This is a genomic window from Variovorax sp. 10L426 (genome assembly GCF_056395305.1).
The window spans coordinates 1-111977 of record NZ_JBFTJF010000009.1 but is presented as its reverse complement, the minus strand read 5'-3'; the positions used below and the strand labels follow the sequence as shown (position 1 = coordinate 111977).

Annotated in this window: 109 protein-coding genes, 1 other RNA gene and 1 pseudogene (1 of these 111 running past the window's edge); 46 read left to right on the top strand and 65 right to left on the bottom strand. The window is 64.1% G+C overall.

Annotated elements, in window-relative coordinates; genetic code table 11:
* Nucleotides 1-532, top strand: the final stretch of a protein-coding gene (locus AC1DHL_RS14990; RefSeq protein WP_478162439.1) for an NAD(P)/FAD-dependent oxidoreductase. Its footprint begins 692 nt before the window's first position; the window shows 532 of its 1224 coding nt (coding positions 693-1224); its start codon lies beyond the left edge, outside the window; the stop codon is at nt 530-532.
* Here AC1DHL_RS14990 and AC1DHL_RS14985 read toward each other — a convergent pair.
* Nucleotides 529-753, bottom strand: a complete 225-nt coding sequence (locus AC1DHL_RS14985; protein WP_478099362.1) for a hypothetical protein — start codon at nt 751-753, stop codon at nt 529-531. The genes AC1DHL_RS14990 and AC1DHL_RS14985 overlap by 4 nt on opposite strands.
* Before the next feature lie 47 nt (nt 754-800).
* Nucleotides 801-2258, bottom strand: coding sequence for a DHA2 family efflux MFS transporter permease subunit (locus tag AC1DHL_RS14980; RefSeq protein WP_478162438.1), 1458 nt, complete (start codon nt 2256-2258; stop codon nt 801-803).
* Nucleotides 2259-2373: 115 nt separating this feature from the next.
* Between AC1DHL_RS14980 and AC1DHL_RS14975 the strand changes: the two genes are divergently transcribed.
* A complete protein-coding gene (locus AC1DHL_RS14975; RefSeq protein WP_478099359.1) occupies nt 2374-2562 on the top strand; it encodes a hypothetical protein in 189 nt (62 codons plus the stop codon).
* A gap of 7 nt (nt 2563-2569) precedes the next feature.
* On the opposite strand, the gene AC1DHL_RS14970 is transcribed toward AC1DHL_RS14975, so the two are convergent.
* Nucleotides 2570-2974 (bottom strand): methylglyoxal synthase, encoded by a 405-nt coding sequence (locus AC1DHL_RS14970; RefSeq protein ID WP_478099358.1) that lies wholly within the window; start codon nt 2972-2974, stop codon nt 2570-2572.
* A 209-nt stretch (nt 2975-3183) separates the two neighbouring features.
* Between AC1DHL_RS14970 and AC1DHL_RS14965 the strand changes: the two genes are divergently transcribed.
* Nucleotides 3184-3717, top strand: coding sequence for a GAF domain-containing protein (locus AC1DHL_RS14965; RefSeq protein WP_478099356.1), 534 nt, complete (start codon nt 3184-3186; stop codon nt 3715-3717).
* A 27-nt stretch (nt 3718-3744) separates the two neighbouring features.
* Here the strand turns inward: AC1DHL_RS14965 and AC1DHL_RS14960 are convergent, their stop codons facing one another.
* The 7 genes from AC1DHL_RS14960 to cyoA are packed head-to-tail and all read right to left on the bottom strand — an operon-like array spanning nt 3745 to nt 10479.
* On the bottom strand, nt 3745-4281 hold the full coding sequence (locus AC1DHL_RS14960) for a response regulator transcription factor (protein ID WP_478099355.1): 537 nt from the start codon (nt 4279-4281) through the stop codon (nt 3745-3747).
* The gene (locus AC1DHL_RS14955; protein ID WP_478099353.1) at nt 4271-5638 is read right to left on the bottom strand and encodes an ATP-binding protein; all 1368 of its coding nucleotides are present in this window, start codon (nt 5636-5638) and stop codon (nt 4271-4273) included. Before AC1DHL_RS14955 ends, AC1DHL_RS14960 begins: the two co-directional genes overlap by 11 nt.
* Nucleotides 5622-6395, bottom strand: coding sequence for an SURF1 family protein (locus AC1DHL_RS14950; RefSeq protein ID WP_478162437.1), 774 nt, complete (start codon nt 6393-6395; stop codon nt 5622-5624). Before AC1DHL_RS14950 ends, AC1DHL_RS14955 begins: the two co-directional genes overlap by 17 nt.
* Entirely contained in the window at nt 6392-6778 is a 387-nt protein-coding gene (cyoD, locus tag AC1DHL_RS14945; RefSeq protein WP_478099349.1) for a cytochrome o ubiquinol oxidase subunit IV, read from the bottom strand. The genes AC1DHL_RS14950 and cyoD overlap by 4 nt, the downstream gene beginning before the upstream one ends.
* The gene (gene cyoC, locus AC1DHL_RS14940) at nt 6775-7416 is read right to left on the bottom strand and encodes a cytochrome o ubiquinol oxidase subunit III (RefSeq protein ID WP_478099348.1); all 642 of its coding nucleotides are present in this window, start codon (nt 7414-7416) and stop codon (nt 6775-6777) included. Before cyoC ends, cyoD begins: the two co-directional genes overlap by 4 nt.
* Nucleotides 7409-9412, bottom strand: a complete 2004-nt coding sequence (gene cyoB / locus AC1DHL_RS14935) for a cytochrome o ubiquinol oxidase subunit I (RefSeq protein ID WP_478099346.1) — start codon at nt 9410-9412, stop codon at nt 7409-7411. Before cyoB ends, cyoC begins: the two co-directional genes overlap by 8 nt.
* A gap of 2 nt (nt 9413-9414) precedes the next feature.
* Nucleotides 9415-10479, bottom strand: coding sequence for a ubiquinol oxidase subunit II (gene cyoA, locus AC1DHL_RS14930; protein WP_478099344.1), 1065 nt, complete (start codon nt 10477-10479; stop codon nt 9415-9417).
* 146 nt (nt 10480-10625) lie between these two features.
* Between cyoA and AC1DHL_RS14925 the strand changes: the two genes are divergently transcribed.
* Nucleotides 10626-11960 carry an MFS transporter gene (locus tag AC1DHL_RS14925; RefSeq protein WP_478162436.1) on the top strand — a complete coding sequence of 445 codons (1335 nt, stop codon included), beginning with the start codon at nt 10626-10628 and terminating at the stop codon, nt 11958-11960.
* Here AC1DHL_RS14925 and AC1DHL_RS14920 read toward each other — a convergent pair whose 3' ends face one another.
* On the bottom strand, nt 11961-12515 hold the full coding sequence (locus AC1DHL_RS14920) for a DedA family protein (protein WP_478099340.1): 555 nt from the start codon (nt 12513-12515) through the stop codon (nt 11961-11963).
* A gap of 112 nt (nt 12516-12627) precedes the next feature.
* Here AC1DHL_RS14920 and AC1DHL_RS14915 point away from each other — a divergent pair, with 112 nt between their 5' ends.
* Both AC1DHL_RS14915 and AC1DHL_RS14910 read left to right on the top strand, forming a co-directional pair.
* Nucleotides 12628-13680 (top strand): FUSC family protein, encoded by a 1053-nt coding sequence (locus AC1DHL_RS14915; protein ID WP_478162435.1) that lies wholly within the window; start codon nt 12628-12630, stop codon nt 13678-13680.
* 240 nt (nt 13681-13920) lie between these two features.
* Entirely contained in the window at nt 13921-14241 is a 321-nt protein-coding gene (locus tag AC1DHL_RS14910; RefSeq protein WP_478162434.1) for a hypothetical protein, read from the top strand.
* On the opposite strand, the gene AC1DHL_RS14905 is transcribed toward AC1DHL_RS14910, so the two are convergent.
* The 18 genes from AC1DHL_RS14905 to gyrA all read right to left on the bottom strand — a co-directional run bounded on the left by AC1DHL_RS14905 (nt 14235) and on the right by gyrA (nt 33642).
* Complete coding sequence (locus AC1DHL_RS14905) at nt 14235-14639, bottom strand: hypothetical protein (protein WP_478099334.1); 405 nt, start codon at nt 14637-14639, stop codon at nt 14235-14237. The two genes, AC1DHL_RS14910 and AC1DHL_RS14905, sit on opposite strands and share 7 nt — an antisense overlap.
* 61 nt (nt 14640-14700) lie before the next feature.
* Nucleotides 14701-15060 (bottom strand): monovalent cation/H(+) antiporter subunit G, encoded by a 360-nt coding sequence (gene mnhG, locus AC1DHL_RS14900; RefSeq protein WP_478099332.1) that lies wholly within the window; start codon nt 15058-15060, stop codon nt 14701-14703.
* Between the two features lie 16 nt (nt 15061-15076).
* Nucleotides 15077-15355, bottom strand: coding sequence for a K+/H+ antiporter subunit F (locus AC1DHL_RS14895; protein ID WP_478099330.1), 279 nt, complete (start codon nt 15353-15355; stop codon nt 15077-15079).
* Nucleotides 15352-15843, bottom strand: a complete 492-nt coding sequence (locus tag AC1DHL_RS14890) for a Na+/H+ antiporter subunit E (RefSeq protein ID WP_478162538.1) — start codon at nt 15841-15843, stop codon at nt 15352-15354. Before AC1DHL_RS14890 ends, AC1DHL_RS14895 begins: the two co-directional genes overlap by 4 nt.
* On the bottom strand, nt 15843-17543 hold the full coding sequence (locus AC1DHL_RS14885) for a monovalent cation/H+ antiporter subunit D (RefSeq protein ID WP_478162433.1): 1701 nt from the start codon (nt 17541-17543) through the stop codon (nt 15843-15845). Before AC1DHL_RS14885 ends, AC1DHL_RS14890 begins: the two co-directional genes overlap by 1 nt.
* Nucleotides 17540-17893, bottom strand: a complete 354-nt coding sequence (locus AC1DHL_RS14880; protein ID WP_478099326.1) for a Na+/H+ antiporter subunit C — start codon at nt 17891-17893, stop codon at nt 17540-17542. The genes AC1DHL_RS14885 and AC1DHL_RS14880 overlap by 4 nt, the downstream gene beginning before the upstream one ends.
* A complete protein-coding gene (locus tag AC1DHL_RS14875; RefSeq protein ID WP_478162432.1) occupies nt 17893-20838 on the bottom strand; it encodes a monovalent cation/H+ antiporter subunit A in 2946 nt (981 codons plus the stop codon). The genes AC1DHL_RS14880 and AC1DHL_RS14875 overlap by 1 nt, the downstream gene beginning before the upstream one ends.
* Nucleotides 20839-20995: 157 nt before the next feature.
* Nucleotides 20996-21337 (bottom strand): ComEA family DNA-binding protein, encoded by a 342-nt coding sequence (locus tag AC1DHL_RS14870; RefSeq protein WP_478099322.1) that lies wholly within the window; start codon nt 21335-21337, stop codon nt 20996-20998.
* A 106-nt stretch (nt 21338-21443) separates the two neighbouring features.
* Nucleotides 21444-22628 carry a lipopolysaccharide assembly protein LapB gene (gene lapB / locus AC1DHL_RS14865; protein WP_478099320.1) on the bottom strand — a complete coding sequence of 395 codons (1185 nt, stop codon included), beginning with the start codon at nt 22626-22628 and terminating at the stop codon, nt 21444-21446.
* Nucleotides 22618-22938 carry a LapA family protein gene (locus AC1DHL_RS14860; protein ID WP_478162431.1) on the bottom strand — a complete coding sequence of 107 codons (321 nt, stop codon included), beginning with the start codon at nt 22936-22938 and terminating at the stop codon, nt 22618-22620. Before AC1DHL_RS14860 ends, lapB begins: the two co-directional genes overlap by 11 nt.
* Before the next feature lie 32 nt (nt 22939-22970).
* Nucleotides 22971-23288 (bottom strand): integration host factor subunit beta, encoded by a 318-nt coding sequence (locus AC1DHL_RS14855; RefSeq protein ID WP_478099316.1) that lies wholly within the window; start codon nt 23286-23288, stop codon nt 22971-22973.
* 68 nt (nt 23289-23356) lie between these two features.
* The gene (gene rpsA / locus AC1DHL_RS14850; RefSeq protein WP_478099314.1) at nt 23357-25045 is read right to left on the bottom strand and encodes a 30S ribosomal protein S1; all 1689 of its coding nucleotides are present in this window, start codon (nt 25043-25045) and stop codon (nt 23357-23359) included.
* A gap of 167 nt (nt 25046-25212) precedes the next feature.
* Nucleotides 25213-27207, bottom strand: coding sequence for a bifunctional 3-phosphoshikimate 1-carboxyvinyltransferase/cytidylate kinase (locus AC1DHL_RS14845; protein WP_478162430.1), 1995 nt, complete (start codon nt 27205-27207; stop codon nt 25213-25215).
* Nucleotides 27208-27273: 66 nt separating this feature from the next.
* The gene (locus AC1DHL_RS14840) at nt 27274-28137 is read right to left on the bottom strand and encodes a prephenate dehydrogenase (protein WP_478162429.1); all 864 of its coding nucleotides are present in this window, start codon (nt 28135-28137) and stop codon (nt 27274-27276) included.
* 10 nt (nt 28138-28147) lie between these two features.
* Entirely contained in the window at nt 28148-29266 is a 1119-nt protein-coding gene (pheA, locus tag AC1DHL_RS14835; RefSeq protein WP_478162428.1) for a prephenate dehydratase, read from the bottom strand.
* A 19-nt stretch (nt 29267-29285) separates the two neighbouring features.
* The gene (gene serC / locus AC1DHL_RS14830; RefSeq protein ID WP_478162427.1) at nt 29286-30407 is read right to left on the bottom strand and encodes a 3-phosphoserine/phosphohydroxythreonine transaminase; all 1122 of its coding nucleotides are present in this window, start codon (nt 30405-30407) and stop codon (nt 29286-29288) included.
* Nucleotides 30404-30997: a DUF2059 domain-containing protein gene (locus AC1DHL_RS14825; protein ID WP_478162426.1), complete on the bottom strand. Its 594-nt coding sequence runs from the start codon at nt 30995-30997 to the stop codon at nt 30404-30406. The genes serC and AC1DHL_RS14825 overlap by 4 nt, the downstream gene beginning before the upstream one ends.
* Nucleotides 30994-33642: a DNA gyrase subunit A gene (gene gyrA, locus AC1DHL_RS14820; protein WP_478162425.1), complete on the bottom strand. Its 2649-nt coding sequence runs from the start codon at nt 33640-33642 to the stop codon at nt 30994-30996. Before gyrA ends, AC1DHL_RS14825 begins: the two co-directional genes overlap by 4 nt.
* A gap of 224 nt (nt 33643-33866) precedes the next feature.
* On the opposite strand from gyrA, the gene ompA reads away from it, so the two are divergent.
* The 15 genes from ompA to ntrC all read left to right on the top strand — a co-directional run bounded on the left by ompA (nt 33867) and on the right by ntrC (nt 48477).
* A complete protein-coding gene (gene ompA, locus AC1DHL_RS14815) occupies nt 33867-34511 on the top strand; it encodes an outer membrane protein OmpA (RefSeq protein WP_478099302.1) in 645 nt (214 codons plus the stop codon).
* Between the two features lie 143 nt (nt 34512-34654).
* Nucleotides 34655-35374 carry a bifunctional 2-polyprenyl-6-hydroxyphenol methylase/3-demethylubiquinol 3-O-methyltransferase UbiG gene (ubiG, locus tag AC1DHL_RS14810; RefSeq protein ID WP_478162424.1) on the top strand — a complete coding sequence of 240 codons (720 nt, stop codon included), beginning with the start codon at nt 34655-34657 and terminating at the stop codon, nt 35372-35374.
* Nucleotides 35371-36042: a phosphoglycolate phosphatase gene (gene gph, locus AC1DHL_RS14805; RefSeq protein ID WP_478162423.1), complete on the top strand. Its 672-nt coding sequence runs from the start codon at nt 35371-35373 to the stop codon at nt 36040-36042. Before ubiG ends, gph begins: the two co-directional genes overlap by 4 nt.
* Before the next feature lie 12 nt (nt 36043-36054).
* Nucleotides 36055-36441, top strand: a transfer-messenger RNA (tmRNA) gene (ssrA, locus tag AC1DHL_RS14800).
* A gap of 130 nt (nt 36442-36571) precedes the next feature.
* Complete coding sequence (gene ggt / locus AC1DHL_RS14795) at nt 36572-38260, top strand: gamma-glutamyltransferase (RefSeq protein ID WP_478162537.1); 1689 nt, start codon at nt 36572-36574, stop codon at nt 38258-38260.
* On the top strand, nt 38260-38985 hold the full coding sequence (locus tag AC1DHL_RS14790) for a 16S rRNA pseudouridine(516) synthase (RefSeq protein WP_478162422.1): 726 nt from the start codon (nt 38260-38262) through the stop codon (nt 38983-38985). Before ggt ends, AC1DHL_RS14790 begins: the two co-directional genes overlap by 1 nt.
* A 78-nt stretch (nt 38986-39063) precedes the next feature.
* Nucleotides 39064-40032 (top strand): YVTN family beta-propeller repeat protein, encoded by a 969-nt coding sequence (locus AC1DHL_RS14785; RefSeq protein WP_478162536.1) that lies wholly within the window; start codon nt 39064-39066, stop codon nt 40030-40032.
* Nucleotides 40019-40816 (top strand): polysaccharide deacetylase family protein, encoded by a 798-nt coding sequence (locus AC1DHL_RS14780; protein ID WP_478162421.1) that lies wholly within the window; start codon nt 40019-40021, stop codon nt 40814-40816. Before AC1DHL_RS14785 ends, AC1DHL_RS14780 begins: the two co-directional genes overlap by 14 nt.
* Nucleotides 40817-40847: 31 nt before the next feature.
* Nucleotides 40848-41819 carry a sterol desaturase family protein gene (locus AC1DHL_RS14775; protein ID WP_478162420.1) on the top strand — a complete coding sequence of 324 codons (972 nt, stop codon included), beginning with the start codon at nt 40848-40850 and terminating at the stop codon, nt 41817-41819.
* Between the two features lie 60 nt (nt 41820-41879).
* Complete coding sequence (locus tag AC1DHL_RS14770; protein WP_478162419.1) at nt 41880-42755, top strand: EI24 domain-containing protein; 876 nt, start codon at nt 41880-41882, stop codon at nt 42753-42755.
* The gene (locus AC1DHL_RS14765) at nt 42752-43552 is read left to right on the top strand and encodes a competence/damage-inducible protein A (protein WP_478162418.1); all 801 of its coding nucleotides are present in this window, start codon (nt 42752-42754) and stop codon (nt 43550-43552) included. The genes AC1DHL_RS14770 and AC1DHL_RS14765 overlap by 4 nt, the downstream gene beginning before the upstream one ends.
* A gap of 147 nt (nt 43553-43699) precedes the next feature.
* Nucleotides 43700-45115 carry a type I glutamate--ammonia ligase gene (gene glnA / locus AC1DHL_RS14760; RefSeq protein WP_478099286.1) on the top strand — a complete coding sequence of 472 codons (1416 nt, stop codon included), beginning with the start codon at nt 43700-43702 and terminating at the stop codon, nt 45113-45115.
* Between the two features lie 133 nt (nt 45116-45248).
* The gene (locus AC1DHL_RS14755; protein ID WP_478162417.1) at nt 45249-45740 is read left to right on the top strand and encodes a hypothetical protein; all 492 of its coding nucleotides are present in this window, start codon (nt 45249-45251) and stop codon (nt 45738-45740) included.
* A 114-nt stretch (nt 45741-45854) separates the two neighbouring features.
* The gene (gene glnL, locus AC1DHL_RS14750) at nt 45855-46931 is read left to right on the top strand and encodes a nitrogen regulation protein NR(II) (protein WP_478099284.1); all 1077 of its coding nucleotides are present in this window, start codon (nt 45855-45857) and stop codon (nt 46929-46931) included.
* A gap of 22 nt (nt 46932-46953) precedes the next feature.
* Nucleotides 46954-48477 (top strand): nitrogen regulation protein NR(I), encoded by a 1524-nt coding sequence (gene ntrC, locus AC1DHL_RS14745; RefSeq protein ID WP_478162416.1) that lies wholly within the window; start codon nt 46954-46956, stop codon nt 48475-48477.
* 14 nt (nt 48478-48491) lie between these two features.
* Here ntrC and AC1DHL_RS14740 read toward each other — a convergent pair whose 3' ends face one another.
* Entirely contained in the window at nt 48492-48989 is a 498-nt protein-coding gene (locus AC1DHL_RS14740; RefSeq protein ID WP_478162415.1) for a hypothetical protein, read from the bottom strand.
* A complete protein-coding gene (gene xth, locus AC1DHL_RS14735; protein WP_478162414.1) occupies nt 48986-49765 on the bottom strand; it encodes an exodeoxyribonuclease III in 780 nt (259 codons plus the stop codon). Before xth ends, AC1DHL_RS14740 begins: the two co-directional genes overlap by 4 nt.
* Nucleotides 49766-49860: 95 nt before the next feature.
* Between xth and AC1DHL_RS14730 the strand changes: the two genes are divergently transcribed.
* The 3 genes from AC1DHL_RS14730 to AC1DHL_RS14720 all read left to right on the top strand — a co-directional run bounded on the left by AC1DHL_RS14730 (nt 49861) and on the right by AC1DHL_RS14720 (nt 53424).
* Nucleotides 49861-50178 (top strand): hypothetical protein, encoded by a 318-nt coding sequence (locus tag AC1DHL_RS14730; protein WP_478162413.1) that lies wholly within the window; start codon nt 49861-49863, stop codon nt 50176-50178.
* A 55-nt stretch (nt 50179-50233) separates the two neighbouring features.
* Nucleotides 50234-50947 (top strand): MotA/TolQ/ExbB proton channel family protein, encoded by a 714-nt coding sequence (locus AC1DHL_RS14725; protein WP_478162412.1) that lies wholly within the window; start codon nt 50234-50236, stop codon nt 50945-50947.
* A gap of 248 nt (nt 50948-51195) precedes the next feature.
* On the top strand, nt 51196-53424 hold the full coding sequence (locus AC1DHL_RS14720; RefSeq protein WP_478162411.1) for a hypothetical protein: 2229 nt from the start codon (nt 51196-51198) through the stop codon (nt 53422-53424).
* A gap of 74 nt (nt 53425-53498) precedes the next feature.
* Here the strand turns inward: AC1DHL_RS14720 and AC1DHL_RS14715 are convergent, their stop codons facing one another.
* Genes AC1DHL_RS14715 through AC1DHL_RS14700 form a run of 4 tightly spaced genes read right to left on the bottom strand, consistent with a single transcriptional unit; the run spans nt 53499 to nt 56700 of the window.
* Nucleotides 53499-53999 carry a dihydrofolate reductase gene (locus tag AC1DHL_RS14715; RefSeq protein WP_478099581.1) on the bottom strand — a complete coding sequence of 167 codons (501 nt, stop codon included), beginning with the start codon at nt 53997-53999 and terminating at the stop codon, nt 53499-53501.
* On the bottom strand, nt 54000-54830 hold the full coding sequence (locus tag AC1DHL_RS14710) for a thymidylate synthase (protein ID WP_478162410.1): 831 nt from the start codon (nt 54828-54830) through the stop codon (nt 54000-54002). It abuts the gene before it with no gap.
* On the bottom strand, nt 54827-56257 hold the full coding sequence (locus AC1DHL_RS14705) for an FAD-binding oxidoreductase (protein WP_478162409.1): 1431 nt from the start codon (nt 56255-56257) through the stop codon (nt 54827-54829). Before AC1DHL_RS14705 ends, AC1DHL_RS14710 begins: the two co-directional genes overlap by 4 nt.
* Nucleotides 56254-56700 carry a DUF2069 domain-containing protein gene (locus AC1DHL_RS14700; protein ID WP_478162408.1) on the bottom strand — a complete coding sequence of 149 codons (447 nt, stop codon included), beginning with the start codon at nt 56698-56700 and terminating at the stop codon, nt 56254-56256. Before AC1DHL_RS14700 ends, AC1DHL_RS14705 begins: the two co-directional genes overlap by 4 nt.
* Here AC1DHL_RS14700 and AC1DHL_RS14695 point away from each other — a divergent pair.
* From AC1DHL_RS14695 to AC1DHL_RS14685, 3 genes are read left to right on the top strand one after another with little or no spacing between them, the layout of a single operon-like run.
* Nucleotides 56699-57907 carry a YihY family inner membrane protein gene (locus tag AC1DHL_RS14695; protein WP_478162535.1) on the top strand — a complete coding sequence of 403 codons (1209 nt, stop codon included), beginning with the start codon at nt 56699-56701 and terminating at the stop codon, nt 57905-57907. The genes AC1DHL_RS14700 and AC1DHL_RS14695 overlap by 2 nt on opposite strands.
* A gap of 43 nt (nt 57908-57950) precedes the next feature.
* Nucleotides 57951-58334: a thioredoxin family protein gene (locus AC1DHL_RS14690; RefSeq protein WP_478099256.1), complete on the top strand. Its 384-nt coding sequence runs from the start codon at nt 57951-57953 to the stop codon at nt 58332-58334.
* A complete protein-coding gene (locus AC1DHL_RS14685; RefSeq protein ID WP_478162407.1) occupies nt 58334-58996 on the top strand; it encodes an NAD-dependent epimerase/dehydratase family protein in 663 nt (220 codons plus the stop codon). Before AC1DHL_RS14690 ends, AC1DHL_RS14685 begins: the two co-directional genes overlap by 1 nt.
* 24 nt (nt 58997-59020) lie before the next feature.
* Here the strand turns inward: AC1DHL_RS14685 and AC1DHL_RS14680 are convergent, their stop codons facing one another.
* Together AC1DHL_RS14680 and AC1DHL_RS14675 are read right to left on the bottom strand one after the other, a co-directional pair.
* Nucleotides 59021-59827, bottom strand: a complete 807-nt coding sequence (locus AC1DHL_RS14680) for an alpha/beta fold hydrolase (protein ID WP_478162406.1) — start codon at nt 59825-59827, stop codon at nt 59021-59023.
* Nucleotides 59827-61137, bottom strand: a complete 1311-nt coding sequence (locus AC1DHL_RS14675) for an O-acetylhomoserine aminocarboxypropyltransferase (protein ID WP_478162405.1) — start codon at nt 61135-61137, stop codon at nt 59827-59829. Before AC1DHL_RS14675 ends, AC1DHL_RS14680 begins: the two co-directional genes overlap by 1 nt.
* Before the next feature lie 137 nt (nt 61138-61274).
* On the opposite strand from AC1DHL_RS14675, the gene AC1DHL_RS14670 reads away from it, so the two are divergent.
* The gene (locus tag AC1DHL_RS14670; protein ID WP_478099249.1) at nt 61275-61724 is read left to right on the top strand and encodes a CBS domain-containing protein; all 450 of its coding nucleotides are present in this window, start codon (nt 61275-61277) and stop codon (nt 61722-61724) included.
* Between the two features lie 218 nt (nt 61725-61942).
* On the opposite strand, the gene add is transcribed toward AC1DHL_RS14670, so the two are convergent.
* On the bottom strand, nt 61943-63010 hold the full coding sequence (gene add / locus AC1DHL_RS14665) for an adenosine deaminase (RefSeq protein ID WP_478162404.1): 1068 nt from the start codon (nt 63008-63010) through the stop codon (nt 61943-61945).
* 195 nt (nt 63011-63205) lie between these two features.
* Here add and AC1DHL_RS14660 point away from each other — a divergent pair, with 195 nt between their 5' ends.
* The 7 genes from AC1DHL_RS14660 to AC1DHL_RS14630 all read left to right on the top strand — a co-directional run bounded on the left by AC1DHL_RS14660 (nt 63206) and on the right by AC1DHL_RS14630 (nt 69260).
* Entirely contained in the window at nt 63206-63775 is a 570-nt protein-coding gene (locus AC1DHL_RS14660; RefSeq protein ID WP_478099245.1) for a winged helix-turn-helix transcriptional regulator, read from the top strand.
* A gap of 125 nt (nt 63776-63900) precedes the next feature.
* Complete coding sequence (locus tag AC1DHL_RS14655; protein ID WP_478162403.1) at nt 63901-64929, top strand: fatty acid desaturase; 1029 nt, start codon at nt 63901-63903, stop codon at nt 64927-64929.
* A complete protein-coding gene (locus AC1DHL_RS14650) occupies nt 64926-65621 on the top strand; it encodes a hypothetical protein (protein ID WP_478162402.1) in 696 nt (231 codons plus the stop codon). Before AC1DHL_RS14655 ends, AC1DHL_RS14650 begins: the two co-directional genes overlap by 4 nt.
* 27 nt (nt 65622-65648) lie before the next feature.
* Nucleotides 65649-66116, top strand: coding sequence for a thioesterase family protein (locus AC1DHL_RS14645; protein WP_478162401.1), 468 nt, complete (start codon nt 65649-65651; stop codon nt 66114-66116).
* On the top strand, nt 66113-67213 hold the full coding sequence (locus AC1DHL_RS14640) for a fatty acid desaturase family protein (protein ID WP_478099237.1): 1101 nt from the start codon (nt 66113-66115) through the stop codon (nt 67211-67213). Before AC1DHL_RS14645 ends, AC1DHL_RS14640 begins: the two co-directional genes overlap by 4 nt.
* 5 nt (nt 67214-67218) lie before the next feature.
* The gene (locus tag AC1DHL_RS14635) at nt 67219-68265 is read left to right on the top strand and encodes an alpha/beta hydrolase family protein (RefSeq protein WP_478099235.1); all 1047 of its coding nucleotides are present in this window, start codon (nt 67219-67221) and stop codon (nt 68263-68265) included.
* The gene (locus AC1DHL_RS14630; protein WP_478162400.1) at nt 68262-69260 is read left to right on the top strand and encodes a fatty acid desaturase family protein; all 999 of its coding nucleotides are present in this window, start codon (nt 68262-68264) and stop codon (nt 69258-69260) included. Before AC1DHL_RS14635 ends, AC1DHL_RS14630 begins: the two co-directional genes overlap by 4 nt.
* Before the next feature lie 3 nt (nt 69261-69263).
* Here AC1DHL_RS14630 and AC1DHL_RS14625 read toward each other — a convergent pair whose 3' ends face one another.
* Nucleotides 69264-70484, bottom strand: a complete 1221-nt coding sequence (locus AC1DHL_RS14625) for a polyhydroxyalkanoate depolymerase (RefSeq protein ID WP_478099233.1) — start codon at nt 70482-70484, stop codon at nt 69264-69266.
* A gap of 115 nt (nt 70485-70599) precedes the next feature.
* Between AC1DHL_RS14625 and AC1DHL_RS14620 the strand changes: the two genes are divergently transcribed.
* Nucleotides 70600-71256: a glutathione S-transferase gene (locus AC1DHL_RS14620; protein ID WP_478162399.1), complete on the top strand. Its 657-nt coding sequence runs from the start codon at nt 70600-70602 to the stop codon at nt 71254-71256.
* Between the two features lie 36 nt (nt 71257-71292).
* Here the strand turns inward: AC1DHL_RS14620 and AC1DHL_RS14615 are convergent, their stop codons facing one another.
* Together AC1DHL_RS14615 and AC1DHL_RS14610 are read right to left on the bottom strand one after the other, a co-directional pair.
* The gene (locus AC1DHL_RS14615; protein ID WP_478162398.1) at nt 71293-76506 is read right to left on the bottom strand and encodes an autotransporter-associated beta strand repeat-containing protein; all 5214 of its coding nucleotides are present in this window, start codon (nt 76504-76506) and stop codon (nt 71293-71295) included.
* A gap of 161 nt (nt 76507-76667) precedes the next feature.
* Nucleotides 76668-77024: a DOPA 4,5-dioxygenase family protein gene (locus AC1DHL_RS14610; RefSeq protein WP_478099228.1), complete on the bottom strand. Its 357-nt coding sequence runs from the start codon at nt 77022-77024 to the stop codon at nt 76668-76670.
* A gap of 132 nt (nt 77025-77156) precedes the next feature.
* Between AC1DHL_RS14610 and AC1DHL_RS14605 the strand changes: the two genes are divergently transcribed.
* Nucleotides 77157-78251 (top strand): PA0069 family radical SAM protein, encoded by a 1095-nt coding sequence (locus AC1DHL_RS14605; RefSeq protein ID WP_478162397.1) that lies wholly within the window; start codon nt 77157-77159, stop codon nt 78249-78251.
* On the opposite strand, the gene AC1DHL_RS14600 is transcribed toward AC1DHL_RS14605, so the two are convergent.
* From AC1DHL_RS14600 to AC1DHL_RS14590, 3 genes are read right to left on the bottom strand one after another with little or no spacing between them, the layout of a single operon-like run.
* Entirely contained in the window at nt 78202-79683 is a 1482-nt protein-coding gene (locus AC1DHL_RS14600) for an efflux transporter outer membrane subunit (RefSeq protein WP_478162534.1), read from the bottom strand. The two genes, AC1DHL_RS14605 and AC1DHL_RS14600, sit on opposite strands and share 50 nt — an antisense overlap.
* Nucleotides 79683-80891 (bottom strand): efflux RND transporter periplasmic adaptor subunit, encoded by a 1209-nt coding sequence (locus AC1DHL_RS14595; protein ID WP_478162396.1) that lies wholly within the window; start codon nt 80889-80891, stop codon nt 79683-79685. The genes AC1DHL_RS14600 and AC1DHL_RS14595 overlap by 1 nt, the downstream gene beginning before the upstream one ends.
* 4 nt (nt 80892-80895) lie before the next feature.
* Entirely contained in the window at nt 80896-84102 is a 3207-nt protein-coding gene (locus AC1DHL_RS14590; RefSeq protein WP_478162395.1) for an efflux RND transporter permease subunit, read from the bottom strand.
* Nucleotides 84103-84165: 63 nt separating this feature from the next.
* On the opposite strand from AC1DHL_RS14590, the gene AC1DHL_RS14585 reads away from it, so the two are divergent.
* Entirely contained in the window at nt 84166-84687 is a 522-nt protein-coding gene (locus AC1DHL_RS14585; RefSeq protein ID WP_478099221.1) for a gluconokinase, read from the top strand.
* Here AC1DHL_RS14585 and AC1DHL_RS14580 read toward each other — a convergent pair.
* Nucleotides 84684-85301 carry a 3'-5' exonuclease gene (locus AC1DHL_RS14580; RefSeq protein ID WP_478099220.1) on the bottom strand — a complete coding sequence of 206 codons (618 nt, stop codon included), beginning with the start codon at nt 85299-85301 and terminating at the stop codon, nt 84684-84686. The two genes, AC1DHL_RS14585 and AC1DHL_RS14580, sit on opposite strands and share 4 nt — an antisense overlap.
* A gap of 101 nt (nt 85302-85402) precedes the next feature.
* On the opposite strand from AC1DHL_RS14580, the gene AC1DHL_RS14575 reads away from it, so the two are divergent.
* The 3 genes from AC1DHL_RS14575 to AC1DHL_RS14565 are packed head-to-tail and all read left to right on the top strand — an operon-like array spanning nt 85403 to nt 87630.
* Nucleotides 85403-85933, top strand: a complete 531-nt coding sequence (locus AC1DHL_RS14575) for a Bug family tripartite tricarboxylate transporter substrate binding protein (RefSeq protein ID WP_478162394.1) — start codon at nt 85403-85405, stop codon at nt 85931-85933.
* Entirely contained in the window at nt 85884-86399 is a 516-nt protein-coding gene (locus tag AC1DHL_RS14570; RefSeq protein WP_478162533.1) for a Bug family tripartite tricarboxylate transporter substrate binding protein, read from the top strand. Before AC1DHL_RS14575 ends, AC1DHL_RS14570 begins: the two co-directional genes overlap by 50 nt.
* Nucleotides 86400-86412: 13 nt before the next feature.
* The gene (locus AC1DHL_RS14565; protein WP_478162393.1) at nt 86413-87630 is read left to right on the top strand and encodes a Rieske 2Fe-2S domain-containing protein; all 1218 of its coding nucleotides are present in this window, start codon (nt 86413-86415) and stop codon (nt 87628-87630) included.
* A gap of 3 nt (nt 87631-87633) precedes the next feature.
* Here AC1DHL_RS14565 and AC1DHL_RS14560 read toward each other — a convergent pair whose 3' ends face one another.
* From AC1DHL_RS14560 to AC1DHL_RS14530, 7 genes are read right to left on the bottom strand one after another with little or no spacing between them, the layout of a single operon-like run.
* Nucleotides 87634-88119, bottom strand: a complete 486-nt coding sequence (locus AC1DHL_RS14560; protein WP_478099216.1) for a MarR family winged helix-turn-helix transcriptional regulator — start codon at nt 88117-88119, stop codon at nt 87634-87636.
* 7 nt (nt 88120-88126) lie between these two features.
* On the bottom strand, nt 88127-88993 hold the full coding sequence (gene fghA, locus AC1DHL_RS14555) for an S-formylglutathione hydrolase (protein WP_478162392.1): 867 nt from the start codon (nt 88991-88993) through the stop codon (nt 88127-88129).
* The gene (locus AC1DHL_RS14550; protein ID WP_478099213.1) at nt 88990-89901 is read right to left on the bottom strand and encodes an alpha/beta fold hydrolase; all 912 of its coding nucleotides are present in this window, start codon (nt 89899-89901) and stop codon (nt 88990-88992) included. Before AC1DHL_RS14550 ends, fghA begins: the two co-directional genes overlap by 4 nt.
* 20 nt (nt 89902-89921) lie before the next feature.
* The gene (locus tag AC1DHL_RS14545; protein WP_478162391.1) at nt 89922-91028 is read right to left on the bottom strand and encodes an S-(hydroxymethyl)glutathione dehydrogenase/class III alcohol dehydrogenase; all 1107 of its coding nucleotides are present in this window, start codon (nt 91026-91028) and stop codon (nt 89922-89924) included.
* 43 nt (nt 91029-91071) lie between these two features.
* A complete protein-coding gene (locus tag AC1DHL_RS14540) occupies nt 91072-91908 on the bottom strand; it encodes an amidohydrolase family protein (protein WP_478162390.1) in 837 nt (278 codons plus the stop codon).
* Nucleotides 91909-91913: 5 nt separating this feature from the next.
* Nucleotides 91914-92912, bottom strand: coding sequence for an aldo/keto reductase (locus AC1DHL_RS14535; protein ID WP_478162389.1), 999 nt, complete (start codon nt 92910-92912; stop codon nt 91914-91916).
* Nucleotides 92909-93352, bottom strand: coding sequence for an RbsD/FucU family protein (locus AC1DHL_RS14530; RefSeq protein ID WP_478162388.1), 444 nt, complete (start codon nt 93350-93352; stop codon nt 92909-92911). Before AC1DHL_RS14530 ends, AC1DHL_RS14535 begins: the two co-directional genes overlap by 4 nt.
* Nucleotides 93353-93423: 71 nt before the next feature.
* On the opposite strand from AC1DHL_RS14530, the gene aroQ reads away from it, so the two are divergent.
* Together aroQ and AC1DHL_RS14520 are read left to right on the top strand one after the other, a co-directional pair.
* Nucleotides 93424-93879 carry a type II 3-dehydroquinate dehydratase gene (aroQ, locus tag AC1DHL_RS14525; RefSeq protein WP_478099203.1) on the top strand — a complete coding sequence of 152 codons (456 nt, stop codon included), beginning with the start codon at nt 93424-93426 and terminating at the stop codon, nt 93877-93879.
* The gene (locus AC1DHL_RS14520) at nt 93879-94532 is read left to right on the top strand and encodes a DNA-3-methyladenine glycosylase I (protein WP_478099201.1); all 654 of its coding nucleotides are present in this window, start codon (nt 93879-93881) and stop codon (nt 94530-94532) included. The genes aroQ and AC1DHL_RS14520 overlap by 1 nt, the downstream gene beginning before the upstream one ends.
* An 81-nt stretch (nt 94533-94613) precedes the next feature.
* On the opposite strand, the gene AC1DHL_RS14515 is transcribed toward AC1DHL_RS14520, so the two are convergent.
* The 5 genes from AC1DHL_RS14515 to AC1DHL_RS14495 all read right to left on the bottom strand — a co-directional run bounded on the left by AC1DHL_RS14515 (nt 94614) and on the right by AC1DHL_RS14495 (nt 101748).
* The gene (locus tag AC1DHL_RS14515; protein WP_478162387.1) at nt 94614-96131 is read right to left on the bottom strand and encodes a SpoVR family protein; all 1518 of its coding nucleotides are present in this window, start codon (nt 96129-96131) and stop codon (nt 94614-94616) included.
* Nucleotides 96128-97411, bottom strand: coding sequence for a YeaH/YhbH family protein (locus AC1DHL_RS14510; protein ID WP_478099579.1), 1284 nt, complete (start codon nt 97409-97411; stop codon nt 96128-96130). The genes AC1DHL_RS14515 and AC1DHL_RS14510 overlap by 4 nt, the downstream gene beginning before the upstream one ends.
* A gap of 30 nt (nt 97412-97441) precedes the next feature.
* Nucleotides 97442-99364, bottom strand: a complete 1923-nt coding sequence (locus AC1DHL_RS14505) for a PrkA family serine protein kinase (RefSeq protein ID WP_478099198.1) — start codon at nt 99362-99364, stop codon at nt 97442-97444.
* Nucleotides 99365-99859: 495 nt separating this feature from the next.
* Nucleotides 99860-100831, bottom strand: coding sequence for a Bug family tripartite tricarboxylate transporter substrate binding protein (locus AC1DHL_RS14500; protein WP_478099196.1), 972 nt, complete (start codon nt 100829-100831; stop codon nt 99860-99862).
* A 44-nt stretch (nt 100832-100875) separates the two neighbouring features.
* A complete protein-coding gene (locus tag AC1DHL_RS14495; RefSeq protein WP_478099194.1) occupies nt 100876-101748 on the bottom strand; it encodes a fumarylacetoacetate hydrolase family protein in 873 nt (290 codons plus the stop codon).
* A gap of 120 nt (nt 101749-101868) precedes the next feature.
* Between AC1DHL_RS14495 and AC1DHL_RS14490 the strand changes: the two genes are divergently transcribed.
* From AC1DHL_RS14490 to AC1DHL_RS14480, 3 genes are all read left to right on the top strand, one after another.
* Nucleotides 101869-102540, top strand: a complete 672-nt coding sequence (locus AC1DHL_RS14490; protein WP_478162386.1) for a FadR/GntR family transcriptional regulator — start codon at nt 101869-101871, stop codon at nt 102538-102540.
* Between the two features lie 154 nt (nt 102541-102694).
* The gene (locus tag AC1DHL_RS14485) at nt 102695-103690 is read left to right on the top strand and encodes a tripartite tricarboxylate transporter substrate binding protein (RefSeq protein ID WP_478162385.1); all 996 of its coding nucleotides are present in this window, start codon (nt 102695-102697) and stop codon (nt 103688-103690) included.
* Nucleotides 103687-104391 carry a molybdate ABC transporter substrate-binding protein gene (locus AC1DHL_RS14480; protein ID WP_478162384.1) on the top strand — a complete coding sequence of 235 codons (705 nt, stop codon included), beginning with the start codon at nt 103687-103689 and terminating at the stop codon, nt 104389-104391. Before AC1DHL_RS14485 ends, AC1DHL_RS14480 begins: the two co-directional genes overlap by 4 nt.
* 223 nt (nt 104392-104614) lie before the next feature.
* Here AC1DHL_RS14480 and dnaJ read toward each other — a convergent pair whose 3' ends face one another.
* From dnaJ to garD, 8 genes and pseudogenes are all read right to left on the bottom strand, one after another.
* On the bottom strand, nt 104615-105745 hold the full coding sequence (dnaJ, locus tag AC1DHL_RS14475) for a molecular chaperone DnaJ (RefSeq protein WP_478162383.1): 1131 nt from the start codon (nt 105743-105745) through the stop codon (nt 104615-104617).
* Between the two features lie 100 nt (nt 105746-105845).
* On the bottom strand, nt 105846-107780 hold the full coding sequence (gene dnaK / locus AC1DHL_RS14470) for a molecular chaperone DnaK (protein ID WP_478099185.1): 1935 nt from the start codon (nt 107778-107780) through the stop codon (nt 105846-105848).
* Between the two features lie 105 nt (nt 107781-107885).
* Entirely contained in the window at nt 107886-108452 is a 567-nt protein-coding gene (grpE, locus tag AC1DHL_RS14465; RefSeq protein WP_478162382.1) for a nucleotide exchange factor GrpE, read from the bottom strand.
* Between the two features lie 132 nt (nt 108453-108584).
* Entirely contained in the window at nt 108585-108935 is a 351-nt protein-coding gene (locus AC1DHL_RS14460; protein ID WP_286666068.1) for an FKBP-type peptidyl-prolyl cis-trans isomerase, read from the bottom strand.
* Nucleotides 108936-109022: 87 nt separating this feature from the next.
* Nucleotides 109023-109346: a winged helix-turn-helix transcriptional regulator gene (locus tag AC1DHL_RS14455; protein ID WP_478162381.1), complete on the bottom strand. Its 324-nt coding sequence runs from the start codon at nt 109344-109346 to the stop codon at nt 109023-109025.
* A 165-nt stretch (nt 109347-109511) separates the two neighbouring features.
* Nucleotides 109512-110369 (bottom strand): archaetidylserine decarboxylase, encoded by an 858-nt coding sequence (asd, locus tag AC1DHL_RS14450; RefSeq protein WP_478162380.1) that lies wholly within the window; start codon nt 110367-110369, stop codon nt 109512-109514.
* A 95-nt stretch (nt 110370-110464) separates the two neighbouring features.
* Nucleotides 110465-111460: a Bug family tripartite tricarboxylate transporter substrate binding protein gene (locus tag AC1DHL_RS14445; RefSeq protein ID WP_478162379.1), complete on the bottom strand. Its 996-nt coding sequence runs from the start codon at nt 111458-111460 to the stop codon at nt 110465-110467.
* A gap of 74 nt (nt 111461-111534) precedes the next feature.
* A pseudogene (gene garD / locus AC1DHL_RS14440) lies at nt 111535-111977 on the bottom strand (galactarate dehydratase); the annotation flags it as partial.

Sequence of the window (111977 nt, the reverse complement as noted above, 5' to 3'; positions counted from 1 at the left end):
GTTGCTGCTCGGCATCGGCGCGGTGCCGGAGATGGCGTTGGCGCAGGCGGCGGGGCTGGAATGCGCCGATGGCATCGTGGTCGATGCCTACATGCAGACCAACGATGAATCCGTGCTGGCCGTGGGCGACTGCACGCGCTTTCCGGACCGGCGCTCGGGTGCCGCACTCCGGCTCGAGTCCGTGCAGAACGCGAACGATCAGGCACGCACCGCGGTCGCCACGCTCACGGGTGCCGCGCGGCCGTATGACGCGGTGCCGTGGTTCTGGTCCGACCAAGGCAGCCTTCGGCTTCAAATGGCGGGACTGGTTCCGGCTGAGGGCCTGGCGGGGGCAACAACATTCCGGCGCCCTGGCGCCAATCCCGCTTCGTTTTCGCTGCTGCACTATGTGGACGCGCAACTGCGCTGTGTCGAGTCGGTGAATGCACCTGTCGACCACATGATGAGTCGCAAGCTGCTCGAAGCGGGGCGTAGTCCGGACCCGGCGGCGGCAACTGACCCGGCAGTGCCTTTCAAGACGCTCCTGGCCTAGCCCGAAACGCTGCCGCGTTCCGAGGACGCCGCCACGTTCTTGCGAATCTCGGCGTCCATCATTCGCGTGCCGGCCGCAAGCGCGGCCTCGTAGGTGTCCGCGCCGTACTCGGCAGATCGCAAGACCTTCCGAGGTGCGCCGCCGGCGTCGGTTTCAAGCAGCGTCCAGATATAAGACCCAGGCGCAGGCTCGTCGATGACGAGTTTGATTGGATTCTTCATGCCCTTGATGGTGGGCGCGCCCGGTCGGATTTTCTGTAGGTCAAAGCCTACGTTTCTTCCGCGAAAGCGCCGGCTTGGGCGTGCGCACCACGAAGGAGCACTGCGCCCAGCAAGGCGGCGAGTGCGGCAAAAAAGGCGCCGGCAAGGAAGGCTGCGTGGTAGCCGCCGGTGAGTGCCGCTGGCGTGTCGAGGCCGAGGGCGAGCAGGCCTTCCGTCCGCGCAGCGGCGACGCTGGCGAGCACGGCCAGCCCGAGCGCACCGCCCATCATGAAGGCTGTATTGACGACACCCGACGCGAGGCCGGATTCGCTCGGCGACACATCGCCCATGGCCACGAGCAGCAGCGGGTTGAGCGCCATGCCGGCGCCGAGTCCAAGCAGTGTCATGCCGGGCAGGACGTCGACCATGAAACTTCCGTTGACCGGCGCGCGCGCGAACAGGGCCAGCCCGACTGCGGCCAGCAGCAGCCCGAAGGCAAGCGGACGCCGGTTGCCGAATCGCATCACCAGCTTGGCCGACAGGCCGAGCGAGAAAGCCGCCATGATCAGATTGGCAGGAAGAAAGGCGAGGCCCACCTGCATCGGGCTGCTGCCCAGCACGAGTTGCAGGTAAAGCGCGGAGATGAAGAACCAGGCAAACATCGCGGCCGCCCAGAGCACCCCGATCACGTTGGCAATCGATACGTTACGCAGGCGGAAAAGGTGCAGCGGCATCAGCGGGTGCTGCACCCGCGACTCGATCGCGAGGAAGATCGCCAGCAGCGCCGCCGCGATGCCCAGCAGGACGAGTGTTTGCGCCGAGGTCCAGCCGGCCTCGTTCCCGTTCACGATCGCATAGACGGCCAGCATCAACGAGGCCGTGATCGTGACAGCGCCGCCGATGTCGAGCCGTTCTCCGGCTGCTTGCCCGCGCATATCGGGCAAGAGCATGAGGCACAGCGCATAGACCGCCACGCCGATCGGCAGGTTGACCAGGAAGATCCAGTGCCAACTCAACGCGCCCGTCAGCAGGCCGCCCAGCAGTACGCCGATGCTGCCGCCGCCGGCGCACACGAAGCCGTACACGCCCATCGCCTTCGCGCGCTCGGCGGGTTCGGTGAAGAGATTCATGATCAGCGAGAGCGCCACCGCCGAAACCACCGCACCCCCGAGGCCTTGAACGGCCCGCGCCGTCACCAGCAAGGCTTGCGAATTGGACAGGCCGCATGCCAGCGAGGCAATGGTGAACAGCGTGATGCCGAGCAGGAACAAGCGCCGGTGCCCGAACAGATCGCCAAGCCGGCCGCCAAGCAGCAGGAAACCGCCGAAGCTGAGCATGTAGGCGTTCACCACCCAGACCAGCGAGGTTTCCGAAAAGCCGAGGTCCTGGCGGATCGACGGCAGCGCGACATTCACGATCGTGGTGTCGAGCACGATCATGAGAACGCCGAGGCAAAGAACGAGCAGCGCGAGCCAGCGTTTGCGGTTGTCCAAGGAGGAGGTGCTCTCCGGGTTTGTGTACAGCATCCACAAACCTTAGCAGAGGGCTTGGACGAGGTCCAATCCGACAGTCGGCCGAACGTGCAGGAATGGACGACAAGCGGTTGTAAATGGTCAGGTAACTGTAGTTAAAATGTACTACATGAATACCGACCGCGATAACTTCCACGACTGGCATCGAGACAAGCCGGACACGACGTCGTTTTCGGGCCTTCATCGCAATGAAATGCCCGGGTACAACCAACCGGGCGTGCGATGGAGTCGGTTGTTTTTCCTCGTCGTTCTCGGTATTGCGCTGGTCGTCGGTATCAAATATCTGGCGAAGCTCTGAGCGCCCTTCAGCCCGTCGCGCTTCCTTGCAATTGACGCAGCAGCAGGCGTGCGCTGGCCACGTTCGTGGCGCAGGGCACGTCGTGAACATCGCATGCGCGGACGAGGGCGTTGATATCCGGCTCATGCGGCTGAGCGGTCATCGGATCGCGCAGGAAGATCACGATGTCGATCTCGCCGGTCGCGAGACGCGCACCGATCTGCAGGTCACCGCCTTGCGGGCCGCTCAGCAGTCGCTCGACCGTGAGGCCCACCTCCGAGCCCAGCCGCGTGCCCGTGGTGCCGGTGGCGCACAGCTGGCAGTCGCGCAGCAGCGTTTCGAACTCGCGCGCCAAGGCCATCATCGCGGTCTTCTTGCCGTCGTGCGCGATGAGTGCGACGCGGCGCGGCTTAGGTATGGAGCGCTCGGTCATGGTGTTCCTCCTGATGCGCGCCGCTGAAGTGCGGCGAACCCGCAGTATCCGCTGCAATGCCCGTTTCGCAGGCAATGCAGTGCCAACCCGCATGGCGTCAGGCTTCGTGCATGGGCCTCCACGCACTACACACAAAGTTATCCACAGAAGTCCGGCACAAGTGGCGTCGAGTCGCTGACGTAGGATCGCTGGTGTAAAGGGAAATATTGATGAGCACGACACCCCAACGCGACGAGGACGATCTGCAAAGGTGGGCGGGGGAAATTGCCGCGATCACCGCGGAAGACAATGTCCACGGCAGCTTCACCGAGAGGTGCATTGGGAGTCTCTTGCGCGTGGTTCGCGAGCAGCTCAATCTCGAGGTCGTCTTCGTCGGCCAGTTCGTGGACGGCGACCGCGTGTTCCGCCACATCTCTTCAAGGACCGTGGACGCAATCATCCGGCCCGGTGATTCCCATCCGCGTGCCGAAAGCATCTGCCAGCGCATCGTCGACGGGCGAATGCCCTGCCTGGTGCCCGACGTCACGAGCGTGCGGGTCGCGAACGGCCTGCCCGACTACTACCACGGCATGGGGGCGCACATCGGCGTGCCGGTACGCTTCTCGGATGGCACCCTGTATGGGGTCCTGTGCGGCTTCAGCTTCGAGCCTCGCGCCGAACTCGGGGAGCGCGACGTGAAACGCCTGGAGATGGCGGCCAAGGCCACCGCGAGGCTGCTGGCGCAGGCTGAAGGTCTCGAATAGCGGCGCCTCCGCCCTACGCCCTACGCCCTATTTGACGCGCTGCTTGCCAAGCTTGCGTGCCAGCGTCCGTCGGTGCATGCCCAGCCGGCGCGCAGTTTCGGAAATATTGAAGCCCGTTTCGGCAAGCGTCTCGTGGATGCGCTCCCATTCCAGAGTCTTGATCGACGTGGAACGGTTGGTCAGTTCGACTTCCGCGTTGCCCTCGGCGCGACCGAAGGCGGCTTCGATGTCGTCGGTGTTGGACGGCTTGGCCAGGTAGTGGCAGGCGCCGAGCTTGATCGCCTCGACCGCGGTGGCAATGCTGGCAAAGCCCGTCAGCACCACGATCAACATCGAGGGATCGTGCCCGTTCAGCGTCTGCACGCAGGCGAGGCCCGAGGCATCGCCGTTGAGCTTCAGATCGACGACCGCATAGCCAGGAGAGTGCTCGCGCAGGAGTTCCGCCACCTGATCGAGGTTTGCGGCGTGCATGACCGAATAACCCCGGCGTTCGAACGAGCGGCCGAGCGTCCGCGCAAAGGCGGCGTCGTCCTCCACGATCAACAGCAGGCGATCAGCTTCCATCTCCATCGTCATCTTCGTTCTCTTCGTCCTCGTCAAGGGTGATGGCCGCCAGCGGCAGCGTCAGTGTCACGACTGCGCCGCCTTCGGGCCGGTTCCTGGCCGTGACGCTGCCGCCAAGCGTGCGAGCCACGTTGACCACGAGAAACAGGCCCAGGCCGCCGCCGGGCCGACCCTTGCTCGACTGGTAGGGCTTGCCGAACTGCGCCAGCATCCCGGGTGGGAAGCCGGGGCCGACATCCGTGACTGTCAGCGTCAGCGCGTCGCCGTCGTGCGCGGCGGTGAGGCCGACCCAGTGCGGCGATGCCTCGAGGGCATTGTCCAGCACGTTGCAGATCATCTGCTTGAGCGCCGAATCCGAAACCATGGGGAGGTCGTGGCCGAACCGGTTTTCGTAAGCGAAGGATGTGGCGGCTCGCGTGGTCCGCCATTCCTCGACCAAGTCATCGAGGAAGGTGCTGACGGTCGTCTCCTCCGAATTCTCCCCGCGCGCCTCGCCGGCCGACAACAGGACGCCCGTCAGGATCGTCTTGCAGCGCTGGACCTGGGCCTGCATCTCGCTGACTTCGTCGAGCAGTTCGGGGTCCGAGGTGAAATGCGGCAGTCGTCGCCAATCGCCGAGGATCACCGCCAGCGTGGCGAGCGGTGTGCCCAGCTCGTGCGCAGCGCCGGAAGCCAGCAAGCCCATGCGCACGATGTGTTCCTCCTCGGCGGCGCGTTGGCGCAGGTCCGCCAGACGTGCATCGCGGCCACGCAGGTTGCGACTGATCCGCGTGATGAACACCACCAGCAGCGCCGCAATGAGCGCAAAGCAGACCAGTACGCCCAGGACGTACGGACTGAACAGGCCCTGGCCGTATGCCCGCGGGAGCGCGAGTGGCTCGGAGAACAGCGCCAGTCCACCGAAGCAGGCCGTCGTGATGCCGACCATCGTCCAGGTGGACCACGATTCGAGCAGCACGGCACCGAGAATGACCTGCAGCAGATAGAGGAAGACGAAGGGATTCGTCGCGCCCCCGCTGAGATAGAGCTGGGCGGTCAACATGGCCACGTCGACCAGCAGTGCGACGAAAAGCTCCGTATTGGTCACGTCCCTGTGAATGCGCCAGCGCAGTTGGCTGGCAGCGTTGAAGGCCGCCAGGCAGGCCAGCACCGCCAGCATCTGGTCGAGCGGCAGGTGGATTCCGAATCCGAAATGCACGACGATGATCGTCGCCACCTGCCCGACCACGGCGATCCAGCGCAGCTGGATCAGCTGCTGCATGTTCTTGAGTCCGGTCGCGTCGCCCGTGCGCCTGCCGGGAAGCGAGTCGGATGGCGGACGCGGAGCGACCGCGGTGGCTTCAGTCATGCCCGGCATCTTCGCTCGTTTCGCCGATGCGCTTTCGCCGCAGTCGAAGCTCGTCACGTCCGACGTACCACGCGGCGCCGGCGATCATCAGGGCGAGGGCGAACCAGGTGATCGCATAGGTCAGATGGTTGTTCTGGAACGCGATCACCGTCAGGCCGCCGACCGGCTGGGCAGAACGCGACGGGGCCGCCCCGGCATCCACGAAGTAGGGCGCCACGCGGTCCAGGCCGCGGGCCGTTGCGATCGCCTGGACATCGCGCGAATACCAGCGGTTCGCGGCAGGGTCGTTGCGGCGCATGAAGCTGCCGCCGGGCTCGGTCATGCGCATGAGGCCGGTGACGGTGGTCTCGCCGGTCGGTTCGTCCGCGCTGCGGGTGGCGCGGTCGCGGCGCTCCGGCGGAATGAAGCCGCGATTGACCAGCAGCGCGCTGCCATCCGCCATGCGCAGCGGCGTCAGCACCCAATAGCCGCTCCCGAGTGCCGTCGTCGCCTGCACCAGCGTTTCGTGATCGTGGAGAAACGTGCCGGTGGCGCTGACGCGCCGGTACTCGTCGGCGGCCGCATTCACCCGCGGCCATTGATCGGGCCCGGGTGCGGCGGAAGGCGTTGCATGGACACGCTGGTCGACCCGCTCGATGAGATCGAGCTTCCACGCCCTTCGCTCGACCTGCCAGATGCCGAGCGCGGCAAAACCCACGAACATCAGCGCCGCGCAGAGCGCGAGCGCAATCAAGACGGGCGCGGAACGCCGACCGCGCTCGGTCAAGGCATCGTGTGCATGTCCATCATGCCGGGCATCATGTTGTGGTTGAGGTGGTACATCACCCACAACGAGCCGCTCAGCGTGATCACGACCAGCACGACAGTGAAGATCAACGCCAGCATCGTCCACCCATTTTCGGACTTCGCATTCATGTGCAGGAAGTACACCATGTGCACCACCATCTGCACCGCGGCGAACCCGAGAATCACCATGGCCGTCACGCTGGACTTCTCGAACACATTGCCCATGACCAGCCAGAACGGAATCGCGGTCAGGATCACCGACAGCACGAAGCCCGTCATGTAGCCCTTGAAGGTCGCGTGCGGCGCGCCGTCGTCGTGGCCGTGATGATCGTCATGGGCGGAGGTTTCGTCATGCGCGCTCATGGCAGCACTCCCATCAGGTACACGAAGGTGAAGACGCCGATCCAGACGACGTCCAGAAAGTGCCAGAACATCGACAGGCACATCAGGCGGCGACGGTTCGCCGCGATGAAGCCGTGCTTGCCCACCTGCGCCATCAACGTGATGAGCCAGACAATGCCGAAGGTTACGTGCAGCCCGTGCGTGCCCACCAGTGCGAAGAACGACGAAAGGAAGGCGCTGCGCTGCGGACCGTTGCCTTCGTGGATCAGGTGCGCGAACTCGAAGAGCTCGATGCCGATGAAGCCCGCGCCGAGCAGGCCGGTCACGACCAGCCAGATCATGGTGGCCTTCACGCGGCTGCGCTGCATTTCGATCATCGCGAAGCCATAGGTGATCGACGATACCAGCAGCAAGGAGGTATTGAGTGCGATCAGCGGCAAATCGAACAGGTCCGCGCCCGATGGGCCCGCCGCAAAGCTGCGGCCAAGGACGCCGTAGATCGCGAACAGACACGCGAACACCAGGCAGTCGCTCATCAGGTAGAGCCAGAAGCCGAGCATCGTCCCGTTTTCGGGATGATGCTCGGTGGGCACGTAGAAGCGCGAACTCGGACTGGCGCTCGCGGCGCCGCCAGGGGAGAGGGCAGTAACGTCAGACATGGGCAGCCAGGAGGCGGGTGCGATCGCCTTCGGTGCGGACGACATCGTCCACCGGGACGTGATAGTCGCGCTTGTAGTTGAAGGTATGGATGATCACGGCAGCGAGCATCGAGAAGAAGCCGATGCCGGCCAGCAGCCACATCTGCCAGATCAGGGCGAAGCCGCAGACCGCAGCGAGGGCGGCGATGATGAAGCCGGCGCCGGTGTTCTTCGGCATGTGGATGGGGATGAATCCTCCGAGCGGCCGAGTGAAGCCGTGCTTCTTCATGTCGGCCCAGGCGTCGTTGTCATGCACGTGCGGCGTGAACGCGAAGTTGTAGGCAGGCGGCGGCGACGAGGTCGACCATTCGAGCGTGCGGCCATCCCACGGGTCGCCCGTGACGTCGCGCAATTGATCGCGGCGGAGGTAGCTCACCACGAACTGGATGAGCATCGACAGGATGCCCAGCGCGATCAACACGGCGCCGAAGGCCGCGATCTGAAACCAGATCTGCAGCGACGGATCCTCGAAGTGGTTCAGGCGGCGGGTGACGCCCATCAGCCCCAGCACATAGAGCGGCATGAAGGCGAAATAGAAACCGGTGACCCAGAACCAGAACGAGCACTTGCCCCAGAACGGATCGAGCTTGTAGCCGAATGCCTTCGGGAACCAGTAGGTAATGCCGGCAAACATGCCGAAGACCACGCCGCCGATGATCACGTTGTGGAAGTGCGCGATCAGAAACAGGCTGTTGTGCAGCACGAAGTCCGCCGGCGGCACCGCGAGCAACACGCCCGTCATGCCACCGATGACGAAGGTGATCATGAAGGCGATGGTCCACATCATGGGCAGCTCGAAGCGGATGCGACCCTTGTACATCGTGAACAGCCAGTTGAAGATCTTCGCGCCCGTCGGGATCGAGATGATCATCGTCGTGATGCCGAAGAACGAATTGACGCTGGCGCCTGACCCCATCGTGAAGAAGTGGTGCAGCCAGACGAGGTACGACAGGATCGTGATCACCAGCGTCGCATAGACCATCGACGCATAGCCGAAGAGGCGCTTGCCGCAGAAGGTGGAAACGATCTCGGAGAAGATGCCGAAGGCCGGAAGGATCAGGATGTAAACCTCGGGGTGGCCCCAGATCCAGATCAGGTTCACGTACATCATGGCGTTGCCGCCGAGATCGTTGGTGAAGAAGTTCGTGCCGACGTAGCGGTCCAGCGAGAGCAGGGCGAGCACGGCCGTCAGCACCGGGAAGGCAGCGACGATCAGGATGTTGGTGCACAGCGCGGTCCAGGTGAACACCGGCATCTTCATGAGCGTCATGCCCGGCGCGCGCATCTTCACGATGGTCGCGATCAGGTTGACCCCGGACAGCAAGGTGCCGACCCCCGCAATCTGCAAGGACCATATGTAGTAGTCGACCCCCACGTCCGGACTGAACTGCAGCCCGGACAGCGGCGGATAGGCCAGCCAGCCGGTGCGCGCGAACTCGCCTACGAAGAGCGAGGCCATCACCAGCCCGGCACCGAAGGTGGTCATCCAGAAACTGAAGTTGTTCAGGAACGGGAAGGCCACGTCGCGCGCGCCGATCTGCAGCGGCACGATGTAGTTCATCATGCCCGTGACCAGCGGCATCGCCACGAAGAAGATCATGATCACGCCGTGCGCCGTGAAGATCTGGTCGTAGTGATGCGGCGGCAGGAAACCGGCCTCGTTGCCGAAAGCGAACGCCTGCTGGGCGCGCATCATGATCGCATCGGCAAAGCCGCGCAGCAGCATCACCAGTCCGAGGATGATGTACATGACGCCGATCTTCTTGTGGTCGATGCTGGTGATCCAGTCGCGCCACAGCGTGCCCCAGAGACGGAAGTAGGTGATTGCGCCGAGGACCACCAGTCCGCCGAGCGCAACGGCGATGAAGGTCGCCAGGAGAATCGGCTCGTGATAGGGGATCGCTTCCCAGGTGAGGCGGCCGAAAATGAGCCTCGTCAAATCTAGATGTTCAGGCATCGTTACTCTTGGACGCGAAAGTTGGTACGCGGGACCGACATGCCGGCCGGATCGGCGGGGGTGCACATCGCCGTGACGTAGGTGCGGATCGGGGAATTCTTCTCGTCAGGCTGCCAGGGGCGTGAGGTGACGTTGTACGTACCCGTCACGCCGCCCACGCCGCCGCTTGCGTCGATCGCCATCATTTGGCTCATGCACATCTTGTTGCGGTCCACGCAGCGGTTGAGGATCGCCTGGTAGAGGTCGCTGTCCACCGTGCCGAAATGGCGAACCGGATCGCGCTCGCTGGGGCGCTCCAGTTCAACATACGCCGCACGGGTCAGCGCGCCGGTGCTGGACTTCGCCTTCTGAAGCCATTGGTCGAAGTCCGCTTCGTTCAGGCCGTGAAACTTGAAGCGCATGCCCGAAAAGCCGGCACCGCTGTAGTTGGCGGAGAAACCTTCGAACTCGCCCGGCTGGTTGATGACCGCGTTGAGCTTGGTCTCCATGGACGGCATCGCGTAGATCTGGCCTGCCAGTGCCGGGATGTAGAACGAGTTCATGACCGAGGAGGCCGTGATCTTGAAGACGATCGGCCGGTCGACCGGCGCCGCCAGTTCGTTCACGGTGGCGATGCCTTGCTCGGGGTAGATGAAGAGCCACTTCCAGTCGAGTGCGACGACTTCGACGGTCAGCGGCTTGACGTTGTCGGGAACGGGGCGGCCGGATTCGATCCGCCGCAGCGGGCGGTACGGGTCCAGCGTGTGGGTGCTGATCCAGGTGATGGCGCCCAGCGCGATGATGATGAGCAGCGGGGCCGCCCAGATCGCCAGTTCGAGCTCGGTGGAGTGGTCCCACTCCGGCGAATACCTGGCTTCCTTGTTCGACTGGCGATATTTCCAGGCGAAGAAGATGGTCAATGCAATGACCGGCACGATGATGAGCAGCATCAGCACCGTGGAGACGACGATGAGCTGGCCTTGCTGTCGGGCGATGTCGCCGGACGGATTCAGAACCACCATGTTGCACCCCGCCAACATGGCGAGCGGGAGCAAGAGCAGTCCGCGAAAGTTCTTGAGGGGAGGCATGCCGGAGAATGAGCTTTTGCTGGGCAAAGAGTCCAGAATCTACTTGGTTTGGCCTGCGCCGGATATTGGACGTTTTGTCCTATGGCGGCAATCCCGATTCGGTGAGACGCTCGCAAAGTCCAGTTGACACACGAACCAAAGCAGAAATGACGATGTCAGGCATCAGTCCCTCCAGTACCGAACACGAACTGAGCTCGACCCTCCACGGGGGCGACTCGGACCACTCACACGTCACACCTTCGGAGATCGCCGTCGGCGTGGTGATCGGCCGCGCATCGGAATATTTCGATTTCTTCGTCTACGGGATTGCCTCGGTCCTGGTCTTCCCGGCGGTGTTCTTCCCCTTCGAGAACCGCCTGGAAGGCATCCTGTTCGCCTTCACGATTTTTTCGTTCGCGTTCATCGCCCGGCCCTTTGGCACCGTCATTTCCATGACGGTCCAGCGGCGCTTCGGGCGTGAGGCCAAGCTGACCATCGCGCTGTTCCTGCTGGGTATTTCCACGGCAGGCATCGCTTTCCTGCCTGGCTACGCGAGCATGGGCTTCGCGTCGATCGTATTGCTGTCGATCTTGCGGGTCGGCCAGGGGCTTGCGCTCGGAGGTTCCTGGGATGGCCTGCCTTCACTGCTGGCGCTCAATGCACCGCCGAACCGGCGCGGCTGGTACGCGATGCTGGGCCAACTTGGCGCGCCCGTTGGGTTTTTCCTGGCCAGCGCTCTGTTCGCCTACCTCTATTCGAGCCTCTCGCTCGAGGATTTCCTCGATTGGGGATGGCGTTACACCTTTTACGTTGCTTTTGCGATCAATGTGGTCGCGTTGTTTGCACGCCTCAGATTGGTGTCGACCAATGAGTACGACCGCCTGCTCGAAGCGCGCGAACTCCAGCCGACCGATGTCGTCGAGATGATGCGGTCGCAGGGCTACAACATTGTCATCGGCGCCTTCGCGGCACTGGCCAGTTATGCGCTGTTCCACCTGATCACAGTGTTTCCGCTCTCGTGGATCACGCTCTACTCGACGCAGTCCATCACCGAATTTCTCGTGGTCCAGATGGTGGGCGCCGTGCTCGGGGCCATCGGCATCGTCGTTTCGGGCCTGATCGCCGACCGCATGGGCCGGCGCAACACGCTCGGCAGCCTCGCGGTGCTGATTGCGGTGTTCAGCGGTTTCGCGCCGACGCTGCTGGATGGTGGCCGGCTTGGGCAGGACGTCTTCATCTTGGTGGGCTTCGTGATCCTCGGCCTGTCGTACGGCCAGGCCGCCGGTGCTGTCACGGCCAATTTCGAAGCGAAATACCGCTACACCGGCGCCGCGCTGACCTCCGACCTGGCTTGGCTGATCGGTGCCGCCTTCGCGCCGCTGGTGGCGCTGGGCCTTTCGTCGCACTTCGGGCTCGGCTATGTCAGCGTGTACCTTCTTTCGGGTGCCGTCTGCACGCTGGTGGCGCTGCGCATCAACCGGGCGCTCGAAGTCCGCGAATGATCAACGGCGGGCGCGCAACTGCTTGAAGAGCGCGACCGCCAGCGTGATCACGAGCGCCGCCAGGATGAGGTCGTGTTCGTAGGGGCGCAGATGACCGACCCACGCGTGGATCCAGCCCGTGAGCTTCACGCCGAACAAGGCCACAACCGTCGCCCAGACGATCGCCGCGACGGCGCAGAGGCCCGCATAGGGCACGGCTGACATGCGGCCCATGCCGAGCGTGGCCGGCATTGCGATCCTCAGGCCCCACGCAAATCGCATCAGGAAAATCGTCGCAATGGGATGGCGGGTGACGAATCCGTTGACCCGTTCGATGTGAGCGCGCAACTTCGGCCGCGTTGCGAGCAGTTCCGCGCCCTTGCGTCGGCCCAGGTGGAAATAGAACTGATCGGTCAGAAAGGCGGCCGCCGCGCCGCAGGCGATCAACGGAACGAGCGACAGATAGCCCTGGTGCACGGCAAAGGCGCCGAGCATCAGGATCGTCTCGCCTTCGAAGAGGCCGGCAAAGAAGACCGCAAGATAGCCGTAGTTCTGGAGCAATTCGGACAGATGCATGGGCGAATCATGCCCGGCCATTGCCGGCAATGGCCGTTCCTGCAGGCCCGGGCTCGCCGACAATGGCGCGGATTTCCATCAACCGCCAGGCAAACGCATCCTGAAAGCCTCCATGTCCAGCTCGCGCGCGATTCAGGCGATGCGGCCGGTGCTCTCGGTCGTCATTGCGGTCATGGCGGCGCATGCGCTGGGGTTGCGTGACACCTGGTGGGCGGCGATCAGCGCGTTCGTGGTCATGCAGGACGCCTTCGCTGCATCGCTCTATCGCGGTGCACTTCGGATCCTTGGCACTTTGTTCGGCGCGGCCGCCGGGCTTGTGCTGGGGCCGCCGATGGGCGACCATTCCGTCGCTTTCGTGCTGGTGCTGTCCTGTGCCGCATGGGGCGGGCTGTTTGCATCGCTTCTTTCGAGGCACAGCTATGCGTGGGTGCTGGCCCTGGTGACCTTCGTCATGGTCATGTGCGAGGCCTTCAGAGCGCGTGCGAACCTGATGGCCTTTGCGGAGGAGCGGGTCGCCAACATCGTGGTCGGGACGTTGGCCTGCGTCTTCGTGGCAGCCCTGGCGGAGTGGCGGGTCGTGGTTGGGTGGTTGCGGCGCGATGCCGCTCCTTCCCCGTCGGCGCCGCCCATCCATTCCGTTCCTTCTTTGCCAGTCCGGGGCGACGCGGCGCTGCATGCCTTGCACGGTGCCTTGGCCGTGACGCTTCTGGCAGCAATGGTCGTCGCGCGCGATCTGCAGTCGTTTCCCCAGGCGATGGTGACGTCGATCGCCGTGCTGATCGTTCCTCTAGGTGGGCGCACAAGCGACGTGCACGTTTCCGTGATGCAGCGCATGGTTCAGCGTTTCGCCGGATGCCTGGCCGCCGGGGTGGTGGCGTTCGCCTTGCTGCCGTTCATTGAACAACGGCCGTTGTCGTGCCAGTTCGTCCTGGGACTCGGCGCATGGGCAGGGGCGTATCTGCAGGGCGGACCGCCCGGCGTGAGATACATGGCGATCCAGTTCAGCGTGGCGTTTCTCATGGTGTTCGTGCAGGATCGCGGCTGGACGGTCGATGGTGCAGCCGCGCTGCTCCGGCTGGGAGGCGTCTTCGTGGGGATCGCCGCGCTTTCGTTGGTGCTTCTCGTATCCGTCGGGATCAGGAAGACAGTGCCTCGCGGCATGTAATCGTCCGGACACGCTCGCCGCGATATCCTCCCGGTCCAGGCCCGGTATCCCGCCACTGCACGGCGCGGGACTTGCTTCAAGGATGCCCATGCCCAGTTCTCCGATGAGTTCGACGCCGCGGACGCCCTCTCGGCCTGAACTCCGCTTGCCGCGCCATGACTGACGCGTCGATCGCGATCATCGAAGGTGCGCTGAGCTTCGGTCCCTTCAGGCTGGTGCGCTCGCTACGAAAACGTGCTGATGAACCGGGCACCGAGCGTGGCGGCGTCGGACCCCAAGCAACGCGACATGATGGGCACGCTCGTGATGACGCAAGTCGATGCCCGAAGCGTCGAACGTGTCGAAAGCGGCAAGGTTGGCGAGAATCTCAGAGCAGCCGGCGCCGCTGACGGCGAGGTCGAGGCGCTCTTCCTGCGCTCGCTGGACGTCGGCAGACGCCAGGGCGCGTTGTCCTGGGAGCTTCGGACCGCGACCGGCCTGGCTCGCCTGGGCTGCCTCCGGCCGATGCGTCCTTTCACGCGTCTTTCGCCTGAGCGAGCGCGCCCGCGTGCGGGTCAATAGGTCGTCTCGCCCTTCGACTTGATCTCTCCGGCCTTGTTTGCTCGCGCAGCTTCGCCTTCGCGGGCCCTGCGCGCTGCCGAGCGATCGGGGCTCTGCACGCGCGGCCGGGCTTGGGGAATGGGGTCGCCTTCACCCATCTGAGGCCCCCTTGCCGCCTCGGAGCCGACAGTGCGGCGCTCGGCGCGCGCGGCTGCCCGTTGCTCGGACGAGAACCTCGACTCCGGCTCGGGGATCGGATTGCCTTCACCCGGTTGGGGCCCCCTTGCGGCCTCGGTGCCTTGCCGGGTCCGCGCGGCGCGTGCGGCCGCGCTGTTGTCGGTCCCGAATATCTGCGCATGGGCGCTCAATGTCAGCAACAGGCCGGCGGCCGATGCCGCCATCAAGGCAAGAATCTTCATTTCAATCTCCACCAGATGGTTGAGAGTATGCGTCGAGTTGATGTGAAAGGCGTTTCCAGCCTCAGGGCTCCTTCGGGTCGGCCTTTGGAACGTCGCCGCCCTTTAGTCTTTCGCGGAACAGCGCCGCGCGCATCAGGAAGATGGTCGTGACCGGCGCCGTGAGTGCCACGAACAATGCGATCAACGACGCGTGCAGGAACAGGCTGAAGCCCTGCACCGAAAAATAGACGATCGTCGCCAGCGTGATGCTCCAGACGCCCAAGGTTGCGCCCAGCGTCGGTGCATGGATTCGGCGGAAGAAGGTGGGCAGCCGCACCAGCCCGAAAGAGCCGATGGCCGCAAAAGCGGCGCCGGTCACGGCGAACACCGCGGTCAGGATTTCGGCCCAGAGCGGCAGCGGGCCTTCGATGAATCCGTTCATGCTGAAGCTCCCTTCATCATTCGATCACCTCGCCCCGGAGCAGGAATTTCGCCAGCGCCGTCGAGCTCACGAAGCCGAACAGCGCGATCAGCATTGCGGCCTCGAAGTAGACGTTGCTTGTATAGACGATGCCCAGCACCAGCATCATGAGCATCCCGTTGATATAGAGGCAGTCGAGCGCCATCACGCGGTCTTGCGCGGTGGGGCCGACGAGCAGGCGGGCGACGGCGCAGGCCATGGCCACTGCGAGCAAGAACAGCGCGAGCTTGAGCGCCCAGAACAGGATCGGCGTCATGATTTGAAGATCTCCATCAGCGGACGTTCGTAGCGGGCCTTGACCATGGCGATGAAGGCCTGTTCGTCGGGTTCATGGAACAAGTGGATCAGGAGGCTCGAGCGGTCGAACGAAACCTCGCCCCATGCCGTGCCAGGGGTAAGGCAGATGATCATCGCGAGCATTGCCAGCGCGTTCGGATCACGCACATCGAGCGGCACGCGCACGAAGCACGGCTTCATGTCGGCGTTGCGCCGCGTCAGCAGCAGACGTGCCACCGTCAGGGCGGAAACGACCATGTCGTAGAGCACCAGGCCGCTCAACCGCAGCGCAAGGCCCGGCCGGTGCATCTTGACGGTCGAGGGCCTGAGGGATTGGGTCAGCAACGGCACCGCGAAAGCAAGGATCGCGGCGAGCAGCAGCGTCGCGGGATCCAACGACTGGTTGAGCAGCAGCCATACGACGAAGAGTCCCAGCGACAGCGGCGGCGATGGCATCCAGCGTTTCATCATTTCGCGGCTCCGGGTGGGGCGGGCGGACTCGGAACCTCGCGTGCGCCGAGCACGGCGGCACGGTATGCGGTGGCGGTGCGCAGCCCTTCGGCGGTGGAGGCTGCGTGATGCATCACCGGCCCTGCCCAGAAGGTCAGCGCGAAGCAGGCCGCGAGCAGCGCTGCAACCGGCAGCACCTCGAGCGCGGGCAGTGCGGGCAGGGTTGCATGTGCCTGGGTCCAGAAATGCCGGATGCCCGTGCGGCTCAGCGCGATCAGCGTGAAGAAACCCGAAACGAGCAGCAGCGCCATGAAGGTCCAGGCCGCGGGAGTGATCTGCGCGGCACCGAAGAGGCCCGACAGCATCGCGAACTTGCCGACGAATCCGGAGAGCGGCGGCAGCCCCGCCAGCAGGATCGTGCAGCCGACGAAACCGAGCCCGAGAAAGACAACGCCCGCGGGGATGGCCCGGCCATAGAGGGCCTGCGCGTTGTCGTCGAGGTTCACATCGTCCAGCCTTCGCAGGTCTTCGGACAGAAAAGGCGCATCGCCGGACACTTCGTGCGGCGCGATGCTCATGCCCGCATTGCGCCATCGCTCGATCATGTCGATCAGCAGGAAGAAGGCGCTCACCGCGAGCGTCGAGCTCAGCATGTAGTACAGCGCCCCGGCCCACATGGCCGGCCGACCGAAGCCGATGGCCGCCAGCAGCGTCCCCGCCGAAACCAGCACGCTGAAGCCCGCGAGATTCGACAGCCGCTGCGTACCGACGATGCCGAGAGCGCCCACGAACAATGTCGCAAGACCGATCGTGACCAGCACACCTTGCCCGAATCCGGCGGAAGCGCCGGTGTCGGGCGCGAACATCACCGTCCACAGGCGCAGCAAGGTGTAGATGCCCAGCTTGGTGAGCAGGGCGAACACCGCACCCACCGGCGAAACGGCGGAACTGTAGGCCGGCACCAGCCAGAAGTTGAGCGGCCAAGCCCCGGCCTTTGCAAAGAACGCCGTCGCGAGGATGGCCGCCGCTGCGTGCACCAGCCCCCGATCGGCCGGAGCGATCTGGGCGATGCGCACGCCCAGGTCGGCCATGTTCAATGTGCCGGTCACGCCATAGAGCAAAGCGGCGCCGATCAGGAACAGCGACGAAGCGGCGAGATTGATCGCAATGTAATGAAGGCCCGCGTGCACGCGCAGCCGGCCGGAGCCATGCAAGAGCAGGCCATAGGAGGCGGCGAGCATCACTTCGAAGAAGACGAAGAGATTGAAGAGGTCGCCCGTGAGAAAGGCGCCGTTGAGGCCCATGAGTTGCAACTGGAGCAACGGGTGGAAATGCACGCCTGCGCGGTCCCACCGCGAAGTCGAATAGATGGAGGCCGCGAAGGCGACCACGCCGGTGAGCGCGACCATCATCGTCGAGAGACGGTCCGCGACGAGCACGATGCCGAAGGGCGCATGCCAGTTGCCCGGCAGATAGACGCCGATCGATCCCGGCCCGCCGCCGGTCGCGGGTGCGTTGACCCAGCGCAGCAGGGCGAGCGCCGCCAGGAGGCCGATCAGGCCGGACACGACGCTCAGGGCTGACTTTGTGCGCCGGCGCTGTTCGCCGAGCAGCAGCATCAGGGCTGCCGTCAGCATGGGCACCAGGATCGGTACTGCGATCAGGTGCGGCATGCTGAATTCGAGCAGCCGGTCGACCAGATTGAAAAAGCCGGTCATTCCTGCGTCTCCCGGCGTTCTTCACCATCCACGTGGTCGGTTCCGGTCAGCCCGCGCGAGGCCAGCAGGACGACGAGGAACAGTGCCGTCATCGCGAAGCCGATCACGATCGCCGTGAGCACGAGCGCCTGCGGCATGGGGTCCGCGGTGTTGGCGAGCGTGGCGGCGATGCCGGGTTCGAGCACCGGTTCGCTGTCGACCTTGAGCCGGCCCATGCTGAAGATGAAGAGATTGACCGCGTAGGAGATCAGCGTGAGCCCCATGATCACCTGGAAGGTCCGCGGGCGCAGCAGCAGATACACCCCCGAGCCTGTGAGGATGGCAATGGCAATGGCGAGGACGACTTCCATCAGGCTGCAGCCCCCTCTGCATCGGCCGTGGCACGGGCGGCTTCCTTTTCGGCCTGTTCGTCGGACCAGCGGTGGCTGCGAATCGATTGGTGGGCGAGTGCAGTGAGGATCAGCATCGTGGCGCCGAGCACCAGCGCGAACACGCCCATGTCGAAGAACAGCGCGCTGGGGACATGCACCTCGCCGAGGATCGGCAGATGCACGTGCGCCGTATGCGTGGTGAGGAACGGATAGCCGAGCACGATGGCGCCGCCACCCGTCGCCAGCGCGAGCAGCAGGCCGACGGCGATCCAGCGCCTCGGGTAGATGCGCAGATGCTCTTCCACCCACTCGGTGCCGGAGACGATGAACTGAAGCAGCAACGCGACGGACATCACCAACCCGGCCACGAAGCCGCCGCCGGGCTGGTTGTGGCCGCGCATGAAGAAATAGACGGAGACCAGTACCGACAGCGGCAGCAGCAGGCGCACCAGCACGGCAGGAACCATCAGGTAGCCGACGGCGGTGTCCTTGGCGCGTCGTGGATTGAGCAGATCGGTGTTCAAGTCGTCGGCCAGGAGGCGCTGTTGCAACGGCAGCGCCATCGATTCGGGCGCCGGACGGAACCGGCGCAGCAGCGCATAGACCGTCAGGGCGACCACGCCCAGCACCGTGATCTCTCCGAACGTATCGAAGCCGCGGAAGTCGACCAGCATCACGTTGACCACGTTCGTGCCTCCCCCGCGGGTCAGCGCGCGCTCCAGAAAGAAGGTTGAGATGCTCTGCGGGAAGGGGCGCGTCATCATCATCCAGGCGATCGAGCCCAGGCCGGCGCCTGCAGCGATCGCAATGAACATGTCGCGTCCTCGCCGTCCCCAATGGCGCAGCCGGCCGCGCGCCGGTTCGGGCATGGCAGTGCGCATCGGAAGCCACCGCAAGCCCAGCAGGATCAACACCGTCGTCACGACCTCGACCACCAGTTGCGTGAGCGCGAGATCGGGCGCCGAGAACCAGATGTAGGTGATGCAGCACACCAGTCCTGCACCCGACGCCAGCATCAGCGAAGCGAGCCGATGGAACTTGGCTTGCCATGCGGCCGCGACGGCACAGGTGCAGCCGATGAGCCAGGTCATCGCGAACATGGGCGAGAAGGGGAGCAGTTCGCGCGACCCGCTCCCGGCCGGCGTGAAATGAAGTGCCGCGCCCGCACCGGCGATCGCGACTCCGACGAGCAGGAGCAATTGCATCTGCAGGCGCCGGGTGCCCAGCAAACGCCGCCCGCGACGGCCAGCTTCGCTGAGACGCGCGAGCAGGTTCTCGAAGATGCGCTGCCCGTCGAAGCGATGCAGCAGCGGCGTGGTCTCGAACGCGCCGCGTGCGCGCCCGCGGCGTTGCAGCAGGTAGATCACCACGCCGCCGAATGAAGCGATGAGGCTCATCGCCAGTGGTCGATTGAAACCGTGCCACACCGCCAGGCTGTATTCGGGCAGTTGGCCGCCGACGACCGGTGTGGCGGCCGCGGCGAGAAAGGCGCCGACTGCCCACGCCGGCGCCACGCCGACCACCAGGCAGATCAGCACCAGCAACTCGACCGGCACGCGCATCCAGTGCGGGGGCTCGTGCGGTTGCTTGGGCACGTCGGGGGGAGCGCAAGGCGGGCCGAAGAACACGTCGAACACGAAGCGCAACGAATACGCGACGCTGAACATGCCGGCGAGCGTCGCCAGGACGGGCAAGCTCATGCTGACCCATGGCGTTGCGTCGACGAAGGCGACCTCGGCGAAGAACATTTCCTTCGACAGGAAGCCGTTGAGCAGCGGGACCCCAGCCATGGCTGCGCTCGAGATGATCGCCAGCGTGCCGGTGATCGGCATCAGCTTGAGCAGCCCGCTGAGCTTGCGAATGTCGCGCGTGCCGCTCTCGTGGTCGATGATGCCGGCCGCCATGAAGAGCGACGCCTTGAAGGTCGCGTGGTTCATGATATGGAACACTGCCGCGACCGCCGCCAGCGGGCTGTTGAGGCCCAGCAGCAAGGTGATGAGCCCGAGGTGGGAAATGGTCGAATACGCCAGGAGCGCCTTGAGGTCGCGCTGGAACATCGCCACATAGCCGCCGAGCAGCAGCGTGATCGCGCCGGCGCCGCTCACCATCCAGAACCATTGCTCCGTGCCGGAAAGCGCGGGCCACAGGCGTGCCATGAGGAACACGCCGAGCTTCACCATCGTGGCCGAATGCAGATATGCCGAAACGGGCGTGGGTGCCGCCATCGCGCGCGGCAGCCAGAAATGAAAGGGAAACTGCGCGCTCTTGGTGAAGGCGCCAAGCAGCACCAGCACGAGTGCGATGGGATAGAGCCGGTCCGCGCGGATCTGGTCACCCGCGGCCAGCACTGCGTCGAGTTCATAGCTGCCGACGATCCGCCCCAACAGCAGCACGCCGCCCAACAGGCAAAGTCCGCCTGCACCGGTGACGGTGAGCGCCATGCTCGCGCCGCGCCGCGCATCGCGCCGATGGTGCCAGTAGCCGATCAGCAGGAACGAGAAGAGGCTGGTGAGTTCCCAGAACAACACCATCTGGATGAGGTTGCCCGAAAGGACCACGCCCATCATCGATCCCATGAACGCGAGGAAGAACGAGAAGAAGCGCGGCACCGGATCGGACGACGACATGTAGTAGCGCGCATAGAGCACCACCAGCGTGCCGATGCCCAGCACGAGCATGCAGAACAGCCATGCGAAGCCGTCCAACCGGAACACGAGGTCCAGGCCGAGTGCCGGTAGCCACTCGATCTGCTCCCGGATCACATGGCCGCTGGCGACCGTCGGGAAGAACCAGGCTGCCTGGATCGCACATCCCAGCGCAACGAGGCCGGCCAGCGTCGATTCCCGGTTGCGCGCATTCGACGGCAGCAGGGCCGCGACGACGCTGGCGACAAAAGGGAGAGCGACGAGAAAGACAAGGGGCATTGCGATCAATTCTATCGATCGACCCCTGAGCGATCGCTTGCATGGCGACCGAGGTGAGCACGGACCGACCCATCGCCCGGCTTTACAGCGATGACAAATGAAAAAGGGCCGCCTGAGGGCGGCCCGTGCTGCGATGCGTCAATGACGCTCTACGCGCTTACTTCTTGGCCGGTTCTTTCGCGGCTGCGGTATCGGTCTTCTTCGGCTCGTCCTTCACCGCGTGTTCGGCAGCATGGGGGAAGGCTTGACCGTTGATCGTGAGGCCTTCGCCCGACAGCTTGGCAGCCGACTTTTCCTTCACGCCCTTGACCCGGCTCATGAAGTCGGGCCAGTCCTTGAACTCGCCCTGCTTGCGCTCGTCGAGGATGCGCTTGGAAAGGGCAGGGCCCACGCCCTTCAATCCATCGAGGTCCGCTTCCGTTGCCTTGTTGGCATCGACTGCAGCCCAAGAGGCGACCGCGAACAGCATGGCCGTGGCGGCCAAGATTTTCTTCAACATTTAAAACTCCCTGACATTGTTTTATGAGAAACGCCTTTGGCGCCCCGCCGCATGCCGAATGCGTGCGGCGCAGCGATGATAGCGGCAGTCTGCGCCGATCTGAACTTCAGAGCTCTTCGACGCGGCGAGGCGGGTAGCTGTCCCACGCCTGGCAGCCCGGGCAGTGCCAGAAGTACTGGTGCGCCTCAAAGCCGCATGCCGCGCATCTGTAGCGCATGAGCGGTCGCGTGGCCTGGTCGAGGGAGCGCTGCACCTGCGGATGGAACTGCTCGTGTTCGAAGCGCTCGCCGGCGAGCCAGCGCGATGCGGCCACCAGGGATGGGTGGTGCGCCAGGTGGGCGATATAGCCGTCGCGTGGCTCCGGCGTCGCGACGTCGTTGGATCGCGCATCGTCAGGCAAGGCGGGCGCGCCGCCCAGGGCGATGATCGCTTCGAGTACGTCGATCGACGGTGAGGCGACATAGCGGCGCTGAAGCAAGGCCAGCGCCTCGCCGGAGCGCTGGGATGCAACCGCTGCTTGTTGGAGCATCGCGGCATAGAGGGGCAGCGCCAACGGAGCGCTTTCGCTGAGGGCCTTGAGCGTGTCGAAGGCCGCGGCGGAGTCGCCATTGCGCAGTTGCAGGGTTGCAGTGTCGATGGCGGGGCGAGGGGCTTGGGGGGCCAGCGCCACTGCCTGGCGCAGCAGTTGCGACGCCCCGTCGAGATCGCCGGCCGCGACGCGCTCGGCGGCCTGTTCGCACAGGTGGTGGGCGCGCCGCGTGCTGTAGCTGGCTTGATCGGATTCGTCGAGCTTCTGCGCCACGGCCGCAGCTTGGGCCCATTCGCGCGAGCGCTCGTAGATGGCGAGCAGCGACAGCCGCGCCTCGTTCTCGTAGCGTGTGCCTTCGAGCTTCTGGAGTGCCGCTTCCGCGCGATCAAGCAATCCGGCGCGAAGGAAGTCCTGTGCCAGCGCATGTTGCGCGCGGTCGCGGTCTGCTCGGCTCAGGTCACCACGGCCGAGCAGGTGCTCGTGCACGCGCACGGCGCGCTGGTATTCACCGCGCCGGCGGAACAGGTTGCCGAGCGCGAAGTGCAACTCCTGGGTGTCGGGATCGTTCTGGACCGCCTCGATGAATGCATCGATGGCTTGGTCCTGCTGCTCGTTCAACAGAAAGTTGAGCCCGCGAAAGTAGGCCTTGGGCGCCTGTCGATTCTCGATCTTGAGTTGCCTCAGGTCGAAGCGCGAAGCAAGCCAACCGAGAACAAATGCGATGGGAAGGCCGAGCAGCAACCAGCTGAGGTCAAAGTCCATGTTGGCGTACGGCGGGTAGGTCTGTGGCTGCGACGGCAGCAGGGGCGGGCGCGGTGGATGCCGGCGCGGGAACAGCCGGGGCGGCGGGTAACTGAGCCGCCGCGCTGCGATGCTTCCACCAGCCCGGCAGCATGCCGAGGGCACCGACCACGAGGCCGCCGGCAAAGGCGGCGAGCACCACCAGTACGAGTGGAGCGCGCCATGACGCGCCGAAGAAGAAATAGACGGTTGCGTCGTGCTGGTTGTTCAGCGCGAAGGCAAAGAGGGTAAAAAAAATGGCTGCCTTGAGCAGCCACAGGAGATATTTCATTCGCGTCCCCGTTGGCGGGGGAATTCTATGCTTCAGACGCGCTTGCGTTTCTCGGCGTCGAGTTCCGCGGTGCGGGCATCGACCGCCTCCCGCAGTGCCTTGCCAGGCTTGAAATGCGGTACGCGCTTTTCGGGAATCTGAACACTCTCGCCCGAACGCGGATTGCGCCCGATGCGCGGAGGGCGCCGATTCACAGTGAAGCTGCCAAAGCCGCGAATCTCAATGCGATGCCCGCGCACCAGTGCGTCGCTCATCGCGTCAAGAATGGTCTTGACGGCGTATTCGGCATCGCGGTGCGTCAGCTGCGCAAAGCGCGCTGCGAGTTCTTCGACAAGGTCGGAACGGGTCATGGCAAGGAAATGAGGAGACAAAAAAAAGACAGAGCGACCCGAGGGCCGGCTCTGTCTTCCGGTGCGGCTTACTTGTCGCTGTTGTTGTCCAGCTTGGCACGCAGCAGAGCGCCCAGGCTGGTCGTGCCGGCGTTTTCGCGGGCCGACTGCTGGCTCAGGCTGGCCATGGCGCCTTGCTCGTCAGCCATGTCCTTCTGCTTGATCGACAGCTGGATGTTGCGGGTCTTGCGATCCACATTGACCACCACGGCCGTGACTTCGTCGCCTTCCTTGAGCACGTTGCGTGCATCTTCCACGCGGTCGCGGGAGATTTCGCTGGCGCGCAGGTAGCCGATGATGTCTTCGCCGAGGTCGATTTCAGCGCCGCGGGCGTCCACGGTCTTGACCTTGCCGGTGACGATCTGGCCCTTGTCGTTCACGGTCGTGAACGTCGTGAACGGATCGCTGTCGAGCTGCTTGATGCCGAGGCTGATGCGCTCGCGGTCGACGTCGACAGCCAGCACGATCGCTTCGACTTCCTGGCCCTTCTTGTAGTTGCGAACGGCGGTTTCGCCAGCTTCATTCCACGAGAGGTCGGACAGGTGAACCAGGCCATCGATGCCGGCAGCCAGACCCACGAACACGCCGAAGTCGGTGATCGACTTGATCGGGCCCTTGACGCGGTCGCCGCGCTTGGTGTTCTGCGCGAACTCTTGCCACGGGTTGGCCTTGCACTGCTTCATGCCCAGGCTGATGCGGCGCTTGTCTTCGTCGATTTCGAGGACCATGACTTCGACTTCGTCGCCCAGCGAGACGATCTTGTTCGGAGCGATGTTCTTGTTGGTCCAATCCATTTCGGAGACGTGCACCAGGCCTTCGATGCCGGGTTCGAGTTCAACGAACGCGCCGTAGTCGGCGATGTTTGTGACCTTGCCGAACAGGCGGGTGCCCTGCGGGTAGCGGCGCGAAACGCCCATCCACGGGTCGTCGCCCATTTGCTTGAGACCCAGCGACACACGGTTCTTTTCGGTGTCGAACTTGAGGATCTTGGCGGTGATTTCCTGGCCGGCCTGGACCACTTCGCTCGGATGGCGAACGCGGCGCCATGCCATGTCGGTGATGTGCAGCAGACCGTCGATGCCGCCGAGGTCGACGAACGCACCGTATTCGGTGATGTTCTTGACGACACCGCGCACGACTGCGCCTTCCTTCAGGGTTTCCATCAGCTTGGCGCGTTCTTCGCCCATGCTGGCCTCGACAACGGCGCGGCGCGAGAGCACCACGTTGTTGCGCTTGCGGTCGAGCTTGATGACCTTGAATTCGAGGGTCTTGTTCTCGTAGGGGGTCAGGTCCTTGATCGGACGCGTGTCGATCAGCGAACCCGGCAGGAACGCGCGGATGCCGTTGACCAGGACCGTGAGGCCGCCCTTGACCTTGCCGCTCGTCGTGCCGGTGACGAAGTCGCCGGATTCGAGCGCCTTCTCGAGCGCAAGCCACGAAGCCAGACGCTTGGCGGTATCGCGCGAGAGGATGGTGTCGCCGTAGCCGTTTTCAACGCTGCCGATGGCAACGGAAACGAAATCGCCGGCCTGGACTTCGAGTTCGCCCTTGTCGTTCTTGAACTCCTCGATCGGCACATACGCTTCGGACTTGAGGCCCGCATTGACCACGACGTGGTTGTGCTCGACACGCACGACTTCGGCGGTGATGACCTCGCCGGTGCGCATTTCGGAACGCTTCAGGGATTCTTCGAATAGGTCGGCAAAAGATTCAGACATTGTGTTTTCCTTCCGTCACGCAGGGTTTGCAGGCGCTCATGCAATATTGCTTGCGACTGACTTGTCTGGAGACGGCGGTTGTTGGGGCTGATAGCCCGGTTGGGGTTAAACAACCAGCAAGCCGGTGCGCTGTCGCGCGGCGGGGACCTGCTGGACCGAAATGCCGTTCAGGATGACCCGAACGGCTGTGCTTCCTGCCACCAGTGCAGCACCTGTTCGACCGATTGCTCGACCGTTTGATGCGAGTTGTCCAGGAGGCGGGCGTCAGGCGCCGGCTTCAGTGGCGCGACGCTGCGGGATGAATCCCGGAGATCACGCGCTTCCAAGTCGGCGCGAAGACTGTCAAGTGTAGTCGAAATACCCTTTGAAATCAATTGCTTATACCGCCGTTCGGCCCGGTGAGCGGCGCTGGCGGTGAGGTAGACCTTGAGCCTTGCATCAGGAAAGATCACGGTCCCCATGTCCCGGCCGTCGGCAACCAGTCCGGGCAGCCGGCGAAAGCTTCTTTGCAGCCCCAAGAGGGCCGCGCGCACGGCCGGCAGGGCCGACACGCGGGAAGCGTCCATGCCTGCAGTTTCAGTTCGGATGGCATCGCTGACATCCTCGCCGGCGAGCAGGACCTTGCCCTCGCTGAAGACGAGCGGCAGGGATGCGGCGAGCCCGGCGATCCGGGACTCGTTTGAGGCGTCTGCTTCCAGGCCGCCGCGGCGCGCCGCGAGCCCGGTCACCCGGTAGAGCGAGCCGGAGTCCAGATAGTGGTAGCCGAGGCCGCGCGCCACTTCGATGGTGAGCGTCCCTTTCCCGGAGGCGGTCGGGCCGTCGATGCAAATCACCGGAACCTCAATCGCTTTGGCGACCGAGAACAGCGTCTCGAAGTAATCGGGAAAGGTTTTCGCGACGCAATGCGGTTCGAGAATTCGAACAGGCACGCCTGCCGGATTGAATGCGGCAAGGGAGAAACACATGGCCACCCGGTGATCGTCGTACGTGCGGATGTTCGCCGCGCGCCAATCAGGCGCGGCCAGCGGATGAACGCGGATGAAGTCGGGCCCGTCTTCGACTGTGGCACCCAGCTTTCGGAGTTCGTTCGCCATCGCGTCGATCCGATCGGTTTCCTTCACTCGCCAACTGGCGATGTTGCGCAGGGTGCTTGGACCGTCGCCATAAAGCGCCATCACGGCCAGCGTCATCGCCGCGTCAGGGATGTGATTGGCGTCGATGTCGATCGCCTTGAGCGGCCACGGGCCGCGCGAGACAGCGAGCCAGTTGGGGCCGCTTTCGATGCGTGCGCCCATCTGCCGGGCGGCTTCGACAAAGCGGATGTCGCCCTGGATCGAGTCGGCGCCGACGCCTTCTACGCGGATGCCCGAACCCTTCGCGATCGCGCCGAGCGCGATGAAGTAGCTGGCCGACGAAGCGTCGGCTTCGACGTGGATGTCGCCGGGCGATCGGTATCGGCTGCCGGCCAGAATGGTGAACCGTTGCCAACCCTCGCGCTGCACTTCGATGCCGAAGCGGGAGAGCAGGTTGAGCGTGATCTCGATGTAAGGCTTGGAGATCAGCTCACCGACCACTTCGATCACGATGTCGCGTCGTGCCGCCAGCGGGAGGGCCAACAGCAATGCGGTGAGGAATTGGCTGGAGACGTCGCCGCGTACGCGTATGGGCGCGTCGACCTGAAGTGCGTCGACCGCGACCGGATGGATGGCAAGCGGCGGATAGCCCGGATTGCCGAGGTAGTCGATTCGGCAGCCGAGCTGGCTCAGGGCATCGACCAGATCGCCGATCGGCCGCTCGTGCATGCGCGGGACGCCCTTCAGTTCGAACTCGCCGCCGAGCAGTGCAAGCGCAGCGGTCAGCGGGCGCATGGCTGTTCCCGCATTGCCGAGGAACAGTGAGGCTTCTGCCGTGCGCAACGTCCCGCCGAGCCCTTCGATTCGCAGGGTGTTTCCGGCTCGCTCGATGTCGCAGCCGAGCGCCGCCAGGGCGTCCAGCATCACACGGGTGTCGTCGGAGTCGAGAAGGTCGTGGACAGTGGTCGTGCCGCTGGCGAGCGCGGCCAATAGCAGAACACGGTTCGAGATGCTCTTGGAGCCCGGCAGGCTGACGGTGCCGGACGCGGTCGCGAGCGCCGGGATGTCGAGGAATGGGGTCGAGAACATGTCAGTCTTCCAACGCGCGAATGCGCGGTTCGGGACGCATGGACAGGACGCGTCCGGAGGTGGGCGTCATTCTCCAGGCTGCCACTGCGCGCGTATGCGGCTTGCCGAGGTGATGGCGTCTTCAAGCGCCTGCGAATCGCCCGACGCCACCAGAGCTTCGAACTGCCGCAGGGCGTCGCGGAAAGCTTGCGATTGGAGCAGGACCTGCTCGCGATTCGCGAGCAAGACATCGCGCCAGACGGCTGGATCGCTGGCTGCGATGCGCGTGAAGTCGCGAAATCCGGGACCGGCAAGCTCCAAGTGGCGCTCGCCATGGGAGTGTGCCGCGAGGGCCGTCGTGAATGCGAAGGCGATCAGGTGCGGCAAGTGGCTGACGGCGGCGAAGGCGGTGTCGTGCGCTTCCGGCGTCATCGTCTCGACTTTGGCACCGACTCCGGTCCAAGCCTGGGTGGCCCGCTGGACATTCGATCGCAGCGTGGCCTTGATCGGCGTGAGCACCACCTTGCGCCCTTTGTACAGGCCGGCATCGGCATGCTCGACGCCCGCGACCTCCTTGCCGGCGATCGGGTGCGCAGGCACAAACGCGCTGAGTTGGTCCTGGAGGCCCCGTCGGGCTGCTTCGATCACGTCGCCCTTGGTCGACCCCACATCCATCACGAGCATCTGATCGGCGATGCCGTGGCGGATCGCCTTGAAGGTCTGCTCGGACGCCCCGACCGGCACCGCGATCAAGACCAGATCGGCGCCCGATACCGCCAGCAGGGCGGACGGCGCGGCCACGTCGATCACACCCATCTGCCGTGCCCGCTCGGTCGTGGATGGCGACTTGCTGTAGCCGACGACGCGCTTGACGAGCCGTGCCCGCTTCAGGGCGAGCGCGAAGGACCCCCCCATCAATCCGCAGCCGATCAGACCCAATTGCTCGAACATCGTCTGGGCCTCAGGCGGTGACTGGATAGGCGCCGATGACTTTGTAGAACGCGCAGAGTTTGCGCAGTTCGGCGAGTGCGGCGGCGACGTTCGGCTGGGTCGGGTGCCCATCCAGGTCGATGTAGAAGTAGTACTCCCACTGACCGGTGCGCGCCGGACGCGATTCGAAGCGGGTCATCGAGACGTTGTTGGCCTTGAGTGGCACCAGCAGATCGTGGACCGCGCCGGGGCGGTTGGGCACTGAGACGACCAGGCTGGTGCAATCCCGACCCGACTGGGGCGGCATCGCCAGGGTTTGCGGCAGGCAGATGACGGCGAAACGCGTGCGGTTGTAGGAGTCGTCCTGGATCGCATGCGCCACGATGTGCAGCCCGAACCGCGTCGCGGCACGTTCGCTCGCCAATCCCGCCCAGGCCGGATTGGTGGCAGCGAGCCTTGCGCCTTCGGCATTGCTGGAGACAGCCCGCCGTTCCGCATTGGGCAGATGCTTGGAAAGCCAGGTCTGGCATTGGGCGAGGGCTTGCGGATGAGCGAGCACCGCTTCAATGCCGTCGAGCGAATTGCTGGAGCGCAGGAGGTGGTGGCGCACCAGCAGGCTGACCTCCCCAACCACATGGGTGGGGGAATGCAGGAACAGGTCGAGCGAGCGGGTAACGACGCCTTCGGTGGAGTTCTCGACGCCGACGACGCCGTACTGCGCGCTCCCGGCGGCGGTGGCGTGAAAGACTTCGTCGAAGCTGGCGCAATAGATCAAGTCGGCTGCGCCGCCGAAGTACTCGACGGCTGCCTGTTCGCAGAATGTGCCTTCGGGGCCGAGCACTGCGACGCGCTGCGGTGATTCCAGCGCCAGGCAAGCCGACATGATTTCGCGCCAGATGGCAGCGACATGCAGCGCCTTGAGCGGGCCGCCGTTGCTCTTCTGCATCTTCTCGATCACTTGCGCGACGCGATCGGGGCGGAAATAAGGCGTGCCCTCGCGCTTCTTGACCTCGCCAACCTGTTCCGCGACGTGGGCGCGCCGGTTCAGGAGGTCGAGAAGTTGCTGATCGAGCGAGTCGATCTGCACGCGCAGATCGGCGAGGCTGGAGGAGGTATCGGGTGTCGAGGATTGGGGAGCAGGTGCGGTCATCGGTCAGGTGCGCGTGCGTCTACGCTTGCGACCGCTCGAATTCTCGCATGTAGCTTACGAGAGCCTGCACGCCTGCCAACGGCAGGGCGTTGTAAATGCTTGCTCGCATGCCGCCGACCGACTTGTGGCCCTTGAGCTGAAGCAGCCCTGCATCGCGTGCGCCGGCAAGGAAGGACTCATTGCGGCTTTCTTCGCGTAGAAAGAAGGGCACGTTCATGCGAGAGCGGCAAGCGGCATCGACCTTGTTGTCATAGAAAGACGAGGTGTCGATGAAGTCGTAGAGGAGACGCGCCTTTTCCATATTGCGTGCTTGCATCGCTGCCACGCCTGCGAGGTCGCCCTCGGTCTGCTGCCGCAGCCATTGGAAGGTCAACCCCGCGATATAGATGCCCCATGTTGGCGGGGTGTTGTACATCGAGCGGTTGTCGGCGACCGTCTTGTAGTTGAAGGCGCTGGGGCAGATCTCGAGCGCATGCCCGAGGAGATCGTCCCGGACGATCACGATCGTCAGGCCCGCCGGTCCCAGATTCTTCTGGGCGCCACCGAAGGAGAGTCCGACACGGGACCAGTCCACCGGCCGCGAAGCCACGTGCGACGAAAAGTCGATGACCAGCGGCGCCTTGCTGCCGAGCGCCGCGAGATCGGGCAATTCGTGGAATTCGATGCCGTTGATTGTCTCGTTGCTGCAGACGTGGACGTACGAAGCGTCGTTCGAGAGCCGCCAGCTTGCCGGATCGGGAATCCGGGTGTGCTGGTCGGCGGCGTTCGTGGCGGCGATGTTCGCCTTGCAGTACCGCAACGCTTCCTTTTGGGATTTGGCGCTCCAACTGCCGGTGACCACGAAATCGGCACTGGTACCGCGCGAAAGATTCAGCGGCACGATGGCGTTCTCGCCGAGACCGCCGCCTTGCATGAAGAGAACATGGAAATGTTCCGGCACCGCCAGCAAAAAGCGCAGGTCCGCTTCAGCCTGCGCGCAGATGGCACCGAACTCCTTGCCGCGATGGCTCATTTCCATCACGCTCATGCCGCTACCCTGCCAATCGAGCATTTCGGAAGCGGCGCGTTGAAGCACCGCCTCCGGCATCGCGGCCGGCCCTGCTGAGAAGTTGTACGGGCGCGGCCCTGCCGGCTGCGTCACTTCTTGGCGGGCGCCTTGGCCGGCGCTGCCTTGGCGGCCGGTGCCGCGGCTCCTCCAGCGCCGCTCGTCGGTGCGCCCAGCGCCTTGGCGACGCTGCTGTCGAGCGCGACCATCTTCGGCTCGATGGTTGAACGAGTCTCTGCCACCAGCTTTTCCGTGAGGGCGGTCTGCAGCTTCGGATTGAGTTCCTGGTATTTCTTGCTCAGCGGCGAGCTGATCCAGGCAAGCAACTGCTTCAGTTCGTCTTCGCTGAAGTTCTGCTCCATGAGCGGGCCCAGTGCTCCAGGCGCGAGTTGCAGCGCCTTGTCGCGCACGATGGGATAGGCGTCGTCGAAGTACTTCTTGAGTTCCGCGTCAGCAGCCTTGGCTGCCGCTTCCCGCTTTTCGGCAGGGACCTGCGTCTGCAGGTACTGCGAGCCGGCCTGTGCAATAGGCGCGCTCGACTGCTCGACCAATCCGCGCGCAAGCGACTCGATGCCAGGTCGTTGCAGGTCAATGAACTGCTTGACCAGCGCCGCCTTGTCCTGGGCCATGGCCAGCGAACTGCCGGCGAGCGCGACCGTCAGGAGCGCGAGTTTGATTTTTTTCACTGAGGATTCTCCGTTGAAGATGATGGGGAAGCGTCGTCGGCGCCGGAATCGCTCTCGACATTCGCGTCATTCTCGACGATGCGCTGCAGCCCGCTGAGCTTTGCACCTTCGTCGAGGCCGATCAGCGTGACGCCTTGCGTCGCACGCCCGAGTTCGCGAATTTCGGAAACGCGGGTGCGAACGAGCACACCCTTGTCGGTGATGAGCATGATCTCGTCGTCGGCATGCACGAGAGTCGCCGCCACCACCTTGCCGTTACGTTCACTCTGTTGAATTGCGATCATGCCTTTGGTTCCGCGGCCATGACGCGTGTACTCGGTAATGCTTGTGCGTTTTCCGTAACCGTTTTCCGTGGCAGTGAGGACGCTCTGTTCCTCGTCTTCCGCCACCAGCATCGCAATCACGCCCTGGCCGTCTTCCAGGGTCATGCCGCGAACGCCGCGGGCATTGCGGCCCATGGGACGAACGTCGTTCTCGTCGAAGCGCACGGCCTTGCCGCCGTCCGAGAAGAGCATCACATCGTGCGCACCGTCGGTCAGCGCGGCGCCGATCAGGTAGTCGCCCGGATCAAGGTCCACAGCGATGATGCCGGCCTTGCGCGGGTTGCTGAATTCGTCGAGCGCCGTTTTCTTGACGGTGCCCATGGAGGTCGCCATGAACACGTATTGATTGGCCGGGAAGGTGCGCTTCTCGCCGGTCAGCGGCAGCACGACGTTGATTTTTTCGCCTTCCTGCAGCGGGAACATGTTGACGATAGGGCGGCCGCGCGAGCCGCGCGAACCGGCGGGCACTTCCCATACCTTGAGCCAGTACAGCCGGCCACGGTTCGAGAAGCACAGGATGTAGTCGTGCGTGTTCGCGATGAAGAGCTGGTCGATCCAGTCGTCCTCTTTGGTTGCGGTGGCTTGTTTGCCGCGTCCGCCGCGCTTCTGCGCGCGGTATTCGCCCAGAGGTTGGCTCTTGATGTAGCCGCTGTGCGAGAGCGTCACGACCATGTCCGTCGGCGTGATCAGGTCTTCCGTCGACAGGTCGAAGGCGCTGTGCTCGACCTGGCTGCGGCGCGCGCCGAGCTTGCTTTGACCGAACTCCTGCTTGATCGTCGTGAGTTCGTCGCCAATGATCATCGAGACGCGTTCGGGCTTGGCGAGGATGTCGAGCAGGTCGTCAATCTCCGCCATCACGTCCTTGTACTCGGCGACGATCTTGTCCTGCTCCAGGCCCGTCAGGCGCTGGAGGCGCATCTGGAGGATTTCCTGGGCCTGCGTGTCGGAAAGCTTGTAGAGGCCGTCGTTGCCCATGCCGAATTCGCGGTCCAGCCCGTCCGGCCGATAGTCGTCGGCGTTGATCACGCCGCCATCAGCGCGGGTTCGGGTGAGCATTTCGCGCACCAGCTTGCTGTCCCAGGCGCGGCTCATGAGTTCGGCCTTGGCGACCGGCGGCGTCGGCGCGTTGCGGATGATCGCGATGAACTCGTCGATGTTGGCGAGGGCGACCGCCAGACCTTCGAGCACGTGTCCGCGCTCCCGCGCCTTGCGGAGCGTGAAGACCGTCCGACGCGTCACGACTTCGCGCCGATGCTGCAGGAAGACCTCGATCAGGTCCTTGAGGTTGCAGAGCTTCGGCTGGCCGTCCACGAGCGCCACCATGTTGATGCCGAAGGTGTCTTGCAGTTGCGTCTGCTTGTAGAGGTTGTTCAGGACGACTTCGGGCACTTCGCCGCGCTTGAGCTCGATCACCAGGCGCATGCCCGACTTGTCGGACTCGTCCTGAATATGACTGATGCCCTCGATCTTCTTCTCGTGCACCAGCTCGGCCATGCGCTCCTGCAACGTCTTCTTGTTGACCTGGTAGGGCAACTCGTCGACGATGATCGCCTGGCGCTGGCCTCGGTCGATGTCCTCGAAGTGGCACTTGGCCCGCATCACGACCTTGCCGCGGCCGGTCCGGTAGCCATCCTTGATGCCGTTGATGCCGTAGATGATCCCGGCGGTCGGGAAATCCGGGGCAGGAACGATCTCCATCAGGTCGTCGATGCTGGCGTCCGGATGACGCAGCAGGTGAAGGCAAGCGTCGACGACCTCGTTCAGGTTGTGCGGCGGAATATTGGTCGCCATCCCGACCGCGATACCGCCGGCGCCATTGACCAGCAGATTGGGCAGTTTGCTCGGTAATACCAAAGGCTCTTTTTCGGAGCCGTCGTAATTCGGTCCGAAATCGACGGTTTCCTTGTCGATATCGGCCAGCATTTCGTGGGCAATTTTGGCGAGCCGGATCTCGGTATATCGCATCGCGGCCGCCATATCGCCATCGACCGAGCCGAAATTCCCCTGGCCGTCGACCAGCATGTGGCGCATGGAAAAGTTCTGCGCCATCCGCACGATGGTGTCGTAGACCGACTGGTCGCCGTGCGGGTGGTACTTGCCGATGACGTCGCCCACGATACGGGCGGACTTCTTGTAGGGGCGGTTCCAGTCGTTGTTCAGCTCGTGCATCGCATACAACACGCGCCGATGCACCGGTTTGAGGCCATCCCGGGCGTCGGGGAGGGCGCGCCCCACGATCACGCTCATGGCGTAATCCAGATAGCTACGGCGCATTTCCTCTTCGAGGCTGATGGGGAGTGTTTCTTTGGCGAACGAGGTCATGGGCGGCGGGCTGACGGCAAGGAGGCGAAATTTTACGCTGTGGACGGTGTCGCACCGCCGCAACACAAGGCCGGTATTCCGCCTCCGTCCTACGCTTCAGGGGCGTCTGGCGGCCTGTTTGCGAAAGACCCTATGGCACAATCGCCTCAACGTTTTGGGTGGTGGTCACTTAAAGCGTCCTTGATTCGCAGCGCGGCTGCGGCTTTTTCCCCAAGAGGAGAACCATGAAGAAACTGAATAAAGTGGCGATGATGTTTGCAGTCGCTGCGCTCGCCACTGCCGCCGGCGCGCAGACCCGTGTCACCGCCGCAGATGGCGGCCCGGCGATCGACAACTGGCAAAACGGCACTGGCGAACTCGTTTGGAAGAACGGCACCAATGAACTGTGCTGGCGCGATGCCAACTGGACGCCCGCAACGGCCGCCGCTGGTTGCGACGGTGCTCTGGTTCCGGCCGCTCCTGCTGCAGCTCCGGCTCCTGCTCCGGCACCGGTTCCTCCTGCAGTCGCTGCATCGAAAGTTACTTTCGCTGCTGACGCCTTCTTCGACTTCGACAAGTACGTCCTCAAGCCTGAAGGCCGCGCCAAGCTGGACGACCTGGTCTCGAAGATCAAGGACGTGAACCTCGAAGTGATCATCGCAGTCGGTCACACCGACTGGATCGGTACTGTTGCCTACAACCAGAAGCTGTCGGTCCGCCGCGCTGAAGCCGTCAAGGCCTACTTGGTCTCGAAGGGCATCGAAAAGAACCGCGTCTACACCGAAGGCAAGGGCAAGAGCCAGCCGATCGCTGACAACCGCACTGCCGAAGGCCGCGCCAAGAATCGTCGCGTGGAAATCGAAGTGGTTGGTACCCGCCCCAACAAGTGATTCGCAAGAATCGCTAATGAAACCCCGCCTCGGCGGGGTTTTTTTATGGCTGCGCGCGGTGCAGTCATTGCAGTATTGCGCTCCACTTGGTTCGAATCCTGATGCAGTCGGGCGGCGAATTCGAGCCGATTCATAATCGACACATGACCGATACCGTGAATGCCGATCCGGCTGAACTTGCTAAATTCTCTGAACTCGCGCATCGCTGGTGGGACGTCGAAAGCGAATTTCGACCTCTGCACGAAATTAACCCATTGCGACTTGAATGGATTGACGGTATAGCGCCGATCGCGGGGCGCCGAGTGCTCGATGTCGGCTGCGGTGGCGGGATTCTGGCCGATTCGATGGCGCGCAAGGGTGCGGAGGTCCTCGGTATCGATCTGGCCGACAAGGCCCTCAAAGTGGCGCAGTTGCACGCCCTGGAGGCTGCCACTCGAGGTGTGAAGTACCGGTCGGTCAGCGTCGAGGCGCTGGCTGCCGAGCAGTCCGAGAGCTTCGACGTCGTTACCTGCATGGAAATGCTCGAGCACGTGCCTCAGCCTGCCTCGGTCGTCAAGGCGTGCGCCGATCTCGTCAAGCCGGGCGGGTGGGTGTTCTTCTCCACCATTCACCGAAACCTGAAGTCGTTCCTGCTCGCGATCGTCGGTGCGGAATACGTCCTGGGCATGCTGCCGCGTGGCACGCATGAGTATCAGAAGCTGATCCGACCCAGCGAACTGGCTGCCTATTGCCGGGCCGCCAATCTCGATCTGCGCCGAACGTGTGGCCTGGAGCACAACCCCGTGACTCGACGCTACTGGCTCAGCACTGACACCAGCGTGAACTACATGTTCGCCACCCAGAAGCCGGCAAGGGTTCAATGATGGGGGCGCGAGATACGCTAGCGGTCCTGTTCGACCTTGACGGCACGTTGATCGACAGCGCCCCGGATCTCGGTGCAGCGGCCGACCAGATGCGCACGGACAGGGGAATGGCTTCTCTGCCGCTGGACCGCTACCGGCCGATGGCCGGTGCCGGTGCAAGGGGCATGCTGGGTGTGGCTTTCGGCATCACGCCGGATGCGCCCGAATTCGTACCCTTGCGCGAGGAGTTCTTTCTGAACTACGAAGCCCGGATGCTGCGGAACACCGAGGTCTTTGCCGGCGTGGCAGAGCTCGTCGAGGCGCTCTGCGCGCGCGGATTGCAGTGGGGTGTGGTGACGAACAAGTCGGTTCGATTCACGGAGCCGCTGACGCGGGCGATCCCCCTGTTCGAAACGGCCCGGGCGATTATCAGCGGCGATACGACCCCGTTCGCGAAGCCCCATCCCGAGCCGTTGCTCGAGGCGGCGCGCCGTATTGGCGTTGCGCCGGAATCCTGTGTCTATGTGGGTGACGACGAGCGCGACATCATGGCGGGCCGCGCCGCCGGGATGCGAACGGTCGCGGCCACGTACGGCTACATGGGCGAACAGGCGGAGGTTGCGCGCTGGGATGCCGATGCGGCCATCTCTTCGCCGATGGAACTCTTGCAACTGCTCAAACAGGCCTAAAATGATTCGCTTGGGGCTGCACTGGTTTCGACGTGGGTTCGGAATCGCAGCGGGGCATGTCGAGCTGAATGCGCTCGTAAAACAGATTCAAACAAACTAACTGCAAACGACGAACGTTTCGCACTCGCCGCTTAATTGCCGGTGAGCTTTGCAACAGCAGGCCGATGGGCTGGGCAAGGGGGCACAGAGCAATCTGACGCCTCCCGGCTGCAAAGATAATCTACATGGGCTGGCTCCAATCCGGGTACCTTGGGTCGGGGCGAGAAAATAGGGTGCTGGCGGCCGGTGTAGCGTGCGACTGCGCGACACCGGTGGCGAGACCTAAATCAGATCGCTAAACATGTAGATCTGCGCGAAGAAGGCTGACGGACGGGGGTTCAAATCCCCCCAGCTCCACCATACAAGACCACGGGCGCCATGGCGCGAAAAACATGGAACCCGAAGCGTCGCTGAAAGAACCTTCCAATACTCGGGCAAAACAATGAGACAACTTGAGTGGACTTTGGCTCTCCGCATCACCGTCGCGGCGATGCTTTCGCTGGCCGGATCGGCCCAACTTCACGCGGCCTCGCAGGCACCCGTCGCTGCGGAGAACGGGATGGTGGTGAGCGCGCAGCACCTGGCGACTCAAGTCGGCGTCGATGTGCTCAAGCGCGGTGGCAATGCGATCGATTCGGCGGTTGCTGTTGGCTACGCGCTGGCCGTGGTCTATCCGGCGGCAGGCAATCTTGGCGGCGGCGGGTTCATGACCGTGCAACTGGCCGACGGACGCAAGACCTTCCTCGACTTTCGCGAAAAAGCGCCTCTTGCTGCTACAGCCGACATGTACCTCGACAAAGACGGGAATGTCATCAAGGGGTTGAGCACGAACGGGCATTTGGCCGTGGGTGTGCCCGGCACTGTGTCCGGCCTCGAATTTGCGCGTGAGAAGTACGGCACGATGAAACGCGCTGCACTGATCAGGCCGTCAATTGCCTTGGCAGAGCACGGCTTCGCGCTCGAGCAGGGCGACATCGACATGTTGACGACTGCCACTGCAGACTTCAAGAAGGACCCGGTTTCCGGGGCGATTTTCCTGAACAGGGGCGAGCCTTTCGTGGTCGGCCAGAAGCTGGTGCAAAAGGATCTGGCAAGAACCTTGAAAGCCATCAGCAACCACGGCGTCGATGGTTTCTACAAGGGCTCGGTGGGCAGTGCGATCGTTGCGTCGAGCCAGGCCGGCAAGGGACTCATCACCCAAGCGGATCTGGACCAGTACAAGACGCGCGAATTGCCGCCGGTCGAATGCGACTACCGCGGCTACCACGTGATCTCGGCGCCTCCGCCGAGTTCGGGGGGCGTGGTGATCTGCGAAATGCTGAACATCCTCGAGGGCTATCCGCTCAAGGACCTGGGCTTTCGGTCTGCCCAGGCCGTGCACTATCAGATCGAGGCGATGCGCCATGCCTACGTCGATCGCAACAGTTATCTGGGCGATCCCGATTTTGTGAAGAACCCGCTCGACCGACTGCTCGACAAGGGCTACGCCGAGAAGGTCCGGGCAGTGATCGATCCCAACAAAGCCGGCATCTCGAAGGACATCAAACCGGGTGTTCCACCGCATGAGGGCAGCAACACCACCCACTACTCGATCGTCGACAAGTGGGGCAATGCGGTCTCCGTCACTTACACGCTTAACGACTGGTTCGGCGCCAAGGTCACGGCGGCAGGCACGGGTGTGCTCCTCAACAACGAGATGGACGATTTCACCTCGAAGGTCGGTGTGCCCAACCTGTATGGCCTCGTGCAGGGTGAAGCCAATGCCATCGCTCCGGGCAAGCGCCCGCTGAGTTCGATGAGCCCGACCATCATGACCAAGGACGGCAAGCCCGTGTTCGTCGTCGGCACTCCGGGCGGAAGCCGCATCATCACGGCGGTGTTGCACACCATCCTCAACGTGGTCGACTACGGCATGGACGTTCAGGAAGCCGTGGACGCTCCGCGCTTCCATCAGCAATGGCTACCCGACGTGACCAATGTCGAGACCTTCGCGTTGTCGCCAGATACGCGCAAGATCCTCATCGACATGGGCCATAACCTCGGCGTGCCTCAGCCGGCGAACCACGTGGCCGCGATCATCGTCGGCGCCCCTTCGCTGGGCGGCAAGCCGGTAGGCAACAACCGCTTCTACGGGGCCAACGACCCACGCCGCAATACGGGACTGGCGCTCGGGTACTGATGCAGATCGAGGAGATTCTCTATACGCAAGGTTTCGGGACCCGACGTGTCTGCGCAGGGCTGGTGCAACAGGGTTTCGTGACCGTGGGTGGCGCGGGGGTGCCGCCGGGGGAGGATCTCGCCATCGAGGATCTGCGTTTCACTGTGCAGGGCGCCGAGTGGGAATACCACGAGAAGGCCTACCTGATGCTCAACAAGCCGGCCGGCACCGAGTGCTCCCAAAAGCCGTCGACCTACCCCAGCATCTATACCTTGCTTCCGTCGCCGCTGCGCCTGCGGCCGAACAAGAGCGCCGTCCAGGGCGTGCAGGCGATAGGGCGGCTGGACCAGGACACCACGGGCCTGTTGCTGCTGACCGACGACGGCCAATTCATTCACCGGATGGGATCGCCCAAGCACCACGTGCCGAAGGTCTACGAGGTCACGACCAAGCATCCGATCGACGAGAAGCAGGTGTCTCGCCTGCTTGAGGGCGTCGTCCTGGACGACGATCCGAAGCCGGTGCGTGCCGCGGCCTGCGAGGCTCCCGGTCCGTTGCACCTCCGGCTGACCTTGACCGAGGGCAAGTACCACCAGGTCAAGCGCATGGTCGCCGCCGTGGGAAACCGCGTCGAGGCATTGCATCGTTCACGAATCGGTACTGTCGCGCTCCCTGAGGACCTTGCGCCCGGGTGCTGGCGATGGCTTGATTCAGCGCAAGTCGAAGCGTTGCGAAATACGCGATGAGGTCAGCCGGGGGAGGGTGTCGATCGTTAAAATCGCACAACCTCTTTCGGACCCTCTCCCTTGCGCTACATCCTCTCCCTGACAGGCCGCCTCGCGGCCTTTTTGTTTGTTTGTGCAGCGCTTCCGTCACACGCCGCCGAACCGCCTCCCATCTTCGTGCTGAATTCGCTCGACGCAACGGTCAGCGTGATCGATCCGGGCAATTGGACGGAAAAGGTCCGCATCCCCACGGGCAAGGAACCGCATCACCTCTACCTGACGCCGGACGAGAGTTCCCTCATCGTCGCGAACTCGGCGGGCGATTCGCTGACGTTCCTGAATCCTCGGACGGCCGAAGTGCAGCGCGTGGTCTACGGGATCATCGATCCTTACCAGCTTCGCTTTTCGCCGGACATGAAATGGTTCGTGACGGCGGGCAATCGCCTGAACCACGTCGATCTCTACCGCTGGGACGGCAAGGAGCCCAAGCTGGTGAAGCGAATCCCGACCGGCAAGACGCCCAGCCACATCTGGATCGACCCGAAGAGCACGACGGCCTACGTCACCATGCAGGACAGCGACGAGCTGATTGCCGTCGACCTTGCCACGCAGACCATCCGCTGGCGCACGCCGACCGGGCCGATGCCGGCCGACATCTTCGGCATCCATGACGGCAAGACCCTGCTGGTCGGACTGACCGGCGGCGACGGCGTGCAGGTGTTCGACGTGGCCGGGGCAGAGCCCAAACTCGTCGGCAAGCTCCCGACCGGCAAGGGCGCGCACGCCTTCCGTTCGGCCGGCGACGGCCGGAGCGTTTTCGTGAGCAACCGCGTGGCCAACACGATCAGCCGCATCGATATCCAGAGCCTCAAGGTCACCGACACCTATCCCGTGCCGGGCGGTCCGGACTGCATGGATGTTTCTGCCGATGGCAAGACCCTCTTCGTGACCTCGCGTTGGGCCAAGAAGCTCAGCGTGGTCGACCTTGCCAGCCACACGGTGGCGCGGCAGGTCAATGTGGGCCGATCGCCGCACGGTGTCTGGACGCTCGACCATGCCAAGCGCTAAATTCACAGCTTCGTCGTTGCTCGTAACGACGGCCTTCCTTTGCACCAGCGCCGTCGCGCAGGGCACCTGCAACAAGCCGGTGTACCTGACCTTCGACACCGGCCACATGGGCGTCGCACCGCTCGTCGCCGAGGTCCTCAAGCGGCAGGACGTGCGCGTCACCTTCTTTGCCGCGGCGGAGCGGACCCAGACCGATGGCGACAGCCTGGACAACCACTGGGCGCCGTGGTGGAAGGCGAGAGCGGCCGAGGGTCATGAATTCGCATCGCACACCTACGACCATGCGGTTTGGCGGGGCGACCTGAAGGGCGTCGAGCCGCGCTTCCGAATCAAGCCGACCGCCGGCGCGTTCGCGGGCCGGGAGTTCACCTGGGATGCCAAGCAGTATTGCGCCGACATCGCCAAGTCCAACGAGCGCCTGCAGGACATCACCGGCAAGAAGCCGTTGCCGCTGTTCCGTGCCCCGAGTGGCAAGACCTCGCCCAGGCTGCTCGAGGTCGCCAAGGCTTGCGGGTACGCGCATGTCGGCTGGGCGCCGGCGGGCTTCCTTGGCGACGAATTGCCCAGCGAGACTTTCAGCAACGAGAAGCTGCTGCAACAGGCGCTCGACAGGATTCAGCCCGGCGACATTCTGCTGGCGCACCTGGGGATCTGGTCGCGCAAGGATCCGTGGGCGCCTGCGGATCTCGAACCGCTGATCGTCGGTCTCAAGGCCAAGGGCTTCTGCTTCGAGACGCTGCGTCAGCATCCTGCGTACCGCGACTGGATCGCGGCGCACTCCTGAACCTTCGGGCTTCGAATCGGATCGCATGCCAATGGACTGGCTCACCGATCTTTTCGCGACCATGCAGCAATGGCTGTTCGAGACGGCCGTGCAGCCGGCGGTCTACGCCATCGGCCTTGGCGGATGGGTCGAGGACGCTTTCGACGCCACGGGCTGGCTGCTGGTCGGACTCATCCAGATCGCGGTGCTGGTCGCGCTGATCGGGCCATTGCAGCGCTGGCGGCCCGCTGAATCGGTGGTCGACCGCCGTGCCATTCGCACTGACATCCTCTACACCCTGATCCATCGATTGGGCCTGTTCCGGCTGGCGATGTTCTTCGCGGTGCAGCCGCTGTTCGATGACCTGTTGGGCACTGTGCGTGCCGCCGGCTGGGGGACCATGCACCTCGACGAGCTGTGGCCTGGCGTGACCGACATTCCCTGGGTCGCATTCGCGATCTACCTGGTCGTGATCGATCTTGTCGAATATCTCATTCACCGGGGGCAGCATCGCTTCAAGTGGTGGTGGGCCCTTCATTCGCTCCACCATTCGCAGCGCCAGATGACGATGTGGAGCGACAACCGCAACCATCTGCTCGACGACGTCATCCACGACGCGATCATCGTCGTCGTCGCGCAGTTGATCGGCGTCGCGCCAGGGCAGTTCATCGCGATCGTGGCGTTCATGCAGCTCAGCGAGAGCCTGCAGCATGCCAATCTGCGGCTGGGTTTCGGCAAGCTCGGCGAGCGGCTCTGGATCAGCCCGCGTTTCCACCGCGTGCACCACAGCATCGGAATCGGACATGAATCGCACGGCCCGCGGACGCTCGGCGGGCACAACTTCGGCGTGTTGTTGCCGTGGTGGGATGTGTTGTTCCGCACCGCGAACTTCGAGGAGCGCTACGACCCGACCGGCATTCGCGATCAGGTCGAGCCCGACGCCGAGGGTTGCGTCAGGGACTACGGCCGCGGCTTCTGGGCGCAGCAGTGGCTCGGCCTCAAGCGGCTGGCCGGACGGAGTTGAGAGCCCCGACGCTCCTCCGGCGCGCGGTTACTTCACACGCTCGCGTTATCCTCGGCACCAATGCGTCTCCTCCTCGATTCGTTCTGGCGTTCGGTCGCCTATTGCATGCACCCGCGGGTGATCATTCTGTCGTTCCTGCCCCTGGCGCTCATGGTTGTCCTGGCGACCATCCTGGGCTATTTTTATTGGGATGCCGCCGTCGCCTGGACGCGCGGAGCGCTGGACGCATGGCCTTTGCTGTCCAGCGTGTGGAACTGGATCGGGCAACTGTTTTCCAGCAACGTGACGGCGATCCTGGCGCCGCTGGTTGTCGTTCTGGCCGTCACGCCGCTGATCGTGGTGGTCTCGCTGCTGATCGTGGCCAGCCTCATGGCGCCCGCCCTCACACACCTGGTGGCAGAGCGCCGGTTTCCGGCGCTTGAACGGAAGAAGGGTGCCTCCTTCATCGGAAGCGTTGCGCGATCACTCGGGCTCACCCTGCTGGCGATGCTCGCCCTCGTGGTCTCGATGCCGCTCTGGCTGATTCCGCCGCTGGTGCTGATCCTTCCGCCGCTCATCTGGGGCTGGCTGACCTATCGCGTGATGAGCTTCGACGCCCTGTCCGAACACGCGACGCCCGAGGAGCGGAAGGCGCTGTTGCGCGCGCATCGAATGCCCTTGCTCGGCATCGGCGTGCTTTGCGGCTACCTCGGTGCCGCACCCAGCATCGTGTGGGCGTCGGGTCTGCTGTTCGCCGCGGCCTTCTTCGTACTCGCGCCGCTGGCGATCTGGATCTACACGCTGGTGTTTGCGTTCTCCGCCCTGTGGTTCGCGCACTATTGTCTCGATGCGCTGGCACGGTTGCGCACGCAACAGGCGGCAGCGGCAATCTCGCCACCCGGGCTCGAAATGGCGGATGCCAACAATGCCGCCGCAAATCAATGGAGTGCACCATGAGCCGATCATTCGGTCTGATCGTCATCGGCGACGAAATCCTCTCCGGCAAGCGCATCGACAAGCACATGCCCAAGGTCGTCGAATTCCTCGGCGCCCGCGGGTTGTCGCTGACGTGGGCGGAGTACGTCGGCGACGTGCCGGTACGCATCACTGCCGCACTGGCGCGCGCCTTCGACTCGGGTGACGTGGTGTTTTCCACCGGCGGCATCGGCGCCACACCCGACGATCACACCCGGCAGTGTGCGGGCGCAGCGCTTGGCGTTCCGTTGGCGCTGCATCCGGAGGCCGAAGTCCTGATCCGCGAACGCATGCAGGACACGGCGCGAGAACAGGGCATCGCCTACGAGCCTGACCGCCCTGACAACGTGCACCGCCTCAACATGGGCGTGTTTCCGTTGGGCTCGAAGATCATCCGCAACCCGTACAACAAGATCCCCGGCTTCAGCGTGGGCGATGTGCACTTCGTGCCGGGCTTCCCGGTGATGGCGTGGCCGATGATCGAGTCGGTGCTCGACGAGCGCTATGCGCATCTGTTCGCGCGAGGGCGTGCGGTCGAGAAATCCGTGATCGTCTACGGCTCCATGGAGGCGACGCTGACCCCTTTGATGGAGTCGATCGAGCGCGAGCATCCGGGCATCAAGGTGTTCAGCCTGCCGAGCGTCGACCATGCCGAGCATGGCCGACACATCGAACTCGGCGTGAAAGGCAATTCGGACAAGATCGACGCCGCCTACGCGCAGTTGCTGGGGGGGTTGAACGCCCTTGGTGCACGCCTTGGCCCTGAATTGGTGCGGTGAACAAGCGCGCACCAATTTGGTTACAACTTGCCTGTTTTTGGGGGCCCACCGCAGTGCCGGAGCCCCCTCGGTGCCAGTGACAATGGCACAAAAACTGCATTCCGGTTTACCCATACTTCCAACCACTATCCAAACCAGGAGAACCTGATGGCAAAGACCGTCGCCGATGTACTCAAACTCGTCAAGGAAAACGAGGTCAAGTTCGTCGACTTTCGCTTCACCGACACCCGCGGCAAGGAACAGCACGTGACCGTGCCGGTTTCCGCGTTCGACGAAGACAAGTTCACATCGGGCCACGCGTTCGATGGTTCGTCGATTGCCGGTTGGAAGGGCATCGAAGCTTCGGACATGCAACTCATGCCCGACCCGAACACGGCCAACATCGACCCCTTCTTCGAAGAAACCACGCTCATCCTGACCTGCGACGTGGTCGATCCTTCCGACGGCAAGCCCTACGAGCGCGATCCGCGTTCGCTCGCCAAGCGCGCCGAGGCCTACATGAAGGCATCGGGCCTGGGCGACACCGCCTACTTCGGACCGGAACCCGAGTTCTTCGTGTTCGACGGCGTGCGCTGGCAGAACGACATGTCCGGCTGCATGGTGAAGATCGACTCCGAAGAAGCTGCCTGGAACACCGGCAAGGAATTCGAGCACGGCAACACCGGCCATCGTCCCGCGGTCAAGGGCGGCTATTTCCCGGTCCCTCCGGTCGACAGCTTCCAGGACATGCGCTCCGAAATGTGCCTGGTGCTCGAGTCGCTCGGCATCCCCGTCGAAGTGCATCACCATGAAGTGGCCAATGCCGGCCAGATGGAACTCGGCACCAAGTTCAGCACGTTGATCCAGCGCGCCGACTGGGTCCAGCTTCAGAAGTATGTCATCCACAACGTCGCACATGCCTACGGCAAGACGGCGACCTTCATGCCCAAGCCGATCGTCGGCGACAACGGCTCCGGCATGCATGTGCACCAGTCGGTCTGGAAGGACGGCAAGAACCTGTTCGCAGGCGACGGCTACGCCGGCCTCAGCGACTTCGCGCTGCACTACATCGGCGGCATCATCAAGCATGCTCGCGCGCTGAACGCCATCACGAACCCCGGCACCAACAGCTACAAGCGCCTGGTCCCCGGCTTCGAAGCACCGGTGAAGCTGGCCTACTCGGCCAAGAACCGCTCGGCATCGATCCGCATTCCGTTCGTGGCCAATCCGAAGGGCCGTCGCGTCGAAGCGCGCTTCCCCGATCCGCTGATGAACCCGTACCTCGGCTTTGCGGCGCTGCTGATGGCCGGTCTCGACGGCGTGGAAAACAAGATCCATCCGGGCGAAGCCGCCAGCAAGGATCTCTACCACCTGCCGCCGGAAGAAGACGCGCTGATCCCGACCGTGTGCCACAGCCTCGACCAGGCCCTGGACTACCTCGACAAGGACCGCGCATTCCTGACCAAGGGCGGCGTGTTCACCGATACATACATCGATGCGTACATCGACCTCAAGATGCAGGAAGTGACGCGCTTCCGCATGGCGACGCACCCCGTCGAATTCGACATGTACTACTCACTCTGAGCCGAGCTCCGGCCAGCGTTAAAAAGGACGGCTTCTGCCGTCCTTTTTCTTTTGGCCTGGGTAGGAACACCAACACGGCGCACCTGTCGAATTGCACGAAAATGCCCGTTTGATGCGCACTACATCCATGACCATGAAGACTCCTTCCGCTTTCCTGCTGGCTGCTCTTGCCGTGGCCGGTCTGAACATGCACGCCCAGGCGCAGGAGCGCGTCTGGCGCTGCGGGAACGAATACACCAACAACGCCACCGTGGCCCAGCAGCGCGGTTGCAAGGTGATGGAGGGCGGCAACGTCACGGTGGTGCAGGGCAATCGCCCGATCGCTTCCGCGGCACCGTCCAGCGCCGCCGCCCGGTCGCCGGCGGGTAGTCCGCGCGTCGACGGCGCCGACCAGCGCGCGCGCGACGGCGAGGCGCGCTCGGTGCTGGAGTCCGAACTCAAGAAGGCACAGGAGCGGCAGGCACAGCTCCTCAAGGACTACAACAACGGCGAGCCCGAGAAGCAGGGCAGCGAATCGCGTAACTACCAGAAGTACCTGGACCGCGTGGCGGATATGAAGGCCGAGATTGCGCGCAACGAGAGCGATATCGCCGGCATCCAACGCGAGATCGAGCGAATCAAATGACACTCCCCCCCAGGCTGCGCGCGCTTCGTGTCGCTTCGCCAACCCCCTGCCGGGGGCAACGCCGACGGCCCGGCGGAGCCGGTTCCGTGGCGTTTCAGGAAGAGACTTCCTGACGTGGCTTTTGGTAAACCGGCGGGGCCTGGCAAGCGCTTTCAGGCCTTTGATCTTCTTTCGACGCTGATTGCCGTGGTTCGCATCGACGGTTCGGTGTTGTTTGCCAACGCAGGTCTCGAGGATGCGCTGGGCACTTCGCGCCGCACGCTTGAAGGTTCGCAGTTCGGCGCGTGTTTTCAGGAGCCCCAGGTGTTGCGCACGGCCATTGAAGGCGCGCGCAGCAATGACTTCGCCACGCTGCGCTATGAGGCGCTGCTGCGTCGCGTCAATCATGAGTTGATGCCGGTGCAGGTGACGCTCGCGCAGAGCGAAAAGGCGGGCGAGTTGATCGTCGAGATGTCACCGCTCGAACAGCAGGTGCGGCAGGATCGCGAAGAGCGCCTGCTCGATCAGGCGCAAGCCAACAAGGAGCTGATCCGCAATCTCGCGCACGAGATCAAGAATCCGCTTGGCGGCATACGGGGCGCGGCGCAACTGCTGCAGATGGAAGTCGAATCGCGCGACCTCATCGAATACACGCAGGTCATCATCCACGAAGCCGATCGCTTGCAGACGCTGGTCGATCGGCTGCTGGCACCTCACCGCCGGCCGCACGTGGTGGGCGACGTCAATATTCACGAGGTGTGCGAGCGCGTTCGTTCGGTGATCCTCGCGGAGTTTCCTCGCGACCTGCACATCGAGCGCGATTTCGACGTGTCGATCCCGGAGTTTCGCGGCGATCGCGAGCAGCTGATCCAGGCGACGCTCAACATCGTTCACAACGCCGCGCAAGCGCTTGCCGAAAGGCGCGCCGCAGGCGATGCGCAGATCACCTTCAAGACCCGCATCGCACGTCAGGTTATCTTCAATAAGCAGTGGTATCGACTGGCACTGGAATTGCATGTCATTGACAATGGACCGGGCGTGCCGGACGCGATCAAGGACCGCATCTTCTACCCGTTGGTGTCGGGCAGGGAAGGCGGGACAGGCTTGGGATTGACGCTTGCGCAAACCTTTGTGCAGCAGCATCACGGCGTGATCGAGTGCGACAGCGTCCCGGGCCGGACCGATTTCAAGATACTGATACCGCTGCCCTAGCAGCCACGCAACAAGGAGCTGCATGAAGCCGATCTGGATAGTGGATGATGATCAATCAATCCGCTTCGTGCTTGAAAAAGCGCTGCTGCGCGAAGACCTGCCGACCCGTAGCTTCACCAACACGCGCGAGGTACTCGCCGCGCTCGAAGCGGCAGCCGACGACGAACTGCAGGGCCCTCAGGTCCTGGTGAGCGACATTCGCATGCCCGGAGGTTCGGGCCTCGATCTTCTCGACAAGATCAAGGCCAAGCACCCCGGCCTTCCGGTCATCATCATGACCGCCTTCTCCGACCTCGACAGCGCCGTTTCGGCCTTTCAAGGCGGTGCCTTCGAATACCTGCCGAAGCCTTTCGATCTACCGCGCGCGGTCGAGCTGATTCGTCGTGCGGTGGACGAAAGCCAGCGCGAGGAAGTGGCCGAGGAGCGCATGGCGGCCACGCCCGAGATGCTCGGCCAGGCACCGGCGATGCAGGATGTCTTCCGCGCGATCGGAAGGCTGTCGCAGAGCAACGTCACAGTGCTGATCACGGGCGAGTCGGGTTCCGGCAAGGAACTCGTCGCGCGTGCGCTGCACAAGCATTCGCCGCGCGCGAACGGTCCCTTTGTCGCGATCAACACGGCGGCGATTCCGAAGGATCTGCTCGAGAGCGAACTCTTCGGCCATGAGCGCGGTGCGTTCACCGGCGCGCAGACCATGCGCCGCGGCCGCTTCGAGCAAGCCGAGGGCGGAACCCTGTTCCTCGACGAGATCGGCGACATGCCCTTCGATTTGCAGACGCGCTTGCTGCGTGTGCTGAGCGACGGGCATTTCTATCGTGTCGGCGGCCACAACTCGGTCAAGGCCAACGTGCGTGTGATTGCCGCGACCCACCAGGATCTGGAGCAGCGCGTCAAGCTGGGCGGGTTCCGCGAAGACTTGTTCCACCGGCTCAACGTGATCCGGCTGCGGTTGCCTGCATTGCGCGAGCGCGGCGAGGACGTGCCGGCGCTCACGCGCCACTTCCTGCAGCAAAGTGCGAAGCAACTGGGCGTCGAGCCCAAGCGCATTTCCGATGCGGCACTTGCCCGCTTGGCGGCTTTCAATTTCCCGGGCAACGTTCGTCAACTCGAAAACATCTGCCATTGGCTGACCGTGATGGCACCCGCGCAGCTGATCGAGGCCAAGGATCTGCCGCCTGAAGTGATGGCGATTGCAGCCGGCGAGGCGCCTCCTGCGGTTGTTGCAGCGCCACCTGTGGCGGTGCCGGCAGCAGTGGCGGAGCACGAGCCGGCGGCGATTGCGCTGCCGTTGCCGGTCGCCGCCGCGCCCGCGCCGCTCGCCGGCGCAGCCGTAGCCACATGGGAAAGCGGGCTCGAAATGGAAGCGCAGAGCATGCTGGCTGCCGGTCGCACCGACGTGTGGGATGCCCTGTCGCGCCGTTTCGAATCGCGCCTGATCCTCACGGCCCTGGCCAGCACGCGCGGCCGCCGCATCGAGGCCGCACAAAAGCTCGGCATCGGCCGCAACACCATCACGCGCAAGATTCAGGAGTTGGGCCTGGAGTAGGCCAGGGAGCGCGATCAGCGGCTGCGCTGGCCCTGTGTCAGCGTGTCGAGTTGGAACTGCCCGCTCCGGTCCCAGAGCCACGTATCGACATAAGTGTGGGCGCCCAGTTTGCCGGGGTTCGGCAGGGGCGACGCACCCTTGATCAGCTCGGCGATCATCGGGGCCACCTCGGGTGCATGGCTGGGGGTACGGCTGAAGTACACCCCCGTCACGCGCCCCGTGGCGTCGACGTCGGTTTCGGTGACGACCACGGCATACACCAGCGGCGGGATCTTGCCCTTGTAGATGCGCTTCGGATAGGTCTTGTAGATGTGGGTCGCGCCGACCCTGCGGTAGGCGCGCACGGCAGGCGTCTGCGCGGTAATCAGCCGCACGTTGGCCACTTGGTCCGACGGCCCTTCCCTGGCGGCTTGCGCTGTCGGGCCTTCGCCCTTCTTTTCAGGATTCAACGCCGAGCAGCCGGCGAGGCCGAGCACGGCGACAAGGGCAGTCAGGACGAGGGCGATTCTCATGGATCGAGGTCGAGGATCACAGGCGCGTGGTCGCTGGGCTTTTCCCATTTGCGCGGCACCCGGTCGATCACGCAACCCTTGACGCGTGGAACCAGCGGATCGCTCACCAGGATGTGATCGATGCGCAAGCCGCGGTTCTTCTGGTAGCCCAGCATGCGGTAGTCCCACCAGGAATAGCTCTTCTCGGGTTGCTCGAAGAGGCGGAAGCTGTCCGTCAGGCCCAGCTTCAGCAGGTCCTTGAAGTGGTTGCGCTCCTCGGTCGTGTGATGGATCGTTTCGGCGAGGCCCACGGGGTCGAAGCTGTCTCGGTCTTCCGGCGTGATGTTGAAGTCGCCGAGGAGCACCAGGTTCGGATGCGCGACGAGTTCCGCGCGCAGCCAGTCGCGCAGTGCCTCCAGCCATTTCATCTTGTAGGCGAACTTGTCGGTGCCCGGTGCCTGGCCGTTCACGAAGTAGCCGTTGACGATGCGCAGTTCGCCGGACGGTGTGTCGATGCTGGCGCTGATCACGCGCGAGTGTTCATCGGTGAAGCCGCCGATGTTCTTCAGCACGTCCCGGACCGGGGCGAGGCTCAGTATGGCCACGCCGTTGTAGGTCTTCTGTCCGAAGACCGCGGCCTCATAGCCGGCCGACTTCAGGACCTCCAGGGGAAACTTGTCGTCGCTCATCTTGAGCTCTTGCAGGCAGAGCACGTCCACCGGGTTGGCGATGAGCCAGTCGAGCACGTGTTGAAGACGCGCGGTGAGGGAGTTGACGTTCCAGGTGGCAATCCTCATGAATGAAAAAATCCTTTGTGAGCCAATCAATTCTTGAATGCCGGCGTTTCCTGGCTGCGTATCCAGCACGCAAAACGGCCACTGCGTCTCGCATTGTGCCGACTCCATGCTGGAACAGCGCATCGAGCAAGGGTCGCCTCGAACAGCGCGACGTGATCTTCTGCAGCGGGGTGCGTCGCACACCGGACGGCGGTCCGCCCAATGGCGCCGCGCTGCCGAGCTACACGGTGGTCAACCTCTCGCTGAGTCACACGTGGAAAGCGTCCTCGACCAGCGACATCGAGGGCCGGGTCGCGATCCTGAATCTGTTCGACAAGGTCTACCTGCTGCGCGACGGAACCGACATCGGCGTCGGCGCGCCGCAGCATGGGACTCGGCGAACGCTCTTTGTGGGGATGACGACGCATTTCTAGAATATCCCGCAGGCACCTGAAGCGCCGTGCAGCCAACACCCTGGAGCAGCTTCGTATGGATTCCCAACTCGGCCTGATGAACATATGGCACCAAGGCGATTTCGTCACCAGGGGCGTCGCCTTGTTGTTGATCGGAATGTCGCTCGCGTCGTGGATGGTGATCCTGATCAAGGCACTCGATGTCATCAGGTACCAGCGCATGGCGAAGCGTTCGAATGACTTCTGGCACAGCGAGGACTTCGCCACCGCGCTCGACAAGCTCGGCAAGGGCGATGGCAATCCGTTCCGCGCGCTGGCCCTGGAGGGCCGCGAGGCGGCGGCGCATCATCGCGAAACCAAGGCTCATCTGCACGACGCGCTCGACCTGAGCGACTGGATCACGCGCGCACTGCGCAATGGCATCGACGAGTTCACGGCGCGCCTGCAGACTGGGCTCGCCGTTCTGGCTTCGGTCGGTTCGACCGCTCCCTTCATTGGACTGTTCGGCACCGTGTGGGGCATCTATCACGCGTTGATGAGCATAGGCCTGGCCGGCCAGGCGACGATCGACAAGGTGGCCGGCCCGATCGGCGAGGCGCTGATCATGACGGCGCTGGGTCTCGCGGTGGCCATTCCGGCAGTGCTGGGCTACAACGCGCTGGTGCGCGGCAACAAGTTCGTGCTGACCAAGCTCAACAGCTTTGCGCATGACCTGCACGCGTACTTCGTGACCGGGGCCCGCGTGCAAGGTGCCGTCGAAGGCAACGTCCTTCCGCTCAGGAAAGGCTGAGCTTCGCCGCATTCGGCGAGACCTTGAGATGTTTCTAGAAGTACGACATCTTATGAGATCGAACGTCTACCCATCAGCACCTTGAAGGGTCACAGAGGCGCTCCTCCCGAGTGCTTTTGAATTAAGGACCTTCCCTGCGTTGACGCTTGCAATTTCGCCTGAACATAATGGGCCGCCAACTTATACGATGACTGATAACGTAAGTGTTAAGGCGATTCCTTCAAACAAATCCCGATCAGGAGACAAAAATGTTTTCGCCAAGCAAGCGACCCATTGCGATCGCACTCAGCACGCTCACCCTCCTTCTGGCTGCCTGCGGAGGCGGCGGCAACTCCGGCGGATGGGTTCCGCCAGCCAGTGGTGGTGGTAGCGGTACAGGCGGCGGCGGGACGATCACGCCTCCGACGACATCACCGACGGACCCGATCACGCCCACGATGAACGCGAAGTCCCTGCAGGCTATCGTCTACGGCGCACCGGACACGACCGTCCCTGACGGCGCCGGCATTCCCATCACCATGATGGGCCAGATGCGAGCCCTCTTCGATCTCATCAAGAAGGCGCCCGATTTCACGCAGGTGGTGATGGACCTCGGCGATGGGAGCCCGGTGCACGTGCTGGACACGAACACCGGCGACAAATTCCTGCCCGGCAAGCTCGCGCTCGGCCTGTCGTACATCTTGATGGACATGAAGGCGAAGAACGATCCGCAGTATGCGGACTATCTGGCGACCTACCAGAGCATCACGACGGCGATGATCACGCAGATGAGCGGTGCTAACTACCTCTACGCGAACACGTCGTGGGGCGAGTACTACTACCTCGTCGCGCTCAACAACCTGAAGGCGCGCGGCATGCTCAACGAGGTGTTCAGCGATGCAGTGCTCGCGACGCTGCAGAAGCGCCTCACCTTCTGCGACATGTTCGGGGCGGATGCCAGCGGCAAGACGGACACCTGCCCGGCCGCCGGAACGCCGATCGATGTCGCGACGCTCAACACCGCGCAGAACTACTACGCCGTTTCGTACGGCATCGCCGGGCTGCGGCAAAAGCTCGGTTGGAGCAACCCCAGTTTCTCGTCAACCACCGATCCGACCGTGGCGACCATGGGCGCGCGCGATGCGCTTCTGTACACGCTCGCCAACCACATCCGGAATGACTCGTCGGGCGGGTTCTCCGACGAAGCCTCGAACACCCACACCACCTACTACGACCAGGCGCGCTTTGACCGCTACAGCACCTTGCTGATAGCCGAAGTGACCGAGCGCACCTTCGAGATGGGGAACGAGGCCAACCTGACGGACGAACTCAAGGGCTACCTGCGGAAGTCCGTCGACCTGATCCTGCCGCAGCTCAACACCAGCGGCCAAGGCTTCAACTACGGCCGTTCCATCGGCCCATATGGCGACACGGCATTCATGGAGATCCTGACGGCCGCAGCCAATGCGGGCGTCCTGACCGACGAGGAAATGAAGATCGCCTACTCGTTCATCTACAAGGCAGCCTATCGCTACGAGACCTTCTGGTATGACCCGACATTGCCCACGCCGTCGGTGAACATGTGGGTCAAGGGCCGCGGAACGGACGGCTATCGCGGCAAGCCGCGTGTCATGGGCGAGAACTTCAGCCTGCTGCATCAGTTCATGTACGTGAACAACTGGTGGAACAAGCTCGGCTTCGGCGGCAAGGCGCCGACGGACGATGCGGCCTTCCAGTCCTGGCTCGACACGACGAAGCCGCACTACACGCTCACCTGGTACAACCAGCCCACCGATGCCGCGCATCCCTACAGCGCCGCATTGATCACGGTGCGCGACGGCAAACGCGTGATCAACCTGAACCTGAGCCAGGCACCCGACTACAACTCGTTCACGCCGTACTACCCGGTGCCTTTTGCCGACAAGCTGATCTACGGCACGACCGACCTGGCCTATGCGCTGCTGGTGCCCCAAGTCAGCTACGGCGGCAAGACCTACCTCCCGGTCACGTATTACAAGAACCTGAATGTGCAGGAGACCAACGGCCAGGTCGTCGTCTCGTTCGACACGACCAAGTTCAGGCAGGCGGCGAAGAATGCGCTCTACACGACCGACATCGATCTGCAGGCGCACACGGTGCTGACGTTCGGGCAGGGCACGGTGACACGCACCGATACGCTGAGCTCGGCAACCTTGACCGGAAGCATGGCGGTCGAGACGGACTTCACGTCCTTCGCCGACTACCAGAACACGACGGCCAACGCCGATGGTGTCTCGGTGACCTACGCGAACAGCGATGCGACGGGCTACGGCACGGCGGGCTTCGACACCTGCGCCTTGTCGAATTTCGACATGGCGGCCGGGGTCACCAATCCGCTGTCGACCACGCCGATCGGCCAGCTGCATTCGAAGTTCGCCTGCACGACGAATCCGTTTGCGTTGACCTCGAGCACCAACCGTTCCTTCACGTGGACGCTGAAGTACGCGGGCTTGAACTGATCAGCTAGATAGAGATTGCCAGCCTCTGCCGCTCACTCGAAACGGGTGAGCGGCTTTTTTTCTTGCCGGTGCGCTCAGCGCCGTTCCAGCGTGACGAAGCTGAAGGGCAGCCCGTTCGCCGCCACATGCGATTCGCGCGCGGTCTCATGCCAACCGGCGCCGAAGGTGGGCGCCCACGCGTCGCCTTCGTAGTCGCGCGCGATCTCGGTGATGACGGCTCGCCGTGCGAGCGGCTCGGCTTCGGCGTAGATTTGTGCGCCGCCGATCACCCAGGCTTCGGGCGACCCGTCACGCTCGCAAAGCGCCAAGGCTTCATACAGGCTCGACACGCGTTCGGCACCGGCGCTTTGCCAGTCCGGCTGGCGCGTGACGACGATGTTGCGTCGTCCCGGCAGCGGCCGAAAGCGCGGCGGCAGGGAGTCCCAGGTCTTGCGCCCCATGATCACGGGCGCCCCCGAGGTCACCTTCTTGAAATGCGCCAAGTCCTCCGGCAGATGCCAGGGCATGTCGCCGTTGAGACCGATCACGCCATTGGCGGCGCGCGCGAGGATCAAGTTGATACGAGTGCCCACGATTCAGACCGCGACCGGCGCCTTGATGGCGGGGTGATGCTGGTAGTCGACGACCTCGAAGTCTTCGTATTCGTAGTCGAAGATCGACGGCGGCTTGCGCTTGATGACCAGCGTGGGATAGGGGTAGGGCGCGCGGCTGAGTTGCAGCGCGACCTGCTCCGCATGGTTGCTGTAGATATGGCAGTCGCCGCCGGTCCAGATGAAATCCCCGACGTCGAGATCGCACTGCTGCGCGATCATGTGCGTGAGCAGCGCATAGCTCGCAATGTTGAAAGGCACGCCCAGGAAGATGTCGGCGCTGCGCTGATAGAGCTGGCAGCTGAGCTTGCCGCGTTCGCCGGGCGCCTGCGGCGGCGCCACGTAGAACTGGAAGAACGCATGACAAGGCATCAGCGCCATCTTCGACAACTCGGCGACGTTCCACGCGCTCACGATGATGCGCCGCGAATCGGGATTGCTGCGCAGCGTATCCATCACCTGCTGGATCTGGTCGATGTGGCCACCGTCCGGCGTCGGCCAGCTGCGCCATTGCACACCGTACACCGGGCCGAGATCGCCATCTTCGCGCGCCCATTCGTCCCAGATCGTGACGCCTCGCTCCTTGAGCCAGTTGTTGTTGCTCGATCCGGTCAGGAACCACAGCAATTCCTGGATGATGGACTTGAGGTGCACCTTCTTCGTGGTGACCAGCGGGAAACCTTCGTTGAGATCGAAGCGCATCTGGTAGCCGAACACACTCTTGGTGCCGGTGCCGGTGCGGTCGCCTTTCTGGACGCCCGTCGTGTCGACGTGGCGCATGAAATCTTCGTATTGGGAGCGGATGGGGCGATTCATTGAAGGGTCTCCGTCCGGATCACGCGACCCGGATTCAGGATGTTCTGCGGGTCGAGCCCGCGCTTGATGGTACGCATCATGCCAAGCGCCACGGGGGACTTGTGTTTTTCGAGCTTGTCGACCTTGAGCGAGCCAACGCCGTGCTCGGCCGAAAACGAGCCCTCGAATTTTTCCACCGCGTCGTAGACCAGCGTGTTGATCCGGTCTTCGTGCTCGCGCAGGAAGGCACCGTTGTCGCCGCCGACCGGCGCCTGCACGTTGTAGTGCAGGTTGCCATCACCAAGGTGGCCGAAGTTCACGAGCCGCACGCCGGGAATCTCGCGCGCGAGCAGCGCATCGGTCTCGGCGACGAAGGCAGGAATGCGCGACACCGCGATCGAGATGTCGTGCTTGATGTTGAGCCCCTCCTCGGCCTGCGCGAGCGGAATGCTTTCGCGCACGTGCCAGAGCTGATGCGCCTGGGTGAGGTTCTCGGCCACCACGGCGTCCGTCACGCAGCCGGTCTCGAAGGCGGTTTCGAGGAGCGCCTCGAAGCGGGCGCGGGCGTGATCTTCGGATTCGCTGTCGGAGTTTTCAAGCAGCACGCAATAAGGCACGGCCGCCTCGTCGATGAAAGGCACGCGCATCGCTGGAAAGTGCTTGGCCACGAGGCTCAACGCGAACTTGCCCATGACCTCGAAGCCCGTCAGGCCGGGGCCGAGGCGTTTGTGCGCGAGGCCCAGCAGCGTCACCGCGTGTTCGAGCGACGGCACTGCCGCCCAGGCCGTGAGTTGCGCGGCCGGCAGCGGGTAGAGCTTCATGGTCGCGGCGGTGATGATGCCGAGCGTGCCTTCGCTGCCGATGATCAGGTCGCGCAGGTCGTAGCCGGTGTTGTCCTTGCGCAGGCCACTGGTGCCTTCCCAGATCTCGCCTTGCGGCGTGACGACTTCGAGTCCGAGGCACAGGTCGCGCGTGTTGCCGTAGCGCACGACCTGCGTGCCGCCCGCGTTGGTCGCGAGATTGCCGCCGATGGTGCAGCTGCCTTCGGCCGCCAGGCTCAGCGGGAAGAGAAATCCGGCGTTTCGGGCCGCTTCCTGCAAGGTCTGCAGCACGCAGCCGGCCTCGACGGTCATGGTGAGGTTCGCGGCATCGATGCTGCGGATCGCGTTCATGCGTTGCAGGCTCAGCAGGACCTGGGTGCCGGTGTCGTCCGGGATCGAGCCGACCGCGAGGCCGGTGTTGCCGCCCTGCGGCACGATGGATGTTCCGGCGGCTGCGCACGCCTTGACGACGTCTGCAACCTGCTGCGCGTCGGCCGGCCGCACCACCGCCAGGGACTTGCCGCGCGAGCGCTTGCGCCAGTCCTGCTCCCAGGCGGTGAGGTCGCCGTCGGTCAGGACGTTCGGTGCGCCGACGATGGCGCGCAATTTTTCGATCAGGACGCTCATTGCGTCGCTCCTTCAAGACTTCTCGCCAGGGCGGCATGCCGCAGGCGCAGCCGGACATGCCATGCGCAGGCCATGAAGAGCACAAGGCACAACACCACCTGCACCAGCGCCAGCACCTGGCTGACGTGATTCGTGTCGCTCCAGGCGCGCACCACGCCTTCGGTGAAATAGAGCCAGATCATTAGGCTGACCCAGCGATACGTGTACATCCGGTTCTTCAGGAGGCCTGCCAGCGGCACCGCGAGCGGCAGCACCTTGAGCGCCAGCCAGGAGCCGCCGGGCCGCAGGGGAGCGAGCCACAACTCCCAGGCGAGCCCGAGCACGATCAGGCCGACGAGGCTGCCGACGGCCAGCCAGCGTGTGGCGGAAACAGATGCGGGAGGAAGAGAGGATGTGATCAAGACACGCAGTGCACGAAGCCTGGGGGTGAGCCAATACGTCATGATACCGGCCATGAATTTCTGGAGAGACCTGCAACACTTCCCTTGGGGCAATACTGCAGCAGTGCTCCGCGAGCGCTTCCGGGAAGACCGGCTGGGCCTCACCGCGAGCAGCCTGACGTTCACCACCACCATCGCGATGGTGCCGTTCTTCACCGTGGCGTTGGCGCTGTTCACCGTGTTCCCGATGTTCGCCAAGATGCAGGGCCGCTTGCAACGGTGGCTGATCGAGAGTCTGATCCCCGACAACATCGCCCGACAGGTGCTCGGTTACCTCAACCAGTTCGCGAACAAGGCCAGCGGGCTGGGGGCGGCAGGCCTCGTCGTGCTGCTGGTCACGGCGGTTGCGCTGATCCTCACGATCGACAAGACGCTCAACAACATCTGGCGTGTGCGCAAGTCCCGGCCCTTGGCCCAGCGGGTGCTGATCTACTGGGCCGCCATCACGCTGGGACCGCTGGTGCTGGCGCTGAGCCTGAGCACCACTGCTTCCTTCTTCTCGGCCTCGCGCGAGGTGTTCGGCGGGAGCTTCGTCAAGCTGTTGTTCGACACCTTCGAGTTCTTCCTGTTGGCCGGCGGCATGGCGTCGCTCTATCGCTACGTGCCGAACACCCACGTCAAGTGGGCGCACGCATGGGCCGGCGGCCTGTTCGTCGCAGCCGCGATCGAGATTTCCAAGCACGCGCTGGGCTATTACCTCAGCCTGGTGCCCACCTATTCCGTGGTGTACGGTGCCTTCGCAACGTTGCCGATCCTGCTGGTCTGGATCTACATGGCCTGGCTCATCGTGCTTTTCGGCGCGGTGATCGCGGCGTATCTGCCGAGCCTCCTGACCGGCGTGGCGCGCCGTGGCGGTGCGGCGGGATGGCCGCTCCAACTGGCGGTCGAGGCGTTGCAACACCTGGCCGACGCCAGGACCACGGCGGCGAAGGGACTGGGCGCCGCCGAACTGGTGGCTCGGATGCGGGTGGACGCACTCCAACTCGCCCCGGTGCTGGAAACGCTGGTCGCCATCGACTGGATCGCCCCCATCGCCGAGGAGAAGAACGACGAGGACCCTCGCTATGTGCTGCTGGCCGAACCGGCCATCACGCCGGTCGAGCCTTTGCTGAAGGAACTGCTCATGCCACAGGCCCCGCCGCTCGACAGCCTCTGGCGCAAAGGCCCTTTGGTCGGGCTCCGCCTGCAGGATCTGCTGGTCTATCGATAATGGCGGCGGACGCTTCATCCACCCCTCAACGACCGAACTGGCCTTGACCGACTTTTCCACTTCCGCAGCCCCCGAGACGGCCGGCGATCCGCTGTGGGTCGTTTGCCTGTGCGCCGAATGGTGCGGTGCCTGCCGCGAATACCGGCCGCTGTTCGAACAGGTGGCGCGCGCGCATCCGCAATTCCGCTTCGCCTGGGTCGACGTCGAGGACCATGCCGATCTCGCGGACGACTTCGACGTCGAGACCTTCCCGACGATGCTGATCGCGAACGGCGACGGCACCCGTTTCCTCGGTCCCTTGTTGCCGCATGCCGAGACACTTTCGCGTCTGCTGACCGCTTTGCAGCCGGCACAGGCCTCCAGTCCCGAGGTGCGGACGCTGCTGGGCGCGCTGGGCCGCGAACCCGAAACCTTCTCGGTCGCGTGATGAGAATCATGCTCTTCGGCGCCACGGGAATGGTCGGGCAGGGCGTGCTGCGCGAATGCCTTGTCGACGGCGACGTGACGCAGGTGCTCAGCGTCGGCCGCAGGCCGATCGGCGAGCAATATCCCAAGTTGCGCGAACTCATCCTTCCGGACCTGAACGACTACAGGGCCGTCGAAGACCAACTCACCGATTTCGACGCCTGCTTTTTCTGCCTGGGCGTTTCCTCCGTCGGCATGAGCGAGGAAGACTATCGCCGCGTCACCTACGACCTCACGCTGGCGGCGGCGCAAACATTGGCCCGCCTCAATCCCCAGATGACTTTCGTCTATGTGTCCGGCGCCGGGACCGACAGCACCGAGCGTGGCCGGGTCATGTGGGCGCGCGTCAAGGGCGCCACAGAGAACGCGCTGATGCGCCTTCCCTTCAAGGCCGCCTACATGTTCCGGCCCGGTTTCATCGAGCCGATGCACGGCGTGCGCTCCAAGACTGCGCTCTACCAGACGGCCTACGTGATCGCCAGGCCTGTCTTTGGTCTGCTGCGCCGATGGGCGCCCGACCGGGTCACCACCAGCGTGCAGGTGGGGCGTGCCATGCTTGCTGTCGCGAAGCGTGGCGCGCCCAACCCGTTGGTCGAAGTCCCCGACATCAACGCATTGCGCTGAAGCCGGTGAGACCTGGGCGGGGTTTCAATTCTTGAGAAACGCGCTCAGGGCGAACAGCACCTCGTCCGGCGCTTCGCTCATCAGCGAATGGCCCGCCTTGACCGTCACGACCTTCGCGCCACGCGCCTTGCCCGCCAGCGTCTTTGCAGCGCGTGGCGGTGTCATCTGGTCAGCGGCACCCAGCAGGAACAGCGTCGGGCATTGCACCTTCGCGATGGCGTCTTCGCCGTTCGCGTAGTCATTGCAGGCCTTGAAGCCGATGTGAAAGACATTCGCGTTCGGATTGCTCGCCAGCACCCGGCGCATGAGCGCGCGTGAGCCGCCGTAGAGCCAGGTGCCCGGGCCGAGCGAGGAGGGCGGCGGTGCGAGCAGCGAATGCGAGAAGGTGTTGACCATCGCGATCGCCCGCTGGGGATCGTTGAGCGCCCCATCGAGCAGGGCAGGCGACACCGTCATCGGATAGGCGGTCCCGACCAGCGCGAGGTGCGTGACGCGCTCCGGTGCGCGCGCAGCCGTTTCGAGCGCGATCAGCGATCCGAAACTGTGCCCGACCAGGCCAGCCTTCGCGACGCCGGCCGCATCGAGCAGGGCGATGATGAACGCGGACGCATCTTCAACTGTCGCCGGCGGCGGCCCTTCGCTCTTGCAGTGTCCCGGCAGGTCGACCGCCAGCACGTTCCAGCCGTGGTTGGCAAACCAGCGGCTCTGCAGGATCCAGACGCTGTGGTCGTTGAGCACGCCGTGGATGAACACTACGGTGGGCTTTTCGCTGTCGAGCGCCTTGCCGCCGGTGTAGCAATAGGTCGCGTGGCCGTTGACGAGCAGTTCCATCAGGCACCCGCCTTTTCTGCAGCCTTGAGCGCTCGCTTGAGGTCATCGATGAGATCCGCAGGGTCTTCCAGGCCGATCGACAGGCGAATCGTCCCTTGCGAAATGCCTGCGCCGGCCAAGGCCTCGTCAGTCATCCGGAAATGCGTCGTGCTGGCTGGATGAATCACGAGGCTGCGGCAGTCGCCCACGTTCGCGAGATGGCTGAACAGCTTGAGCGCCTCGATGAACTTCTTGCCTTGCTCGCGGTTGCCCTTGAGGTCGAAGCTGAAGACCGAGCCCGCGCCCTTCGCGCCATGGCGCAGCAGCTTGCCCGCCAGCGCATGGCTCGGATGCGATTCGAGCAGCGGATGCCCGACGTGCGCCACGAACGGATGCGCGGCGAGGAACTCCACCACCTTCTGCGTGTTGTCGATGTGGCGCTCCATGCGCAATGGCAGCGTCTCGATGCCTTGCAAGATCAGCCATGCGGTGTGCGGGCTCATCGACGCGCCGAAGTCGCGCAGCCCCTCGCGCCGAGCGCGCAGCAGGAAGGCACCGACCGTGCTCTCCTCGCTGAAGACCATGTTGTGGAAGCCGTCATACGCCTGGGTCAACTCGCCGAATTTGCCCGAGCGCTCCCAGTCGAAATTGCCCGAATCGACCACGACCCCGCCGATGACCGTGCCATGGCCCGACAGGAACTTGGTGGCCGAGTGATAGACCAGGTCCGCACCCCAGTCGAAGGGCTTGATGAGGTAAGGCGAGGTCAGCGTCGAATCCACCAGCAGCGGCACTTTGGCCGCATGTGCAATCTCGCTGACGGCCGGGATGTCCAGCACGTCGAGGCCCGGATTGCCCACGGTCTCGCCGAAGAGCAGCTTGGTCTCCGGCCGGATCGCCGCACGCCAGCCGTCGAGGTCGCCCGGCTTCACGAAGGTCGTGTCGATGCCGAAGCGACGCATCGTGTAGTGCAAAAGGTTCTGCGAGCCGCCGTAGAGCGCGGTACTCGCGACGATGTGCGAGCCGGCGCCCATCAGCGTCGCGATCGACAAGTGCAGCGCTGCCTGGCCGCTCGCGGTCGCGATCGCACCGATGCCGCCTTCGAGCGCCGCCACGCGCTGCTCCAGCACCGCATTCGTCGGATTGCTGATGCGCGAATACACATGGCCCGCGCGTTCGAGATTGAAGAGCGCCGCCGCGTGGTCGCTCGACTCGAAGACGAAGGATGTGGTCAGGTGGATCGGTACTGCGCGCGCGCCAGTGGCGGGGTCGGGCGCGGCGCCGGCATGCAATGCCAGCGTGTCGAAGCCGGGGTCGGAGTAGCCGGACATGAGGGCCTTTCATTGACGTTTCTGCAATGCCCCGTTACGCGCGCAATCCCTGCGACGCCATCGTGGGCCTGTGGATGGGCGGTGATTGTGGGCTATATTCAAATCGGCACGCCGCCGAGCAAGTGAGGAGCAACACGATGAAAGTCAGCGACATCCTGCGCGTCAAGGGCAACACGCTCTTTACGGCCACGCCCGATCAACCCCTGGCTGACGCAGTCAACACCATGGCCGACAAGGACATCGGTTCGCTGGTCGTCATGGAGCATGGCGACTTGGTCGGCATGCTCACCTTCCGCGAAGTGATCGTCGCCATCGTCGCCAACGGCGGCCAGGTTGGCGGCACGCTGGTGCGCAAGGCGATGGACGATCATCCCGTCACCTGCACCCTCGAAACCGATCTCGACGAAATCCGCCGCATCATGCTCGAGCGCCATGCACGCTACATGCCGGTGATGGACAAGCGCATGCTGATGGGCGTGATCAGCTTCTACGACGTCGCGAAAGCAGTGGTGGACAGCCAGAACTTCGAGAACAAGATGTTGAAGGCCTACATCCGCGATTGGCCAGGTGACGACGAATCGTCGTGAAGAGCTCGCCCCCAGGTTGGCTCACTTCGTGTAGCCGCCCACCCCCTGCCGGGGGCAACACCGGCGGCCCGGCTAAGCCGGTTCCGCGGTGTTCATGTTGCTCGCCCCCAGGCTTTCTCACTTCGTGTAGACGCCCGCCCCCTGCCGGGGGCAACACCAGCGGCCCGGCGAAGCCGGTTCCGCGGTGTTTCGCGAATCTATCTATTGGACTGGCGGGACTAGGGAAGGCGGGTGCGGAGGGTGTCGAATTCGGCGCTCCACGCCGTGCGCCATTGGCGGCGTAGCGTGTCGTCGATCCAGGCGCCGTCCAGGCCGTTGAGCATGAAGTCTCGAAGGTCGTCGCGGGTGAATCCGAAATCTCGAACCATCATCAGCCACGCTTGCGTGGGCGTGACCTTGTGCAGCGTCGGGTCGTCGGTGTTGGGGTGGATGCGCAGGCCCAGTCCGGGCATGCGGCGAATCGGATGGTCGAGCGCCCAGCGCTCGGGCGGGAGGGTTCGCAGGTAGTAGGAGTTGGTGGGCACGACGGTGAAGATCACGCCCCGGTCGGCGCACTCGCGTGCGAATTCGGGGCGGTCGACCACCGTGTAGCCATGGTCGATGCGGTCGACCTTCAGCACATCGAGTGCGGTACGCACGTTGGTCCACGGCATGCCGAACTCGCCGGCGTGCGCGGTGGTCTTGAGGCCGGCGCGCCGCGCGTCGCTGTAGGCCTGCATGAACAGTTCGGGCGGACGGTCGGTCTCGCGGTAGTCGATGCCGATGCCGATGACTTCGTCGCAGCGGTTGTCGACGACCCATTGCACCATCTCGACCGCAGCTTCGGGACTGGCCTCGCGGTCGATCGCGGCGATCAGGCGGCCGATGATGCCGAATTGCTGTTCGGCGTCGTGGATGGCGCGCACGATGGCGTCCTGCGCCTGCCGGTAGCCGATGCCCGATTCGTGCACGGTGCCGGTCGGGTTCCAGAAGAATTCGCTGTAGCGAACGTTGTGGCTGGCGGCGTCCTGCAGGTATTCGAGGGCGAGTCGATGCAGGTCGTCGGCCCTGCGCACCAGGTGCGCGTCGAGCGCACGCAGCACCCGCAGAACGCCGACCGGTTTTTCGCCGCGCGTGTAGAAGCCCTCGATTTCATCGTCGGCCAGCGGCGCGCCAGCGGCGCGGTTGAGCGCGGCGAAGGTGTCGTGCCGCACGGTGCCGAACAGGTGACAGTGCAGTTCGACCTTCGGAATGGCGTGAAGGAACGATTCGAGGGGTGATGCCTGAGTGAGCGCAGGTTGAGTCATGGCCCGAAGTCTAGGGACGATGCAACAACAACGAGAATTTTTTCTCAGCGACTGCGACTCGCTTGTGCGGCGCACGCCTTGATTGAGGCAGTGGGGCTGAAGGCGATCGAAAAATTTCGAAAAGCAACTTATTGAGTTGCTTTTAAGGACTTATCGTTTAGGATTCAAGGCTTCCTTGCTCACCGAGAAGTACTCGTGCCGCGTCTGAAACCCAACGCCTCCATATGCTCCGTCGCCCGCTCGCTGGATCTGCTGGGCGATCGCTGGGCGTTCTTGCTTATCAGAGAGGTGTTGTTCGGAACTCACCGCTTTGATGACTTCGCGGCGCATTTGGGAATTGCCCGCAACGTGTTGACTCATCGCCTTGCGAAGCTGGTTGAAGCCGGAATTTTCATTCAGACACCGCTGAGGACAGACGGGCGCCGCATGGGCTACAACCTGACGCCGATGGGCGAAGGATTGGTGCCTGCCTTGGTCGCCTTGATGCAATGGGGAGACCAGTGGTTGCACACCTCCGAAACGGTGCCCATCAAGGTGATCAAACGCAGCAGCGGCAAAGAAGTGCTCCCGTTGCGAATTCTTGACGCGGATGGTCATGCGCTGGCTGTCAAAGACCTCGATTGGGCCCCGGGTCCCGGTGCGAGCCATCAAGCTATTGCATCGCTCGTGCACGCGTATGAAGCGCAGCGAGTGAGACAGCCACGGCCAATCCCAACGGTGCGTCACACCGTCCAAATGAAGCCGAAGACTACAGAAGGACATTGAATATGACAGCGATGTGTTCGATCGGAGGTGACGCGCGCTAAATGCTCGGCTGAAGTTACGTTTTCATTGTTCGTTGCCCAGAGCGCCTCAGGCGCCGCAGCGGTAAGTCACAGGGAGTTGAGTCAATGAGTCAGAAATCAAGCGGCGGAGGCCGCGGAACACGCGCGCGCCTACTGTCGATCTCGTCGCAATACAGCAAATCCCAGCCGGTCAGAAGTGTCCGCCAATTGAGCATCACCTTTTGCCTTTGGTTGACCACCTATGCTGCGGGTCTGGCGCTCACCAAACAGTCGTTGTTCGGGACGGCTATCGCGGCGGCAGTTGCGGCCGCTTTTGTCGTGCGGCTTTTCATGATTCAGCACGACTGCGGCCACCGTTCGTTCTTTCGCTCCCACCGCACTAACGACGTGATCGGCTTCTGGCTGGGCGTGCTGACGATGACGCCTTACCGATGCTGGCGCCGCTTTCATGCACTACATCACAGCAACTCCGGTAACCTTGACAAGAGGGGTTTCGGCGACATCCACACGCTGACAGCTGATGAGTACAAATGTCTCACTTCGGCGCAGCAACGCCGATATCGCATCTATCGACATCCGCTGATCCTCTTGCTGATCGGCCCGCCATTTCTCTTCATCCTGCGCCAGCGCACTACATACAAGGTGCCCCTTAAGTGGAAAGCTGAGCGCCGCAGCGTTCATCTCACCAATCTCTGCTGGGTGGTCCTGCTCGCGCTGCCATGCGCATTTTGCGACCCCATCCTCGTGATCCAGTTCCACCTTGCCATGATGTCGATTGCATCGATCGCAGGCGTTTGGCTCTTTTATGTCCAGCATCAATTTCCGGATGCTTACTGGAGGCGTGAAGACGATTGGGAATCCTGGCGTGCCAGCATGCAGGGCGCGACGTACTACGAATTGCCTGCATGGCTCCGTTGGCTAACCGCGAGTATTGGGCTCCATCACATTCATCACCTGGACGCACGCATCCCGAACTACAGACTCTACGAGTGCTTCAAAAATCACTCAGAATTTGGTGATCCGCCACGCATCACACTTCGGCAGAGTTTCGCCTGCCTGCAAGTTCGCGTCTGGGATGCGGGGGCAGGCCGCATGGTTCCACTGTCAAGCAACGGCAGCAACTTGATCCGATGAACCTCTCCGACTTGGCCAGCCTGCCATGTGGCTTCGCGGGCGGGTACGTCGTCGCCAGCCTCATTGAGTCCATCGTGCATCAGCATGTTTCGGACGCACCCAACAAGAGTGTCAAACGCTGGGAGCGTTTTCCCCGTCTTTGTCGTTACCTGATTCGTACGAGGTACTCGCATCACGTGGTTCATCACCGCAAAACGTTCAAGCAGGACCACGTCACACAATTTCGTTCTGAGTCGGAACGCGAGACGCTGGACCAAGAGTTGGCGGGCCTTGGGTACCACGGGCAAATCATCCAGCGCTCGCTCTATGCGGTTCGCCTTCATGGCAGCGGCGCGCTGGTCTTCATCGCACCGCTGCTGCCGGCCATTCCCCTTACGGCGTTCATGCTAGGTATGTGGGGAACGGTGGGCTGTTGCGTCGCCCTGGCGCTTCCGCCGCTGTTCAGTCATTTCATTCATCCATACCTGCATATGTCGCACGAGCGTGCGGTGCGCGAAGCCTCCCGCACGACCGCCTGGCTGCTGCGACGCTGGTATTTCCGTTCGATGGCACGCAACCACTATATGCACCACCGCTACGTTGCGTCGAATTTCAACTTGGTTCTTGGTGGAGACGTGTTGCGTCGGCGATATCGGGCACCCACCGCAAGCGATCTCTGCGAGATGCAGCGTCTGGGCCTGCGGATCGACTGAACTCGGACACAAACAACGAAAGCCGCAATGAACTTGATTCTTCGAATGATCTGGGTATGGCTTCTGTCGCTGCGCCGCCAGCGCCTGCCAGTCGGTGTGGCTGAGAGCCGATTGCGCCTGATCACCCTGCCCAACGATCTCGACCTCAATCTGCACATGAACAACGGCCGTTACTTGACGATCGCCGATTTGTCTCGGGTCGATCTGTTTCTGCGAGCCGGCCTTGTTTCCGTCATGAGAAAGGAGAAGTGGGTTCCGCTGATTGCCGAGCACACGATGAGCTACAAGCGATCGCTCAAGCTCTTTCAGAAGTTCGAGGCGGTGATGCAGTTAACTCACTGGGATGAGCGTTGCTTCTACATGAGCCACCAGTTTCTGGTCGGGGAAAAAGTAGTGGCGGAGGGAAGGTCATCTGGCGTCATTCGCGGGCAGGATGGAGTCATACCCCCGGAAAGAGTGCTTGAACGACTGCGGGCCGAGCGAGGCGTCGTATGAGCGGTGTGACCAACGCCCGACCTGAAGATCGCACCCTGTCGTCGCCAGTGCGAGCGTGGTCGCCAGCAGAGACTGCCGAATTCATGACTCGATTGCGAAGTGAGTTGGGAGAGGCGGGGGTGTTCAGGAGCGACGGTGCCGCGCATGTGATGCGCGCTCTGTGGGTGATGGCCATTGCCGCTTTCACATGGAGTGCTCTCCTCTTCGTGGAGGGTTGGCCCGCACGGCTGGTCATCGGCATCATGGCTGGCTACATCGGCGTGCAGGCTTCGGCGATCGCACATGAGGCTGGACATGGGGCCGTCACGCGCCACAGAAAGTCGACTTGGTTCGTCGGTCGATTCTTCATGACATTCTTGGTCGGTGCCTCTTACAGCGCGTGGATCGAGCGTCACGGCGCCCACCACCTCCATCCCAATTCGCGAAAGGATCCCGACGTTCGCCCCTGGCTCTTCAGTTTCAGCGAGGCCGATGCTGTCGCTGCGCGGGGGCTGGCCGGATGGTGCACACAACACCAGCACCTCTTGTTGATTCCTCTCTCGACGCTGATGGGTTTCTCGCTGAAGGTGGCGGGGTGGAAGCGAGTCATGCGCACGCCTGCGGCGATGTGGATCGACCTCCTGCTGTTGGCCCTCCACGCCGCGATTTGGATTGGTTTGCCCGCATTCTGGATTGGCGTTGGCAACGCCGCAATCAACTACGGACTTCTTACCTGGGTTGAAGGAGCCTATTTGGCTTTCGTCTTTCTACCAAATCATCTGGGAGGCCCCACGGGCGAAGAGGCCAGCGCCTGGCCGCCAGCCTTGCGGCAGATCGTGACCGCGCGGAATCTGCCTTCCGGCAGGCTTTTGACTCATTTGTGCATTGGACTGAACACTCATATCGAGCATCACCTATTCGGTCACTTGTCCGCGACTCGGCTGCCAGAGGCCCGCGTCATCACGCGCCACCTTTGCCACGTATTCGGTGTGCCCTATCGAGAGTGCACCCTGAGCCAGGCCTTTACAGAAGTACATCGGTACAACCGTCGAATGGCCGAGTTTGCTCGTCGATCCAAGCGGGCGCGCAATTTGGCGTCTTGCAAGGAAGGCGTCTGAGCGATATGGAAATTCTCTCCGCCGCTGACGGATGGCTTGGAAAGCTCGACCAGTGGTACTTCGCGTATCACTGCTTTCTCAATCGAAAGTCGCCTCCAATGTTTCATAAGGGTTGGGGCAGTCACGAGGCACTGGCAGCTGTGAACAGTCATTGGCAGTCCCCAGGCAAGCCCGCAGAACTCATGATCGAGTGGGAGGCCGACTGGAAGGCCGATGCCCACGACTTATGGTTTCGCAACGGAAGTTTCGCTTCCCCTTCTCATCGGGAGCACCTGCCGGCGGAGTCGAGGACCGCATACTTTCGCTTCGTGCGCCCGGTCCTGGGTAAGAGCGGTTCTGTCGTGGTGCTCACCCCTACCTCACGCGAGGAGGGTGTTGACGGGCGCCTCCCCATCGCGCGGGCGCTGGCAAGGCAGGGAGTCGCAACCGTACTGCTGGAAAGCCCTTTTATGGGCCGCCGAAAGCCGCAGGCTCAGTACGGCGCAACGCTGTCGTACTTTTCGGACTTCCTGGTCTTGAGCGCCGCGTGCATCGAAGAGGCACGCAGTGTGCTCGCTTGGCTCAGTGGCCAGTCATTTCACAACATTTGCATCGCGGGCATCAGCAAGGGTGGCTACCTTGCTGCAGTGGCTGCGCTGCGTTCACCAGTACCGGTGCACGCGGTATCGCTCCTCGCGCCTCATAGCGGTGCACCTGTGCTGCTCGAGGGCCTTCTTGGAAGTCTGTGCGACTGGAGCCTGCTGCAGGCTACGAGCGGCTCCAGCAGGCCGGTTCGTGAACAGATGGCAGACCTCTTCGAGCAGACAAGCCTTGAACGTCTACCGTTGCCTGATTTGCAGAGGCGTTTGACGCTGGTCGGTGCACGCCGCGATCACTATGTGCCAGCCGGGTCCTATGAACGGATGCAACGTCACTGGGCTAACTGCGCAACAGTGCGCTGGCTGCGTGGTGGACATGTGAGCAGCATCGCAGAACGCAGGCACGTGATCAGAGCCATCACCGAGGCGCTGGAGCAACCTCGAAAGGCAACTTTTTCTTCGGCTACATCATGAACATTCCCGTCCGACGACTACCACCCGCACTGCCTTCCAAATTCGTCGAACCGAGCCGGCCGTGGGTCACCGCACTCTTCATGACCTATGCCTTGGGGCTAGCATTCGGGCCGGGGCTGCTTATCTATTGGATGGTCGCTATTGCCGACTGGAGTTCGGCTGTTGTGACGATCCCTGCGGCGTTGCTCACACTGATTGCCGGATTCGGTTTCTACGTGCTCGGCACCACCGCGCATGAGGGATTCCACTTCACCCTCGCCCGGAACAAGCTCGTGAGTGCCCTGATCGGGACTTGGTTTAGCGCGGCCGTGATCGCATTCTTCGGTGTGGGGTTCTATTTGATCCACAGTCAACACCACCGGCATACGAATAAGGTCGACGATCCGGATCTCAAACTCTTCTCAAAGTTCAAGAGTACTTGGCGGCGTTTGCTGATATTGCGTCTTGCCAACAACCGTGGCTACTTGAAACTGGTCCTCAGACTGTTGGTCAGGAGCGAATTGCCCCAGGGCATCCACACGGTGTTCACACTTTCGGAGCTGAAGTTCTTGGCGATTTTCAATGTGGCCGCTCAATTGATTTGGATTGCCATCTACGCGCTGCTCTTTCTCGCGGATCCGATCTTGGGACTGTGCGTCGTGCTGCTGCCGCACCTGGCGACCGCGCTCGTTAGTGCTGCCATCGTATTCGTGCAGCATGGCGACACCGGTGACCGGCTGTCAAACAATTCACGCACACATTCGTCCCCATGGGCTACGCTGCTGATGGCTGGAACCAACTATCACCTGGAGCACCATCTATATCCCCGGGTGGCTTGCTGGAGACTGCCGATGGTCCATCTCTGGCTCAAGGCAACTGAATGGGCACGGGAGAACCCCATGCTCGTCGAGCCCCGTTTTTTTGCGGGCTTTGCACTGGTTTCTGGAAGTCGACCATATGGCTGTGAAGCGGCCGACCACACTGCCGGCTCGGCAGGATTGCCACGCGGCGACTGAGTCCTAGGCGTGCAATTCCGCAGCCGTATGAATCGTCTCCCGCACGCGCGGATAGATCTGCGTGTTCCACTTGCTGCCGCTGAAGACGCCGTAGTGCCCGACGCCTGCCTGCAGATGATGGATCTTGAGATAGGGGCGAACGCTGGTGCACAGGTCCTGCGCTGCCACGGTCTGGCCGACCGAACAGATGTCGTCGCGCTCGCCTTCCACCGTCAGCAACGCGGTGCGGCGGATGGCGGCGGGGTTGACCTTGCGGTCGCCCACGGTGAGTTCGCCGCGCGGCAGGTCGTAGGTCTGGAACACGCGCTCCACCGTTTCCAGGTAGAACTCGGCCGGTAGATCGTTCACTGCCAGGTATTCGTCGTAGAAGTTCCGGATCGTCGTGGCCTGTTCGACATCGCCGTCCACGAGATGCTGGTACAGCTTGATGAACTGCTGCTTGTGCCGGTCCGGGTTCATGCTCATAAAGGCGCTGAGCTGCAGGAATCCCGGATAGACGCGGCGCATCACGCCGGCGTGGGGCCACGGCACGCGGCTGATCAGGTTGCGCTCGAACCAGCCGATGGAGCGGTCGGTCGCGAGCTTGTTCACCATGGTCGGGTTGATCCGGCAATCGACCGGCCCGGCCATCAGCGTGAGGCTGCGCGGTGTTGACGGGTTGTCGTCTTCCGACATGAGTGCGGTGGCTGCGAGCGCCGCCACGCAGGGCTGGCAAACGGCCACCATGTGCACGCCGGGGCCGATCGCCTCGAGAAAGGCAATGATCTGCAGTGTGTAGTCGTCCAGGCCAAATCCGCCGTGCCAGAGCGGCACGTCGCGCGCGTTGTGCCAGTCGGTCACGTAGACGTCGTGATCGCGCAGCAGCGTGCGCACGGTTTCGCGCAGGAGCGTGGCGAAATGGCCCGACAGTGGTGCGGCCAGCAGCACGGACGGATGCACCGCCGTGGTGTCCTTGCGAAAGTGAAGCAGCGTTCCGAAGGGCGCCGTCAACGCGGCTTCTTCGTGGACCGCGACTTCCTGGCCGTCGACCATGACGCTGTCGATGCCATAGGCCGGACGCGTGTGCGTGAGCCGCATGCGCGAATAAACGTCCATGGCGGCCGACACGCGGCGGGTCAGGCTGCGGTCCGAATTCGGACGCCACAACGCGCTGCCGAGGTATTGCGCCGCGAGCCGTGACGGCGAAAACAGGTCGGCGTTGGTTTGGTAGACCCGATACAGCATGCACAGGCTGCAGGCAAGTTGCGGGCCAAGTCGAGCGGTTCGGCTACGAGGTGCACCGTTCTGGCACAAGCCTTGCACGGCAGCACAGCCGATCCGGCAGTCCAGGAGCGTCAGCATGGCCAAACCCGTTCTCACCATCAGCAGCAAGAACTACGGCGCGTGGTCGCTGCGGGGCTGGCTGATGTGCCGTCTCGCGGGGCTGGATTTCTCGGAGAAGGTGATCCCGCCCGACGATCCGGCGATGAAGGCCGAGATGCTGTTGCTGTCGGCCTCGATGCTGGTGCCCTCATTGCAGCACGGCAACGTCAAGGTCTGGGACACGCTCGCGATCGGCGAATACCTCAACGAGATCAAGCCGAAGGCCGGCCTGCTGCCCGATGATTCCAAGGCGCGCGCGCACTGCCGGGCGATCTGCGGCGAGATGCATTCGGGCTTCAGCTCGATGCGCGGCTCGCTGCCGATGAACGTCAAGGCCAGGTTTCCCAGCTTCAAGATCTGGTCGCGTGCGCAGACCGACATCGACCGCATCGTTGCGATCTGGCGCGAGTGCCTTTCCGACTACGGCGGTCCTTTCCTGTTCGGCGAGACGCCCTGCATGGCGGATGCGATGTATGCACCGGTGGTGACGCGGTTCATGACTTATGACGTGTCGCTCGACCGGACGTGCGCCGCGTATTGCAAGCGCATCGTCGAACTGCCCGCGATGCAGGAATGGATCAAGGCGGCGAAGCAGGAGCCCGAGGAAATCGACGAGCTCGACGCGGAGTTCTGAAGCCGGCCGACCGGTCCAGGCCGCCGGCTTCGGAACCTAGAACTTCACCTTGAGGCCGATCGACCCTTGGACCGAGGAACTCACCTGCGTGTCTCCGCCGGAATGGAAGAGCTTGCCGAGTTCGCCATAGACGCTGGTTGCCGGGGTCAGGCCCAAGGTGAAGCCGATGGCCGCTTCGGTGGACGTGTAGCCGAATCCGCTCGAGATCGGGGTCGTGGCGGCCGGGCCGATGAAGCTCGTCGTGTCCGTGCCGCTGAATCCATGCCAGACGTTGAGGCGCCCATAGGGCTGCAGCCTTCCCATGCCGGTGGCGTAGTCACCGGCGACGCGCAAACCGATGCGTCCGATCACTGCAGTCGCCGTGTCCTGGCTCACGACCGCGCCGCTGATCTGTGCATTCCCCAGGCTCTGGTGGTTGACGATCAGCTGGACTTGCGGCTCGATCCCCCAGCCGCTGCCTAGTGCAAAGCGCTGACCCGCTTCGGCCGACGCCGTCACGCTGTTGCCGCTGCTGTCGTTCGCGAAGCCGAGCGGGGGCGTGCCCGTGATGTCCTGATGGCCGTACTGCAGTACGAAGTCGGCGTACTGTCCCTGCGGATTGGCGTAGGTGGCGTACCCGCCCAGGTAGGTGGTGTCTGCGCGCAGATTGCCGGCGTAGCCGCGGGCGAGGAAATTCAGACCGTAGAAGCCGTCCACATGGGTGTCGGCGCGCAGGTAGCCCGCATACAGCCCGGCATTCCAGGTGGTGTTGGCGAACAGGTCGACGCCGGCTTGGACGCCTTGCATGCTGGCGTCGCTCTCGGGTGCGCTGATGCCGTTCTGTTCGATGGTGGTGGTCCCGTCGATGACACGGCCCCAGCCGCGGCGATTGGCGGTGCTGGCGGAGGGATCCGCGGTGGTCGTTTCGTCGCCCATCCGGCGATGCAGATTCGACAGCATCGCGAGATCGCTTTGGCGCAGCACGTTGGGCAGCGCGGCATAGAGGGGTACTTCGGCGCGGTAGGTCGGCAGTGGCGATGCTGCCGTCGACGCAACCGTCGGAACGGCGGCATTCGAGACTGTCGTCGGCGCCACCGGTCCACCGTCGGAGCGCAGGTACCAGTTCTCGCTGGCACCACTGGCATCGGCGGCGTAGAGGCGGTACTCGAAGGCGCCCGCGTCGATGTGGCCGTTGGCCAGTGTGAACGCGTCCTTGGTCGTCTGGGCCGTCGTGGTCGCGCCGTTCTGGGCGGTGACGACATTGATGCCGCTGCCGGTAGTCAGTGCGCCGAGGCCGCCGAGGTTGGTGATCTGCAGGGTGGTCTTGCCGCTCGCGCTGGCGCCGGGGCCGTTGAGTATCAGCCGGTCGCTCACGCTGCCGCTGTCAGCCAACGCGGTCCCCAGGCGCAAGACACCGGCATTGCCGACATAGGCGCCGTTGACGGTCAGGGTCGAGCCGGGTGCGCTGCCCAGCAGCGAGACGGTGCCGCTGTTGTTCAGTGAGGCAACGGTCTGGTTGAAGCCTGCGGTGTCCAGCGTCGCCCCGGCGGCAACCGCGTGCGCCGAGGTCGCGCTGAAAGCATTGGCCGTGCCGGCGCGCAGCGTCCCTGCAGCTACCGTGGTGGCGCCGCTGTAGCTGTTGGCGCCAGAGAGCACCAGCGTGCCGTTGCCGTTCTTCGTGAGCGCACCGGCACCGGAAATCGCGCCGGTCAGCGTTTCAGTGAAGCTGCCTGTGTCGATGATGGGGTCGGTGATACCGGTGAGCACCACCGCGTTGGCGACGGTGAGAGCGTCTGCGGTGAAGCCCAGTGTGGTGCCTTCATCCATCGCGAGTGCACCGGCGCCGAGGGCGGTGCTGTTGCCGACGTCGATCCGACCGGATTGGAGCGCCGTGCCCCCGCTGTAAGTATTGGCGCCCGCCAAAGTCAGGGTGCCGGCACCCGTCTTCGTGAGGGCGCCGCCGCTGATGACGCCGCTGAGTGCAGCATCGTTACCGTTGGTGTCGAAGGTACCGCCGCCCGCACCGATCGTCACTGCGCGCGCGCTGGCGAAGCCGGTGCTGTAGCGCAGTGTGCCGTTGTCGAACGTGAGGCCGCCGGCCGCCGCGCCGAGGTTGTTGTCGGCACTGACCTGAAGTACGCCGCCGTTGACCGTCGTGCCGCCGCTGTAGGTATTGGTGCCTGCCAGGGTCAGGGTGCCGGCTCCCGTCTTCGTGAGGGCGCCGCCGCTGATGACGCCGCTGAGTGCAGCGTCGTTGCCGTTGGTGTCGAAGGTGCCGCCGCCCGCACCCATCGTCATCGCGCGCGCGGTGGCGAAGCCGCTGCCGTAGCGCAGTGCGCCGCCGTCGAACGCGAGGCCGCCGCCTGCCGCGCCGAGGTTGTTGTCGGCGTTGACCTGAAGCACTCCGCCGTTCACGGTCGTACCGCCGCTGTAAGTGTTGGCGCCCGCCAGGGTCAAAGTGCCGGCACCCGTCTTCGTGAGGGCGCCGCCGCTGATGATGCCGCTGAGTTGGGCGTCGTTGCCGTTGGTGTCGAAGGTGCCGCCGCCTGCGCCGATCGTCATCGCGCGCGCGGTGGCGAAGCCGGTGCCGTAGCGCAGTGCGCCGTCGTCGAACGCGAGGCCGCCGCCTGCCGCGCCGAGGTTGTTGTCGGCGTTGACCTGAAGCACGCCGCCGTTCACGGTCGTGCCGCCGCTGTAGGTATTGGCGCCCGTCAGGGTCAGGGTGCCGGCTCCCGTCTTCGTGAGGGCGCCACCGCTGATCACGCCGCCGAGTTGGGCGTCGTTACCGCTGGTGTCGAAGGTGCCGCCGCCCGCGCCCATCGTCACTGCGCGCGCGCTGGCGAAGCCGGCACCGTAGCGCAACGTCGCATTGTCGAGTTGGAGGCCGCCTGTCGCAGCGCCGAGGTTGTTGTCGGCGTTGACCTGAAGCACTCCGCCGTTCACGGTCGTGCCGCCGCTGTAAGTGTTGGCGCCCGCCAGGGTCAGGGTGCCGGCACCTGCCTTCGTGAGGGCGCCGCCGCTGATGACACCACTGAGTGCAGCGTCGTTGCCGTTGGTGTCGAAGGTGCCGCCGCCCGCGCCGATCGTCACTGTGCGTGCACTGGTGAACCCGGCACCGTAGCGCAACGTGGCGTTGTCGAGCGCGAGGCCGCCGGTCGCAGCGCCGAGGTTGTTGTCGGCACTGACCTGAAGCACGCCGCCATTGACGGTCGTTCCGCCGCTGTAAGTGTTGGCGCCCGTCAGCGTCAGGGTCCCGGCGCCGGTCTTGACGAGCGAGCCGCCGGTGGCCGTGATGGCGCTGTTGTATGGATTGCCCGCGCCGTCGGCGAAGGCGACGCCGGTATCGGAGATCACTCCGCCGATCGTGCTGCTGGTGCCCAGCGCACCGACCGTCAAGACCTTGCCGCCGAGCACGACGTTTCCGTTGCCCGAAAGCTCGCCGACGGACATGCCGGTCCCCGCTTCGCTGATGTCGAGAGTGCCGCCAACGCCGTTGGCGATGTTTGCTCCGCTGAGATCGGCGGAGCCCTGCAGGTAAACGTGCCCGCCGTTGTTGGTGATTGTCGCGCTGTCGCCTGTGCTGGTGCCCAGGAAATAGATGCGCGAGTCGGTCCCGTTGACCAGGGTCGAGGCAGCTGCCTTGGCGTCGTCCTGGAAGACGATCACCGCGCCACTCGCTGCGTTGGTGATCGTGGCCGTTCCCGCGCTCGCGCCGTGCGCGAAGGTGACTCCGGAGTTGATACCCACCACATTGGCGCTGACGTGGGTCGTGATTCTCAGGTTGCCCGCGCTGGCGCCGGCTCCGTTGAAATCGAGTTCGCTGTTGTTGTAGATGTCGACCAGGTTGTTGCTCGTGCCCAGGGTGCCCGAGCCTGTCACCTCGACGTTGATGCGGCCAATCTGGTTGGGCAGTCCAAGTTGGGTGGAGCCTGTGAATGCGGTGTTGTTGCTGCTGCTCAACGTCAGGCGTGTCGAAGAGCCAAGGGCAAAGCCGCTGTTCATCAGCGTCAACGTCCCGGCGCCGCTGAAGGTCCCGCTCAAGCTGTTGCCTTGGCTGTCGTTCACGTCGATGGTGCCGCCGTTGCCGCCCACGGCAATGCCTCGCGCCGAACTGAAGGGGGTGCTCGCATTGGGCGGCGCCAGACGCAAGGTGCCGCCATTGAAGGTCAGGCCGGCGTTGGCGCCGGTCGAGCCCAGGTTGCTGTCGGCGGACACCTGCAGCGTTCCGGCATTCAGCACGGTTCCGCCGCTATAGGTGTTGTTGCCACTCAGCGTGAGGATGCCCGTGCCCTGCTGGACGAGACTGCCGCTGCCGGAGACGACCCCCGCGTAGGCGGATGCGGTGGTCCGGTTGAAGACCAACTGGCCGTCGTCCGTCACGTTGCCGGTCAGCGAACCTGTGGCGCCGCCGGTACCGATCTGCAGCGTGCCGCCTGCGTTGATGGTCAGGCTGCCTGTGCCGCCCGCACCGCCGACACCGCCGATGCCGCCTGTTCCGTTGCCGCCCTGGACGCCGCCAACGGTCACGTCGCCGGAGGCATTGACCGTACCGCTGATCGACAGCGTGCCGTTGCCGCCCGCACCGCCCGTACCGCCGGTTCCCCCATTGGCCGTGCTGCCGCCTCCGCCGCCGCCGGACCCGCCGACCGCAATCGCGCCCCCGACATTCAGGGTGGCGCCGGTGCTCACATTGAGGGCGCCGCCCGTGCCGTTCGTGCCGTTGGTTCCCGGTGTCGTGCCTCCGCCTCCACCCCCGCCGCCACCACCACCGCCGATGCCGACGGAGCCGGTGACGTCAGTCGTGCCGGTCAGTGTCAATGGGTTCGGCTGGAGCGAGTCACCGGTCAGTGCGTTGCCGCCGGTCACGCCGGAGCCATTGGCACCGCCGTTGCCGAGTGCGCCTGAGTCTCCGCCGACGACAAAACCACTGCCCCCGCCGCCCGAACCTGCGCCGCCGCCCGCACCGCCGGCGCTGCCGCCCCCTGAGCCGCCACCACCGCCGCCTCCGATGCCACCCGCGCCGCCGTCGCCCGCGTTGGTGCTCGAAACGCCGGCTGTGCCTCCCGTCCCGACAAGCAGATTTGTATCCGCGTGGGCCGAGGGGGTGAGGGCGGCGATTGCCAGGAGGACGGCGGATCCGGCGGCGCCAAAGGCCGCGCCGGCGGCGCTCCCTGTAGCAGAGGTACCGGGGCCGGATGTCCTGGCGAGTTCGGAGACGGCTTGACGGCTTCCCGTCGAGCGATTGAAGACAAGACGATAGATACGGTTCATTCGAGACGACTCTTGGTTCTGGAAAGCCTGAGACATTCCGTAAACAGAAGCGTCTGAGTGTATCTTTTGTTAAATATTAAGTACTAGTGATTTTTGTAAACCGGGAAAGATGCGCACGACGGACGAGGGTCGCAAAAGCATCGATGAACCGATCGGATCGGTCAGGCTGCCCGTTTGCGGAACATGCTCAGGTCGAGCGTCGACTCGTTGCCGAGCCACATTGCGTGCGCGGTGTGATCCATGTAGTCGTCGCCGGTGACGCCATGCACGAACACGTCGAGACCGTTGCGGTGCGCCTCGAGCCATTCGATGACTTCATCGAACTCCGCGGCGTCGAAGGCAATCTGGCAGCTCCAGTGCGGATGCGGGCCCACGAGTCGCTCGTGCACCCGGCCGACCACGACCAACAGGCTGTGCCCGGCATCCACGGCCAGTTGCTTCGCTTGCGCGACCGTCTCCGGGCCGAAATAGATGTGAGCGTGGTATTGCGGGTAGAGGTTTTCGGGGCGGCGAGGCATCGGTGTTCACGCGGGCTGGAGGGTCCCGAGAGCTTACGCCGTGTACCCCGCTTGCGGCCAAAACATGCGGTTGCTGCAAGGCCGGCGAAATGGTGGAATACTGGTTGTTCATACAGTATTTCAGGCGCCGCCATGGCCGACATCATCATCCCCCTTCATGCCATCAAGGGCCGAGGCTCGGCCACGCGTCTTGCGCATCGCTTCGAGCGCGATGCCCGCAACGCCTTCGACGACGGCTGGGGCACGCTCGAAGAGGGCGTGGCCGAGGCCGACACATTGCCGCCGCTCGCGACCGAGGTCCGGTTCGAGGACGTCAAGTCGGTGCTCAGTCACAACGATTCGCCCGATGTTCCTTTCGACCGTTCGCTCAACCCATACAGGGGTTGCGAACACGGCTGCATCTATTGTTTCGCTCGGCCGACGCACAGTTATCTCAATCTCTCGCCGGGCCTCGATTTCGAGACGAGGCTGATCGCCAAGCGCAACATCGTCGAGGTGCTTCGCGCCGAATTGGGTCGCAAGGGCTACAAGCCGAGTCATATCGCGATCGGCACCGCGACCGATTGCTACCAGCCCATCGAGCGCCAGTTCCGGCTCACGCGCTCGGTGATCGAATTGCTGAAGGAGACGCACCATCCGTTCGGCCTGGTCACCAAGTCCAGTGCCGTCGAGCACGATCTCGACCTGATCGCGCCGATGGCTGCCGAGCATTTGGCGGCGGTGTACGTCACCATCACCACGCTCGACGGCGAACTGGCGCGCAAGCTCGAACCGCGCGCCGCCGCGCCGCATCGCCGGCTGCGTACCTTGCGCACGCTCGCCGAAGCGGGTGTTCCGGTGGGCGTGAGCGTTGGTCCGCAGATTCCCTTCGTCACCGAAGACATGGAACAGGTGCTCGAAGCGGCCTGGGATGCCGGTGCGCGTTGCGCTTTCTACACGGTGATCCGGCTGCCGTGGGAAGTCGCGCCGTTGTTCAAGCAATGGCTGGAACTGCACTATCCGCAGCGTGCCGGCCGCATCATGGCGCGCATTCGCGAGATGCGCGGCGGCAAGGACTACGACGCGGATTTCGCGACCCGCATGAAGGGCAGCGGATTGTGGGCCGATCTGATCCGTCAGCGCTTCGAGAAGGCGACGAACCGCATCGGGTTCAACCGCGAGCGCATCGTGCTTGACCTCAGCGCGTTCCGACCACCTGGCGCAGTGGGGCAGGGCAGTCTGTTTTAGGTCCGTCCGCGCCACGCGGCTCGACGCCGCACCAGTCGCCGCCGAGCGCCTTCACGAGAAACACGGAGGTTTGCATCCGCTGGCCGGCGATCTGCGCCGCCTGGCGTTCCGTCGAGAGCACGGCCTGCTGCGCGGTGATCACGTCGAGGAAGGTCGTGGCGCCCCCCTGGTAGCGGGTGGCGGCCATGTCCAGCACCCGGCGCGCGCTTTCAACGGCGGTGAAGGACTGCGTCGATGCACGGTCGAGCGAAGCAAGGCCGGTGATGCCGTCTTCGGCTTCCTGCATCGCGTTGAGGACGACACGGCGGTAGTTGGCCACCGTGACGTCATAGCCGGCGCGTGCGAAATCAACGTTCGACCGGATGCGCCCGCCGTCGAAGATCGTCTGCGTGGCCGACACGCCGAGCGACCACAGCAGGCTTTGCGCATTGAACAGGCTGGAGAGCGTGTTGCTGTCCACGCCGCCCGTGGGCAACAGCATGACACTCGGATAGAACGCCGCCGTGGCAACGCCGATCTGCGCGTTGGCGGCGGCCATGGCGCGTTCAGCCGCTGCAACGTCGGGTCGGCGCTCGAGCGCATCCGAAGGGACGCCGATCGGGATCGCAGGTGGCACGAGCGGCTTCACGTCCGGCGCAATTGAGAACGAAGGCGCCGGCGTTCCGGTCAGCGTGGCGATGGCGTGTTCGAACTGCGAGCGCTGCTTTTTCACGACGTCGACCTGCGCAAGCGTGTTGTCGAGCAGCGCGTGCTGCTGCGCGACGTCCAGGCCGGACACGGCGCCGAGGTCGTGCCGGTCGGTGACGAATTCGAGCGCACGCCGCTGCAACGCGATCGAGCGCGCCAGCACGTCGAGGTCGATGTCGGTCGATCGCAGGTTGTAGTAGGCCGATGCAAGATCCGTCGTGAGCAGCAGCCGGGTGTTCTCCAGATCGGCGGCCGATTGCGCGGCCGACGCCGTGGCCCCCTCGATCGAGCGCTGCACGCGGCCTGCCAGGTCGGCCTCGTAGCTGGCCGCGAAAATCACGCCGAAGTCGTTCTGCACCGTCGAGAAATTCGGCACGGCGTAGTTGGTCAGCGGGCGGTTGGCGGAAATCTTGAATCGTTGGGCTCGCGTGCCGACACCCAGTTGCGGATAACGGCCGGCCTCGTTCCCCGCCAGCGTGGCGCGCGCCTGCGCCAGTTTCGCGCTGGCCACATCCAGTGTCGGACTGTCGGCCAGTGCCTTCTGTTGGAGCGCGTTGAGTTGCGCATCGCCGAAGCGCTCCCACCACGGGCCCTTGTCGGATGCATCGCTCGGGGTGCCTTGCCGCCACGGTTCTTTGAGCTGCCAGCTCACCGGCACGTCGACGGACGGCTTCTTGTAGTCCGGTCCGACGGCGCAACCCGCGAGCGCGGCGACCGCCAGGGCCATCAGCGAGGGCACCCACATCACGCCGATTCCTTCGCGACCACGACGACATCGCCCTCGGCCAGCGAATCGGAGGGGTTCAGCACGAGCCGGTCGGTGCCTGAGATTCCGTCGAGCACTTCCACGGTTTCGCCGTAGTTGCGGCCGATCGAGACGGGACGCAGGTGAACCTTGCCTTGTGCATCGACCACGGCGACGCGCGTGCCTTCAGCCCTGAAGAGCAGCGCGTTGCCCGGAATGGTCAGCGATTTGCTTGCTGCAAGCGGCAACGACACTTGCACATAGGCGCCCGGCAGCAGGGCGCCGTCCTTGTTGGGCAGCGAAACTTCGACCTGCATCATGCGCGTGCCGGCGTCGATGGCGCCCGAGGTGCGCGCCACCTCGCCCTGAAAGCGCTGGTCGCGCAGTTCGGCCTGTGTCACGACCACCGGCTGGCCCGCCTTGATGAGTTGCGCATAGGCCTGCGGCACGTTGATGTACACCCGCAGCGGATCGGTCTGCGCGAGCAGGAACAAGGGTCGCCCGCTGCCGGCGTCGATCAGGTCGCCCACATCGACGTTGCGCCGCGTGACCACGCCCGAGAAGGGCGCCAGCACGCGCTTGAAGCCTTCGGTCTGCTTCAGGCGCTGGACATTGGCGTCGGCCGCGGCGAGGTTGGCGGTGGCTTGCGCAACGGCGCTGCGTCGTTCGTCCAGGTCCTGCTGCGAAACCACGTCCTTCTTGCGCAGGTTCTCCCAGCGCGCGACGGTGCTCTTCGCCAGTTCGAGACTGGAGGCGGTCTGCTGGCGCGCGGCGATCGCCTGCGAGAGCTGCTGGTCGATTTCGGGCGTCTCGATCTCCGCGAGCAGTTCACCCTTCTCGACACGGCTGCCGATGTCCTTGGTCCAGCGCCGCAGATAGCCACTGGCGCGCGCCGAGATCGGCGACTGCACATAGCCTTGCAGCGTGCCCGGCAGCGCCAATGTCTGCCCGGCGGCGGGTGTCTGGGGAAGGGCAGTCTTGACGTACTGCGCCGCACGTTCGGCAGTGCCGACTTCCAACGCACGCGCATTGGTCATGCGAACGAACACGGTGCGCGCGGCGCCGACGGCGAGAACCGCCAGCACGATCAGCACCGCGATCTGGGTGCGGCGGACGATTTGCCGCCGCCTGGGCAATTCGTGGTGATCGCCGTTTTCATCGGCGGCGATCGGGTGGATGCCCAGTGCCGCGTGGCGTTGCTCCGTCATTTGATCAAGTCTCCTGGGGCTCGGCCCCGAGCGAGGGCGGTGTGGCTTGGCGCGCCGCCTGGCGGTGCGCGCGTCGGCTGTGGATTTCGGCGAACACGGCCGGCACGAAGAAAAGCGTCGACACCGTTGCGAAGAGCAGGCCGCCGATCACGGCGCGGCCCAGCGGCGCGTTCTGTTCGGCGCCTTCGCCGAGGCCGAGCGCCATCGGGATCATGCCGATGATCATGGCCAGCGCGGTCATCAGCACCGGCCGGATGCGCGTCGCACCCGCTTCGAGCGCGGCGGAGAGCGGTGGTACGCCTGCGGCCAGCCGCTCACGCGCGAACGCGATCAGCAGGATGCTGTTGGCAGTGGCCACGCCCATGGTCATGATCGCGCCCGTCAAGGCCGGCACGCTGAGCGTGGTGCCCGTGATGAACAACATCCACGCAATGCCCGCCAGCGCAGCCGGCAGCGCGGTGATGATGATGGCGGCGTCGATCCATGACTGGAAGGTGACCACGATCAGCAGATAGACGAGGACGATCGCCATGGCCAGCCCGATCCCGAGTCCGACGAAGGACGACTGCATCGTCTGCACCTGCCCGCGCATCGTGACCTGGCTGCCGCGCGTGAGCTTGGGCCGCATCTCGTCGACCAGCACCTTGACCTTCGAGGCCACGCTCGCGAGGTCGGTGCCCTGGACGCTGACGTAGACATCGATCACTGGCGCGATGTTGTAGCGCGACGCCACCGCCGGCTGCCTGCCCGCCTGCGCATCGACGAGGTTGCCGAGCAATTGCGGCGTGCCGCTCCCCGCGCCTCCCGAGCCGGAGGCGACCGGAATGTTGAGCAGGGAGTCGAGGGAGTCCACCGTGTATTGCGGCGATTGCACCGCAACGCTGTAGACCACGCCGTTCTGAGGGTTGAGCCAGAAGGCCGGCGCCGTCTGCGAACTGCCCGACAGCGCGATCAGCACGTTCTGGCCGACGTTCGACGCCGTCAGGCCGAACTGCTGCAGGCGCGTCCGATCCATCTGCAGGTTGAGGCCGGGACCGTCCTGCCGCTGATGGACGTGGGCATCGACCGCACCGGGAATCTGCCGGATCGCCTTGACCAACTCCGCCGCGCGTGCCGCATTGCCGTCCAGGTCATTGCCGCTGAACTGCACATCGATGGCGGCGGGCAGGCCGAAGTTGAGGATCTGCGTGACGATGTCTGCAGGCTGGAAGAAGAACTCCGTGCCCGGGAAGCGCTTGGGCAGCTCAGCCCGCAAGAGCGAGACGAATTCTTCCGTCGGCCGGTGCCCGTCGCGCAGCGACAGCAGGATCTCGCCGTCGAGCGTGCCGATCGTCCCTGCGTTGCTGTACGACAGGTTGATGCCGCTGTTGGGTACGCCGAGATTGTCCAGGATGGTTTCGAGCTGGTCATCGGGCACCAGTTGGCGAACGACGGCCTCCACCTGGTCGGCCAATCGCGCCGTTTCCTCGATGCGGGTGCCGGTGGGCGCGCGCATGTGCAGGCGGATCTGGCCTGCGTCCACGCTCGGGAAGAAATCGCGGCCCAGCACCGGATACAAAAGGCACGACAGCAGACAGAACCCGAGGAAGACGGCAATGAACCGCCCCCGTCGAGACAAAAGTGCCGACAGCACCAGCGTGTAGGCGCGTCGCACACGCTCGAATCGGGCGTCGAAGCTGTGGTAGACGCGTTGCAGCAGGCTCGGGTTGGTATCTGCGGCGGCTTTGGCGTGGACGCCGCCCATCAGCATCATGACCAGCGTCGGCACCAGCGTCCGCGACAGCAGGTAGGACGCCAGCATCGCGAACACCACCGCTTCGGCCAGCGGCACGAACAGGAATCGCGCCACGCCCGAAAGGAAGAACATCGGCACGAACACGATGCAGATACAGAGCGTCGAGACGAATGCCGCCGGGCCGATTTCGCCCGCGCCGACCAGGATGGCCTCGTTCAGTTCGGTGCCCATGTGCAGGTGGCGCTCGATGTTCTCGATCGTCACGATCGCCTGGTCGACCAGGATGCCGACGGACAGCGCCAGCCCGCCCAGCGTCATGAGATTGAGCGTCTGTCCCAGTGCGTAGAGCATGAGGATCGACGCCAGGATCGACAGCGGAATGGTCAACCCGATGATCAGCGTGCTGCGCCAGTTGCCGAGGAAGAGCAGCACCATCGCAGCCGTCAACGCCGCCGCGATGAGCGCCTCGAACACCACGCCTTTCACCGCTGCCTTCACGAAGATCGACTGGTCGAACAGCGGCGTGACCTTGATGTCCTGCGGCATCCCTTGCGCGGCGACCGGCAGCAGATCGCGAATGTTGGCGACGATGTCCAGCGTCGAGGCGCCGCCGTTCTTCAGCACCGACAGCAGCACGCCGCGCACGCCGTCCTGGCGCACCACATTGGTCTGCGGCGAGAAGCCGTCGCGCACATAGGCGACGTCGCGCAGGTAGGTGGTCGCCCCGCCTTGCGTGCGCACCGGCAGGTCGTTGAGGCCAGCGATCGCCTCGGGCGAACCGTTCATGCGCACGCTGTATTCGGTGGCGCCGAACTTGACGGTGCCCGACGGCAGGATGAGGTTTTGCGCGTTGACCGCATTGACCACGTCGGCCGGCGACAGGCCGCGCGCCTGCAAGGCCTGCGTGTCGAGGTCGACCGAAATGACGCGGTTCTTGCCGCCATAGGGAAAAGGCACGGCCGCGCCCGGGACGGTGATGAGTTGCGGCCGAAGCTGGTTGATCGCAGCGTCGAACAGCGCGTTCTCCGGCCTGGTGGGGCTCGACAACGCCAACTGGACGACCGGAATGCTCGACGCCGAATACTTGATCACCAGCGGCGGCGTGATGCCCGGAGGCAACTGGCGCACCTGCGTCTGCATCGAGGCGACCACCTGCGCGATGGCCGTCTCGATGCTCGCCGTCGGCTGGAAAAAGACCTTGATGACGGACACGCCGGCCAGCGACTGCGATTCGATGTGCTCGATGTCGCTCACTGTCGTTGTCAGGCCGCGCTCGGTCTGGCCGGAAATGCGCTGGCCCATCTCCTGGGCCGGCAGGCCGCCGTAGTTCCAGATGATGCTGATGACCGGAATGTTGATTTCCGGAAAGATGTCGGTCGCCATCCGCAGCAGCACGAAGGGAGTGGCCAACACGATCAGCATCGCCATCACGATGAAGGTGTACGGACGACGCAGAGCCAGTTGAACCATGGACACGACTTGTTACTTCTGGACGAAGAGGCCGCCATCATAAGGAGAGATGGCTGGACAATTGAGACGATGCAACAGCTTTACGTTCCCGGCCGCGATAACCCCTTTCACTGGCTGGTGGTCATGGGGGTATCGGGCTGCGGCAAGTCGAGCCTGGGCTCGGCGCTTGCCGGGGATCTTGCGCTGCCACTGATCGAAGGGGACGATTTTCATGCGCGGGAAAGCGTTCGCAAGATGCGCGCCGGCATCCCGCTCACGGACGCCGACCGGGCCGGCTGGCTCACGAGACTGGGCGAGGAGTTGGCGCGTCACAAGGAAGGCGCGGTGCTCGCCTGTTCGGCGCTCAAGCGCGACTATCGCGACCGGTTGCGGGCCGCGGTGCCGGGATTGCGCTTCGTCTTCATGGCCCTGTCACGCGAGGAGGCCGAACGCCGGGTGGCCGCGCGAGCCGGCTCGCACATGTTTCCGCCGAGCCTGGTCGCCAATCAGTTCGCGACGCTGGAGTCGCCCGTGGGTGAGCCGGGCGTGCTGGAGGTCGATGCGACGCTGCCGCTCGACCAACTGGTCGAACAGACACGCGCCTGGCTTTAGGCGCCCGTGGCGTCCCGGCGCAAGCCGAGCGCATCGAACACGCGGATCGCCGCGTAGGCGTCGTTGGCCGCGTAGCGCAACTGCGCGTCCGTGAGCTGCCGGTTGGCCCAGTTCGACGTGGTCGCCTTGCGCGACTTGACGAAACGCCGGTCGAAGACCAGCGCCACGGCCGTCTTTACCCCGATCGACTTGCGGTAGCCGCGGCGGCGGAATTCCGAGTCGATGTCGAAGACGGCGCGGGGTTCGATGTCGAGACGCTGGCGGATCAGGGTCAGGTCGCTCGACAGGCCGAAGCCCGCTTTCAGGAGATCCGTCGAGGTCAGCAGTTCGCCCAGCACGCCGTGCAACTCGGTGCGGTGCAGCTGAAACAGCCACGCTTCGGACAGCGTCGCGAACTGGACGACGTGCGGCCCGTCCGAGACTTGGAACTTGGCGAAGGTCGGCTTCGATTCGGTATCGAAACCCACGACGCCGCTGGCCAACAGCGCGATGGCCGCGGCTTCTGCATCCTGCTGCGTGGTGACCACGCGGATGTCCTGCAGACCGAGGCCTTCGAAGGGTTCGAGGAGCGCGATCTGCTCGCGGTCGGGCAGCGGGTGGAGGTTGTCGTTCATTCAAGAAGCCGTCAGTGGACGCCGATTGTCTCTTCGTTGACGTCGCCAAATATCGTTGATAGCATCAACAAAATAAGAGAACCCCACGGAGACAGACCCCGATGCAGAAGACTTCGCTCGGCGGACGCAGGGATGCGCTTCGCCTGATCGCAACAACCGTGGCTGCCGGCGCATGGCCGGCGGCATGGGCGCAGGACCCATTCCCCAGCAAGCCGATCCGCGTGATCGTGCCCTTCGCGCCCGGCGGCGCGATCGACGTGGCCGTCCGTGCCATGACCGAGAAGGTGGCCGTGGACATCGGCCAGCCGGTCATCGTCGACGCGAAGCCCGGCGCCGGGACCATCGTTGGCGCGGATGCGGCGGCCAAGGCCGCACCGGACGGCTACACCTTGCTCATCACCACGAGCAGCACGACGATCAACAACGCAGGCGCCTACAAGAAGCTGCCCTATGACCCCGTCACGAGCTTCGCTCCGGTCACGCTGGTGTCGCTGGGCAGCGTGATGTTCGCCGGGCCGGCCGATGCACCCTACAACAACCTGAAGGAAATTCGCGCAGTGGGCCAAGGCGCAGAATCGTCCGATCTCCTACGGCACCTGGGGCAAGGGATCTTCGGCCCATCTTTTCGGTGAACTGCTGCGCACGCGTTATGGCCTGAACATGCAGCACATTCCGTACAAGGGGGACGTCTCGGCACTCACCGACGTGCGCGGCGGCGTGCTGGACACCACCTTCTCCAGCCCCGTCAGCGCGAGGCCGCTGGTGCGGGCGAATGCCATCAAGGCGCTGGGCATGACGGGCCCGCGCCGCTCGGGCGGTCTGCCGGACCTGCCGACCTTCACGGAACAGGGCTTCGCAGGTTTCGAGCTCGCGGGCTACGTTGCCGTCTACGTCCCGGCAGGCACACCGAAGCCGGTGATCGATCGCTTGAACAAAGCCTTCGTCGCTGCTATCCGAACGCCCGAAGTCACCCAGCGCCTCGTCGACCAGGGCCAGGACCCGATCGCGAGCACGCCGGAAGAACTGGCCGAGGTCTACAAGCGCGACGCACCGCAATGGCTCGCACTGATGAAAGCCGCCGGCGTCGAGCCGGAATGAAGGAATCCCACGCATGAACGCACGCCAAGACCACAAGAACATCATTCCGATCCGCAGCGCCTACACGTTGCCCGAGCCGGTGGTGCGCGACGAACTCGTCCGCACCGGACGCGGCACGGCGATGGGCGAACTGTTGCGCCGCTACTGGCACCCCGTCAGCCTGTCGAGCGATGCCGGTGACACGCCGCGCCAAGTCCGCGTATTGGGCGAAGACCTGATCCTGTTCCGCGCCGGCAACGGCGAGGCCGGCCTGCTGCATCCGCGCTGTGCACACCGTGGTTCATCGCTGTTGTACGGCAAGGTCGAGGAGGACGGCATCCGCTGCTGCTACCACGGCTGGAAGTTCGGCCCTGGCGGCCAATGCCTGGAACAGCCCTGCGAACCGGACGGTGGCAGCCGCGTCGGCCGCATGCTGCAGCCTGCGTATCCCGTGGCGGAGCGCTATGGATTGATCTGGGCCTACATGGGGCCGCCTGACAAGCAGCCGGTGCTGCCGCGTTTCGAGCCCTTCGAAAGCCTTGAAGAAGGTGAATTCCTCGAAGCCGACGACCAGAGCATCGGCGGCGGCGGCCCGGTGATCGTCGACTGCAACTGGTTCCAGCACTACGAGAACGTCGTCGATCCTTGGCACGTGATGGTGCTGCACGGCACCTTCTCCGGCACGCAGTTCACCGACATGATGCTGCGCGCGCCGACGATCACTTTCGAGACCACGCCGCGCGGCGTGAAGGTGACTTCGCTGCGCACGCTCGACGACGGTTCGGTGTTCCGTCGCGTGACCGAAGCCTGCGTGCCGACCTGGCGCGTGGTGCCGAATCCGCGCGTGGGACAGTACGCACGGGTCGAGTCGATCGGCTTCGTGCTTCCGATCGACGACACGCACTTCCGCATCTACACGGTGGCGCGCGTGCGCGCGGCAGGCGAACTGAAGGGCTTTCGCTCGCGCCAAGGCGGCAAGCTGTGGAGCGAACTCACGCCGGACGAGCATCGCCGTTTCCCCGGCGACTACGAGGCGCAGAAGAGCCAGGGCGACATCACCTGGCACTCACACGAGAACCTCGCGACCAGCGACCGGGGCATCGCGCTGCTGCGCCGCATGGTGCTGGAGCAGGTCAAGGCGGTGGCCGAGGGTGGTCACCCCGCAGGAGTGAGCTTCGATCCGGCCGACGACCTGGTGAGTTTCGAAGCCGGCAACTTCCGCGACCCGCTGCCGGCAACCACCGGGGCCTGAGGGTCAGGGCGGCGGCCTTGCCGCTTTCTCTGCCTTTTCCTCTTCCTCGATCAGCGCGAGCGCCTTGGCCCTGAGCTTGCGGAGCATCGCGGCCAACGCGGTCGCTTCGTCTTCGCTCAATTCGCCCCGAAAGATGCGGTCGCGCTGCCGCGCCGAGCGCGCGAGGGCTTTCACCTTCGTTCGGCCCGTGTCGGTCAACGCGAGTTCGGCCGACCGTGCATCGGTGCTGTGCGCGCGACGGGCGACCATGCCGCGCTCGACCAGCGCGCTCACGATGCGGCTGATCTGCGCCTTGTCGGTGCTCGAATAGTCGGTCAGCGCGCGCAACGTGACCGGCTGCAGGTGCTCGATCAGCGCGAGCGTGCGCCATTCCATGAGGCTGACGTCATGTTCGCGCCGAAAACGCAGGGCCGCGCTGCGGCGCAGTGCATCCGAGGTGCTGTTGACCTCGTAGCTCAGCAAGGGAAGAAAGGCCGGAGCTGCGGGCATGGTTCGCTCAGGCCCGCAACATCTTGTTGTGATGCATCAGATGGTCGGCAATGAAGCTCTGGATGAAGTAATAGCCGTGGTCGTAGCCTTCATGGCGCCGCAGCGTCAGCGGCTGGCCGGCTGCTCGGCAAGCGGCTTCGAAGCGATGCGGATGCAATTGCTCGGCGAGGAATTTGTCGGCCAGGCCCTGGTCGATCAGGATACCGGCCGGGAAGGGCGGCGCCGTCTGCGACTGCATCAACGCAGAGGCGTCGTGTGCGAGCCAGGATTCGCGGTCGTTGCCCAAATAGCCGCTGAACGCTTTCTCACCCCACGGGCATTGGGTCGGCGCGCAGATCGGCGCGAATGCCGACAGCGATTTGAATCGGCCCGGATGCCGCAGCGCCAGCGTGAGCGCACCATGTCCGCCCATCGAGTGGCCGAAGATGCCGACGCGTTTCGCATCGATCGGCAAGGCATGCGTGACGAGCGGCAGCAGTTCGTTGATGAGCCAGCTTTCCGTGCGCCAGTGCTCGGCCCAAGGTTCGGCCGTCGCGTCGAGATAGAAGCCCGCGCCGATGCCGAAGTCCCAGCTTGCAGTCGCGCCTTCGATGCCTTCGGCCTCCGGCCCCCGCGGGCTGGTATCCGGCGCGATCAATGCGAGGCCCAGTTCGGCCGCCATGCGCTGCGCGCCGGCCTTGACCATGAAGGTCTCCTCGTTGCAGGTCAGCCCCGCGAGATACATCACCGCCGGCACCGGTCCCCGTTCCGCCTGCGGTGGAAGAAACACCGAAAAGCGCATCGGCAGGCCGATCTCGCGCGAGCCGTGTTCATGAAAGCGTTGCACGCCGCCGAAGCAGCGATGTTCCGAGAGAGTCTTCAGGCTGTCTGTCATTTTTCGAGATGGGGTACGAGTTCGAGCACTGCGTCGGCAAAGATGCGCGGCGCCTCCTGCGGCATGTTGTGACCGAGGCCAGGCACGATCCGGTGCGAGCGAGGCCCGGTGAAGTTGCGGGCGTGCGCCGACGCATCGGCCGCCGGGCGAACGCCATCGTCGGCGCCATCGAAGGTGATGGTCGGCACGCCGATCGGCGGCTGAGCCGCAAGTTGCGCCTCGATGTCGGCATACGCCGGATCGCCCGCAACGAGCCCGAAACGGTGGCGATACGAATGAATCACGACGTCGACAAAGTCGGGATGATCGAAGGCCGCGGCGCTGCGCTCGAAAGTCGCATCGTCGAACTTCCAGGTCGGCGACCAGAGCTGCCATAGAAGTCGGGTGACGGCGCGGCGGTCGGCCGTGAGCCCGGCGCGTCCGCGCTCGCTGTGGAAGTAATACTGATACCAGAGCCGGTATTCGTTCTCCGCGGCATCCGGCTCCATCGCCTTGGCAATGTTCTGGATGTTGTAGCTGTTGAAGGAGACCAGTCCCGCGCAGCGATCCGGCCACAGCGCGGCCACCACGCAAGCGGCGCGGCCGCCCCAGTCGTAGCCGGCCAGCACCGCGCGCGGGATCTGCAGCGCATCGAGCAGTGCCATCAAGTCGGCCCCCAGCGCCGCCTGCTCGCCCGAGCGCGGCGTCGCATCGCTCAGGAATCGCGTCGCGCCATAACCGCGCAGGTACGGAACGATCACCCTGCAACCCGCGTCGGCCAGCATGGGCGCGACATCCACGTAGCTGTGGATGTCGTACGGAAAGCCATGCATGAGCAGCACCGGTGGGCCCTCGGCGGGCCCTGCTTCGAAGTAGCCGATCTCCAGCACCCCGGCTCGGATCGTGCGCAGTGCCTCCATGCGCGTCATGGCCCTTCTCCTATTGGCGATCAGTAGAGAACAACGCCACGGATCGACTCGCCGCTCTTCATCAGGTCGAAGCCCTTGTTGATGTCCTCCAGCGGCATCGTGTGGGTGATGAGGTCGTCGATGTTGATCTTGTTTTCCATGTACCAGTCGACGATCTTCGGGACGTCGGTGCGTCCGCGCGCGCCACCGAAGGCCGAGCCTTCCCACTTGCGGCCGGTGACCAGCTGGAACGGCCGCGTGCTGATCTCCGCACCCGCCTCGGCCACGCCGATGATGATGCTGCGGCCCCAGCCTTTATGGGTGCACTCGAGCGCCTGGCGCATGACCTGCGTGTTGCCGATGCACTCGAAGCTGTAGTCGGCGCCGCCGTCGGTGAGCTGCACGATGGCATCGACCACGTTCGGCGTGTCCTTCGGGTTGATGAAGTGCGTCATGCCGAACTTGCGCGCCATCGCTTCGCGCGCCGGGTTCAGGTCCACGCCGATGATCTTGTCGGCGCCGACCATCCTGGCGCCCTGGATCACGTTCAGGCCGATGCCGCCGAGACCGAAGACGACCACGTTCGCGCCGGCTTCCACCTTGGCCGTGAAGATCACGGCGCCAATGCCGGTGGTCACGCCGCAGCCGATGTAGCAGACCTTGTCGAAGGGCGCGTCCTCGCGGATCTTTGCCAGCGAAATCTCCGGCGCCACCGTGTAGTTGCTGAAGGTGCTGGTGCCCATGTAATGAAAGATCGGCTTGCCGTCGAGGCTGAAGCGGCTGCTGCCGTCGGGCATCAGGCCCTTGCCTTGCGTGCCGCGAATGAGCTGGCACAGGTTGGTCTTGCGCGAGAGGCAGAACTTGCACTGGCGGCACTCGGGCGTGTAGAGCGGGATGACGTGGTCGCCTTTCTTGAGGGTGGTGACGCCGGGGCCGACGTCGACCACGATGCCTGCGCCTTCATGGCCGAGGATCGCCGGGAAGATCCCTTCGGGATCGGCGCCAGAGAGCGTGTAGTAGTCGGTGTGGCAGATGCCGGTGGCCTTGATTTCCACCAGGACTTCGCCGAAGCGGGGGCCTTCGAGGTCGACGGTTTCGATGGTCAGGGGCGCAGCGGATCTCCACGCGACGGCGGCTTTGGTTTTCATGGCAAGAGAGGAAAGTGAAGGATGCGGGGAACGCCCCGATGCGTCACTTTATGCCATAGAACCGGGCCGCATTCGCGCCCATGATCGCATCCTGCTCGGAAGGCGAAAGCGCGTTCACCAACGCTTGGCTGGCGTTCACCCATTGTTCGTAGCTGCCGGCGAGATTCAACACGGGCCAGTCGCTGCCCCACATCAGACGTGAGGGGCCGAAATGCTGAAGCAGGTGATCGACGTACGGTCGCAAGGCGGCCGCGTCCCAGCCAGGCGCAGCCTCGGTGGCGAGGCCCGAGAGCTTGCAGTGCACGTCGGTGGAACGCGCGAATTCCGCCATCCTGCTGGCCCACGGCTCGAACTGTCCGTGCGCGATATCGGGCTTGGCGGCGTGGTCGATCACCATGGGCAACTCGGGATGCCGTTGCGCGAACGTCAGCGCGGTTTCAATCTGCTGCGCCTTGATCAGCAGATCGAGACGCAAGCCAAGCTCGGTCATCGTCCCGATCGCGGGTTCGAGTCGCGTGTCGAGAATCCATTGCGTGTCCGGCAGGTCCTGGAGCATCGGGCGCAGTCCCTTGAGCAAGGGGGCTTGCGCAAGCCGGCGGATGCGCAGGGGCGCGTCGGGTGCCGCAAGATCGGTCCAGCCCACGACCGCGCGCACACGGCTGGCCGGGTCTGCTGCCAGCGTGAGGAGGCGCCACGTTTCGGCCTCGGTCGGCGCTGCCTGCACCAGCACCGTGCCGTCGATGCCCGCGCGATCGAGGAGCGGCAACAGGTCGGCCGGTGCGAAGTCGCGATGGATGGCGTGCAGCGCAGGCGTGTCTTCCAGCCACCCATAGTCGCTGTAGGCCGGTGACCAGTAATGTTGGTGTGCGTCGATGCGCATGGCGCTCAAGGCCGTGCCGCGTCCAGCATGCCCTCGCGCACAAGGGCTTCCCACAGCGCGGTGGGGATCGGGGTGTCGCGGTATTGAACACTTTGCGTGATCTCGCCCGGGCTGCGCGCGCCCACGACGACCGCTGCCGCGCAGGGGCAGGCAAGCGCGAACTGCAAGGCTGCAGCAGCCAGGGGCACGCCGAAGCCGTCGCAGATCTGCGACATGCGCACGACCCGTTCGCGAATCTCGGACGCCGCGGGCCGGTAGTCGTAGTGGGCTTGCGGTGTCGCACCACTGGCGAGAATGCCCGAATTGAAGACGCCCGCGAGGATCAGCTTGACGCCCTTCGCGGTGCACAGCGGGATCAGTTCGCGGGCGGAGGAGGTGTCGAGCAGCGTGTAGCGGCCTGCGAGCATCAGGCAGTCGAAATCGCCTTCGGCCAGCGCGTCGCGGCAGGCTTCCCATTCGTTGACGCCGATGCCGATCGCGCCGAGCACGCCTTCGCTGCGCAGTCGGTGCAACGCGCGGTACGCGCCGTCCATGGCTTCCCGGAATCGCGCGGGCTGTGCGTCGCCATGCGTGTGCCGGTCGATATCGTGGATGAAAGCGATGTCGATCCGGTCGAGATGCAGCCGTTGCAGGCTGTCTTCGATCGACCGCATGGCGCCGTCGAATCCGTAGTCGAAGCGCGGCGCGAAGGGCAGGCCGCGCACATAGCCGTCGCGCTCCGCGGGCGAGTCGGGATCGGCCTGGAGCAGCCGTCCCACCTTGGTCGACAGCACGAAGCTCTCGCGCGGCTGGTGCTGCAGGAAACAGCCGAGTCGCACTTCGCTCAATCCGTGACCGTAGAGCGGCGCGGTATCGAAGTAGCGTACGCCGAGTTGCCAGGCCTGCTCGATCGTGCGTTGGGCCTCGTCGTCGGCGAGCGGCGCATACAGATTGCCCAGCGGTGCGCCGCCGAGGCCGAGCCGCAGCGGGCCCTGCAACCGGTCCAGAACGGGATTGCTTGTCATGTAGACAGCTCCGGGCGCACGATGCCCTTGCGTAACAGCACGTTGCCGTACAAGCGTGTTTCACCCGTCTGCACGATCACGAAGGCTTCGCGAGCGCGGCCGTAGAAAGTTTCGCGCGGCAACGCTTCGGCGCGCAGGGTGCGGCCTTCGGCCCGCTCCACCGACGCCTGAAACTCCCACACGATCTCCGGCACTTCCTCCGGCGATCCGACCACCGCCATGGTGGCGATCGGCGCGTCGACGAAGTCGTCCACCGGCAACACGCTCAGCACCGCCTCCACCACCGGCACCGCGGCGCAGCCGTCCATGCGCACCAACCTTCGCGCGCAAGCCGCCGCGGGAAAGTTGGCGTCGACAATGGCGATCTCGTCGCCGTGGCCCATCGCGGCCAGCGCATGCAGCAAATCGGGGCCGAGCAGCGGATCCAGTGTTTTCAGCATGGCGTGTTTTACCGCGGATCCAAGGGCCGGAGCCAGTGGTAGTGCGGTGCGACACCTGATAAAAACGGACCATGAAAAAGATCCTTGTCCTCAACGGTCCCAATCTCAACCTGCTCGGAACACGTGAGCCCGCCCAGTACGGGTACGAGACGCTCGCCGACGTCGAGCGGATGTGCCAGGAGGCAGGCGCGAAGCTCGGTGTGGAAATCGAGTGCCGCCAGTCCAACCACGAAGGCATGCTGATCGACTGGATCCACGAGGCCGGACGCGAGGTCGCGGCCGGTCGCATGCTCGGCGTCGTGATGAACCCGGGCGCCTACACGCACACTTCGGTCGCGTTGCACGATGCGATCAAGGGCGCGAGCGTGCCGCTCGTCGAACTGCACATCTCGAACGTGCATGCGCGCGAGGAATTCCGGCATCACTCCTACATCTCGCCGGCGGCGCGCGGGATCATCGTCGGGTTCGGCGTGAAGGGCTACCCGCTCGCGATCGAGGCATTGCTGCGTGTGAGCCCGGCCGCCTGATGACGGGGCACGCAGGGCTTTTCGAAGCCTCCGACGGCACCTTGCGCTGCCGTTGGTGCGAATCGACGCAGGCCTACCAGGACTACCACGACAGCGAATGGGGTTTTCCGGTCACGGACGACCGGCGGCTTTTCGAGAAGCTGTGTCTCGAAGGCTTCCAGGCGGGGCTGAGCTGGCTGACGATCCTCAACAAGCGCGAGGCCTTCAGGCGCGGCTTCGCGCAGTTCGATGCCGAGCGCGTGGCGCGCTTCGGCGCGAAGGACATTGAACGCCTGCTCGCCGACGCGGGCATCGTGCGGCATCGGGGCAAGATCGAATCTGCCATCAACAATGCCAAGCGCGTGATCGAACTGCGGGAGGAATTCGGCTCGCTCGCGGCCTATGCGTGGCGTTTCGAACCCGAAGTCGCGACGCGGCCGAAGCGCATCACGCACGAGGCGCTGCGAGCGATGACGACTTCGCCCGAATCGGTGGCCATGTCCAAGGATCTGAAGAAGCGAGGCTGGAGCTTTGTCGGCCCGACGACCGTCTATGCCTTCATGCAGGCGATGGGGCTGGTGAACGACCACATCGAGGGTTGCCACGCGCGCGAACTGGCCCTGAAAGCCCGCGCAGAAATGGGGCTCCCCCCCAGGCTTGCTCACTTCGTGTAGCCACCCACCCCCTGCCGGGGGCAACACCAGCGGCCCGGCAGAGCCGGTTCCGCGGTGTCTCCCGAATAATGCCGCCGCCAGCTAGGACGCCTGCGGTCCCGACACCTTCCGGTGGCTGATGCGCCCCTGGGTGTCCACGCTTTCGAGGTGCACATCGAAGCCCCACAGCCGCGCGACATGCTTGAGCACCTCTTGCGAGTCATCGTGGAGCGGGCGGTTGTTGTGCTGCGTGTGGCGAAGCGTGAGGGAACGGTCACCGCGCAGGTTGACGCTCCACACCTGGATGTTGGGCTCGCGGTGATTCAGGTCGTACTGCCGTGACAGCGATTCGCGCAGTTGCCGGTAGCCGCTGTCGTCGTGGATGGCCGAGACTTCGAGTTCGGATTCGCTTTCCTTGTCGCTCACCGCGAAAAAGCGGAAATCCCGCATCAGCTTGGGCGACAGGAATTGGCCGATGAAACTCTCGTCCTTGAAATTGCGCATCGCGTAGTCGAGCGAGGTCTGCCAGTCGGAACCCGCGAGGTCGGGGAACCAGCGCTTGTCCTCCTCGGTCGGCTTTTCGCAGATGCGCCGCAAATCCGTATACATCGCGAATCCAAGCGCGTAAGGATTGATGCCGCTGTAGGCGCGATGGCCGATCGGCGGCTGGAACACGACGTTGGTGTGCGACTGCAGCCATTCGATCATGAAGCCGTCGGCCAGCAGGCCTTCGTCGTAGAGGGTGTTGAGCAGGGTGTAGTGCCAGAAGGTCGCCCAGCCCTCGTTCATCACCTGTGTCTGGCGCTGCGGATAGAAGTACTGCCCGATTTTGCGCACGATACGCACCACTTCGCGTTGCCAGGGTTCCAACAATGGTGCATTTTTCTCGATGAAATAGAGCAGATTCTCCTGCGGCTCGGCGGGAAAGCGCTTGGCCGCTTCATCTTCCTCGGCGCTGCGGCCGGCGCGCTTGGGCAGCGTGCGCCACAGGTCGTTGACTTGTTGCTGGAGGTGATGCTCGCGCTCCTCGCGGCGCACCTGTTCCTGGCTGAGCGACAGTCTTTGCGGGCGGCGGTAGCGGTCGACGCCGTGATTCATCAGGGCGTGGCAGGAGTCGAGCAGGTCTTCGACGGACGACACGCCGTGGCGCTCCTCGCACTCGCTGATGAACTTGCGGGCGTAGACGAGGTAGTCGATGATGGACGAGGCATCCGTCCACATCTTGAAGAGGTAGTTGCCCTTGAAGAAGCTGTTGTGGCCGTAGGCGGCGTGGGCGATCACCAGGGCCTGCATCGCCATGGTGTTTTCTTCCATCAGGTAGGCGATGCAGGGGTCCGAATTGATGACGATCTCGTAGGCCAGGCCCATGTGGCCGCGGCGGTAGTTCTTTTCGGTCGCGATGAACTGCTTGCCGTACGACCAGTGGCGGTAGATGACCGGCATGCCGACCGAGGCGTAGGCGTCCATCATCTGCTCGGCCGTGATGATCTCGAGCTGGTTGGGGTAGGTGTCCAGCTTGTAGCCGCGAGCGATCCGGGCGATCTCGCCGTGGTATTGCTCGATCAGCTCGAAAGTCCAGTCCGACGGGCTGGGCAAGGGCGTTCGTGTCTTGTCGTTCACGCCGTTCCTCTCTCTTTCTTGAACAGTTCGCGGAACACCGGATAGATGTCTTGCGCGTCGGCCACCTTGCGCATCGCGAAGTTCTTGTGGGATTCGAGCAGCTGGGTGTATTCCTCCCACATGTTCTGCTCGGCCTCGGCCACCTGAACATAAGCGTAGTAGCGCACGAGCGGCAGCAGGTGCTCGCTCAGCAGTTCGCGGCAACGGCCGCTGTCCTGGTGCCAGTTGTCGCCGTCGCTTGCCTGTGCGCCATAGATGTTCCATTCGGTGCTGGGATAGCGCGCGCGCACGATATCGAGCATCAGGGTCAGCGCGCTCGAGACCACCGTGCCGCCGGTTTCGGTGGCATGGAAGAACTCTTCCTCCGTGACTTCGGCGGCCTGCGTGTGGTGGCGGATGAAGACGAGGTCGATCTTCTCGTAGTGCCGCGTCAGGAACATGTAGAGCAGCATGAAGAAGCGCTTGGACATGTCCTTGCGCGCCTCGTCCATCGAACCCGAGACGTCCATCAGGCAGAACATCACCGCCTTGGCGGAAGGAACCGGCACACGCACTCGATTGCGGTAGCGCAGGTCGATCGGATCGAGGAAGGGCACGTGCTTGGCCTTGCTGCGCAACTCTTCGAGCTTGGCCTCGGTTTCGCGGATCTCACGCTGTATCAGCGCGTCCGAAACGCGCGGGCTGCGTTGCAGATGCAGCAGGTGGGCCTCGAGTTCGCGAATCTCGCGCCGCGAGTCGCCGCCGAGCGCGATGCGCCGCGCAAGGGCGCCGCGCATCGAACGCACGACGTGCAGGTTGCTCGGGTTGCCGTCACTGACGAAGCCGGCGCGGTGGCTCTTCCACTCGGGCACTTCGGCCAGTTGCGTGCGGATCAGGTGGGGCAGGGCGAGGTCCTCGAAGAAGACCCGCATGAACTCTTCCTTCGTCAGGCGGAAGACGAAATCGTCCTCGCCACCCTCGCCGTCGCCGGCTTGCGAGCCGCTGCCCGAGCCACCGCCGCCCTGCGGGCGTTCGATGCGGTCACCCTTCACGTACTCGCGATTGCCTGGATGCACGTACTCGCGGTCGCCGCCCTGGCCGTGTCCGAACACGGGCTCCGACACGTCGCGCTTGGGCAGCGTGATGTCCTCGCCCTGTTCGAGGTCCCGGATGCCACGGCCGCTGACCGCGCGACGCACGGCTTCGCCGATCTGCTCGCGATAGCGCCGCAGGAAACGCTCGCGGTTGCCAATGGACTTGTTCTTGCCCGACAACCGGCGGTCGATGATCTGCTGCAGCATGGCCACGGCCTGACCTCCTTCTTCAACTCATCATGAACTCTTGCGTACGCGCAAATACCATTCGCACAGCAGACGCACCTGCTTGGCGGTGTAGCCCTTCTGCACCATGCGATTGACGAAATCCTCGTGCTTCTTGAGCTCGTCGGCGCTGCTCTTGGCATTGAAGCTGATGACCGGCAGAAGCTCTTCGGTGTTCGAGAACATCTTCTTCTCGATCACGGTGCGAAGCTTCTCGTAGCTGGTCCACAGCGGGTTCTTGCCTGCATTGCCGGCGCGCGCGCGCAGCACGAAGTTGACGATTTCGTTTCGGAAGTCCTTCGGGTTGCTGATGCCCGCGGGCTTCTCGATCTTTTCCAGCTCGGCGTTGAGCGAACCTCGGTCGAAGACTTCGCCGGTGTCCTGGTCGCGGTACTCCTGGTCCTGGATCCAGTAGTCGGCGTAAGTGACGTAGCGATCGAAGATGTTCTGGCCGTACTCCGAGTAGCTTTCGAGGTACGCCGTCTGGATCTCCTTGCCGATGAATTCCGCGTAGCGCGGGGCCATCAGCTCCTTGATGTAGGACAGGTACTTCTGCTCGGTCTCGGGCGCGAACTGCTCGCGTTCGATCTGCTGCTCCAGCACATACATCAGATGCACCGGATTGGCGGCCACCTCGCTGCTGTCGAAGTTGAAGACCTTGGAGATGATCTTGAACGCGAAGCGCGTCGAGGTGCCGCTCATGCCTTCGTCGACACCGGCGTAGTCGCGGTACTCCTGGATGGACTTGGCCTTGGGGTCGGTGTCCTTCAGATTGTCGCCGTCGTAGACCTGCATCTTGCTGAAGATGCTGGAGTTCTCGGGCTCCTTGAGACGCGTCAGCACCGAGAACTGGGCCATCATGCGCAGCGTTCCGGGGGCGCATGGCGCATGTGCCAGCGACGAGTTGCGCACCAGCTTCTCGTAGATCTTGATTTCCTCGGACACGCGCAGGCAGTACGGCACCTTGACGATGTAGATGCGGTCGAGGAAAGCCTCGTTGTTCTTGTTGTTTCGGAACGCCTTCCACTCGCTCTCGTTGCTGTGCGCGAGCACGATGCCGTCGAAAGGAATCGCGCCGAAGCCTTCGGTGCCCTTGAAGTTGCCTTCCTGGGTGGCCGTCAGCAGCGGATGCAGCACCTTGATGGGCGCCTTGAACATTTCGACGAACTCGAGCAGGCCCTGGTTGGCGAGGCACAGGCCGCCGGAGTAGGCGTAGGCGTCAGGATCGTCCTGCGCGTAGTCCTCGAGTTTGCGGATGTCGATCTTGCCGACCAGTGACGAGATGTCCTGGTTGTTCTCGTCGCCGGGCTCGGTCTTGGCAACCGCGATCTGCCGCAGCACCGACGGGTAGCGCTTGACCACCTGGAACTTGCGGATATCGCCGCCGTACTCTTCGAGGCGTTTCACAGCCCAGGGCGAGAGGATGCGCTGCAGGTAGCGGCGAGGGATGCCGTATTCCTTCTCGAGGATCTCGCCGTCTTCCGTCGCGTCGAAGAGACCGAGCGGCGATTCGTTCACCGGCGAACCCTTGATCGAATAGAAGGGCACGTGCTCCATGAGCTGCTTGAGGCGCTCGGCGATGGAGCTCTTGCCGCCACCGACCGGGCCGAGCAGATAGAGGATCTGCTTCTTTTCCTCGAGGCCCTGCGCGCCGTGCCGGAAGTACGACACCACCTGTTCGATAGAGTCTTCCATGCCGTAGAACTCGCGGAACGCCGGGTATATCTTGATGACCTTGTTCGCGAAGATTCGCGACAGGCGAGGGTCGTTTCGCGTGTCCACCAGTTCGGGCTCGCCGATGGCTTCGAGCATGCGCTCGGCCGCAGTGGCATACGCCATGGGCTCCCGCTTGCAGATCTCAAGATATTCCTGCAGGGACAGGACCTCTTCGCGCGTACGCTCGTAACGAGCGGCGAAGTTACTGATGACATCCATAGACACCTCCATCGAGTCAGCGGGGCGCTGCCCGGAGTCTCCGTGCTGCACACGTTGCATCGTTCGCAGGAATGGTGCCAGGTGATGTGTGCACGCTTTGGATTAACTCCTCAAGCAGGAACTTGCTCAAAGCATAGAACAAAGAACGCGTCCAGCAAATTGCTTTTCGGATAAGAACCACAACGAAGTTCGAAAGTTCAGCGGAAAAGTTGCGCGACGCTCGATCAATCACAAATCCGAGTGCACGTGATGGTCGTGTCGCACAACATGTTGACGCACGATCAGCAGCGTAACCTGTCCGGTTTCGTCGCGTGCGTCTGTCGGTGCTTTCCATATTTCTTGAAGATCTATTTTCATTAGCAACGTTCGGGCCGTGCTGCTGGCGTACGAATAAACGCCGAAGTGGCGACAATCGCTCATCAATATTCGAAAGACGGCCGGCGCACAACAAAAAGGCGGCCGTCGGGCCGCCTTTTTGCATCGATTTCGCGCGGGTCATTCGACCTTGCCGATTTTTCGGACGGCTTCGGTCATGGCGCTTGCGTCCGCGTTCCAGTAGGCCTGGAACTCCGGTGCATCAAGATAGGCCAGGGGGCTGCCTGCCTTCTCGATCACCTGCGCCACGGCAGGGTCTGCCGCGACTTTGGCCGACACGGCCCGGAGCCTGCGGACGATGTCGTCGGGCGTTCCCGCAGGAACGAAGAGCCCCGACCACTGCGCGAACTTCACCTTGTATCCGGCCTGTTCGAGGCTCGGCACCTCGGGAAGCGCGGCCAGCGGCCGATCGCCCCAGTGCGCCAGGGCGCGCAGCCTGCCGCCCTTGATCTGCTGCACCACGGTCGACGGCCCGCTCGCAACCGCATCAACCTGACCTCCGAGAAGCGCAACGACCGCCGGGCCCGCACCGGTGTAAGGAATGTGCGTCATGCGAAAGCCCGCTGCGTTCTTCAGCATCTCCATGGGCACATGCATGGTGCCGTAGTTGCCTGAACTCCCGTAGTTGTAAGTGCCGGGCTTGGCGCGCGCGTCGGCAACGAAGTCGGCCAGCGTCTTCCACGGCGCATCCGCGCGCACGACCAGCACCGTCGGATCGGCCGTGAAGCGGGCGATCGGCTTGAACTGGTTCATCTGATACGCGGGCTTGCGGTCCAGAATCGCGTCGGCCTCCGGAAGGATCGAGATCGACGAAAGGCTCATCAGCACGGTGTAACCGTCGGCCGGCGCGCGCGCCACGAAGCCGATGCCGACGGCGCCTCCGGCGCCCGCCCTGTTCTCGACGATGACCGGTTGCTTGAGTTCGCGGGACATGGCTTCGGCCACCGGCCGCGCCACTGTGTCGGCAACGCCGCCCGGCGGAAAGGGCACGATCATCGTGATCGGCTTTTCGGGCCACGCGCCTTGCGCGAGCGCGCCCGTGGCGACGGTGATCAGCGCGGCGCCCAGCAGCGCGCGTCGTGAGGGGTACATGGTTGTTGTCTCCATCGTGTTCTTGGTGTGCGATCTGTGCGATTTCAGGCGAACCGGTTCTCCAGCACGCCCAGGCCGTCGATTTCGATGCGGACGACGTCGCCGGACTTGAGGTACTTCGGCGGCGTCAAACCCATGCCGACGCCGGCCGGGGTCCCGGTCGCGATCACGTCGCCCGCGTGCAACGTGATGCCGCGCGAGCAGGTTTCGATCAGCGTGGGGATGTCGAAGATCAGGTCGGTGGTCTGTCCGTCCTGCCGCATTTCGCCGTTGACCCAGCAACGCACGCGGGTGCGAGTGCCGTCGAGTTCGTCGGTAGTCACAATCCAGGGCCCCATCGGGCAGAAGGTGTCGAACGACTTGCCCAGGTCCCACTGCTGGTGCCGCATCTGCACATCGCGCGCCGTGACGTCGTTGACGATGGTGTAGCCGAACACGTGCGACATCGCCGCGTCCCGTGAGATGTTGCGGCCGCTCTTGCCGATCACCACGGCAAGTTCGGCTTCGTAGTCGATCTGCGCGGAAATGGCCTCGCCGGGCAACTGCACCTCGTCATTGGGTCCGATCACGCACTCGGGCACCTTGGTGAAGACGATGGGCCAGGCGTCGACGCTGGCCGCGCTGTTCTTGAAAACCGAGCCCGACAACTCCTTGGCATGCGCGTGGTAGTTGCGGCCCACGCAAAAGATGTTGCGGCGCGGCATCGGCAGCGGCGCTTCCAGCTTGACCTCGCGCAGCGGTATTGCTTTGCCGGTCGGTGGCAATCCGGAACCGCCTGACGCCTGCGCTTCGATAAGCGACAGCGCGCCGCGATGGACCTGGGAGGCGTCGAGTTGAAGCGGGGCGATCGTCATTTGATCGTCCGAAACGAGGCCGACGTGCCGTTGGCCTTGATATTGGTAGGTGGCAATGCGCAAAATGAACTCCTCGATGGCGACCAAATGCTACCAATCGAATACCAAGTTCACAATAGAGCCCGGCCCGCGCCGAGGTTGTTACGATCGGAGCGCCCCCATCAACCCAACGAATTCGCGATCGTGCACAGTGCCCTGACCCTCCGGGAAGCGATTCTCGAGAACCTGAAGTCACGGACGTGGCGGGCCGGCCATCGCCTGCCGACCGAGCGGGAGTTCAGCGGCCAGTACGGGCTCAGTCGTTCGACCGTGCGCCGGGTTCTGGCGGACCTGAAAGGCAGGGGCCTGATCACGCAGACGGTGGGCAGCGGGACCTATGTCAGCGACGAAGTGGGACGCGCCCTGGCCGAGATCACCAGTGGCGAGTCGCCGCTGGCAACCAGTCCGGCCGAACTGATGAGCGCCCGCCTGGTGCTCGAACCCGCCATCATCACCATGGTGATCGGCAACGCGACCGTGGCCGACTTCGACAGGATGGACAACTGCTGCGAAAGAGGCGAGGCGGCAGCGACCATCGAGGAGTTCGAGTTGTGGGACGGCAAGCTGCACGAGGCGATCGCCGACGCCGCGCACAACGCCTTCATCTCCACCGTCTTCCAGCGAATGAACGAAGTCCGCGCGCAAAGCGAATGGGGCATGTTGAAGCGCCGCAGCGCCACGCCCGAACGGCGGCTGGCCTACCAGCGTGAGCACCGCGACCTGGTCGCGGCCTTGAAGGACCGTGACGCCACGCGTGCCAGCGAACTGTGCCTCGGCCACCTGGTCCACGTGCGGCGCAACCTGCTCGGCTACTGAGCGCGCGCCGGCGGGCGTTGCGGAAAACCCGCCCTCGCATTGACCCGACGCGGCCCCATCGGTATATTGGTTTGCATTGGCGTGGCAGCATACCAATCAATACCAAATCCGAGAGTGACCGAAACGGCGGATCGCCCTCCACCTGGAGACAACCGTGAAGACACTGTGGACCCGATGTCTGCGTCTGAAGGCGCGTTGGTGGGCTGCGGCGCTGATTGCGGCGGTGCCGTGTGTGGCGGCCCATGCCCAGGACTACCCGTCGCGGCCGGTGCGGATCATCGTGCCGTTCGCCGCCGGCGGCCCGGCCGATGTCTATGCGCGCTTCGTCGCAGTGCGGCTGGGGGAGGCGCTGGGTCAGGGTTTCGTGGTGGATGACCGGCCCGGTGCCGGATCCGTCATCGGCACCGACGTGGTTGCCAAGAGCGCGCCGGACGGCTACACGCTGCTCCTGATGTCGAATGCGCATACGGTCAACGAGTCGCTCATTCCGAACAAGCCTTACCAATTGATGCGCGACTTCGTGCCGATCGCCGCCATCAATTCCTCCGACCTCGTGCTTGTGACGCGCAGCGGCTTGCCGGTGAACAACCTGGGTGAGTTGATCAAGCTCGCCAAGGCGAAGCCCGGTGCGCTGACTTATGCGTCCTCCGGCCCGGGCACGCCCTATCACCTGGCGGGCGAACTCTTCAAGGCGATGGCGGGCGTGTCGATCCTCCACATCCCCTACCGGGGCAGCGCCGGCGCGCGCACCGACATCCTGGGTGGTCAGGTCGACATGATGTTCGACGCCGTGCCGACCATGACGGAGCACGTGCGGGGCGGCCGGGTCAAGGCAATGGCGACCACCGGCTTGGCGCGTTCGGCGGTCATGCCCGATGTTCCGACGGTGGACGAAGCCGGCGTGCCCAAATATGAAGCCACGATCTGGCTCGGCCTGATGGCGCCGAAGGGCACGCCTACGGCCATCGTCGAGCGATTGAACGCCGAAGTGCAGAAGATCGCGTCGAATCCCGAAGTGATTCGCGCCTGGAAAGCGCAAGGCGCGACACCCATGCCGATGAACGTCGCTGACTTCACGCGTTACGTGGGCCAGGACATCGACAAATGGGCGCGGATCGTCAAGATCTCGGGCGCCAAGGCGGACCAATGAACATTCTGTGCGCGGGCGCCGCGCAAGGTCTGGTGAAGGCTTTGCAAGGGGTGTTCCTGGAACTGACCGGCGCCAAGATCGAGGGCCGTTTCGGCGCTGTCGGCGCGATGAAGGAAGCGCTCCTCGCGGGCGAGCCTTGCGACGTCATGGTCGTCACCGCCGCCATGATTGCCGATTTGCAGGCCGAAGGGCGCCTCGTGCGGAGTTCGGAGTCTTCGCTGGGCCGCGTTCGCACCGGGATCGCAGTCCGTGAGGGTGAGCCGCGGCCGGATATCGCGACGCCCGAAGCGCTCAGGGCCAGCTTGCTTGCCGCAAGGGCGATCTATTTTCCGGATGCGCTGCGTTCGACCGCCGGCATCCATTTCGCAGCCATCCTGGAAAAGCTCGAGATTGCTGCGGCGGTGGCGTCGCGCCTGCGCACCTTCCCGAACGGCGCCACCGCCATGAGGGAAATGGCGGCCGATCCGACGCCCGGCGCCATCGGCTGCACGCAGATCACGGAGATCAACTACACGCCCGGTATCGCGCTCGTGGGCCCACTGCCCGCCGCTTTCGAGCTGGCCACGATCTACACCGCCGCCGTCAGCACGAACACGCGCCAGCCAGACCTTGCGCGTCGCTTTGTCGAGCTGATCGCAGGCCCAAGATCACGCTGTCTCCGTGCGCAAGGAGGCTTCGAATTCACCCCACCTCCGCCGTAGTTGCCGCCCGGCGAAGCCCGCCCCCTTCGTGAAACACCGCGGAACCGGCTTCGCCGGGCCGCTGGTGTTGCCCCCGGCAGGGGGTGGGCGGCTACACGAAGTGAGAAAGCCTGGGGGCGAGCAACATGAACACCGCGGAACCGGCTCAGCCGGGCCGCCGGTGTTGCCCCCGGTAGGGGGTGGGCGGCTACACGAAGTGAGCCAACCTGGGGGCGAGCAACATTCAGCTAAAGAATTCCTTGGCCTTGTCGAACCAACCCTTGTCGGTCGGGCTGTGCTTTTCGCCGCCCTTCTTGAGCGACTCGTCCAGTTCCTTCAGCAATTTGCGCTGGTGCTCGGTGAGCTTGACTGGGGTTTCGACGCGGACGTGGCAATACAGGTCGCCGGGGTAGCTTGACCGCACGCCCTTGATGCCCTTGCCGCGCAGGCGGAACTGCTTGCCGCTTTGCGTGCCGTCAGGAATATCGATCGCCGCCGGGCCCTTGAGCGTCGGCACGCTGATCTCGCCGCCGAGCGCGGCCGTGGTGATGCTGACCGGCACCACGCAGTGCAGGTCGTCGCCGTCGCGCTCGAACAGGTCGTGCTTCTTGAGGCGTATCTCTATATAGAGATCGCCGGGCGGGCCGCCGTTGGTGCCGGGTTCGCCGTTGCCGGTGCTGCGGATGCGCATGCCGTCGTCGATGCCGGCCGGGATCTTGACTTCCAGCGTCTTGTTGTTCTTGATCTTTCCCTGGCCGTGACAGGTGGTGCACGGTTCCGGGATGATCTTGCCCGAGCCATGGCAGGTCGGGCAGGTCTGCTGCACGCTGAAGAAGCCCTGGCGCATCTGGACGGCGCCCTGGCCGTGACAGGTCGTGCAGGTGATCGGCTTGGTGCCGGGTTTCGCGCCTGTGCCCTTGCAGGTGCCGCAGTCGTCCCAGCTGGGTATGCGGATCTGGGCGTCCTTGCCGTCGGCCGCCTCCTCGAGCGTGACTTCCATCGCGTAGCTCAGGTCGCTCCCGCGGTACACCTGTCGCCCACCCTGGCGGCCACCGCGCTGGCCGAAGACGTCCCCGAAGATGTCGCCGAAGGCTTCCGCGAAGCCGCCGAAGCCTTCCGCGCCCGGACCGCCGCGCATGTTGGGGTCGACGCCCGCATGCCCGTACTGGTCGTAGGCGGCGCGCTTCTGCGAGTCCGACAGCATTTCGTAGGCTTCCTTGACCTCCTTGAACTTGTTCTCGGCGTCCTTGGAGTCCCCGTGGTTGCGGTCAGGGTGGTGCTTCATCGCAAGCTTGCGATAAGCCTTCTTGATTTCTTCCTCGCTTGCGTTCTTGGGAACGCCGAGGGTTTCGTAGTAGTCGCGTTTGTTGGCCATGATCGGGGTCGGGCGGAGTCGTCGTCAGGAAGCAGGGTCAGGAAGCGGAAAAGGCTGGCCCACCTTGCAGCGGGTCCAGCCTTGGTTCAGGGCATGAAGATCAGCCCTTCTTGACTTCCTTGACTTCGGCGTCGACCACGTTGTCGTCCGCCGGGGCACTTGCAGCTTCCGGGCCAGCGCCGGCCGCGCCGCCGGCCGCACCGGCCGCTGCCTGCGCGTCAGCGTACATCTTCTCGCCGAGTTTCTGGCTGGCGGTCATCAGCGTGTTGGTCTTGTCCTCGATGGCGGACTTGTCTTCACCCTTCAGGGCTTCCTCGACGTCCTTGATCGCAGCTTCGATCTTTTCCTTTTCGCCGGCATCCAGGCTTGCGCCGTGTTCGCCGAGCGACTTCTTCACGCTGTGAACCATGGCTTCGCCCTGGTTGCGAGCCTGGGCCAGTTCGACCTTCTTCTTGTCCTCGGCCGCGTTGAGTTCGGCGTCCTTCACCATCTTCTGGATCTCGTCTTCCGACAGGCCCGAGTTCGCCTTGATGGTGATCTTGTTTTCCTTGCCGGTGCCCTTGTCCTTGGCGCCGACGTGCAGGATGCCGTTGGCGTCGATGTCAAAGCTCACCTCGATCTGCGGCGTGCCGCGCGAGGCCGGCGGAATGCCTTCGAGGTTGAATTCGCCGAGCAGCTTGTTGCCGGAGGCGATCTCGCGTTCGCCCTGGAACACCTTGATCGTCACGGCCGGCTGGTTGTCCTCGGCGGTCGAGAAGGTCTGCGCGAACTTCGTCGGGATCGTGGTGTTCTTCGTGATCATCTTGGTCATCACGCCGCCCATGGTCTCGATGCCGAGCGACAGCGGGGTCACGTCCAGCAGCAGCACGTCCTTGCGGTCGCCCGAGAGCACCTGGCCCTGGATGGCGGCGCCGACGGCCACGGCTTCATCGGGGTTCACGTCCTTGCGCGGGTCCTTGCCGAAGAACTCCTTGACCTTGTCCTGCACCTTGGGCATGCGGGTCATGCCGCCGACCAGGATCACGTCGCTGATGTCGGAGACGCTGACACCGGCATCCTTGATGGCGGTGCGGCAGGGGGCGATGGTGCGTTCGATCAGTTCGTCGACCAGGCTTTCGAGCTTGGCGCGCGTCAGCTTGATGTTCAGGTGCTTCGGACCCGAGGCATCGGCCGTGATGTAGGGCAGGTTGATGTCCGTCGCGGCGCTGTTCGACAGTTCGATCTTGGCCTTTTCAGCCGCTTCCTTCAGGCGTTGCAGCGCGAGCACGTCCTTGCTCAGGTCGACGCCTTGTTCCTTCTTGAACTCGGAAATGATGTAGTCGATGATGCGCTGATCGAAGTCCTCGCCGCCGAGGAAGGTGTCGCCGTTGGTCGACAGCACTTCGAACTGCTTTTCGCCGTCGACGTCCGCGATCTCGATGATCGAGATGTCGAAGGTACCGCCGCCGAGGTCATACACGGCGATCTTGCGGTCGGCCTTGTCGTGCTTGTCGAGGCCGAAGGCCAGCGCTGCAGCGGTTGGCTCGTTGATGATGCGCTTGACGTCCAGGCCCGCGATGCGGCCGGCGTCCTTGGTGGCCTGGCGCTGGCTGTCGTTGAAGTAGGCCGGCACGGTGATGACCGCTTCGGTCACCGTCTCGCCGAGATAGTCTTCGGCCGTCTTCTTCATCTTGCGCAGGATTTCGGCGCTGATCTGCTGGGGCGCGAGCTTCTTGCCGCGCACTTCGACCCAGGCGTCGCCGTTGTCGGCCTTGGTGATGCTGTAAGGCATCAAGTCGATGTCCTTCTGGACTTCTTTTTCTTCGAACTTGCGGCCGATGAGGCGCTTGACCGCGTAGATGGTGTTCTTGGGGTTGGTGACCGCCTGACGCTTGGCCGAGGCGCCGACCAGCACTTCGCCGTCCTCCTGGTAGGCCACGATCGAAGGCGTCGTACGGGCGCCTTCAGAGTTCTCGATCACGCGCGTGGCGTTGCCTTCCATGATCGACACGCACGAGTTCGTGGTGCCGAGGTCGATGCCGATGATTTTGGCCATGTTGTTGCTCCTGGGAATCTGAAATGAGGTTGTTGTGAACTTGTGGATAACCGGGTGCGATTCAAGGGATGAAGCGGGGGTTTCCTGTGGGTTTCTTGTGGGTTTTCAGCTCGGGCTGCTGACGGTCACGAGGGCGGGGCGCAGGATGCGGTCCGCGATCGTGTAGCCCTTTTGCAGAACGCCGACGATGGTGTTGGGCGCCTGGTCCGGCGCCGGCACCACGGAGATCGCCTGGTGCAGGTGCGGATCGAACTTGCTGCCGGCCGCGGGGGCGATTTCGATGACCTTGTTGCGCTCCAGCGCGCTCTTGAGTTGCCGCAGCGTGGCTTCGGTGCCTTCGCGCAGATGCTCGATCGTCGCGTCCTGCACTGTCAGTCCGGCTTCCAGGCTGTCCAGCACGGGCAGGAGGCTTTCGGCGAATCCTTCGATCGCGAACTTGCGGCCCTTGCTGACTTCTTCGTCCGCACGGCGGCGCGCGTTCTGCACGTCGGCTTGGGCGCGCAGGAACTGGTCGGCCAGCTCGGCGTTCTTCGCCTTGAGCTCGGCGATCTCGGCCTGGGCGGAGGCGAGCGCGTCGGCCTCGTTCGCAGCTTGCGCGGCTTCCAGTTCTTCTGGGCTGGGCTCGCCTTGCAAGGAATCAGGGTTCAGTTGGGGGTTTTGCGGGTCTGACATGCTCAAAAAAGCCGGCGGCCAGGCCGGAAATCAACGAAAACAAACAATAGGCAGGCATCTGGGGCCAGGCGCCAAGGTTTTCAAGGCAAAAAAATGCGCCGGTGAGGGCGCGTTTTGGGGAGCTGAAACAGCTCAATGCGCGTCGAGCAGCTCGACGTCGAACTTCAGGGTGGCGTTCGGTGGGATGACGCCGCCTGCACCGCGCGCACCGTAGCCCAGGGAGGCCGGGATGATCAGCGTGCGCTTGCCGCCGATTTTCATGCCGGCGACGCCTTCGTCCCAGCCCTTGATGACTTGGCCGGCGCCGAGCGAGAAGGCAAAGGGGTCGTTGCGGTCGCGGCTGGAGTCGAATTTGGCGCCTTGTACGCCGTCGTTGTAGAGCCAGCCGGTGTAGTGCACGTGCACGTGATGGCCAGCCTTGGCTTCGGCGCCGTCGCCGACCGTGGTGTCTTCGTACTGGAGGCCGGAGGGGGTGGTGGGCATGGTTCGCTCCTTGGAATGTGGAAGGAAACCGCGCAGTTTAACGAGGCCGGGACCGCCCCCGCCGGGGCTCGATCGCAGGTCGGGCCTTCAGGGGGTGGGCGGGGGCGCTTTCTTGACCTGGCCCTGCTGCCATTTCCCGGCGAAGGCCTGCAGGTCGGAAAGCCGCTTGAGCAGATCCTGCCCACTGAGCGTCAGGCTGTAGCCCTCGCGGCCGTGGTTGACGAGGCCTGCTTCACGCAATTCCTTGATGCGGGTGTTGAGCGTGTTGGGCGTGATGCTGCCGACGCTGTCCTGCAAGAGGCGGAAGGTCTGCGCATGGCCGTCCCGGAGGGCCCAGAGGACGCGCAGCGCGTAGCGAGCTTCCAGCAGCGCGAGCAATTGGCTGACGGCTGCGTTTTCCTTGCTGCTCATCGACTTCATCTCCTCGGGGCGCGACGGCCTGATGTCCGCCTGTTTTTCTTATGACAGGTGCGTGACCACTCAAAATGGCCGGCGACTATATCCCGAAAGGTCGATTGCTACAAGTTTTATAGCTGTGAATGCAAGCCGGATGCGGGCTGTGGCCCGTTCGCTACATCAAGCGACGTGATCTGCGTAGGTGGCCATCGCCTCGCCCAGGCGGATCGGGCGCGCGGGCGCCCATGCCGGGTTGAAGATCACCGGCGGTGCGGGAAACAGCATCACGACGGTGGAGCCCAGGAGGAAGCGGCCCATCTCTTCGCCTTGCCGGAGCGTGATTTGCTGGTCGGCGTAGTGCCATTCGCGCACCTCGCCGCTGCGCGGCGGATTCACCACGCCGTGCCACACGGTCGCCATGCTGCCGACGATGGTCGCGCCCACCAGCACCAGCACGAAGGGGCCGCGTGCCGTCTCGAAGACGCACACCACGCGCTCGTTGCGCGCGAAGAGGCCCGGCACGCCGCGCGCCGTGGTCGGATTGACCGAGAAGAGGTCGCCGGGCACATGGATCATCCGCAGCAGGCGGCCGTCGCAGGGCATGTGGATCCGGTGGTAGTCCTTGGGGCTCAAGTACAGCGTGGAGAAACTGCCCTGCGTGAACTGCGCGGCGAGCGCCTTGTCGCCGCCGACCAGCGCGGTGGTCGAGTAGCTGTGGCCTTTGGCCTGGAAGATCTGGTCGCCTTCGATCGGGCCGAACTGGCTGATGGCGCCGTCGACGGGCGACACCAGGTCGGCCCGCGCGATAGGACGCGCGCCGGGTTTCAGCGCGCGCGTGAAGAAGTCGTTGAAGCTCGGGTAGCTCGCGATGTCGCTGTCGAGCGCCTCGCCCATGTCGACGCCGTACTTCGCGACGAAGCGGCGGATGATCCAGGTCGTGACGGACCCGCGTTCCTTGCCCGCGACCCATCCGGCGAAAGAGGTCAGCGCTTGCTTGGGGAGCAGGTACTGAGGCAGGACGGCAAAGCGATCGGACAAGGCTGCTTTTTTGGCGAATGGGTGGGCGATTCTAACGAGCGCTCAGGCGGGCGCCGGCCCCCCCAACGCGGCCTGCGGCCCCCTCGGGGGGCAGTTCACTCCGCCTTGATATTCGCCGCCTTGATCACCTGCGCCCACTTCTCGACCTCGGCCTTCTGGAAGGCCGCGATCTGTGCAGTCGTCATGTCGGCTGGCTCCATGCCGAAGCTCTTGAGCTTCTCCTGCATGTCGGGCTGCGCGAGGATCTTGCGGATCTCGGTGTGCAGGCGATCGATGATCGGCGCGGGCGTGCCGGCCGGCACGAAGATCGCCTGCCACGACACCACTTCGAAATCCGTGAGCCCGGGGATGCCCGATTCGGCGATCGTGGGCACGTCCGGCATCGAAGGCAGGCGCTTGGCCGAGGTGACCGCGATCGCGCGCAGCTTGCCGCTCTGGATGTGCGGGCCCGCAACCACCGTGGTGTCGAACATCATGTCGACCTGTCCGCCGATCACGTCCTGGATGGCCGGGCCGCTTCCCTTGTAAGGGATGTGCGTGAACTTGACGCCGGACTTGTACGCCAGGAGTTCGAGCGCCAGGTGCTGCGAGGTGCCCGTCCCGGCTGAAGCCGAGGACAGGCCACCGGGCTTGGCCTTGCTGGCCGCCAGCACGTCCTTGAGCGTCTTGAATGGACTGGCCTGGTTGACGACCAGCACGACGGGATTGGTGCCGATCAGCGTCACCGGCGCGAAGGACTTCAATGGGTCGTAGCCGATCCTCGGATACAGGCTCACGTTGATGGCGTGCGAACTGATGGTGCCGCCCAGCAGCATGTAGCCATCGGGCGCGGCGCGCGAGGCGACCTCGGAGCCGACACTGCCGCCGGCGCCGCCCTTGTTGTCGACGATGACGTTGGTGCCGAGCACCGGGCCGAGCTTCTGTGCGATCAGGCGGCCCAGCACATCGGTCGTGCCGCCGGCCGGGAAGGGGACGAGGTAGGTGATCGTCTTCCCGGTTGGCCATTGGGCCTGCGCGAAGGCAGGCAATTGCGGAAGGGCCGCGCCGAGCGAGGCGAGGGCGGCGGTTTGGATGAGGGTGCGGCGTTGCATGTTGTCTCCAGGGGTTGGAATGCCGCGGTTCCGATTGTTGGAGGTTGCGGGCTTTCGATGGGTCAAACTTGAGTTCAGGTCACGGGCGCGGGATTGAAGAGCACCAGTGCGTTGTGCAGCTTCCACTGCTCCGCCCAGGTTTTCTTCTTGCCGCTCGCCACGTCGAGCATGAGCCGGAACAGTTCCCAGCCTACGTCCTCGATGGTCACCTCGCCATCGGCGATGCGGCCTGCGTTGACGTCCATCAGGTCGTGCCAGCGGCGCGCGAGGTCGCTGCGCGTGGCGACCTTGATGACCGGCACTTCGGCCAGTCCATAGGGTGTGCCGCGGCCGGTCGTGAAGACATGCAGGTTGATGCCCGCAGCGAGTTGCAGCGTGCCGCAGATGAAATCGCTGGCCGGCGTCGCCGCGTAGATCAGGCCCTTCTGGCGCACCTTCTCGCCCGGCGAGATCACGCCCGAGATCGGCGCGCTGCCCGACTTCACGATCGAGCCCATCGCCTTCTCGACGATGTTGG

Bases quoted from the DNA above. Each gene is read 5' to 3' on its own strand.
- AC1DHL_RS14985 (WP_478099362.1), bottom strand. From the start codon at position 753: ATGAAGAATCCAATCAAACTCGTCATCGACGAGCCTGCGCCTGGGTCT.
- AC1DHL_RS14980 (WP_478162438.1), bottom strand. From the start codon at position 2,258: ATGCTGTACACAAACCCGGAGAGCACCTCCTCCTTGGACAACCGCAAA.
- AC1DHL_RS14975 (WP_478099359.1), top strand. From the start codon at position 2,374: ATGAATACCGACCGCGATAACTTCCACGACTGGCATCGAGACAAGCCG.
- AC1DHL_RS14970 (WP_478099358.1), bottom strand. From the start codon at position 2,974: ATGACCGAGCGCTCCATACCTAAGCCGCGCCGCGTCGCACTCATCGCG.
- AC1DHL_RS14965 (WP_478099356.1), top strand. From the start codon at position 3,184: ATGAGCACGACACCCCAACGCGACGAGGACGATCTGCAAAGGTGGGCG.
- AC1DHL_RS14960 (WP_478099355.1), bottom strand. From the start codon at position 4,281: ATGGAAGCTGATCGCCTGCTGTTGATCGTGGAGGACGACGCCGCCTTT.
- AC1DHL_RS14955 (WP_478099353.1), bottom strand. From the start codon at position 5,638: ATGCCGGGCATGACTGAAGCCACCGCGGTCGCTCCGCGTCCGCCATCC.
- cyoD (WP_478099349.1), bottom strand. From the start codon at position 6,778: ATGAGCGCGCATGACGAAACCTCCGCCCATGACGATCATCACGGCCAC.
- cyoC (WP_478099348.1), bottom strand. From the start codon at position 7,416: ATGTCTGACGTTACTGCCCTCTCCCCTGGCGGCGCCGCGAGCGCCAGT.
- cyoB (WP_478099346.1), bottom strand. From the start codon at position 9,412: ATGCCTGAACATCTAGATTTGACGAGGCTCATTTTCGGCCGCCTCACC.
- cyoA (WP_478099344.1), bottom strand. From the start codon at position 10,479: ATGCCTCCCCTCAAGAACTTTCGCGGACTGCTCTTGCTCCCGCTCGCC.
- AC1DHL_RS14925 (WP_478162436.1), top strand. From the start codon at position 10,626: ATGACGATGTCAGGCATCAGTCCCTCCAGTACCGAACACGAACTGAGC.
- AC1DHL_RS14920 (WP_478099340.1), bottom strand. From the start codon at position 12,515: ATGCATCTGTCCGAATTGCTCCAGAACTACGGCTATCTTGCGGTCTTC.
- AC1DHL_RS14915 (WP_478162435.1), top strand. From the start codon at position 12,628: ATGTCCAGCTCGCGCGCGATTCAGGCGATGCGGCCGGTGCTCTCGGTC.
- AC1DHL_RS14910 (WP_478162434.1), top strand. From the start codon at position 13,921: ATGAACCGGGCACCGAGCGTGGCGGCGTCGGACCCCAAGCAACGCGAC.
- AC1DHL_RS14905 (WP_478099334.1), bottom strand. From the start codon at position 14,639: ATGAAGATTCTTGCCTTGATGGCGGCATCGGCCGCCGGCCTGTTGCTG.
- mnhG (WP_478099332.1), bottom strand. From the start codon at position 15,060: ATGAACGGATTCATCGAAGGCCCGCTGCCGCTCTGGGCCGAAATCCTG.
- AC1DHL_RS14895 (WP_478099330.1), bottom strand. From the start codon at position 15,355: ATGACGCCGATCCTGTTCTGGGCGCTCAAGCTCGCGCTGTTCTTGCTC.
- AC1DHL_RS14890 (WP_478162538.1), bottom strand. From the start codon at position 15,843: ATGAAACGCTGGATGCCATCGCCGCCGCTGTCGCTGGGACTCTTCGTC.
- AC1DHL_RS14885 (WP_478162433.1), bottom strand. From the start codon at position 17,543: ATGACCGGCTTTTTCAATCTGGTCGACCGGCTGCTCGAATTCAGCATG.
- AC1DHL_RS14880 (WP_478099326.1), bottom strand. From the start codon at position 17,893: ATGGAAGTCGTCCTCGCCATTGCCATTGCCATCCTCACAGGCTCGGGG.
- AC1DHL_RS14875 (WP_478162432.1), bottom strand. From the start codon at position 20,838: ATGCCCCTTGTCTTTCTCGTCGCTCTCCCTTTTGTCGCCAGCGTCGTC.
- AC1DHL_RS14870 (WP_478099322.1), bottom strand. From the start codon at position 21,337: ATGTTGAAGAAAATCTTGGCCGCCACGGCCATGCTGTTCGCGGTCGCC.
- lapB (WP_478099320.1), bottom strand. From the start codon at position 22,628: ATGGACTTTGACCTCAGCTGGTTGCTGCTCGGCCTTCCCATCGCATTT.
- AC1DHL_RS14860 (WP_478162431.1), bottom strand. From the start codon at position 22,938: ATGAAATATCTCCTGTGGCTGCTCAAGGCAGCCATTTTTTTTACCCTC.
- AC1DHL_RS14855 (WP_478099316.1), bottom strand. From the start codon at position 23,288: ATGACCCGTTCCGACCTTGTCGAAGAACTCGCAGCGCGCTTTGCGCAG.
- rpsA (WP_478099314.1), bottom strand. From the start codon at position 25,045: ATGTCTGAATCTTTTGCCGACCTATTCGAAGAATCCCTGAAGCGTTCC.
- AC1DHL_RS14845 (WP_478162430.1), bottom strand. From the start codon at position 27,207: ATGTTCTCGACCCCATTCCTCGACATCCCGGCGCTCGCGACCGCGTCC.
- AC1DHL_RS14840 (WP_478162429.1), bottom strand. From the start codon at position 28,137: ATGTTCGAGCAATTGGGTCTGATCGGCTGCGGATTGATGGGGGGGTCC.
- pheA (WP_478162428.1), bottom strand. From the start codon at position 29,266: ATGACCGCACCTGCTCCCCAATCCTCGACACCCGATACCTCCTCCAGC.
- gyrA (WP_478162425.1), bottom strand. From the start codon at position 33,642: ATGACCTCGTTCGCCAAAGAAACACTCCCCATCAGCCTCGAAGAGGAA.
- ompA (WP_478099302.1), top strand. From the start codon at position 33,867: ATGAAGAAACTGAATAAAGTGGCGATGATGTTTGCAGTCGCTGCGCTC.
- ubiG (WP_478162424.1), top strand. From the start codon at position 34,655: ATGACCGATACCGTGAATGCCGATCCGGCTGAACTTGCTAAATTCTCT.
- gph (WP_478162423.1), top strand. From the start codon at position 35,371: ATGATGGGGGCGCGAGATACGCTAGCGGTCCTGTTCGACCTTGACGGC.
- ggt (WP_478162537.1), top strand. From the start codon at position 36,572: ATGCTTTCGCTGGCCGGATCGGCCCAACTTCACGCGGCCTCGCAGGCA.
- AC1DHL_RS14790 (WP_478162422.1), top strand. From the start codon at position 38,260: ATGCAGATCGAGGAGATTCTCTATACGCAAGGTTTCGGGACCCGACGT.
- AC1DHL_RS14780 (WP_478162421.1), top strand. From the start codon at position 40,019: ATGCCAAGCGCTAAATTCACAGCTTCGTCGTTGCTCGTAACGACGGCC.
- AC1DHL_RS14775 (WP_478162420.1), top strand. From the start codon at position 40,848: ATGGACTGGCTCACCGATCTTTTCGCGACCATGCAGCAATGGCTGTTC.
- AC1DHL_RS14770 (WP_478162419.1), top strand. From the start codon at position 41,880: ATGCGTCTCCTCCTCGATTCGTTCTGGCGTTCGGTCGCCTATTGCATG.
- AC1DHL_RS14765 (WP_478162418.1), top strand. From the start codon at position 42,752: ATGAGCCGATCATTCGGTCTGATCGTCATCGGCGACGAAATCCTCTCC.
- glnA (WP_478099286.1), top strand. From the start codon at position 43,700: ATGGCAAAGACCGTCGCCGATGTACTCAAACTCGTCAAGGAAAACGAG.
- AC1DHL_RS14755 (WP_478162417.1), top strand. From the start codon at position 45,249: ATGAAGACTCCTTCCGCTTTCCTGCTGGCTGCTCTTGCCGTGGCCGGT.
- ntrC (WP_478162416.1), top strand. From the start codon at position 46,954: ATGAAGCCGATCTGGATAGTGGATGATGATCAATCAATCCGCTTCGTG.
- AC1DHL_RS14740 (WP_478162415.1), bottom strand. From the start codon at position 48,989: ATGAGAATCGCCCTCGTCCTGACTGCCCTTGTCGCCGTGCTCGGCCTC.
- xth (WP_478162414.1), bottom strand. From the start codon at position 49,765: ATGAGGATTGCCACCTGGAACGTCAACTCCCTCACCGCGCGTCTTCAA.
- AC1DHL_RS14725 (WP_478162412.1), top strand. From the start codon at position 50,234: ATGGATTCCCAACTCGGCCTGATGAACATATGGCACCAAGGCGATTTC.
- AC1DHL_RS14720 (WP_478162411.1), top strand. From the start codon at position 51,196: ATGTTTTCGCCAAGCAAGCGACCCATTGCGATCGCACTCAGCACGCTC.
- AC1DHL_RS14710 (WP_478162410.1), bottom strand. From the start codon at position 54,830: ATGAATCGCCCCATCCGCTCCCAATACGAAGATTTCATGCGCCACGTC.
- AC1DHL_RS14705 (WP_478162409.1), bottom strand. From the start codon at position 56,257: ATGAGCGTCCTGATCGAAAAATTGCGCGCCATCGTCGGCGCACCGAAC.
- AC1DHL_RS14695 (WP_478162535.1), top strand. From the start codon at position 56,699: ATGATACCGGCCATGAATTTCTGGAGAGACCTGCAACACTTCCCTTGG.
- AC1DHL_RS14700 (WP_478162408.1), bottom strand. From the start codon at position 56,700: ATGACGTATTGGCTCACCCCCAGGCTTCGTGCACTGCGTGTCTTGATC.
- AC1DHL_RS14685 (WP_478162407.1), top strand. From the start codon at position 58,334: ATGAGAATCATGCTCTTCGGCGCCACGGGAATGGTCGGGCAGGGCGTG.
- AC1DHL_RS14680 (WP_478162406.1), bottom strand. From the start codon at position 59,827: ATGGAACTGCTCGTCAACGGCCACGCGACCTATTGCTACACCGGCGGC.
- AC1DHL_RS14675 (WP_478162405.1), bottom strand. From the start codon at position 61,137: ATGTCCGGCTACTCCGACCCCGGCTTCGACACGCTGGCATTGCATGCC.
- AC1DHL_RS14670 (WP_478099249.1), top strand. From the start codon at position 61,275: ATGAAAGTCAGCGACATCCTGCGCGTCAAGGGCAACACGCTCTTTACG.
- add (WP_478162404.1), bottom strand. From the start codon at position 63,010: ATGACTCAACCTGCGCTCACTCAGGCATCACCCCTCGAATCGTTCCTT.
- AC1DHL_RS14655 (WP_478162403.1), top strand. From the start codon at position 63,901: ATGAGTCAGAAATCAAGCGGCGGAGGCCGCGGAACACGCGCGCGCCTA.
- AC1DHL_RS14650 (WP_478162402.1), top strand. From the start codon at position 64,926: ATGAACCTCTCCGACTTGGCCAGCCTGCCATGTGGCTTCGCGGGCGGG.
- AC1DHL_RS14645 (WP_478162401.1), top strand. From the start codon at position 65,649: ATGAACTTGATTCTTCGAATGATCTGGGTATGGCTTCTGTCGCTGCGC.
- AC1DHL_RS14640 (WP_478099237.1), top strand. From the start codon at position 66,113: ATGAGCGGTGTGACCAACGCCCGACCTGAAGATCGCACCCTGTCGTCG.
- AC1DHL_RS14635 (WP_478099235.1), top strand. From the start codon at position 67,219: ATGGAAATTCTCTCCGCCGCTGACGGATGGCTTGGAAAGCTCGACCAG.
- AC1DHL_RS14630 (WP_478162400.1), top strand. From the start codon at position 68,262: ATGAACATTCCCGTCCGACGACTACCACCCGCACTGCCTTCCAAATTC.
- AC1DHL_RS14625 (WP_478099233.1), bottom strand. From the start codon at position 70,484: ATGCTGTATCGGGTCTACCAAACCAACGCCGACCTGTTTTCGCCGTCA.
- AC1DHL_RS14620 (WP_478162399.1), top strand. From the start codon at position 70,600: ATGGCCAAACCCGTTCTCACCATCAGCAGCAAGAACTACGGCGCGTGG.
- AC1DHL_RS14615 (WP_478162398.1), bottom strand. From the start codon at position 76,506: ATGAACCGTATCTATCGTCTTGTCTTCAATCGCTCGACGGGAAGCCGT.
- AC1DHL_RS14610 (WP_478099228.1), bottom strand. From the start codon at position 77,024: ATGCCTCGCCGCCCCGAAAACCTCTACCCGCAATACCACGCTCACATC.
- AC1DHL_RS14605 (WP_478162397.1), top strand. From the start codon at position 77,157: ATGGCCGACATCATCATCCCCCTTCATGCCATCAAGGGCCGAGGCTCG.
- AC1DHL_RS14600 (WP_478162534.1), bottom strand. From the start codon at position 79,683: ATGTGGGTGCCCTCGCTGATGGCCCTGGCGGTCGCCGCGCTCGCGGGT.
- AC1DHL_RS14595 (WP_478162396.1), bottom strand. From the start codon at position 80,891: ATGACGGAGCAACGCCACGCGGCACTGGGCATCCACCCGATCGCCGCC.
- AC1DHL_RS14585 (WP_478099221.1), top strand. From the start codon at position 84,166: ATGCAACAGCTTTACGTTCCCGGCCGCGATAACCCCTTTCACTGGCTG.
- AC1DHL_RS14580 (WP_478099220.1), bottom strand. From the start codon at position 85,301: ATGAACGACAACCTCCACCCGCTGCCCGACCGCGAGCAGATCGCGCTC.
- AC1DHL_RS14575 (WP_478162394.1), top strand. From the start codon at position 85,403: ATGCAGAAGACTTCGCTCGGCGGACGCAGGGATGCGCTTCGCCTGATC.
- AC1DHL_RS14565 (WP_478162393.1), top strand. From the start codon at position 86,413: ATGAACGCACGCCAAGACCACAAGAACATCATTCCGATCCGCAGCGCC.
- AC1DHL_RS14560 (WP_478099216.1), bottom strand. From the start codon at position 88,119: ATGCCCGCAGCTCCGGCCTTTCTTCCCTTGCTGAGCTACGAGGTCAAC.
- fghA (WP_478162392.1), bottom strand. From the start codon at position 88,993: ATGACAGACAGCCTGAAGACTCTCTCGGAACATCGCTGCTTCGGCGGC.
- AC1DHL_RS14550 (WP_478099213.1), bottom strand. From the start codon at position 89,901: ATGACGCGCATGGAGGCACTGCGCACGATCCGAGCCGGGGTGCTGGAG.
- AC1DHL_RS14545 (WP_478162391.1), bottom strand. From the start codon at position 91,028: ATGAAAACCAAAGCCGCCGTCGCGTGGAGATCCGCTGCGCCCCTGACC.
- AC1DHL_RS14540 (WP_478162390.1), bottom strand. From the start codon at position 91,908: ATGCGCATCGACGCACACCAACATTACTGGTCACCGGCCTACAGCGAC.
- AC1DHL_RS14535 (WP_478162389.1), bottom strand. From the start codon at position 92,912: ATGACAAGCAATCCCGTTCTGGACCGGTTGCAGGGCCCGCTGCGGCTC.
- AC1DHL_RS14530 (WP_478162388.1), bottom strand. From the start codon at position 93,352: ATGCTGAAAACACTGGATCCGCTGCTCGGCCCCGATTTGCTGCATGCG.
- aroQ (WP_478099203.1), top strand. From the start codon at position 93,424: ATGAAAAAGATCCTTGTCCTCAACGGTCCCAATCTCAACCTGCTCGGA.
- AC1DHL_RS14520 (WP_478099201.1), top strand. From the start codon at position 93,879: ATGACGGGGCACGCAGGGCTTTTCGAAGCCTCCGACGGCACCTTGCGC.
- AC1DHL_RS14510 (WP_478099579.1), bottom strand. From the start codon at position 97,411: ATGCTGCAGCAGATCATCGACCGCCGGTTGTCGGGCAAGAACAAGTCC.
- AC1DHL_RS14505 (WP_478099198.1), bottom strand. From the start codon at position 99,364: ATGGATGTCATCAGTAACTTCGCCGCTCGTTACGAGCGTACGCGCGAA.
- AC1DHL_RS14500 (WP_478099196.1), bottom strand. From the start codon at position 100,831: ATGTACCCCTCACGACGCGCGCTGCTGGGCGCCGCGCTGATCACCGTC.
- AC1DHL_RS14480 (WP_478162384.1), top strand. From the start codon at position 103,687: ATGAACATTCTGTGCGCGGGCGCCGCGCAAGGTCTGGTGAAGGCTTTG.
- dnaJ (WP_478162383.1), bottom strand. From the start codon at position 105,745: ATGGCCAACAAACGCGACTACTACGAAACCCTCGGCGTTCCCAAGAAC.
- dnaK (WP_478099185.1), bottom strand. From the start codon at position 107,780: ATGGCCAAAATCATCGGCATCGACCTCGGCACCACGAACTCGTGCGTG.
- grpE (WP_478162382.1), bottom strand. From the start codon at position 108,452: ATGTCAGACCCGCAAAACCCCCAACTGAACCCTGATTCCTTGCAAGGC.
- AC1DHL_RS14460 (WP_286666068.1), bottom strand. From the start codon at position 108,935: ATGCCCACCACCCCCTCCGGCCTCCAGTACGAAGACACCACGGTCGGC.
- AC1DHL_RS14455 (WP_478162381.1), bottom strand. From the start codon at position 109,346: ATGAGCAGCAAGGAAAACGCAGCCGTCAGCCAATTGCTCGCGCTGCTG.
- AC1DHL_RS14445 (WP_478162379.1), bottom strand. From the start codon at position 111,460: ATGCAACGCCGCACCCTCATCCAAACCGCCGCCCTCGCCTCGCTCGGC.